The following is a 115,343-nucleotide window of genomic DNA, read 5'->3' as shown; positions in this document are numbered from 1 at the left end:
CTCCCCACATTTCTAGCGTGGCAAATTGTGAAGCACCAGCGAAGACCAGTGTGCTCATCAACATAGTGGGAAATACATCTAACCCTGTTTGTACGGCGGCAACACCGAATGCGAGGCCAAATATGACCACAAACATGGACAGAGGTAAAAGTTGGGTGAAACCGTTCCACACGTCGACCCGAGTAAATTCGTGCAACTCAGATGAGGAACGCTGAAGATGTTGAGTATTTTCTGTCATAGAGATACCTAGCCAGCAGGCAAAAAGGGCAGTGCCATATGAATGCGTTTGTTATTCTTTTGTAAACTTCATGTTTAACATCAATTGAAAGGGCTTTCAAACACTAAGTGCTATATAAAAAACAAGTATACCTGAACGATTTTAAGGTGAAGGGTTTAGAGGGTTTGTCACTTGCTAGGGCTCAAGGAAAGTAACGCAACGCAAATAGCAAGCTCTGTTCAATTGAGAAGAGCACGGATTGCTACAAGATTATAAGTATATGAGTAGGAAAGCGAGCACGAGGCTCGCTTTTTCGTTCTGTTACGAATAACTGAAAAGGGTTTATTTTACGTAGACACGAGGGTTCGCAGCACCCCAAACCGTGTATAGTTCTGGGAAGATGACCTCTGCATGTTTTTCCATTTCTGCTGCCGAAATCGTTTTGCCTTGCTGAGAGCCAAACAGTACAACTTCAGAACCAGGCTCAACATCTTTGATACCTGTAATATCAACCATGGTGGTGTTCATTGAAGCCACACCTGCCACTTTTGCTCGTTGGCCATTGATCAGTACTTCTGCCGTATTGCCCATTTTTCGTGGGTAGCCATCAGAGTAACCAACAGGAATGTTCGCCATTAGGCTTTCTTTGCTCGTTTTGTAGCTGCTGTCGTAACCGACAGTGCTATTTTTTGGCAGATGGTGAACGGATGCCACGCGTGTTTTGAAAGACACGATAGAAGGGTACTCAGGGTTGGTTGGCAGATCACCGTATAAAACGCCACCAGGACGAACCATATCAAGCTGTGCTTCAGGAACATTAAGTGCAGTGTAAGAGTTGGCCACGTGCAGCAAAATATCTTCGCGTTTTAGGCCCGCTTCTTTAATCAGCCATGCAGAGCTGTCTTTGAACGAAGATAACTTTTGACGAACTTCGTCTGCATTGTAGTTAGGGAAATGAGTCATGATGCCAACAATATTAACGCCAGCTTGTTGAGCGATTTCTAGCGCTTCTTGCTTGCCCGCTTTTGTCGTCATATCAACGCCATTACGTCCCATACCACCGTCGTTAAGAGCAAGGTGAACTTTGATTTCTTTACCCGCTTTCTCTGCTAGCTTAGACAGTACTTTGGCTTGCTCTGCAGTGCCAATCAGCTCTTCAATATTTAAGTCGATTGCAGCTTCGATCTCGCCAATATCCGCCGAACGTACACGCATAAGTTGACCTTTAAAGCCACTGTCACGAACGGTCTGTGCTTCAGCGTTACTTGCAACGGCAACGCAAGAAATTTGTTGTTCGATAATGGTTGGCATCAGGCCCGCGATGCCATTACCGTATGCGTCGGCTTTCATCACGGCGCAGATTTTCGTTTTGCCATCCATGTGCGATTTAAACTGCTCAATATTATCGCGGAATTGACCTAAGTTTATTTCCAGCCAAGCGTTAGCGCCTTGAACTTGTTCTGCTTTTACTACAGTGTTGCTAATTTGAAGAGGGGCAGCAGTAGCTTGCATCGCAGGAGCAACGGTTGCAGCAGCGATAGTCAGTGATAGTAAGGTTTTATTTAAGCGCATAAAGTCTCCGTACGCGTTTTTTGTATTGGTTATGTTATTGAGTACTTGGGGAAAGTACCTGACGAAGTAAAACGCTCCAAGTAGTGCTTTGGAGCGTTTTTGAAGATCATGATTCAATATACCTCAGTGATTGCACTCAATTTGTGCAAATCGAGGTTGATTCAATATCAACTAAGGTATCAACTGAGTTTAACTCAGTTTAAAGCGGCTCATTACATCTTTAAGAGAAATTGACAGCTGGCTTAGCTCACGACAAGCCTGTGCGGTTTGCTCTGAGCCCTGTGATACTTCTTGAGATGCCAAGTGTATGTTTTCAATGCTACGGTTAAGCTCTTCTGCAACAGAGTCTTGCTGGTTACAAGCCGTGGCAATTTGGGTGCCCATGTCTGAGATATCAGAAATCGAGTGTTCAATGTCGCTCATCAGCTGTTTTGATTGAATGCCTTGCTCTGCACATTCTGAGATACTGGTTCTAGAAAGTTCTGTCGCAGATTTCGCGTCTTTTGCAAGCGATTGTAGCTGTTCAATGATCGACGTAATTTCGCTGGTTGAATCTTGCGTACGGCCTGCAAGCGTTCGAACCTCGTCCGCAACCACGGCAAAACCGCGACCAGACTCACCAGCACGCGCAGCTTCAATGGCTGCATTAAGAGCAAGTAGGTTGGTTTGATCGGCAATGTCACGGATAACATCAACAATAACGTTAATTTTATTCGATTGCTGTTCAAGCTCTGCCACAGTATCGCCCGCAGCACCAATTACGTTTGAAACTTCATGAATCGCGTCAACCATGCCTTGCGTTTCACGAACACCGTGTTGTGTACGACGGTTTGCTTCGTTAGCTTGGTTCGCTGAATCTTCAGTATTACGTGCAACATCGGCTACTGCTGCTTTCATTTCTGTCATTGCCGTAGCAATGTGTGTAATTTGCAGTTGTTGATCCTTCATACCAGATGCAGAAATATCGGAGATTTGATTCATCTCTTCTACTGCACTGCTTAACTGTGTGACCGCAGCAATCACGTTGTCGATAACTTGGCGCAAGTCATCTTGCATCTTAGTGGTCGCATCTGCCAGCTCACCTAGCTCGTCATTGCCGATGGCTTTACGATCGATGTCGTTTGATAGGTCACCTGTTGCGATGGCATTTGCTTGCTCGACAACAAGTTTTAGTGGGCCACAGATAAGGCGTGTCAGCACGTACGTCATGCCTACCATGATAAGTAGAATAATCACGTTGCTCGCAATTGACGAGTTACTCAATCCATTTACAGAAGAAAGAATATGAGTTTTGTTACTGTCCATAGCATTTTTAAGTAGACGGATCAGTTCACCGAGCTCAGAGTCAACCGCTTCGAAAGCAGGTAAAGAGTTCGCCAAAATAGGGTGGGCCTTGCTTTTGTCGTTGGCTAGCATCGCTTCGTTGTACTGATCCATAGTAACCAAGTACTTTTTCCACTGACGCATAAGGCGCTGGTAAGTTTGTTGCTCTTCACCAGGCCAAATCGTTTCACCGTAAGAATCGAGCTCTTTGCTGATCTTTTCACGTTCGCGAATGTTGCTGGCAATTTTGTTTCTGATTTGGTCTGCGTCTTCATAAGTGTATGTCGCAAACTGAGCACGGCGCCAGCGAGACAAGTGATCTCGGATCGAATCTACTCTTTCCATAGCAGGAAGCGTATCATCGGTATAGTTTAAAAGCTCAGATTTAATGCTTTTGAGCTCTGTAGATAAAAACACGCCAAACGCAATGTTGACGATGGCAATGAGTAAAAACGATAGCGATATCTTTTTCGCTATAGAAAGATTCTTGATAGACATTAGTGATATACCTTGTTTTTCTTATGGTGTGTCGCCAAAGTAAACCACGTCCTTATATGTGATATATGTCCATTAAATTACTGCAACGAGTGTAAGCTATCATTATTTATTGATATTTTCGATAATGAATTGAGCTTTTTTTGAAAATAAAAAATGTCAATGATTTTATAAAGGTACGACCACATTCGATGCAAAGTTATCGGTAACAAAATATGATATTTCGTGTGAAATAGTGCCAAGAGTAGGGGCTCCAATTGTTACAGATGTTACAGAACTGAAGAGAGTGGTGACTACGATCCGCGTTAGTCAGGCGTTTACAAGCTAAGCCGTTACGGGCATCAACATGTGTGTGACTTAGAGTTGATGAAAGCTAACGAGTATTTCTTGGCCTAATTGAATGCCAATTGTACCGTCTGGATCGCTTTTTAAGCACTTAAATCAAAAAGATAAAATTTATTGTTGACCAGATAAATTAATCCGTTAAAGTACGCCTCGTTCTCACGGCAAAGGTCGCTGAGACAGATGGTGTCTAACCCATCGCATGATTGCGTTGCCCTGGTGGTGGAATTGGTAGACACAAGGGATTTAAAAGCCCTTCGAGTATACCCATAAGGGATTTACTCTCACATGTGACTTTGTAAAGGCTGACTTAGAAAACTCTAGGTCGGCCTTTTTTTCGTCCCTACAAAACCACATGTGATAACAATTTGCTTGTGGTTTTCGGATTTTAGTCACAGGTCTCTTTTTTGAATTACGACTGCCTATAAGCAGCGTGAATTACGACTGCCTATAAGGCGGCAGCCGCAAGAGACCAATGAGAGGAAATTCTGATGACCTACTACAAAGACACCTTCCAAGCAACTGCACACGAAATTCGTTATGAGCGTCCTGAACCAGAAGTCCTAGGCATTGAGTTTGCCGAAGGCTTTACTCGTGAAGACTACGTAGAGCAAATCGAGCGTGAATATGAGGCTCGTGAAAAGGCTTACGCTCGTGAGATGGCTAAGTTCCACAAAGCGATGAACGAGGGGACAGAGCACGAGACGACTCTAGGTAAAGGCTTAATCGGTAAGAACATCAACACACTAGCCGAAGCTATGCGCAAGATTGCCTCAGAATCGAGCCGTGGGCGTCCTACAGCGTTGAAACGATTCTTGACAGAGGTATATGGCAACTACGAGCAAATCGCCGTACACACGCTTGAGGGCTGCGTTAAAGGCATGACTGACGTGCGTCCTCTAACAGACGTAGCGATTGACATCATCATCGGTATTGAAGACGAAATGAACTTCGCAATCCTAGAGCGTCTACACGGAGGTATTGCCAAAGCAACTCAAGCTCGCATGTCTACTAAGCGAGACATCAAGCATCGCCGTGAATCCCTAAAGTGGGCGGTGAAATACCAAGCAGAGATGGACTGGGTACGTCTAAGCGTTGAGGAACGTGTCCACTATGGTCACGCTCTCATCGTGCTTGCTACGACTGAGCTAGGCTGGTTTAAGGCCGCTCGTCGTCGTGACCAATCAACAGGCCATAACCGTGATTACCTTATCGCTCAAGACAACTTTATGTGGCTACTTGAGGAAGCACAGCAAGAGCTTGCTCGTCTAGCTCGTCCATCATATGCACCTATGGTAGTACCACCTCGTAAGTGGTCGCCTGAGACTGTGCGTCGTGGTGCATATATCACGCCTGCGTCTAAGCCTCTATCCATGATTAAGACCCAAAACAAAGCTTACCTACGTGAGCTACAAACAGCAGGCATGGAGAAGGTATATGACGCACTAAACCGTATCCAAGAGACACCTGTACGCATCAACAAGACTATCCTTAACTGGCTAGAGACCTTCATTGAGCAACAACTACCATGGGCGATGGACATCGACCTACCTGCAATGCACAAGCTAGACATCAAGGACTACACACCTGTTAAGCCAGAAGGTTTGGCTGATGATGACTACCGCGTGAAAGAGTACCAAGCAGCTTGTCGTGAGTTCTATGTAATGGAAGCGACTGAGCGCGCTAAGTTCAGCGCTATGCTCAGCGTCCTAGAGATGGCTCGTGGCGTTGCACATAAAGACCGCTTCTTTGTGCCATGGCAAGGTGATACTCGTATGCGTGTTTACCCTGTGTCTAAGCTTAACTTCCAAGGTGCAGACTATGTGAAAGCACTGTGTCAGTTCGCTGACGGCGTAGCTCTAGGTAAGCACGGCATGAAGTGGCTAATGATTCACATGGCAAACCTAATGGGCGTCGACAAAGTAACCTTTGAGGAGCGCGTTAAGTGGGTTGAGGCTCACAAAGAGCAAATCATTGCGCTTGCTAAAGACCCTCGTGACTGCCGTGACTTCCTTATGTCTGCGGATAAGCCAATGCAAGCTATCGCGTGTGCGACGGAGTTAGCTGAGGCGTGGAGCATGAAGAACCCAGAGGAGTTTGTATCCTACATTCCAATTGCCCTAGACGGCTCTTGTTCTGGTCTACAGATACTAGGAGCTGCACTACGTTGCGAGAAGACTGGCGAACATGTGAACTTAATCCCTGCGGGGAGGGTTGCTGACATCTATCGTGTTGTATCCGATATAGTCACAAGTGAGTTTAAGTCAATGGTGGAAGGGTGTGAATCCAAGGAAGACGCAGAGGCTCTAGCGACTGAGAAGGCGCTTGAAGTCTACCTTGAAGCACACGACGGCGATGCGTCTAACTTCGAGAAAGCCCTAGAGCTGGCTAAGGCTCACGCTATCCGTGAAGACAAAGAGAAGGGCATTGAGAAGGAGGCAGGTTACATCACTGAGATGCGCAAGGTTTACCGTTCTTACACTGAGGCTTACGCATGGCTTCAATTCGGTATCGACCGTGGCACAGTGAAACGTAACGTAATGACTTACTGCTATGGCTCTGCGCAGTTTGGCTTCAAAGAGCAGTGCATGGAAGACATCATTCATCCTGCTTACATGGAGTACAAACAGAAGAAGAACCGTGGCGAGGACGCTGTGTGGCACTTCCATGGCAATGGCTCAGCAGCAGCCGCTCTCATGGCTAAACATGCTTATGCAGCCGTTAAACGTACTGTGCTACGTGCAGCTCAAGCAATGGACTGGATGCAAAAGGCAGCGTATCTAATCGCTCAAGACAATGCGCCTGTCCGTTGGACTACGCCTCTAGGCTTCCCTGTACTTCAAGAGTACCGTGTGACTAAAGAGCAAGTGGTGAACTGCATCACTCTAGGTCAGCGTCGTCAATTGCATGTTCGCATCGACACACTGGACTACGACAAGAACAAAGCGAAGAACTCAATCGCTCCTAACGTCGTACATAGCCTCGACTCTTGCCACTTGCAGTCACTTGTGAATATGGCTTATGAGAAGCATGGTATTAAACACTTCGCTCTCATCCATGACTCATTTGGTACTCATGCAGGTAACACAGAGGTCTTCTTTAAAGTGATTCGTGAAGCGATGGTAGAGATGTTTGAGAACACAGACGTCTTCGCTGAGCTTGAGCAAGAGTTCAAACTACAGTGCAACCCTGAGAAGCACGACAAGTTCTTGACTCTGCCTGAGTACGGCAACCTAGATCTACACGGTATCATTGAGTCCGACTTTGCGTTTGCGTAACCGATATACTCACATGTGACTTGAATGCTCTAGTGCCTTTATGGTGCTAGGGCTTTTTGTCGTGCCTGTTAATTACGACTGCCTATAAGAGACAAAGACTACTTTAAGTCCGGCTTTAAGCCTGCTCTCAGCTCAATTCTATTAATTACGACTGCCTATAAGAGAGGAAGCTTTAAGATAACTCTAAGACAAACTTAAAGACCTCTCTAAGTCAACTTAATACCAACTTAAAGAGGAAACCAAATCTATGGCAAAACAAGCTAACAAACGTCCCCTAGTAACTCTGCCTGTGGGTATTGCACAGTTCCCATGGCTAAACAAACCAGACACCCTATACGACAAGAACGGCGCTTACAAGACAGACCTAGTAGTTAACCCAGACGACAGCGATGTGAAAGAGGTTGTCGCTCAACTTGAAGACATCCTTCGTGACTACTGGCAAAACGAGAAGGGCGGTAAAGGTGAGATGGTCGACATCCTACTTGAGAAGGACGGTAAGTTCTTCTTCCGCGTTAAGCAATCGTCGTTCGAGTACCAAGGCGAAACAATCCTACCTAAGCCTATCTTCTACGATGCTCGTGGTCGTCGCATGGTGAAAGAGCCTCAAATCTATGGTGGCTCAGAGATTGCCCTAAGCGTCGAAGTGTGGCCTTACAGCCGCACAGAGACTGTCCGTGAGAATGGCAAGCGCGTCACCATCGAGACTCATGGCCTGACCCTTAAACCTAAAGCTGTCCAAGTGATTAGCTTAGCGGCTAAAGGTGAAGCAGGCGCACCATCGGCTGACCACTTCGGCTTTGCGTCGCATGAAGGAGGCTATGAGTACGACGAAGACGACGTTCGTCACTTTGAAGAACCTGACGATGCAGACGAGCAGCACGGCGCATCTGACGACGACGCAGGTAACTTCTAATAGTCCAGCACGACATCAACATTGACGTCAAACCTATGTCCACGAACGACATGTACCAAGGCGTAAAGGTCAAATCTGCGGCCTATCGTCGTTGGGAAATGCAGGTCGCTCGTGGCCTTCCTGATTTAGAACTGCCTAAAGATAAGCGCTTAGCGGTGCATGCAATCGTCCGTTACAGCAACAAAGCCTCAGACCTAGACAATTGCTGCAAGTCCATGCTTGACGTGCTCCAGAAGCGCTACAAGTTCGACGATAAAAACGTCTACGTCTTGAAGCTATACAAGGTCATCGTTCCGAAAGGACAGGAAGGACTGACGCTCAAGATAACTGAATTAGAGGAAACCAAATGGCAAAAGTTCGTAAACGAGAAACTACTGCCCATATTGCAGTCGTTTTTACCAAAACTGGCAGTCAAGTTCTAAGCGACTGGGATGTGGTCTTAGCTGACCGCAAGCGCGGCGTTCTAGGACACGGCGCTCACCACTTAATCCTACGCGATGGGGACAACTACCCAACTCGTGACTATGAGGTCTACGGCAACGTGGAGCTTGAGCACGATGGTTACAACGACGACTCAGTGTTCATTCGCATTGTAGGCGATGAGAACAACATGACGACCGCACAGTGTGATGCGTTGGAGGAAGTCATTACTGAGCTTCAAGAGAAGTACCCAGACGCAGAAGTGGTGTACCTGAATTAAAACTGCCTATTAGTAATAACACTCGAAGGAGTCACAAGTGAGTAAAGTTACACAAGCGAAACAAGTTATCGAGCATGTAGCAAAGTACGGCTCTATCAACTCCATCGAGGCGATTCGTCACTACGGCATTACACGTTTGAGTGCCGTGGTGTACAGCCTCAAGAACACTCAACACGCCCTTAAAGAGGGTACACGCGACGGCAAGTTTACCGTCTATGTGCCTGACTTCGACGCCCGTCTAGGTGCGCTTAAAGCCGCTCAAGAAGTGGAACTACGCGATGCCAAGACTGGCGCAGACGCAGCACGTATCTCAGCGCATTACACGGCGCTATTCATGAAAGTCCATCAACAAATGAAGTAGGAGGTCGGCAGGTATGCACGACGAAGAAAGCGTATTACTAGCGCGAGGTTTGCCTTGCGATGACTGTGGGTCTTCGGACGCACGAGCCGAGTATTCAGACGGTCATTCCTACTGCTACGCATGTCCACCTGAGACAGCCTACAAACGAGGTAATGGTAAACCTATGTCTTCTAGTGCATCCAATGTAGTCACAAGTGACTTTAAACCACTACACGGTGAATACCGCGCCTTACCTAAACGAGCCATCTCTGAGGAGACAGCTAAGCGTTTCGGCTATCGGGTAGGCGAGGCGTGGCATCCCGAACACAAGCGCGTGGAGATTGCGCATATCTGTGACGTTAAGACTGAGGACGGCAAGTACATCGCTCAGAAGTGCCGCTTCGCAGACAAGGCGTTCAGTGTCAACGGCAAGATCTCCAAGGGCACACTCATCGGTATGCACCTGTTTAGCGGTGGGCGTCGTCTAGTCATCTCCGAAGGTGAGATTGACATGATGTCCATCTCTCAAATGCAGGGCAATAAGTATCCCGTCGTCTCTCTACCTAATGGCGTTCAGTCAGCTAAGACACATCTCCTTGCTTGCATCGACTACTTGAAGAAGTTCGAGGAGGTAGTCCTTGCGTTTGACATGGACGACGTAGGCCAAGACTCCGCTCAAAAGGCGGCTGAGGCATTGGCTGGCGTTGTCAACATCAAGATAGCCAAGTACGAGCTTAAAGACGCTAACGAGATGCTTCTAGCAGGCAAGACGTCTGAGATGGTGCAGGCACTGTGGAACGCAGAGGTCTACACACCGGACGGCCTACTGGACGTTGACGACATCCTTGAAACCCTCTTTGAGGATGACAACGAGCAAGGCTTACCGTGGAAACACAAAGGCATGAACCGCACGTCGAACGGTCGCTTCTATGGCGAGGTTCACACACTAGGTGCAGGTACAGGTCTAGGTAAGACCACGCTTCTCTTAGAGCAGGCTGACTACGACGTCACTGTGCTCAAGCAGAAGGTCGGCTTGTTCATGGTTGAGAACGACCCTAAAGAGGTTCTTCGTTCTATCTGTGGCAAGCATGACGGCAGGCTCTACCACGTTCGCAATACCGAAGACTACACGATGCACGAGGCTATTCGTCAAACCGCGCAGCTCTACCGTGGAGACCTTTATATCTACGACAACTGGGGCTTGTGTGAGTGGGACGCAATCAAGGCGAAGATAGTCTACCTAGTCTCGCTTGGCTTCCGTGTCTTCTACGTCGACCACTTGACCGCATTGGCAACTGGCGCAGAGAAGGACGAGAAGGCTGAGATTGAGCGCATCATGGCTGACATCGCGTCTCTAGCTCAACGTCATCAAATCCTCATCCACCTTGTGTCGCACCTATCGACTCCTGAGAAAGGCAGTCATGAGGAGGGCGCACGAGTAGCAATCAAGCACTTCAAAGGCTCTCGTTCTATCGGCTTCTGGTCACACGCAATGTACGGCCTTGAGCGTAACCAACAAGCGGAGTCCTTAGAAGAACGTCTCATCACCACTGTACGACAACTCAAACGGCGCGGCTTCGGCTCTGGCGTCGGTGGCGTCACACGCCTTCGTTACGTGGCTGAACAAGACAAGTCCTACGAAATGCACGGCGACGAGCCGAGCTTCAAAGACCACGAGAAGGAACAATTCTAATGGCATTCAAACTACGCGAGTATCAAGCTCTAAAGATACTATGGGACTACGTTAAGTACGGTAAAACCAAAGCGCGTATCTTAGCGTTCGACATCGAGACCAACGGCTTGCTTTCAACAGTGAGCCGTTTTCATACTGCGGTCTGCGAAGACCTAGTCACTGGTGAAGTCCGTGAGTACCGTCCTCATCAATACCATGAGCTTCTGAAAGACCTCGTAGAGGCAGACGTCCTAGTCGCACATAACGGCATCAACTACGACGTCCCTGCATTGAAGAAACTGTTTCCGTTCTGGGACATTCCACCAACCAAAGTCATCGACACGTTGGTTCTATCTCGCCTCCTATTCGCAGACATCAAAGACCGCGATATGGCAGGTATCCGTCGCTGGCGTCTACGCGAGCAAGGGCATGAAGTCACTGGTTGGGTTCTACCTCCTAAGCTACTTGGCTCTCATAGCTTGAAGGCTTGGGGTTATCGCTTGCAAGAGTACAAAGGCGACTACGGTGAGCAGGAAGACGCATGGGCTGAGTTCTCAGAAGACATGCTTATCTACTGCCGCCAAGACGTTACCGTCACCATCAAGCTTATCCGTCGTCTGATGCAAGAGTTCCCAGAAGCAAGCTTTAAGGCAATGCAACTGGAACATGAGATTCAGTGGCTGATGTCTCAGCAAGAACGTAATGGCTTCAAGTTCAACGTTGCGAAGGCTGAGCAGCTTTACTTCAAGCTACTAGGCGACCGCGAGACGATTCGCCAGAAGCTAGTCGACAAGTTTGGCACTTGGTACGCATCGAATGGCGTTACGACTCCTAAGCGTTCTATGAACCGCATGGGTATGTCTTACACGGCAGGTGCGCCTTACACCAAGTTGAAGGAAGTGACCTTTAACCCTGCATCGCGTGACCACTGTGCGAAGGTTCTGGCTGAGGCCGGAGTTATCTTCACTGAGTTCACCGACGGCGGTACTAAGCCGAAGATTGACGAAGACGTATTGAAGCACATCGACTTACCAGAAGCACAGATGCTTAACGAGTTCTTCATGCTCAATAAGCGCATCGGTCAGATTGCAGAAGGTAAGCAAGCGTGGTTACGCCTAGTTACACCGGAAGGTTTTATCCATGGTTCTATTAACCCTAATGGCGCTGTTACTGGTCGCGCAACCCATTCTTTTCCTAACATCGCTCAAGTCCCAGCAGGACGAGCACCATACGGACAAGAGTGTCGTGAGTGCTTTACTGTACCGGACGGTTGGGTACTGCTTGGTAGTGACGCTTCTGGTTTGGAGCTGCGCTGCTTAGGCAACCGCATGTTCCCATGGGACAAGGGCGCTTACAACAAAGTCATCCTTGAGGGCGACATCCACTGGGAGAATGCTCAATCAGCAGGCTTTGTGGAGCGTGGCGTCCTACGTGACAAACACAATCCAGACCATGAGCTGCGTCGTGGTAAGGCGAAGACATTTATCTATGCCTTCCTTTACGGCGGCGGTGATGAGCTTATCGGTATGCAAGTCGGCTATACCCACGAGGAATACCTAGCGTGGAAGGAAGCTGGCGCACATATCCCAATCATCAAGCAGCTTGAGCGTCGTGGTGAGCGTTGGACTCGTGAACGTGTCTGCTACATCTTGAAAGGCAAAGAGGTTAAGAAGAAGTTCCTAGAGGGGCTTCCTGCTCTCGATAAGCTAATCAAGAAGTGCAAGAAGGCAGCTAAGGACGACGGTTATGTCGTTGGCTTAGATGGACGCAAAGTCTTCTGCCGCTCTCAACACTCAGCTCTAAACACTCAACTCCAATCAGACGGCGCTCTCATCTGCAAAATGTGGTGCGTCGTAGTCGACCAAATGATGCAAGAACGTGGCTACAAGCATGGCTTCGATGGTGACTATGCGTTCTGCGCATGGGTACACGATGAGGTGCAAGTAGCTTGTCGCTCAGAAGACATTGCGAAAGAGCTAGGCCAAATCTGCAAAGACGCAATGCACTTCGTTGAGAACTACTACTCAGTTGACTGTCCTCTCGACGCTGAGTTCGACATCGGCTCATCTTGGTTCGAAACACACTAATCCTCTCTGGCGGTATTTACGACTGCCTATAAGACAGACCAAACGAGGCTCTATGTCTCTCTTACCAACTTTTCTAACGTTCGGCGTGGGGCTTGTCCTCTGGCATCTCTGCGCCTCGTGGAATCAACCACGTCCAAAGCTATGAGGTAAACATGAAAGTTATCTACAAGAAACTTATCTCTGAACTTATTCGTGAAGAAGCTTACAAGGCTAAGTCCCTTAACCGTGTGATTGACCGCATTGAGTTAACTCATGACGAGTTTGACGACTTAGTCAACGAGCTAACACCTGGTCACTTCGTAGCAGTACCGCTTCGTCGTAAGCCTCTGGATGTTCGCAAGATGCGCTACCTAGACATTGACATTGTGGCAGTGGAGGGTGGCGACGATGAGTTTTAAACCTAAGAAGGCTCACAACTGGAACGGTAAGTCTCTGAAAGGGGACTACCGTGTGACCGTGAAGATTGACGGTGTACGTCTAACGCGCAACGAACAGGGCGAGATTGTGTCTCGCTCTAACAAGCCTTTGTACAACCTACCGCCAATCCCTGAGCACATCCAAGACGCTGAGGTCTTCCTAGGTGACTGGGACTCAACGATTAGCGCTGTGCGTACACACGAAGGCGACACAGTACCTTATAGCGCTATCTATGAGCTTCGCCCAAACCTAGACCCTCGTCTTGACCTAGGCATTGTCTCAGACCCTAGCGCTGCGTACATCCAAGAGCAGCTTGAGGCATCACTAGGTTGTGGCTATGAGGGCTTGGTCTTGGAGCGCTTGAAAGATGGTCGCTGGATTAAGGTCAAGAACAAAGAGACCTACGACGTCCTAGTGACTGGCTTCCAAGCTGGCACTGGTAAACACGAGGGACGCATGGGCGCTCTCATCACGGCTTACGGCAAGGTAGGCACTGGGTTTACCGATGCTCAACGCCAAGAGTGGCAAGATCTGCACGACCAAGGACTAGCGATAGGAATGCTTATCGAAGTCGAGTGCATGGAAGTCACTAAGGACGGCAAGTTCCGTCACCCTCGCTTTGTCCGTCCTCGTGTGGACAAGCTCGAAGAAACACCACCACGCAAACCTGAATAAACCAATGAAACCAATCCATTACCTAGCGCTAGTAGCTCTGGGCTATCTCGTCGTGGGCGCTATTTACGACTGCCTATAAGACAACAATACAAGGAAACCAAATGAAAACTATCGGACTATTCGACGCTGATTGGATTGCATTCCAAATGGCGGCGGCGTGTCAAAAGCGCCATCGCTGGCCTGACGGTATCTGGACTCTTGAAGTAGACGAGAACGAAGTCGCTAAGGCGATTGATGACCGCATTGAGTATCTACGCAAAGAGATTAGTTGCCGTAAAGAGAACGTCTACATGTTCCTCTCTGGGACAGACAACTGGCGCAAACACATCATGCCTAGCTACAAGTCCAACCGTGACTCAATCAACAACTGGATTAGTCGTCCGATGATTCTCGATTACGCCTTGCAGTACATCCGTGACAACTATCAGTTCTTTCAACACGACATGCTTGAGGCTGATGACCTGATGGGTATCTATGCGACCAACCCTGAGTGGCATGGAGACGACAAGAAGGTCATCGTCGCTATCGACAAGGACATGAAGTCTATCCCTGCGTGGCACTACACGCCTGACAAAGACTTTGCTCCTTGGCTTCAAAGCGAGGCAGAGGCTGACGTCCTTTACTACAAGCAATGGCTCATGGGCGACCGCACAGACGGTTATGAAGGCTGTCAAGGCATTGGCGAAAAGACCGCACTAGATCTCGCAGTTAGCCCAGTGCTGCTCGTTCCGACTAACCATGAGTTCAAATCAGGCGCTCGCAAAGGGCAGGTTGAAGTCCGTTGGAAGAAGACACCTACAGGCGACCGTGGCGCTTGCGTTGCGTCTCACTATGCGAAAGCAGGGCATACCTCAGAGGAGTGCTATCAGAATGGCATGGTGGCTCGCATCCTGCGTCACGGCGAGTTCTGCTTCAAGACCAACACAGTCCTATTCACACCTCACTAAGGAGAAACCAATGATTAAGTTCATTACCAAACTACTAAACATCGCAGGCTTCTTAGCCGCTCGTGAAGCTGCTACGCAGTTGAAGAAAGCGCAAGCGACTGAGAAGAAGCGTGACAAGGTGATAGACAAGTTAGACAAGGCGATTGCCGAGCGCACGAACAAGTCAGTCGCTGCGTCTGTCATTTTAACCAAACTCAATCAACTTGGCGACTAAGTAGTCACAAGTGACTTGGAGTCATTTCTGTAGGTCGTTCGTATGAGCGGCCTATTGTACTGACTTTATCCATACACAACTCAAACATAAGGAAACCACTATGGCATCTCTACTAAGTAAGCGCATCGAAGCTTGCGAGAACACACTACGTCAACATGAACGTCGCATCGAAGACGCTATGCACATCAAAGAGATGGTGAAAGACATCGACCAAATCGAGCTTCGTTTAACTCATAAGCGTGGCATGGACATCGCTCGTCTATCCATCTCTCGCACGTTCCTTAACGACATCCTAAGTCTTGTAGACAAGCAGGCAGAGTACAGCGAGACACGCAAAGACAAGATTAAACGTGACCTAAAGAACATCGCTGATTTGTTTGCCATCATGTAGTCATATGTGAGGATAGCTTGTGTGTTACCACTACCCATTACCGCTAAGCCTCAATGACTACCAAGAGAAGGCTCGCCGCTTTGCTGTTTACCCACACCCTAGCTACGCAGTGTTGGCTCTAGGGGAGGAGGCTGGCGAGCTTCAAGGCAAGTTCGCAAAGGCTATTCGTAAGGGCGTTGAGCCAAACCTTGAAGACATCAAGGCAGAGCTTGGTGACGTCCTATGGAACATCGCAAACATCGCCGCAGACAACAACCTCACGCTTGTCGAGATTGCGGAATACAACCTTAACAAACTTGAAGGGCGCTTAGAGCGCGGAACTATCGTGGGCGAAGGAGACCACCGCTAATGATTTACACAGCAAAAGAACTCGCACATCAAAAGCTTGTACGTGTTGGCACTGTCCTAGTGTGCCGCTCTGAGGACGCCTTGATTGCCGCTCCTAACGAGGAAGTGGTGGTCTTAGAGGTTAAGCCTCATGGCCTAATCATCTTGTCTTCCAAAGGCTCTCATTTCGCAGGTGCGACTAAGTTCAGCATCTCACATGCTCCTGCGTCTGACGGCTCAGCTCCAACTGAATCCGACCCAGTGCATTCACCCTCGCACTACCAAGTGATTCAAGGCGTGGAAGCGAAAGACATCATTCAGCCTGCGCTCGACTCATTAGCAGGCAAGTTAACTCCATGGCAAGCCTACTGCCTAGGCAACGTCCTCAAGTACCGCCTTCGTGCAGGTGACAAAGACGACCTACAGCAGGACATCAATAAAGCTCGCAAATACAAAGAGATGGCTACTCGTGTAGCTCAATAAACATTCAATACAACGAGGAAAGAAACATGAGCATCAAACACCGCATTGCAGCCCTAGAGAAACGTAAAGCAGCACTTGAGCTGATGCTATCAGACGGTGAGGACTTCCATATCCGCGCTTACGGCTCAGACGGTGAAGTCTACGAGGCTGACTTAGACCACGGCTACATCGCAGTTATGCACGGCATCATCATCGGCCAAATCGACGCCCTTGAAGCTCAAATCGAAAACCTAGAACAACTAAAAGGATAACCAAATGAACCAAATCAAAGTAGAACTAATCGACTACATGGGGGACGACCTACGCATCGCTAACGTGGCTCGTGTTTCTTTCGCTAAGTGGAAGGATGAGATGGACGCACAGGACGTCCGTCTAATCGACTTCCTAGCTCGCCATGAGCACACCTCTCCGTTCCGTCACACAGCCGTGACTTTACGCTGCTCAGCGCCTATCTGGTTGGCTCGTCAACTAGGTAAGCATCAAGTCGGTATGTCGTGGAACGAAGTGTCTCGTCGTTACGTGGACACTGGCGTCGAACTGTACGTACCGAACAACTACCGCGCTCGCCCACAAGGCGGCATCAAGCAAGGCTCAGCAGGCATTCACCCAGAATCTCAAGAACTTGTCGCTCTCACTAAGGACATTCAAGACGCAATGCTTGAAGCCTATGAGCGCATGATTGAGATAGGCGTAGCGCCTGAGCAAGCTCGTGGCATCCTTCCGCAAAACATGATGACTACATGGATTTGGACAGGCTCTCTAACAGCCTTCTTCCATCTGTACCGTCTTCGCGCTGATGGTCATGCACAGCTTGAAGCTCAGCACTTCGCCAACCTTGTGAGTGATGTCATTGAGCCAATCTTCCCGCATAGCTGGAAGGCTCTTAAAGACAACTAACCAACAACTCAAAAGGAACGAAATGCAACAACTAGAACTACAAAAGGAGACTTACGATTACGAAGGACTCTTTGAAACTATGGCAGGCATTGTGGGTGGCACAGCGTCTGCCGAACTGATGCACAACAACGCTAACAAAGCGTCTGAACGTATCCCAACTCAGCGTGACATGGTGGCAGGCGAGGTGGCTAAGTTTGTCGCTTTGAACCGCATCCTACCTAAGCACATCGCTGAGGCTCACACCAAAGGTGAGATTCATTACCATGACCTAGACTATGCGCCAATGTTCGGCATGTTCAACTGTATGTTAATCGACATCAAGGGCATGTTAGAGAACGGCTTCAACATGGGTAACGCTGAGATTGAGACACCTAAGTCAATCAGCACAGCGACTGCCTTGGTAGCTCAAATCATTGCGCAGGTCGCATCGCATATCTACGGCGGTAACACAGTGAACCGTATCGACGAACATCTAGCACCTTACGTCCGTGCGTCTTATGACAAATGGCTGGCTCTAGGTCTTCGTTGGTTTAAGGGCGACAAGTTCACCGCTCAGTCATTCGCTCAAGAACGCACAGAGAAAGAGACTTATGACGCATTCCAAGCTCTTGAATATGAAATCAATACCCTTCACACAGCGAATGGTCAGACGCCATTCTGTACTTTGGGCTTTGGCTTGGGTACATCGTGGGAAGCTCGTCTCATTCAGAAGTCAATCCTTCAAGTACGACTTGCAGGTCTTGGCAAATCGAAACGAACTGCGGTGTTCCCTAAGCTCGTCTTCACTGTCAAGCATGGAGTTAATGCAGTTAGCACAGACCCTAACTACGACATTAAGCAACTGGCTCTTGAGTGTAGCTCCAAGCGCATGTATCCAGACTTCTTGTCCTACGAGAACAACGTCGACATCACAGGTGACTTTAAAGCTCCAATGGGCTGTCGCTCGTTCCTAAGCAAATGTTCTACAGGTGAGACGGACGGTCGTAACAATATGGGCGTTGTGTCTCTGAACCTTCCACGCATCGCTATCGAAGCGAAGGGCGATATGGAACGCTTCTGGGCTATCCTAGAGCAACGCGCAGACCTAGCCATTGAGGCGCTTCATACACGCATTGAGCGCTTACGTCATGTCAAAGCTAAGGTTGCTCCAATTCTATACGTAGAGGGCGCTTGCGGTATGTGCATCGACCCAGAAGATAGCGTATTGAAAGTCATGGAGAATGGTCGTGCAACTATCTCTCTTGGTTACATCGGTATCGAGGAGATGGTCAAGGCGATGTTCCCTGAGTCTGACATCAAGAGCGATGTGTCTAAGCAAGAGTTCGCCAAGTCTGTCGTGCGTTACCTACGTAAACGTACAGACGAGGAGAAGCAGCTTACAGGGTGGGGCTTTGGTCTTTACTCAACTCCTTCTGAGTCTTTATGTGACCGCTTTGCGCGTCTCGACAAGGAAGCGTTTGGTGAGATTAAAGGCGTGACAGACCACGGCTACTACACCAATTCATTCCACCTAGACGTTCGTGAGAAGGTTACTCCGACTCAGAAGATTGACTTCGAGAAGGAATACCACTGGATTGCTTCTGGCGGTCATATCAGCTACGTCGAGTTCCCGAACATGAAGCACAACCTTAAAGGCTTAGAGCGTGTGGTTGACTATGCGCTCTCATCGCTAGGCTACTTCGGTGTGAACACGCCAGTGGACTACTGCGGTGAATGTGACTACGCAGGTGAGGCCAAAGCAACCTCTAAAGGCTTTGAGTGTCCATCATGCGGCAACCACAACCAGAAGACACTAAGCGTGACTCGTCGCGTTTGTGGCTATCTAGGCTCTCCAAACTCACGACCTTATATCGCTGGCAAGCAAACTGAGGTTATCAACCGTGTCAAACACACTGACTAACTTAGAGCCTCATATCTACGCACTACGTCGCGCCATCATTGGGGACGACTTCGACACCTACATGAAGTTGTTCAAGATATGGAAGCTCAAACTTGCAGGCCGCAGTGTGGCTGAGCGCGAGTTCATCGCCAAGTCATACGAATACAAAGTCGACCAATCTAACGACGATTGCGAAGGCTGCAAGATTTAACCATTCATCTAACGACGGGACAGCCTCTCAACGATGCACAACTGCCCGTCCTTTCTTTTATGGAGATACGCAATGAACTACTCAGCGTTACGCAAAGAAGACTATGCCAATGGTGAGGGACGTCGCGTCTCTCTTTTTGTATCTGGCTGTGAGCACGCCTGCGAGGGCTGTTTTAACCAGAAAGCCATGAGCTTCGACGCAGGTCATCCATTCACTATGGGGACTATGAGCGAGATTGTAGAAGCTCTACACGACGCAGACGGCTTCTCGCTATTAGGCGGTGAGCCAATGCACCCTCGTCACCAAGACGTCATTACGTTCATTCTGCGCTTCATTAAGACGCACCTTGGCAAGAACGTATGGGTCTGGACAGGGTACACCCATGAACAGCTCCTAGAGATGGAGCATCCGGCTCTCAAGTACGTAGACGTCTTGATTGACGGTAAGTACGAGAAGTCACAACGCACAGTTAAGCCGTGGCGTGGCTCTGACAATCAACGTCTATTACATCTAATCGACTGTAAGGTAATCAAAGAATGCTAATCACCCTTGAAGGTAACATCGGGGCAGGCAAATCGACCCTGCTTCCAGAACTGGCTCAGGAGCTTGACTTCCAGTACGCAGATGAGAACGTCGATAACGACTCTATGTTTGCGTCAATCATGGCAGCAGGTACTTCCGAGCAAATCAATATGTACATGTCTCGCAAGTTAGCTGAGCGCAACCTTGAGTGTGTACGCAAAGGTGGCGACTGGTTAGTCGAGCGTTGTCCATCGTCATCTCTATTGTTCGGCATGGCGGCAGGTAACTCAGACGAAGCTCTGAACACTATCTTCCGAGACGTCGTTCATACGCCAGAACCAGACCTTCACGTCTACATTCGCACACCTCTTAACGTCTGCTTAAAACGTATGCGCAAGCGTGGCCGTCCGTCTGAACTTGAGTTCTACGACAAGAAGTTCCTACGCAAGCTTGAAGACGTACATAACGACTGGGCGAAAGTTGGCGAAGATCTGCACAAAGTCTTGACCGTGGACTACGACGAAATGTCCATTCAAGACCTCGCAACTGTTATCAAAATGTATCTCGAAATGAAACGAGTTCTTGGTAACAAATACGATAAAGAACAAGCACTTAAATCAAACGCTTAAAGACCATGTTAAAAGTCTGTAATTACGACTGCCTATAAGACAAAGGTCAATACTTTAAGACTACTTAAAGCCTACTTAAAGGGATAACTATTTATGAACATTAATACATTAAGTCAACTTATAGAGAACTTAGAGTCAAACAACAAGTTAGACATTGAGCTACATGATAGTGAACGCATGGTGGGCTTTAAGCTTGGTCAAAAGAACATTCTCATCCAGATTCAAAACATCATCAAACAAATCGAAGAAGGAGACTAACTATGTGCGGCGGTAGTACACCCGAAGTCCAAGCCCCACCACCTCCAGCTCCACCTCCAGTACCAACTCAAGACATCGACACTCAAGGCATCCAGAAGAAGAACAAGGCGCAGCAAAAGCAAGCTCAGCGTCGTGGCTCAACGTCTTCTCGACGCGACCTCAAGATTAACACTTCGGCGTCTGGCAGTGGTCTTAACGCAGGAGGTTAGTATTGGAACAAAAGCACACGGCAGCTCAAGTCTACAACTCATTGAAGGCTGAGCGAGACCCATACCTCTACCGTGGTCGCTTGTGCTCTAGTCTGACAATCCCCTCCATCCTCCCAGAAGAAGGCGACGATGAACACACCCAATACCGTGTCCCTTACAGTGGATTCGGTGCGCGTGGCATCAAGCAGCTCGCCTCAAAGATTGTCATGGCGTTATTCCCTCCGTCTCATCCCTTTGTCCGTCTAGGGGTCTCAACTGAGCTAATCACACGGCTCGACCTAACGGATGCCAAGAAGGGCGACCTTGAGACAGCGCTAAGTCAGACTGAGCAACTGATTGTGACCGAGCTTGAACGACGCGCTCTGCGTTCGCTTCTCTACGAAGACATCAAGCACCTCCTCGTGACTGGTAATGGGCTGCTATACATCGGCTCAAAAGAGTCACGATTCTACCGTCTGGATAAGTACGTCGTTGAGCGCGATGACCAAGGCACTGTGACCCGCATTGTGGTCTGCGAGAAGATTAGCTTCCGCAAGCTTCCATCGGGTATGCAAAACGCCATTCGTGAGCAGCGTCGTTTGAAAGGCGACCCTCGTAAAGACCTGAACCTGTACACAATGATTGAGCTTAAAGGCGAACATTGGCACAGCTATCAAGAGGTCGAAGGTATGCGCGTATCTGGCTCTGAAAGCAGCTACCGCAAAGACCGCTCTCCATGGATTGTCTGCACCATGAACCGTTTAGACGGTGAAGACTATGGACGTTCGTTTGCCGAAGAACACATCGGCGACTTGAACACACACGAAGCTCTCGTGAAGGCAATCACTCAAGCATCCATCGCAGCCTCAAAGGTTATCTTCATGGTTAAGCCTAACGCTTCGACCCGTGCGTCGACGTTGAGCAAGGCCAAGAACGGTGACTATGTCCAAGGTGACAAAGAGGACGTGAGTTGCTTACAGCTCGACAAAGCGCATGACCTAGCGATTGCGCAGAACCTAAAGGCTGAGATTCAAGCTGGCTTATCTGAGGCTTTCCTTATGTCTAGCGCTGTGCGTCGTGACGCTGAGCGTGTGACAGCAGAGGAGATTCGCATGATGACTCAAATGCTTGAGGAGTCTCTAGGTGGTCTATACAGCCAACTTGCACAAAGCCTACAGCTTCCATTGGTTAACGTCCTACTAGGGCACATGGAACGCGACGGCATCCTACCGCACTTCCCAGAAGGCACGTTTGAGCCAATCGTCATTACTGGCGTTGAGGGCTTAGGACGTGAAGCAGAACTATCCCGTCTCAATACCTTCGTCAACCTAGTGCAACAAGTCGGCGCAGAGCAAGCAGCTAAGGAGATGCACCTAGGCGAGCTATTCAAGCGCTACGCAGCGAACCTTCAAATCGAGACTAAGGGTCTCATGAAGACGGCAGAGGAGAAGCAACAGGAGCTTCAAGCAGAACAAATGAACCAACTTATGCAGACCGCTACGCCTCAAGTAGTGCAGGGCGCGATGCAGCAACAACAATAAGGTAAACCATGAACGTAAACCAACCAGAACAACCTCAACTAAACGAGTCTGAACTAGCCGCACTAGAAGCTGCGAAAGGTGCAGACATCGAACTGGCAGACGGCACAAAGCTAGACACTGGTGCTGAGCAAGAAGCTGAGCTAGACGGTCAAGCGCTAGACGCTGAGCATGACAAACAGGTCGAAGCAGAAGCTGAGCAAGAAGAACAGCAACCAGAACAGCCAGAAGCTGAGCAGCCAGAAGCTACAGACAACGAAGATGAAGACGATGAGAAAGCAGCGCTTAAAGCTCGTATTGCTGAGCTTGAGTATGCGCAGACTGAGGCGACTATCTTCGGCATGGTCGGTGGCAAAGAGCAGTACATGGCGATGACTAAATGGGCTGAGACAGGTCTTCCTCAAGCTGAGGTCGACATGTTCAACGCTGTGATGGACTCAGGCAATGTCGCACAAATGCAGTTCGCTGTGCGTGCGCTTGAAGCTATCTATAAGTCACAGGTAGGTCATGAAGGCGTTCGTCTTGGTGGCAAAGCTTCCGACAGCGAAGCGTACAGCTATGAGTCAGACGAAGACTTCTACGCAGATCTCCAAAACCCATTGTACAAAGAGGACTCTCCGGCAGGCGAGGCGTTCCGTCAAAAGGTCATGTTAAAGATGACTCGCATGACAACGCAAAGCACTTCTGATGGCTGGGTTCACGCCTAATCCCTAACTCCACTTAACGACGCACTGCGACAGACACATAGCCCGTAGTGCGTCCAAATACTCTCACATACGAATTAATCTCACTTATATAAGGAACTAATACTTTATGTCATTCCCACTACAAACAACTGTATCTCGCACTGGTCAAGTTAACGCAGCAGGTAACTCTCGTGAGTTGTTCCTAAAGCTATTCGCAGGCGAGGTTCTAACAACTTTCAAAGCAGACAACATCGCTCTAGGTCTAACTCGCGTTCGCACAATCCGCAACGGTAAGTCAGCAGAGTTCCCGATGATTGGTAAGAACACTGCGCAATACCACACACCTGGTCAATTGATTAACGGCAACAAGATTAAACATGCAGCTCGCATCGTGACAATCGACGACGTTGCTGTGTCTCCTGTGTTTATCGCAGACATTGACGAAGCGATGACTCACTACGAGTTCCGCTCTCAATACTCTCAAGAAGGTGGCTCAGCGCTGGCTGAACTGGTAGACCGCAACATCTTCCGCATGGTTACTAAAGCGGCTTACATCACGAGCAAGTCAGAAGCGACGACAGCTATCTCTGACGGCTCTCTACTAGGCTCAGTGCTAGACGACGAAGACTTCACAGCTAACGTTGTTGTTCCGTCTGCTTACACTGGTGAGCACATCGTGTCTGCAATCTTCAAAGCTCGCACAATCTTGAAGAAAGCAAACATCAAGCAAGTGCCTGTGTGTGTCCTACCGCCAGAAGTGTACGAGCTACTTGTGAACATCCAAGACACCAACAAAGTGACATGGATGAACAAAGACGTAGGTGGCACTGGCTCAATGGCAGAAGGCTCAATCGCTCGCGTGGCTGGTATCTCAATCCTTGAGTCTAACCACCTACCACAAGAGGAGAAAGGCCAACAAACTGACCCTAAACCAATCGCTGATGTGGCTGTAGGTTCAGGCCATGAGACTAAGTACGACGTTGAAGCGCGTGGTCTTGTGGGTCTAATCTTCACGCCTGACTGTGTGGCGACCGTTAAGCTAATGGACGTTCAAACTAAGGACGTACCAGAACCTCTACGTCTAGGTACAACAATCCTGTCTAAGCTATGCGTGGGTCACAACATCCTACGTCCTGCTTGCGCTATCGCTATCCTCAAGAAAGGTTCAGAAGCTGAACTAGCGGCAGGTACTAACAAGGTTGAAGTAGTCGACCTAGGTGCAGCAGCACTAGCCGCATCGGCTCGTAAAACTAAGTAATCAACATCAAGGGAAGGTCTTCGGGCTTTCCCTTTTTTTTCAGGAGTTGTTCAAAATGAGCGCAAATAACCTTACAGCTCTTTACCCAACGAGTTACTTAGAGGCCGTCAACGAGCTACTTGCAGCTATCGGTGAGGCTCCCGTTAACTCAATCGGTACGGGTCTCTCTGAGTCACGTTTGGCTCAGCTCACGCTAGACCGTGTGTCCCGTCGTGTTCAAAAGCGTGGTTGGTGGTTCAACACTGAGACGATGCAGTTCGTCCCAAACGCTCAAGGCGAGATTGTCCTACCGCGCAATACCTTGTCTATCCAGACGCAATCTGGACGTTACACATACCGTAACTACAAGCTCTACGACAAGTTAAACAATACGTTCTACTTCCACACTCCAATCTACATCACGCTCATCCTAGCGCTTGACTGGGACTCACTCCCTGAGACAGCTCGTAACTTCATCGTCTTAAAGGCGTCTCAACGCTTCCAAACAGAGACGGTAGGTAGTGCTCAAGCTAACGCTGAGTTACGTGAAGAAGTACATCAAGCTTACATCGAGCTGAACGAGGAGGAGATGGAAGCAGGTAACTACAACCATTTCGAGAACGCTGAGCTAATGCAAGATGCGTATCTATACCGGAGGCAATAAAGTAAATGCTAGTCTCTCAGCCCATTCCTGACATGATTGGCGGCGTATCTCAGCAAGCTCCACTGATGCGCTTCCCTAACCAAGCTGAGGAGCAAATCAACTGCAAGAACAGTCCTGTCACAGGCGTCTCAAAGCGTCCTAATACCAAGCATGTCGCTGACATCGTAGGCTCGTTCCTAGACTACGCTCGAATGAAGACTCACATCATTGACCGTGACGAAACTGAGCGTTATCTCATCGGCATCCTTGATGGTGAGATTCGCGCATGGGACTTAATGACAGGCGTTCAGTATGACGTCGAGGGTGGTCAGAACGTCAACTACCTACGCGCAGGCTCTGTGCCAGCTCGTCAAGCATACAAGGCGATGACGCTGGGAGACGACACGTTCATCCTCAATACGACCATGCCTGTCACCATGGATTACACCAAGCGTGAAGGTGTACCTGAGACAGAGGCTCAAACTAAGCATATGCGCATTGCCTTTAGTGGCATCGACTTGAACAAGCCTGTAGCTGAGAACCCATACAACCAAGGGACTAATACCTACAGCTCGTTCACGGTGCTTAGCGCCACGTACTCAGGTGTTATCTATATCGGTGCTAAGACGCTTCCTTACAACATGCCTGTTAATGACAACTCTCCACGCATCATCTTAGAGATGCTTAAAAAGAACGGCATTAACGCATGGTTGAATGGGACTAGCGTCTACTTTGAAGTTGATGTCCATGATGACGTAAGTCTGACTGACAACTCTCAAGCGACCGTTGAGTACACGTACTACCGCAGTCACTGGGATTCTGGCGACCGCAAGTGGGTTCAGCATAAGTACACTTGGACAGAGATTGAGACTCTAACAGGTCTTACTCAAATGATGGCGAGCATTCAAACAGCGCCGTTAACGCCTGCATCTCCGCAAGGCTTTGTGTGGATTCGTCAAGCCGACTACTCGGTCAACTACGACATCACAGTGAACGGCACGAAGTGTAGCATTACGACGCCAGAAGCAACCTCTGACCAAGCTCGTGCAGGTCTTAACTCAAGCAAGATGACGGATGACCTCATCGCGCAAATCAACGAGTCAACCAGTACGCATGGCTGCGTCGCTACTCGTATTGGTAGCACTATCCATATCCGTGCTGCCGATAACCAAGAGTTTGACTTAGAGGTCTCTGACGGCCTTTACGGCGAGGCTCTTAAAATGGCGAAAGGTACAGTAGAAGACCAAACCGACTTACCGCCTGACGGCGTAGAAGGTCATGTGATTCATGTGGCAGGCAAGGCCGATTCTGAGAACGATGGTTACTACGTTAAGTGGGTCGATGAGACATCCATGTGGACTGAAAGCACAGCCTATGGCCTAGCCAATGAGTTTAACCATGCGTCTATGCCTCACATGCTTCGTCGTTACCAAGACTCAAGCAAGGTGAGCACTGAGAACCCTTACGGTATCTACTTCAAGCTAGAGCAGGGCGTGTGGTCTAAACGTACTGTAGGTGATGAGCTCTCTGCGCCTATCCCTTCGTTTGTCTCAACGCAGGACGAAAATGGAGCAATGACGCAGGAGCGCTATATCTCCGCTATGGCCTTCTTCCGTGGTCGCCTGTGGTTCTTAGGCGGTGACTATGCGTGTGGCTCTGTGGTGGGCGATAAGTTCAACTTCTTCCGCTCAACCGCTCTCACGGTCTTGGATGATGACCCGATTGATGGTTATACCGACCTAACAGGCCAAGCCGAGACGATTCACGCTGCGATTCCTTCAAGCGATGGTCTTGTGGTCTTCACTGAGCGTGGTCAGTACCTCATCTCCTCTCAAGGCATGATGTCACCGACTACCTTTGAGTTCACTCGCATCGCAAGCTACGCGACGGACAATCGCTGCGACCCTGTGTTGATTGGCGACCGTATCTCCTTCGCAACCAAGACGTCTGAGTACACGTCTGTCTCTGAGATGTACGTGGCAGATACAACAGGTGTGCGTAAAGCAAACGAAGTGACTTCTCACTGTCCGACCTACATTGAAGGCTCTGTGCATCGTCTACTGGCTAACGCTACGTCGAACACTGAGTTCCTTATCATGCGCGGTCAAGGTGAGACATTAACAGGCCGTATGTTCATCTATGACTTCCTTATGAATGGCAATGAGCGTGTGCAATCTGCATGGTCTCAATGGACATTCAATGGTGCAGTCGTGGTGGACGGTGTGCTTACTTCGAGTGAGCTTTACCTTGTAATGGTACGTGCTACCAGTGACAAAGATAAGCGCATGACCGTTGAGCGTATCGACTTAGTGCAAGACCCTGTGAAAGTGAAGCATGGACACCCTGTGTTCCTCGACAGCTTGCAGGAGTGTGAGGAAGAACCTCAAGACCTACGTGAAGGTGAAGTCGCTAAGCGCGTTAAGTTCTCCGGTGGTCACGTTTGGTATCGTGGTTATCCATACGTAATGCGCCACACCTTTAGTCAGTTCTTCCTACGTCGTGATGAGCGCTCAGCAGGTGATACAGGTGGACGTCTTCAACTACGTCGTCTGCATCTGAACTTCCATGAGACCACATCGTTCTACGTCGAGGTTGAGACTGAGGGTCGTGAGCTTCGTGTGGTTCACTTCCAAGGCCGTGTACTAGGTCACTTAACTAACATCATCGGTCAAGTACCTATCACATCCGGTGAACGTAGCTTCCCACTGCTAGGTGAGTCAAAGTCAATCGCTGTCTCTATCTTTAACGACAGTATCTATGACGCTTGCTTCCAGTCTGCATTCTGGGAAGGCTTCTACCACAACCGTGCGCGGAGGTTCTAATGGGACTACGCCATATCACTGAGTCTGACGTGGCGTATCTCTCCAAGCACATGAAACCTCAAGACGTCCTAGAGCTTAAAGCTGCTCTAGGCGTCTCTCCTTTAGTTGGGCTTGAGCGTTCTATCGCTAGTTCGTCTGAGGCTCATACCCTTGAGGTTGACGGTCGGCCTGTGGCTATCGGTGGCGTCACTCAGACTCAATACGGTGGCTTGGCGTGGGTGCTTACTGTGGACAATGTGAAGTCGTTCGGTCGTGAGCTTACCGCCTACGCAAAGCAGCTCTCTAACCAATACCTAGACCAATACGGTCAACTCTATAACTACGTCGCGCTATCGAACGTTATCTCTCTGCGTTGGCTTGAACGCCTTGGCTTTAAGCGAGGCGATGAGTGCTCGTTCAATGGCGTGCCGTTCGTCCTAATGTATAAACGGAGAAACTGAATGGCAGTATTAATCGCCGCAGGTCTCACGTTCGCATCTGGCGTTATCTCGAACATCATGGCGTCAAAGGACGCTGAGGAGTACAACGAGGCAATGCGTGACGCTAACGTCGTGAACCTTATGTACAAGAACCGTGGGATGAACCAACAGCTTGCCGCTATGGAAGACTCCTACGCAGTCAAAAAGACCACCACTAAGATTCAAATGGCTCAGCAACAGAGTGCCGCTAAGACAGCAGGTGCAGACTCTGGCGGTGGTGGTAACTCTCTTAACTCAATCGTTGGTAGCTTTGAGACAGCTCTAGGACAGCAGCTCGCCACACTAGAGGACAACCTAGCGAAGACTCGTGCTCAAACTCAGAGTTCGAAGGACGGCGCTCAGTGGTCAACTCAAAGTGCAATCCAACAGCAAGCACATGACACATCCGTCGACATCCTAACGCCAGCTCTTAACGCAGCGAACACCTATTTCATGGGCGCAGCAGCAGAGAAGGAAGCTGACAAGGCGGTCAACGCAATGAACAACGCTTTACGTATCGGAGGTAACTAAGCGTGCGTGAACGTATTCAACTCAATCCTAACTTCGGTGACGTACTTATCCCGTCTGTCCCTGTTAACCAATACCAATCGACAGCTCGTGGTAATACCGCAACGCTTCAACAAATGCGTCGCCGCAACAAGCAATTCGAAGCGTTTGATAACTTAAACCAAAGCTTAATGATGGAAGGTCAACGTCAACGCAAAGCAGACGCTGAGGAAGTGACTGAACAGGCCATTGCTCAAGAGAAGCAGTACCAAGCTCAACGCAAGCTTCACGACAAGCAGCTTGAGACTCGTCTTGATGGCGTGGTCGGGAAGTACGCTTTAGAGATGGCAAGCATGAAACCTCAAGAGCGCCTATCGTTCCTGCGTCAACAAGAAGACTACCAAGACATCATCAACTCATCTTCGCAACGTCCTAATGAACGCGCTGAGTTCGAGTACAACGTCCTCAACAAGTACGGCTCTAAGTGGGAAGCTGAGCACGGTGAGCAGGTCTTAAAGACACGTCAATCTGAATACAACAATCAAGGTATTCCTGCCGTTGAGTCTGCATTCCAAATGGGTGGCCTAGAGGAAGGCGTAACGACTATCAACGAGTTCTTATCCGGTGCGTCTGACTTCGGAATGAACCGTGGAGACAGCGCTAAGGTTCTCATGGAAAACCTCAAAGCTCTGAATCAATCGGCAGACACTCAGACTTACCCTGAGCTACTTATGTGGTTCAATGCGATGGACAAGGCTGACTTAGGCGAGGCTCGTGCAGAGTTCGATGCGTACAAGCCTAAGATTGAAGCGACACTTCGCAAGAACATGCAAGAGGAGCAAGTACGCAATGCTCGCATGTACGTCCTAGACGGTGAGGCAGCCGTTGAGTCTGGTGACGTGACTCGTGTTGAGATGCACATTAAGAATGCACCTAAAGGCTTCTACTCAATTGAGCAAGAACGCTCACTACTTAAACGAGTCGGTGAGCAGGGCGATAAGTTAGCTCGCCAGTCCAACCTAACGCAAAGCTACCTGTACGGCAAAGTGTCTCAAGACGTCCCAGACTTCAAGGCTGAGGATGTAAAGGCATTGGATGAAGACTTAGCAACTAAGCAGTTCGTTCAGCAGCCTGACGGTACGTTTGCGGTAGACCCTAAGTTCAAGACGCAATACTTCATGCAAGGCGTAGGCGTTAACCGTGACGTCAAGACACCTCGTACAGACGCTATGTTCTTCGGTGGGCTGGACTTTGAGCCTCTTGATTCAAATGGACAACCTAACCCTCGTTACATCCAAGGCGCTCAACACGTCGCTGAGCTTGCAGCCTCGGTAGGTGAGACCACGGCGAAAGACCGCATGGATACTCATCGTTACAACGAGTACCGCCTTTACCGCACCTTTACGAATGACCGCATTGGCGACCCTAATCTGACCAAGGAGTACGCCTTATTCAAGCAGCGTTTAGATGCACGTAAAGCGGCAGGCATTTCGACTCCCTCTAAGAAGGAGATGGACGAAGTGTTCAAAGCCTTTAAAGACAACACAGACCTAAGCAAGAGCGAGGTTCAAGCGTTCTTTGATGGTAATCCTCAATTGGTGAAAGACATCATGATGGGGTCAACCTCAGCAGACCAAGCAGCTCGTCTCTTAGCTCAGACGAGTGGACAGGACTTCCTAGAACTGGATGACCATAACGTCTTTAACGGTGGCTATGTCGCTGAGTACGCTCAGAAGCACTATAGCGCTGACCCTGCGGTGGCTATTGACGATGTCCTAGAGAAGTACGCTGAGAGTCTAGGCGTCGACTCAGAAGATCTCGACATCGAGGTTCACCCTCATGACAAAGGCATCTGGCTCATCTCTACGCCTGACTCAATCGCTCCTCGTGAAGTCGACATGATTAAGTACCTAGATGAACACAAGAGCAGTGAATGGCAAACGGAACAGCAGCAAATCGACGCAGAGTTAGCTAAGGCACAAGCCAAGAAAGCAGCCGAGCGTGAACGCTTTGAAGCTAACCCGTGGGTCAAACTCGCTCGTACACAAATGGAGAACTAATGGCACGTTACACAGGTAACACAGCCGCACCTATCGTTGAACCTAAAGAGGCTGTGGAAGACCGCAGCTTCTTAGCTCAGCTTAAAGATGGTATGCAGGCTGAGTCGTGGGTTAAACCTTTCGACATTCAAAACGCACAACCTCGTGCGACTATCTATGACCCTAACTATGACGTCACTAAGAACCCTCGCTATAACGAGTTACGGGACATCGACAAGGACGCAATCGTCAAGGTTGCAACAGCTTACTCAGACGAAGACTTTGAGTACAAGCTAGACCGTCAAAAGGCAACGCAGGAGGCTCGTGAACGCCTGTCTCGTGAAGGTCTCTCAGGTGGCGCTGCGTCTGTACTAGGCGCAATCTTATCGCCAGAAACGTTTGTTCCTGTAGCTGGCACGGTAGGTAAGATGCGAAGTGCAGCCGAGATGGTGAAGTTCGCTAAGCAGGCCAACCGCATGAAAGCTGCAATGGTGGCTAAGGACGTCGCTGCAAACATGGCTCTGGCAGGTTCAATCGCAGCTATGCGTGAATCCGTCGATTCGTCTTACTCAGTGTCCGACGCTGCGTTCGACACATTGGCAGCAGGCGCGTTCGCTACGCTAGGTGAGGGCTTTACGGCCTATAAAGCTTCTAAGCGTGGCAAAGCGCTAGACGCTCAGCACAAGCGTGTAGCAGGCATTGAGGCCAAACTAGCGATTAACGCAAAGGCGTCTGAGGCAGCTAAGGTTGCTCAAGACGTCGCAGGGATGGACATCGTGCAACGCTCATTGGATGTAGACGCTGCGCCTAAGTATGTACCAGTCCCTGAGCGTAACCTTTCGATGAAGGAGTTACGTCAACTACGTGATAACCGTCTGTCTCGCTCTGAGTTGCGTCAATTGGAACGTGATGTCGCTCGTATGTCTCGTCAAGGTGATGAGGCGGGGATGGATGTATTGATTGAAGGTAAACGACAACCAATCGCCCTAGACGTCTTGAAGGAGAAGCTAACGAAGCATAAGGAAGCGCTTGAAGCTGAGCAGGTAATGGAAATGCGCTCCATGGGTATGCCTGACAACACGTCCTTCAAAGCGCTAGACGCTGAACGTCGCAACCTTATCTCTAAGAGCATGGATGAGACCTTTGAGCTTCTATCTAAGCGCTCCGCATTGGAACGTTTAGAAGGCGAGGGGGCTTGCAAAGCTCTCTATGACGACTACCAAGCCAAGCTTCAAGCCAAAGTCTCTCAAGCTCAAGCAATGTGGCAACGTGCAGAACGTTCTCGCAGTACCTTAGCGAAGGAGCGCTCAGCTATCTTGAAGCAGGTCAATGAGGGAGTCGCAGACGCACGCAAGCGTCGTTTCCGTAAGCCTAGCAAGTTAGCAAGCTCAACGTTGAACCTAGCGTCTGACTACGGTCGTGCGATGCGTTCAGACAATGAAGCTTACCGCAGTCTCATGAGTCGTCTACTTCAAGACAGCTCAAATGGTGGACGCTCTGCCGCCTCTGTGGCTGAGTTCAACGCAGAAGACATGGTGAAACTGCTAGACCGCAGCATCTCTCCTAAAGACCTCTCTGAGTTGAAGATGGATTTGAGGAAGAAAGACCCGTCTGTCAAAGAGGCTGATGTCTTGAAGCATATCTCTGACCTTGTCGAAGGTTACGAGATGCCAAGCTCTGAGGCAGCGACTCGTGTACGTGATGCGTTCCGTAAGTTCTACGCTGATGCGGCTGAACGTCTTCGTGCTTATAACCCTAACATTGAGCTTGCCTCAAATGACGGCTACATGCGTCGCATGGTTGACTTTGATGCGGTACACAAGGCAGCTCATGAAGGCCAAGACGAAGTCATTATGAAGGCTTTGTACAAGGGCATGAAGAAGGCTCAGTGGAACGACCTAGTGAAAGCTCACGGTGAGGAAGGCGCTGAGACTCTGCTTAATGCGGCTGCTCGTGGCTACTGGAAGAAGCTTAAACGTGTGGCAGGCTTTGATGCAGACGAGGACGCAGCTCTTGATGCTCTGGTTAAGGATGGACATTTCTTGAATGACCTATCCCCAGAAGAACTAAGCGCTGAATTAGACCAGGATGCAATTGGCCGTCTTGCAGGTGATAAGGCTGCGAAGAACAACAAGCCGGACTTCTTGAAGACTCGTATGAAGCTACGCCTTGACGTACAGGAAGGTGACTTTGACCTACGCTCATTGTTTGAACGTGATGCAGCTCGTGTAGCAACCAAGTATGCACGAGACACATCCTCATGGATGGGCTTAGCGTCTCAAGGCATCTACACACCGAAAGACTTAGCGGAAATGCTTCAATCTATCCGTCGTGGCTCAGGCTCACGGTCTGGCGCTACGGATGACTACGAGCGAGCAATGAAGTACGTAGCGTTGCTCAAAGGTGTACCAATCCATAAAGACACAGTCTGGACGAATACACTACGTGGTCTTATGTCCTATCAGTTCATCACCAAGATGGGCGCTGCGCCAATCATGGCTCTCTTTGAGCAAGGACGTGTCGCTTCCATGATGGGCGTGGACACAGTGCGCAACTTGCCGTTCGTGCGTAATGCTATCAGTGGCCTCCATAAGCTGACTAAGAGTGAGCTTGTTCAAATGGGGGACGATCTCCAAGCCATTATGCCTCATCACTACCAACCATCACGTTACTTTAGCCGTCACATGGATATGGCTGAGGAGCAATGGGCTGGTGCGTTCTCTGCGAAGATGCGTGACTACGCTGACTTGTGGGGACGCTTGAACGGTATGGAGCAGATTGACCGTAACTTACGAGCAAGCGCTATCGACGTCTTCCATAACCGCCTTGTAGGCCATGTCCTTGAAGGCAAGAAGCTAGGCAACCTGATTGACCTTGAGTATCTAGGGATTGACGACAAGACACTCCTTGAACTCAAGAAGGCTATGCGTTCATCCACAGAGGTGAAGCATGACCTATTTGGTGAGGTCTACTCTGTCAACTTCGACAAATGGCCTAGCGCTCTACGTCTTCGTTACAAGGAAGCTCTACAGACAGCAGGCAACCGTATGATTCAGAAAGCCTACCTAGGCGAGGGCTTCTTCGCTACAGGACATCCACTGGCTCAAGTGTTCATGCAGTTCCGTAACTTCGGCTTGACGTCCATCGGTAAGCAGTTCGGTGCTGACCTAATGCAGGCTCAAAAGCAAGGCTTAGGCGGCTACGCAACGATGGGCGGCGCATGGTTGACGATGGGTGTGTTCACAGTGCTAGGCATTGAGACTCGTAAAGAGTTGCTATCCGTCGGTACTGATGAAGACCCTGAGTTCAATCCAGAAGAAGACTGGGCGACATGGTGGCGTTATCACCCTGCACTAGGTTGGACTCGTGATGTGGTTGACGTGGTAGGCGGTACGGCTGACTACTTTGGCCTCATCGAGAAAAGCGAAATGGATGAAGCGCTAGGCGTCGTTCAGCGTTCGTCTGGTCTAACTAACCGAGGTCTCTTTGAGTCTACGCCAGTAGGTTCGATGCTGACTAAGGACATTCCTGCGGCCTTCGATGAGCCAAGCGTCGAGACCATCTCTAAGTTCGCACCTGATGCCGTTTACACGCGGTGGGTGAAGAACCTAATCCAAGACTAACTCTACAACTTAAACCAAACACAAAGGCGACCTTCGGGTCGTCTTTTTCGTATCTGGAGAACAAACTTGACTATCAATAACAAACCAACACCAAACGTTGCTGAGAAGACTCAGTATCTGTCTCGTGTTCACTATGACGCGAAAGTAGGCGAACACCAATTCGCTGTGACCTTCCAGTACAACGACCTTGAAACTGTCCGTGTGTTACGTGATGCAGTAGAACTAGAGTACCTAACTGACTACTTCTATCCGTCTACACACGTAGTTCAGCTCAACGAGCCGCTTAAAGCAGATGCTCGTATCACCATCCGTCGTGAGACTCCACTAGAGGAACGCGCAGTTGACTTTGTGAACGCAGCAGAGCTAACCGAGGCTGACCTTGATGCTTCGGCTAACCAAGTGTTCTTTGCGATGCAGGAAGCATACGACAACTCGCTTGACTCTTTGAAGCCAGAAGACGACGGCTCTATGTCCCTATCCGGCAAGCGTCTAACCAACGTAGGCGACCCTTACTATGAGAAGGACGCTGCGAACAAACGCTACGTCGATAAGTGGTTCAACGAGGCCATTAAAGACAACGCTGCGGTAAAGGCTCACGCAACGCAAGAAGCTAACCGCTCAGCTCGCTCAGCAGCCGAGGCGGCTTCATCTGCGGCTAACTCTCACTCATATGCAGGTGCATCGAAGACTTACTCTGAGACGTCTAAGAACTACTCAGAGCTATGCCGTGACATCCACGCTGAGGTAGAGGCTGAGGGTCAGCAACAGCTAGGTATGATTCAAAGCCTAAGTGATGAGCAGAAGGCGCTAATCCTCAAGGAAGGCAGTACGCAGACAAGTCGCGTCTCCACTGAGGGTAACGCTCAGTTCAACCGTGTAAACCAAGAGGGTGGCCGTCAACACACCATCATCTCAAGTGAAGGTACTAAGCAGTTCAACCGTGTGAAGACAGAAGGTGACAAGCAAGTTCAATTAGCAACTGAGCAAGCAAACCTAGCGCTGTCTCACAAGGAAGGCGCTGCGTCTGAGCACCAAGGCGCAACTCAACAAGCTGCTAATGCGGCTGCAAGTGCTCAAGAGGCGTCTACTTACTTAGATACTGTCCAATCCAATACGGATAAGACTGAGGAGTTAGCGACCTCTGCGGCAGGCTATCGTGACCGTTGTGTCCTCGCTGAGACAAACGCTAAGGCGTCTGAGGTTAAGGCAGCAGAACACGCAGGGACAGCTCAAGACAACGCTCAAGCATCTGATGCAGCTATCGCACAGACTCAAGCTAACGCTGAGGCTGCTCGTGAGGCGGCTGACCGTGCTGAGATTGCGGCTGCGACACTAACAGGTGCTCTAGTTGAGCTAGGTAACGCTGACCTATCAACAGGCGTCTACCCTGAGCCTTACACAGACTTGAACGGTCAAGTGCGTTCGTGCTTCTGGAAGGTCATCAAGGGCGGCACTGTGAGCGGCATTGAGTACGGCGTAGGTGACACGTTGGTGTACTCAGAGACACTTGAGGACTACTACAAGATTGATAACACCGAGAGTGTTACGTCTGTAAATGGTCACAAAGGTGCTGTGACACTGACCAAGAGTGACGTGGGGCTATCGAACGTTCCTAACTATGCGTTTACTGCGGAGGTGAACGATGCGAGTACCGTTAAGTTCGCTGCGGCAGGTGCTGTGAAGCAAGCTTACGACCTAGCAGCAAGCAAGATTACCAAGGCACAGGGCGACAGCTACTACTTAGGTAAGACGGCTAACGCTGTGAGTGCAAGTAAGTGGGCGACAGCTCGTACCTTGACGCTAACAGGTGATGCAGCAGGTTCAGTGAGTATGGACGGCTCAGCGAACGTCTCTCTAGCTGTCACAGTGAACAACGCTGCTACTGGCGATAAATGGACAACTGCTCGTACCTTGACATTGACAGGTGACGTGACTGGCTCTGTATCTATGGATGGCTCAAAGAATGTATCTATGACAGCTACCGTTGCTAATGATAGTCATACACATGTCTTAGATAACATCTCCGACATTCTCAAGCATGTGCCAGCAAAGGTTAAAGACTTGAACGCGACGGACTTGAACACGCTGAACTCTACAGTTCATGCAGGCTTCTACCGTCAAACAGCTAACGCCTCAGCAAGTCTTGCGCGTAACTACCCTGTAGCATCGGCAGGCTCTCTATTGGTCATGTCATCGGCAGGTGGCGTAGTGCAGATGTACATCATCTACAACTCAGGAGCTGTGTACACACGCGCTCTATACAGCAACGCATGGTCGTCATGGCGTTACAGCTACGACTCAGGCAACAAGCCTACCAAGGCTGATGTAGGGTTAAGCGCTGTAAACAACTGGGGTGCGACTTCATCTGTAAGTGATAGCTCAACGTCTAAGTACGCCACTGCGGCAGGCGTTAAGACTGCTTACGATAAGGCTGTGGCTGCGCTAAACGCTGCGAACAACGCTGCTTCTGTGGCAGGTCACGCAGGTGAGACAGCTATGTCCTCGGACGGCTCTGACGTTGCAGCAGGTAGCATTAACGTTGGCTATGTGTCGTGGCGTGTTCGTAAATGGAACGCAGCGATGTTTGACCCATTCGGCCTATTAACATACGAGAGTATGTCAGCAGGTTACGTGGTCAATCGCACAGGTTATTACGCTATCGAGGTCTTTGAGGCTGTGCTTGGAACGTCTGTATATGTGCGCTTTACAGTTAACGGTACAGAAGTGCTAAAGCGCGGCTCTAAAGCTCAGGGCAGTAATAACACTACCTTGCATCCACGTCTAGCGTGGGTCGGTAAGCTAAACCAAGGCGACAAGATTAACTTCATGTCACAGTCCAATGGTTTGGTTGAAGGTGCGACGCTAAGCGTTCGTTACATCAAGCCGTAAGGAGGTCACTGTGTCTATTGAGGAGCAAACCTTAGAGCTTGTCAAACATGCCACACCGCCAGTCGCCGTGACTGGTCTAACCGTGTTCGGGTATCCACTGCCTGACATCGTATCCGTCCTAACCATCATCTATCTGCTAGTCCATATCAGCTACATCATTAGCAAATGGCTACGCGGTAAGTAACTCAACCAATACAACACAACATAAGGAGTAACACTGTGCCTATTGAAGGTAAATACTTCAAGGCGCATGAGCTTGCGTGTAAGTGTTGCGGTAAACACGGGGTCACTCAAGACCTCGTGAACCGTCTTGACTTACTACGGGAACTATGGGGCAAACCTATCGTTCTTAGCTCTGCGTATCGTTGCCGTAACCATCCAGAAGAACGCCACAAAGACACTGTAGGTCGCCATGTGCAAGGCATTGCGGTCGACATCAAGTACACAGGTGGTGAGCTTATCGAACTCATCGCTCTGGCTAAGAGTCTTGGCTTCAAAGGATTCGGTATCGCCAAAACATTCCTACACATCGACCTACGTAAACAAGACCGCTACAGCGTCTGGTTCTACAACTAGGACATCCCTCATGAACATCAAACTCACAGCAATCATCCTGTCAGCTTTAGCACTGGCAGGGTGCGAGTCCTTAGAGGCTCAAATCAACGCGCACCTAGCTCTCAACGAAGTACACAAAGCCGAGGCAAAGATGGCAGAAGGCTACATCGCTATTACAGCAGGCCAAGCTCTGCTTGAAGCTGGCGAGGCTAAGTATGCAGAAGGTGAAGCTGAGCGCGTCCAAGCAACCAACAACCTGTTTCTACTACTAGAGGAGAACCCATATGAAAAAGACTCTAATTAGTGCCGTCGTGGCAGGTGCAATCGCTCTTATTGCTCTGCTTACAGACACACCACTTCCAGTAGACAACCTGTCTGACGCATTGACCAACGTCGTGTGTCAAGTCTTCGTGGAGTGTACGCAGTAATGGCAGAAGACAAAGCTAAGCGTGCAGCCCGTCAAAAGGAATACAACGCCCGTCCTGAGAACAAGAAGAAGCGTGCGGCTAACAACCGTGCGCGTCGTCTGATGATTAAGAAGCATGGGAAAGCAGCTCTCAAGGGCAAGGACGTAGACCACAAAGACGGCAACCCTCGCAACAACGCTCCCTCCAACCTCCGCATCATGTCCCGCAAGAAGAACCGTGGGCGTAATAACAACAAAGGTAAGTAAATGGCAAAAGTAACACGCGAAAAGAAAGACATCGTAGCTGAACTCGACGTCATGCTTGCGAATGAACTCTTTGAACGCATCAAGTCTGGCGTCGCATCTCCGGCTGAGCTACGTGAAGCACGGGCTTATCTGAACGACAACAAGCATCTACTCTCGTTCGCCCCTGAACACCCTGCTCAAGTGCTCGCAGACACGCTACCAGATCTCTCAACACTACCAGAAGTAGTAACGCACTAATCCCTTCTAAAAGCTCTCAGAAACGCTCTGAGGGCTTTCTTTCAGCCATATCCAAGCTCTTTCACTAGAGAGGGCTTCGCTATGTCTAACAACCAAGAAGGAGACCTATGTCCATAAACGTAATGAGCACTGACTATGTGCAACAACTCAAAGAAGACTTTCGTCTATTCCTATTCGCCGTCTGGCAGTTCCTAAACCTTCCACCTCCAACCGACATCCAGTACGACATTGCGTACCACCTACAGCACGGCGGTAAGCGTATCATCATCGAAGCTTATCGTGGTGGTGGTAAGTCGTGGATTACCTCTGCGTTTGTTTGTTGGCTACTCTTACGTAACCCTCAGCTCCGCATCATGGTGGTCTCTGCGTCCAAGGAACGCGCAGACTCATTCTCTCAGTTCACCAAGCGTCTACTTGGCGATATGCCTATCCTACAACACTTGAAGCCTACAGGGCTTGCTCGTGACCGTATGGACGTGTTTGACGTTGCACCTGCTAAGAACGACCACTCACCATCTGTTAAGTCAGTAGGTATCACAGGTCAGCTAACAGGTTCTCGCGCAGACATCATCATCGCTGACGACATCGAGGTACTGAACAACTCTGCGACTCAAGACGCTCGTGACAAGCTGTCTGAGCTAGTTAAAGAGTTCGACGCAATCATCAAACCATTAGACACATCACGTATCATCTACCTAGGCACACCTCAAACAGAGATGTCTATCTACAACACACTAGCTGAGCGTGGCTACGAGGTTCGTATTTGGCCTGCGTTGTATCCTAATGCAGAGCAGGAAGCAGCCTATGTGTTTAACGGTCGGTCTCGCTTAGCGCCTCTCATTACGAAGCGCGTACAGGAGAACCCTGAGCTAGTCGGTCATACGACTGACCCTAAGCGTTTCTCTGATGCAGACTTGATGGAACGTCGTGTCTCTTACGGCAAGGCAGGCTTCTCGCTACAGTTCATGCTCGACACTGCGTTGAGTGACGCTGAGAAGTACCCATTGAAGCTCCACGACCTCATCGTAACCAACGTAGGTAGGGAGAAAGCACCTAGCTCATTCGAGTGGTGTAACGACCCTGATAAGCGTTGCAAGGAGCTTGAGGCTCTAGGTCTAGCAGGTGACTATTACTACCGTCCTCTATGGACTTCTGAGAACTTCATGCCTTTCACAGGGCGTCTCTTAACGATTGACCCGTCTGGTCGTGGTAAGGACGAACTGGCGTACAACGTGACGTACTTCTTGAACGGCTATGTGTTCCTAACAGAGTCTGAGGGCTTGCTTGAAGGTTACTCTGAGAAGAACCTCAAGACGCTTGCAGAGACTGCTAAGAAGCACCAAGTTCACAAGGTTCTCGTTGAGAGTAACTTCGGTGACGGTATGTTCACTCAGCTCTTGAAGCCTTGGCTCAATCGCATCTATCCGGTAAGCATTGAGGAGGTACGTCAAACAGCTCAGAAGGAGCAGCGTATCATCGACACACTTGAGCCTGTCCTAATGCAACATCGCCTAGTGGTAGACGCTAAGGTGATTGAGCGCGACTTAGAGGCAACTCAAGGTCGTGTGTTCTATTCGTTGTTCTATCAAATGGGACGTATCACCGCAGAGCGTGGCGCATTGAAGCACGATGACCGTCTTGATGCTCTGGCTATGGCAGTAGCTTACTGGGCTTCTGTGATGGACGCAGACGCTAAGCGCATCGAGCAAGAGGTGAGGGCAGAGGCTCTTGAGAAGGAGCTTGCTGACTTCATTGCGTGGGCTTCTGGTGAACGTGATGAGCCTGAATGGGGCGTCTCTGGGCTGGCTTTCGGTGAGACTGGAAGCTGGTTTAACTAGGGAATGTCACAACCAAAAGGGACGTAAGTGTTACTTAGATGTAAATGCCCTAAGTTACTGAAATCCCTTTCTTTTCTCTTTTTTATGTTAAAAGTCTGTAATTACGACTGCCTATAAGAACATAAGGGGGAAACTTAAAGATAACTATAAGACACTCTGTGACATCCTTGTGCTGTGACATTGTGTCCATCTCTAGGACTACCCTGAGTTCTACTCATGGTTTCCTTGTTAGCTGACTCTAGGGAGACTCTGCGTATATCGTAGGGTCTCCCTTTTTTTGCTTAAAGACAGCTCTTTGTACTTGGAGCAATCTAAAGACTTAGACTCTAGGTTCGACTGAGCGATATGCGTTCGGTTGATTGTTATTATTGTCAATCACTTACAAAGATGAGACTCTAAGGCCATTACTATAAGGAGACGATGGATGGATGGCTTGTTAGAGATTGTTGCTACAAGTAGTTTTGTAGGAATGCTAGTAGGTGGCGTGATAACGCACCGCCTTACTTTGGGACGAGATAAGCGCAAAGAATACAATGATGCTATACGTCCCCTTAAAAGCCTTGTGTCCCAAGCCTCACGCTCACCTCTCAGGGGGTCTCTAACTAGGGAGTCTATTGATGCTGTGGAACATTATGTCAGCCCACGAGTTTACGTGAAGTTAGTTGAATTACTAAACGAATACAGAGAAAAGATGGCTGAAACCACACAGACGGATGGGTGGGGAGTGCCTTATATGGATGAGCAAGATAAAGTCGAAGTGCGTGCCATTTTGACAAAGATGGACAAACTCTTAAAGGTTAAATAGGCATGGAAACTAGCAGCGTCGTAGGGCTTGTCACTACAAGCAGCTTTGTAGGTATGCTCGTTGGTGGTCTAATAGGGCATCGTCTCACTCTGTGGCGCGACAAGCGTAAAGAATACAACGAGGTAGTGATTATTCTCAAAGACAAAATAGACACTGCTAAAGGCTACAGTAATTCGCCGGTATCACTAGATAGCGAGATTAAGACAGCAAGACATTACATAAAAAGTCGCACCTTACGTTCGCTCAAGGAGAAATACGCAGAGTACAACCGCCTGTTTGCTGAGGCACCCAAGCGCAGCACTTGGTATGGTGATATTGAGATAGACGATACTCGAAAGGCGGACATAGAGAGGGTGCTTGAAGATATGGACAAGTTGCTAAAGGTGAAGTGATAGATGGAAATGAGCAGCGTTTGGAGTCTCGTGGCTACCAGTAGCTTCTTTAGTATGTGCGTTGGTGGCATCCTTGGTCATCGCTTCTCTTTGTGGAGAGATAGACGCAAAGAACATAATGAAGCGGTCATACCATTTAAAGACGCTCTATATGACGCAGGGAAGGAGTGTAGGATTCAGCAGTCCTTCGAGGAGGAGATTAAAGAGGTGCGTCATCACATCCCTAAGAGAACGCTTCGTGAGCTAGAGAAATGCTACGCGACCTACAGGCGTCTCTATGCGGAAGCTCGTCGAACTGACTTTTGGGATACCGTGATAGAGCTTGAGGCTGAGCGCGCAGACGCAATCAAAAAGACGCTTCAAGACATGGACAAGTTATTGAAATTGAAGTAGACACAAACTCTAGGTTCAACCTAAAGACCTACGCTAAGCCTCTCTCTGAGCCGTCATGGTGTATATCCACACAATGCCCTAGCACAATGCCTTCTATGCGCTCTACGCTGTACTGAGGCGCTAGGAGAGGGCAGAGAAAAACACTGCGAAAATCTGAGAGGGCATATATAAAGATTAAGCTCTGAGATTTCCCCCATAGGGGTACGCAAAGTCCTCATTTCGTGTCACACAACGGGGATTCCATATCCCTTTATGTCACAGTGTACACCTTTTGCCCTGATTTTTTAAAGAAAGCTGTACAAATGGCTTTAAGTTGAACATTCAGCCTTTACATGTATGATACCCTGCCTCTTTAAGTTTCACCTTTAAGCTGCACACAATGCCTCTCTCAATGCCTTCTCTCTACGCCTCACACACTCAGCGCTAGACACAATGACAGACACAATGACAGACACAACGCTCAGCTCTACGCCCCACACAATGACAGACACAATGCTCTGCTATAAGACGCAATACAATGCTAGACGATGTGATGTGCTCTGCGTTCTCTTATAGCTGCCTTTAAGCGTTGACTATCTATTAATAACAATCACCACTATAGACACTAAAGACGGGCTTAGAGTGACGCTCTCATCGTCTCAGACTCTCAGCCCTGCCGCTTTTTTTGTGCATAAATTGAGCGAAATAGGGCTTTTGTGTGAACTAAATCACAAAAATATATAGTCACATGCGAATTATAGTTGCAACCGAATCCCTTTTGGGTGACACTTCATCCCGTCGAGAGAGACACGACCAATGAAACAAAGTCTCACCGCTCTTTAACAATGTGGTACGCAAGCGAAGGACGACACGTCGTGAGACAGATAGTCCGACTGATAGTCTTTAACATTGGGCTGGTCACAGTGCCAGCTCAAGATTAAACATTATCAACTTACTTTAAGGAGAACATCATGGTTTACAACGAAGAACTAAGAACCGCTAATGAAGCACTTAAAGCCGAGCTTGTAGAGTACATGGTACAGCAAAACGCAGAGCTAGGCGAAGGCTATGAACTGACAGCAGCAAGCGATGGTCTTTACGTCACACTGAGAGGTATGCGCGTAATGCCAGTAACAGGCGGTAGTAACGAGGTACGCCTAGCTCGTCTTATCCATTCATCCTATGTAGTCACATGTGAGAAGGAAACAGTAATGACTTACTCTGAGGTATGCGAAGCGCTCAACAAACTAGCTCCATCTGAGGGAGTGGAGCAAGTGTGTATCACGTTCTACGGACTAGACGGCGCTTGGTTCTGGCTAGATGCGGAGGAAGTAGCGCGTGAAGGTCTTAAAGACTTCCTAGAGCTACACCTAAACGAAGCAACAGCAGAGCGCATCCTAGAGCGTGACTGGTTGTACTCAGATTGGGAAGGCGACCTAGTGAGCCACTTCGTAAACACTTACGGCTTTGACATGGAGGACTACGTCAAGGCGCTGGACTCAGGGCTAGACGCAGAGGTCATCGCAGCAGGTCTTGATTGTGACATCGAGCTAGAGAACATCGAGGACGCATACTGTGGTCAGTGGGAGTCTGACGAGGACTACGCGCAAAGCTTAGCTGAGGATTGCGGAGACATCCCAGAGCATCTATGGAACTACATCGACTGGGAGCGCTACGCCCGTGACATCTGCATGGATATGACAAGCTCAAACGGCCATTACTTTCGCAACTTCTAGTCACTTGTGAGGTGTAATCGTGAGCGTCTTTGTGTGGACGCTCTCATCAATCGGGAGGTTAAAGAACATGATTCTAAACATCATCAAGGCTACTGCGCTCATCGCGTTCCTAGCGCTCTCATGGGATGCAGCAGCCAACACAAGGACGTTCGAAACGACACACGAGAAGCTGTGCCGCGAGAACAAGTATTACCGCGCCAAGCAAGGCGACCTATGCAACATCAAGATAACCAAAGACAACATCGAGACCCTAATACGGTTGCAACCTTACAAAGGATAAGAGCCATGAAACAACGTCTAGCAGCTAATCACGCAGATACAAAGATAGTACGTGCCGCCGTTCGCGTGGCTCTACTTGCAGCCGAGCGAGGCAACCGCAAAGCAGCACAGAACCTATGGGACTTTGCATACACAACAGCACGCAACGCATATCAACAAGCTAACTAAGAGAGAGACACCATGAAACTACAGTTCCCTGCGTCTAAAGGCGTACAAGCAGGCCGTGACTACTTCATCACAAGCATTCCTATGACTTACCTAAAGCGCATGATGGCCTTTGATACTGGTAACGTCCTAGACCGCTCACAACGTGAGGTAGAAGTACCAAGAGCCAAGAAGATAGCGACTTACATCGAGAGTGCAGTGCGTGGCGAGGAGTTCTACGTACTGCCAACGCTAACAGGTACAGTCGACAAGGTAAGCTTTAACGAGCTACAGAATGGAATCGGTATCCTAGAGATTGACATGGATGCAGTCATTCACCTATTCGACGGACAACACCGCGCAACAGGCATCATCGAAGCAGCAAGCAACCTAGAGGAGCTAGGAGATACAATCAGCGTCTTACTCTACCCGAACCTAACACTCAAGGAGCGTCAACAGGCATTCGCAGACATCAACGACAACGTCAAGAAGCCTAACAAAGCTATTGCGACTGTATATAACCATCGAGACCCATTGTCTCAACTGGCTGTTAAGCTGGCGACTACTTGCGATGTGTTTGTTGACCGTGTGGACTTTGAGAAGAACCTAATCACAGGCGCGTCAACCTACTCATTCAGCATCAAGGCAATCAAGGATGCGACTCGTGAGATGCTTGGTCTTAAAGCTAATCAAGCGCCTCTCTCGGAGCAGGAGCAGGACGCTCTCATCATGTGGGACGCATGGAGTGACGCGCTAGGGTGGGGCATGATTGACGACCTAGGCGCAGAGCAGCACCGCGAGAAGTATGTGACAACTCAAGGCGTCATGCTAAACGTGGTCGGCATCGTGAGCCGCATTGCGCTAGAGCACTTTGACAGCGCAGAGGAGGCCGCAGAGGCAATCAAAGCGCTAGACGAAGTGGAGGAGCGTCTAGTTCGTGAGTTCTGGGTCAATCGCCTAGTCTCATCCGAAGGTAAGACACTAGCAGCTAAGCGTAACAAGTACCTAGCGGCTAACAAGTGGCTTAACCTACTGAACATCCCATTACCAGAGTACAACGCAGAGCTAGAGGGTGAGTTAACTAACTGTCTAATGCCTGTCTCAGTGATTGACTATGAGCCGGATGCTTTACCAATCCTTGAGCTTGTCCAAGATGAAGAACCAGAGGCAGAGCCAGAGGTCGATACTGAGGAGTATCCTTGGGATATGACACAAGATGCTTACCTAAAGTATGAGGCCAAAGTGGCTGAGCTGATGGTCGAGCTAAAAGTCGAGCCGCACAAGTTAGACGCAGTGGCTGACTATTTAGAGAACAATCTGGATGAAAAACAAGCGCTTAATAAGGCATCCATCCGTAAGGCAATCACAGAATACTTAACGGTATAACGTATTGATATTTATAAAGTAAACCCTGATTTACGTAAGTAGCACAGGCAAAACACAAAAAAAAGTGGTGCAATCGTTCTCGCGCAGGTAGTAATATCGACCGTCCCGATAGACGAGGTGATTGCACCTATAGTTATAGGACAATTGATTAGATGTTAACTTTAGAACAAGCAGAAGCTATTAATTTACTCGTTAGTGACTTTGTGCTACCTTGCGCATCTGACTCAGAAGTGTTCATGAGTCACTTGATTGACCCTAATAAAACCCTATGGCGATTAGCAACCGAGGCGGAAGCCTTGGAAGTCCTTAACCAAAAGCCCGTCATATGGAATGACTACGGCATATACATCGGAGAAAATGAATATGAATCATTCACCGCTACCTACAGGCGCGAGTAAGACTTTCAAACGACAAGTAGAAGCTTTCCGTGAGTTGGTACACCAAGAGGTTCACCCAGTACAAATGATGGTCTTCCTTGAGGTGTGTAACACGCCACCGTTAAGCGTCTCAGTGACGTATATCAAAGATGAACTGCATATCTCACAAGCAGCCGCATCCCGTCACTGCCGTATGATGGTCGATAAGTATTCACCTAGTAAAGAGGGTCACGGCCTATGTCGTTGGGTTCAAGACCCGAAGGACTTCCGCTCCAAGTACCTCGAACTAACAGAGAAAGGAGAAGCAGTACGCGAGGAGCTACGCAAGGTCTTCACTAAGTAAGTAAGGGCGGCTAAAGGGTCGCCTTTATTAGGGTTAATGGAGTCACATATGAGTATAAAACACAAGGGTAAGGTAAGCGCATCTGTATACAATAAAGCACTAAAAGCACTTCAAACAGTCCGACCTCGACGCATGAAAGAGTCGGGCTTCCTATCTATCAAAGTCAACTACCAGTACCGCCTACTCAACCGAGGCAAAGGGTGGGAGTTGATGACTCACGAGAGGTACAATCGTTATGTATAGACACATTCAAGAGCATTACGGTGTAACGTTTCGTCAGCGTGGTACATCGTGGCAAGTTAACTTCTACAAAGACGGTAAGCGCGTTCAACGACAACGTAAGACACGACAAGAGGCCGTTGACTGCGTCCTAGAGGAGCTAGGGATAAACGTTGCGCAGCTCAAGAAGGACAAAGAGCAACGCCCAATGCTTGTACTAGGTAGTCTCTACGTTGGCTACCAGACCGCATGTCAGCACCAATGGAGTGAGACACGGCAAAAGGACTGGAAGAAGTCACGAGCTAACGGCATGGCTGCGCTTGACTACTTCGGACACGAAGCAGACGCAAGGGACATCGACAAGGTAGCCGTCCAGAACTGGATACAGCACTTGGAAGAACGAGGCAACTGCGCATCAACGATAAACCGTAAGCTAACAGCCTTGAGGGTTATCTTGACGCACTGTGTAGAAGCTAACGTCATAACACATCTACCAAACATCCCGTTCTTCAAGGAGACGAACAGCAGGGAGTACGTCATATCGCCTAGCCTAGAGCAGCGTATGGTTGACTTCTTTGTTGAGAAGGGCGTCCCTGAGTATGGAGACTTTATCACTGTGGCAATCGCTACAGGTTGTCGCTGTGGTGAACTCTTAAAGATGCGCTGGGAGTGGGTAGACCTTACGGATAACGCTCTCATCGTCCACAAGTCAATCGCTAAGAACGGTAAGACTCGACGTGTCCCGTTGCTTCCACACGCAGCGACCATCATGGCAAGACGTAAACAGCAAGCTCTAGCTACTCCTTTCGAGGGCATGACGCAAGCTAAGTTGTCTTGGCAATGGAAGTGCATGAAGCAAGCCTTACACATGACTAATGAGGAAGACTTTGTGCCTCACATCATGCGTCACACATGTGCGAGTCGTCTAGCGTCACGAGGCGTAGACCCTCACTCAATGATGTTATGGCTAGGGCATGGCTCTTTGAAGATGGTCGAGCGTTATGCTCACTTAAACCCAAATCACCTACAGAACGTAGTTAAACTAATGGTAGCAAGCTAATGAAGATAGACTCATCCTGTGCAGGCGTGCATCAATACGCAGCCCTACTATGTGGCAAACAACGACGCTCAGTACGCATGGCGCTCCTATATGGAGCGTCTTTTCGTTTACTCGCTAAGAAGTATCCGCTACGTCTCATCAAAACGGAGTACAAGAGAGTGTGCAAAGGTTACACAACTCCTGATGAAACAATGCGCAACATATTGAGGTATGTACAGAAAAGCAGCAAACAAACGCCATGTCACAAGAAATCCCTTGTGGTGACTTATGGCTTAGCGTAAAGTGCGCGTCGTTGCCCCGATGGTGGAATCGGTAGACACAAGAGATTTAAAATCTCTCGCTTTAGGGCGTCCCAGTTCAAGTCTGGGTCGGGGCACCAACTTTTGATGATGTCACATGTGATGTCACAATGGTCGGAAGAATGTCACAGCAAAATGTCACAGCAAAATGTCACAGTTGATGTCACAGGGCATGAAAAAATGTCACAGAGGATGTCACAGGGCATGTCACAGAGGGCATGAAAATGTCACAGTTGATTACTTTGTGTACAGGTTTTGCAACGTAAGTTATTGATTTTCCGTAGCCGTGTGACAGAATAGGGATTTAAAATCCCTCGGCGTTCGCGCTGTGCCGGTTCAAGTCCGGCCCGGGGCACCATCAAAATCTTTGGTGACAGAGAGACAAAATCAGAAAGGCGCCTTGGCAGAGTGGCTATGCAGCGGATTGCAAATCCGTGGACCTCGGTTCGACTCCGGGAGGCGCCTCCACTATTTCGAAAGCCAGTCTTAAATGACTGGCTTTCTTCGTTTTAAATCCATCAATCTATACTCGTTCACGCTTCTCTAAATTCCTCCCATGTTTTGATCACCATTCAATATTTTCAATGCGCTAGTCATTGATTTTATAAATGTTAAATAACTCAATAATTGTATAGGGTGATTGGTGCTAATTTCTCTTCGATTGTAATCCGAACTTTTTGTATCACAGGCAGCAACTTGGCTAGCGTGACCGTTGGCAATGCTTGGTGTGTATGAGCAGAAAGGAGGATTTTAGTCCTTAACGTGAGAGAAAAATAATGAAAACATTTAAATTAAAACGCACTATTTTACCTTTAACCTTGCTGCTAAGTTCATCTGCATTGGCTGCTGAGAATGGCACAATGATGCAGTATTTCCATTGGTATGTGCCTAACGATGGCACACTGTGGACTCAAGTGGAAAATAACGCTCCAACGCTAGCAGAAAACGGATTCACAGCGCTCTGGCTACCACCTGCATACAAAGGAGCGGGTGGCAGTAATGATGTCGGCTACGGCGTTTATGATATGTACGACTTGGGGGAGTTTGATCAAAAAGGATCAGTGCGCACCAAATACGGCACGAAAGATCAGTACCTTAGTGCTATCAATGCCGCTCACAATAACAATATCCAGGTTTATGGTGACGTGGTGTTTAACCACCGTGGTGGTGCAGATGGGAAATCTTGGGTTGATACTAAGCGGGTAGATTGGAACAACCGCAACATTGAACTTGGTGATAAATGGATTGAAGCGTGGGTGGAGTTTGATTTCCCTGGACGCAACGACAAGTACTCTAACTTCCATTGGACTTGGTACCATTTTGATGGCGTGGACTGGGACGATGCAGGTAAAGAAAAAGCCATTTTTAAATTCAAAGGTGAAGGTAAGGCATGGGATTGGGAAGTCAGTTCTGAAAAGGGGAATTACGACTACCTTATGTATGCTGACTTAGACATGGATCATCCTGAAGTTAAACAAGAACTGAAAGATTGGGGTGAGTGGTACATCAACATGACTGGTGTTGATGGCTTTAGAATGGATGCGGTGAAGCACATCAAATACCAATATCTTCAAGAATGGATTGATCACCTACGTTGGAAAACAGGGAAAGAACTCTTCACGGTCGGAGAGTACTGGAACTACGATGTGAATCAGCTGCATAACTTTATCACCAAAACTTCTGGCAGCATGTCTCTGTTCGACGCACCGCTACATATGAACTTCTACAATGCGTCTAAATCGGGTGGTAGTTACGATATGCGTAAAATCATGGATGGTACGCTGATGAAGGACAATCCAGTCAAAGCGGTAACCTTAGTAGAAAATCATGATACTCAACCTTTGCAGGCGTTGGAGTCGACGGTTGATTGGTGGTTTAAGCCGCTCGCTTACGCGTTTATCTTATTGCGTGAAGAAGGTTATCCATCCGTGTTTTATGCAGATTACTACGGTGCGCAGTACAGTGATAAAGGGCATGACATCAATATGGTCAAAGTGCCTTACATCGAAGAGCTCGTAACACTGCGTAAAGACTATGCGTATGGCAAACAACATTCTTATCTCGACCATTGGGATGTAATTGGCTGGACTAGAGAGGGCGATGCAGAACATCCACATTCAATGGCAGTGATCATGAGCGATGGACCAGGTGGCTCTAAGTGGATGTATACGGGTAAGCCAAGTACACGCTATGTCGACAAGTTGGGCATCCGAACTGAAGACATTTGGACAGATGCGAACGGGTGGGCTGAGTTCCCTGTAAATGGTGGATCTGTCTCGGTTTGGGTTAGCGTTGAGTAATCCATTCTTGTGATTTTGATACAGAACAGGCAAATTTTGATGAAACTTTGCAGTGAATCAATACGTTATTTGATATTCATATAACAAATGAGTAACTTATATTTGAGCATTATCTAGAGGAAGATGAAGAATGGAATCTATTGCTGATGTATTGGTTGTGGCTATTGTGTTCGGTGCCATATTTGGGGGCGGGATAATTAAGTTAATCTTGAATCATCGTAAAGAAGTAAGAGCTTTGGAGATATCTGAACGTAATACGATGAGCCAAGAAGAACAAGATAACCTTAACAAGCAAATTGGTGATTTGAAGCGACGCGTTGAAGTGTTAGAGCGCATAGTCACAGATAGCAAATATCAACTTGAAAAAGAAATTGCCTCTCTGTAATTCACCACAAAAACGTAAAGCCGGCTGAGTCCGGCTTTTTAGTGCCTGTACATCATAGTTTTAGGGTACTTAGCTCAGCGTTCGTCAAAGAAGTCTTTATCGCGGATGTATTTACTCATAAAGTGATAAGAGAATGGTCGCATCAACCAACTAAATAGAGAACGTCCAAGTCGAATGAACGTTGGCGTATTCTCGTATATTCTCCCGTTATACAACCATAACATTTTGCCTACATGCCAATAGAGAAAAGGCACTGGCGGCATGAATGTCACGATGTCGATGTCGCAACAAATCCGGTAAGTTTTGTGCCCCAAACGGTAGCGTTTTTTAAAGGTCCAATCTCCAACTGCGGGCTGACCGAAAGTCACGACGCGTTTAATGCTCTTTGGGTATTTTTTCTCAATATAGTCGGCAAAAACACTGCCAATCGCGCCACCTGAAGAGTGACCAGTAATGGTGATTCTTTTTCCCCTAAGAATGAGCGGTACAACGATACCTTCGAGGCGTTCGATCACGGTCAACCCCAACCGATCTTCATTTCGGCTCGGTAAACTTTCTTGAAACAGAAGATGATAGAAACCCGCGTGAATGCGGTAATTCAGTCCCAACCTTCGACAGCTTCTCGTCCACATAGCGAAGTTTAACAACCAATCACTGATACTGTGTGAGCCTTTAATCACTACGACCACTTCACTCTGTTTTTTACTCCAGAGCACACGAATCATAATCTTACCGTGTTCATTTCTAATGACTCGTTGCCCATTAGGATCGAATCCGTATTGAGTTTGTCTGAAGACGCGAGGATAGGCGAGATTACAGAGTACGGCATAGCGCTCATATTGGTATCGTTTTAATGGTTTCACGTTATCTTTCTTTATGGAGCCTAACGACTGACTGTAATTAATGAATATTAAAAATACGTGAACCTAGGTTAGTGCTGGTAGAGGCATTGTGTGTTGGTATCGTGGATGAAAGCCTCAAATTGGTCTAAGTGCGTTAAGATGGTCTGGCGCGAAGTATCGTGATGTTCACTAAGCACGTTAAGCAGCTTTTTCAAAGCCTTACGATCTTGTTTATTGAGGTTTACTGCCTCTTTGAGCTGTGTGAAAAATTCAATTTGACTTGAAGTGTCGTTAAAATCACCGAGCTTGTCTTGCAATAGTTTTAATTGTTTCACGTTGTTTTTGTGCTGTGGGGAAGGGTAGAGTGCGGAAAACCCTTCTAGCAAATAACGCAGCGCTTTGCACTTTATCCTCATTGAGTGGATCACGCTGTCACGACTTTTGTCCGAGATCTTGCGCCGTGCTTTGTCGACCTTTTTAAATTGTTCGGAGACTTTTTGGTTTGCGAAGAGTAACGCAGGTACGTTGTTATCCACTCGTACGTGCTTTGTACTTCGCAGCAGACTATTCCTGACCAAAGTGCAGTGCGTTGTGTATTCTTTTGTCGCTAGCCAACGCGCAACTTTTGCCTGTTCGTAAGCACGTTCGGATTCTATAAAGCCCAAAAGCTGCTCAAGAGAGGATTTATGGCTTGGGAGCATTTCAATGTATTGGCTTTTGTCCAAGATAAATACGTCCAAATCACGCAGCCTATTTGTTTTCTTCATCATTATTTTTAAATGAGGTTTCAAAATACGCAGTTCAAAAGGAGGTATCAGTTCGCGAAGTAGTACGCATAGTGAGCGTATGCGCCTTAGTGTGACGCGATACTGGTGTGTATATTCAGGGTCCAAGTCATGGACGATCCCTTGTTCCAGAGAGCGTGCATAATCAAATTCAGTAAGTAAGAAGTGGGGCACTACGAAGTCGAGTTCGGAATCAGTGTGTAGCGGTAATTGAAATGATGACTTTCGAAACATGATGAGCGCTTATTTGTCCCCTGCAGTACGAGTTAAGTTTATACCCATATTGTCTATTTGTGCGACTTGTCGATTCCTCGTTGACATGAAGTGATGAAGCAAAGCAAACGAGAGCAAAGCATGCTGATGTTCTTGTGAGCAAAATGATCGCCCTTTGTTCGTTTGAGTTGGCTTTTTAACCATTTGAATAAAAAAGACTAATTTTTTGTTGACCAGATAAATTAATCCGTTAAAGTACGCCTCGTTCTCACGGCAAAGGCCGCTGAGACAGATGGTGTCTAACCCATCGCATGCTTGCGTTGCCCTGGTGGTGGAATTGGTAGACACAAGGGATTTAAAATCCCTCGGCGTTCGCGCTGTGCCGGTTCAAGTCCGGCCCGGGGCACCATCAAAATCTTTGGTATCAGAGATACAAAATCAGAAAGGCGCCTTGGCAGAGTGGCTATGCAGCGGATTGCAAATCCGTGGACCTCGGTTCGACTCCGGGAGGCGCCTCCACTATTTCTAAAAACCGGCCTAGTGCCGGTTTTTTAGTATCTGGTATTGTCAAACTATTCTAATACACACTTTTTAATTGAATAATTAATTTTTGTACAAATACCAACCTCAATTATCAGTTAATCATTCTTTAACTAGTTTTCCCGAATTGCTATCTATAGCGTCATATTGTCACGTGATTTTAGTTCAATACTGAAAATAAAGTTGCACATATATCCTGCTTGTTTCTCTATATGTCTCTAGTTGATATTGCACTGTATCGCTCAGTCTGTCTTTTAATCGAGTATAAAACTAGGTGAGCAAAAAACTTTTCACCACTTTAATTTAACGTAAATTTAACAATTAAAGATGGATAATATTACTCAAGAGTTGTTGAGGTATATTATTCGAATGACTCGTTATTAAGTTAATGAATTTAAAGGTTATAATTTCATGCGATGAAATTGAGGTTGTTTTAGTTCAATTTCTACTTGTTTGATTTTTAATGATTTAAATTGGCTGTAGTGCAAGTGATTTATTAAAGTCATTGTTGAATACAAAGTTTGTTCATATAAAACAATCATAAGGTTATTTTAAGTAACTGACAAAAATGGACAAATTTATTATTACACAAACTTAACCTAAATTACTTATCGCTCTGGTTGAATTTTGACCGGTTGCTTTGCTATGATTCCGGCTCTTATATTTTTGGTGGTTATCCTTTTATAACCATGTTGATGTATATAGGAACATATTTGGCTTTATAGGCTAGGGCATTTTATTGCCTAAAATTTATATTATTTTACCCTACCATTTCTGCTTATATTGGCGGGAAGGTGAACTAGTTATTAATTTAAAATTAGGTGAAGCAGTGATAAAAAATATTAAAATAAATAGAACAATCCTAAATAAAGGGTTGTCATTTTTATTAGTAATATTCGCTTGTTTACAGAGCATCCATTACGCCAGTGCAGCAGGAAGTACGACGGGACAGCAAAATACATTGGTTATCCTGCTGAACTTCAAAGAAAACCCAAATGAGCAGCCATTAACTTTGTCAGAGGCAAATAATCTAATCTTTGGCACAGTGAATGACTTCTACCGTGAAAGCTCTTTTGAGCAAATGTGGCTGTCTGGGAAAGTCGTGGGTTGGTTTAATTTACCATTGTCTAATCAGGTTTGTGATTTTACCGCTGTTCAAGATGCAGCGGATCAAGAAGCCATCGCTGCGGGAGTGAAGCTTGAAGAGTACGATCGTATTGTCTACTTGATGACAAAAACGGCATGTGGTGTCGCTGGATCGGCAACTATTGATGGCATGCCTTCACGCGCGCACATCAATGGTGATTTTTCTCCGATGAATATCGCTCATGAGCTTGGACATAACTTTGGTTTGCATCACTCTCGTGCTCTTGATTGTGGCGAACATACGCTTTCAGACAACTGTACGTTGCGTGAATACGGTGATACCTATGATGTAATGGGTGGTCCAGACATCGGCTATTTGAATACTTTCCAGCGCGAGCGACTAGGATGGCTAGAGGGAGAGCACGCCTCAAAGACACTGGAAGTTACTCAAAATGGTACTTACTCCATCGCGAATTACGAGACGACTAGTGAGCAGCCAGTTACGATAAAAGTACCTCGTGGTACTGATCCTTCTACAGGTGCAAAAAAATGGTTTTACATTGAATACCGCCAGTCTATTGGGTTTGACGACTTTTTAGATGCTCGTTCTTACTCGTTCTATCGTGGGGACGTTACGGATGGCATCATCATTCGAAGCGCTGTAGAAGGCGATGGGCGCAGCAGTAATCTGCTTCACTTTAAAACTGATTCTGAATATCGTGCGGTTTTTGGCCGAAATGACTGGTTTGACCCATCTATGCCGGTCGGTGGTAGCTATACTGACCCAGACTCAGGTGTAACATTGAGTTTGGTGAGTGCAGCGAACGGCATCGCCGAAGTAAGCGTTGTCTTTGACGGCTCTGACAACGGTAATATCGGGACTTGTACTGTTAATGCTCCATCAGTGACTGCGAAAGCTGCAACAAACAACTCGGTTGCAGCCGGCGATGAGGTTCAATATCAGGTCACTATTACTAACAAAGATAGTGCAGATTGTTCAGCGAGCAGTTTTTCTGTGAACGCGTCAGTGCCAATTGGTTGGAAAGCAAGCAGCAATGCAATCACGCTAGCAGCAGGTGAAACCGGACAAGTAATGATATCAGTCGTATCTTCGGTTGACGCTAGTGATAAAGACTATGCTTTGAAGATGATCGTGACGCACGGAGAGGACTCAAGTCTGCAAACCGCAGCATCCGTGAATTACTCTGTAACCACTGAAATCTCACCATCACCAGAGCTCGTTGCTGTTGATGATCAGGTGACTATGTCTTCGAAACAGTCGGTGACTATCGATGTGATGGCAAACGATATTGTTGGAGAGCAAAACTCTGCAAGCGTGGTTTCTTTTACTAGACCAAGCAAGGGGCGACTAGAGCTGTTATCGGATGGCACCCTACGTTACACACCTGAAAAGAAATTCAAAAATAACGACAGCTTTACCTATACCATAGGTGATGGTCAAAGCAGCTCGACCGCTCAGGTCTCAGTGAAGTTAGAGTCCTCATCTGGTGGCGATTCTGGCAACTCTGGTAACAATGGAAAAGGTAAGAATAAATAGAACGATATAGTTCGAAAGAAAACGCCTGACGAGTTAACGTCAGGCGTTGTTTTATTAAGTTGTAAGTAGACCTTATTCAGGGCAGTTAACAGGCTCTGGACAAGTTGGACATAGCGTACATTCTGCAGACGCTGTTATCGCTTCTACGACAACATTACCGAAGATAGTTTCACCACTCGCATCCACAGTATCTGTAAACGCTCTGACTTCTTCACCCGGTAATGGAAGGCCTTCACCATCTCCTGGGATTGGCTCGTAGTTACCAGTAAAGTCGTAACACTCAGCAGGCGCAAGCATACCAACCTGGATTGGATTCGAGTCTTTGTTGTCGATTACGACAATGCCGTCAATGGTGACATTGGAGGTATTACATACACTACCACTGTAATTGACTTGAAGACCGTATTCATTAATACCAGTATCTTCAAATCGATTCACGACGACGACACTACAGTCTTTCTCTAGAGACAATGAACCAGGGATGTTTTGGCTTGGGCATTCCCAATCTGCGTTGTCAGAAACCGCAACACCACCACCAGTTTCAAGTGCTGCGCTTACTTCTGCGTAGTTAGTGATACCGTTTTGGTCAATAATAAACGAACCATTAAACTCTTGCGTTTGTCCAACGGCGAGCATCGCTAAATTGAACACATGGTCACCAGCAGCCATATCGTTGTCAACGGCTGTAGTGTCTGTTGCCACAACATCATACAATGCAAAGTCACCGGTGTTTTCTACAGTGAGTTTATAGTTGTATTTCAAAGTGTTACCATTGACAACATCACCAAATGTACAAGTTTTAGTGATTTTGATGTCTGGTACGCCTGGTGTGTAACAGAATGAAATATGACTTAATCCATAGTATCTACCGTTTTTACCCACAGGTGCATGTAGTAAGGCATCATCTTGATACAATAATCCATCTGTAAAGTAGTTATATAGGTTTCCGTCAGGACCACCTTTTACGAAGATAGCTTGCATAATCACAGGGCTATCACCTTGATCCCAACTGAAGGTTTTTGCCCCAGGTTGTTGATCAATAACCACTTCAAGCATGCCATCACCGAAAGTGCCGTCTGTAACTGGCTCAAGCTTGTATTCTATCAAACCATCGATCCCTGGAAGTAATTGTTGACAGGTGTTATTCCCTTCAACAAATATTGGTTGCACGCCTCGGCTTGAAGGGTCGCCAGCGGATGCGTAAACAATTTGAGAGCTCAGCACTAAGCTAACCGCTATGACCCAAGTAAACAGCTTAAACATGCTGCTGATATTGATCGCTGTAAGTATATTCTGGCTACATAAAGTGGAACAACGGCAACTCTTATTGCCCCACCAAGAGTTAAATATGGTTTTCATAAAACCTCCTTGTGTAAGTGGGCTCGCTACGTCCTTGAGCCCACATACGTGATAGTTTTCTCACAGAGTTAGACTGCGCCAGTTGACTAGCATAGAGTGTTCCATATTTAACCTTTTGTATTTGTTGATTATTTTTTATTTTTGTACAGAGGGGTGAACAGTTTGTTTATATTTTCATAAATGGTTGAGCTAAAACTTATTCGCTAAACGACTGAATATGTTTTAGTTAAATGAGTATTCAATTAGATGTGTAAAGGATGTAACACTATGCAAACAGGTGTTACACATCACCTTCACATTAGTGGGAGCAGATGAGTAAGCGTCTGTTTCATATTCATAGTGGACAGTTTCAATACCGTCGCTTTTGCGTATCTGCCACAGGTGTAAACAATAAAGTGTCAATCTGTAACATTATCCTAGAACACGTATATATCTTTGTTATCGTAGGTTTTTTGTCTCTTTTGTTTTCTTTCTCTTTCTTTAAAATTGAACACTCTGTTCATTCTCTTCGCTGTTGAAAATATTTAGTTTAATAAAATCATAACCTTAAGTAGTGGCATGCTCTATGCGTTATACGAGCTCGAAACGAAAGTTGTATCTCGCTTTCACTCTTTCTTAAAAGGCAATTAATGACATAGGGACCTTCGTCTAGCTTTAGAAGCGTTCTAAGGAGTAGGTTATGAATTCTTGTAAGTCAGGTATCTGGCATACGATGAAGAGCTTTCTTTATGCAATATTTACAAGCTTGCTAATAGGTAGCTCTGCATTTGCAACACCAACAGATGGCGTATTTGAGTTAGAAGCAAATGCTAATGCGATAGATGACTCTGGAGTAGGTGCTCCAGATGACTGGTCAACGCCGCCAAACAGTGGTGGAGCATTAGTATTTAGCTTTGAGAATGACACGGCAACACCGGATACAATCTTTACTGGTGGTAATAAAGACATCAAAGACATACCAGAACTCGGTTGGAAGACTGGTACGGTACTTGATAAAGGGGACATTCTTCATGCGTATGCAGCGGCATACAACATTAATAATGACCTTGTACTCACCTTTGGTGCAGACCGTTTTGGTAACAGCGGTGATGCCTTCTTAGGTTTTTGGTTTTATCAAGACTCAGTCAGTACAAACCCAGACGGTACATTCACTGGTCAACATATTGCTGGCGACCTTTTGATTCAGGTGAATTATTTGCAAGGGGCAAATGAGGGGCCAGAAATTTTGGTTCTTGAATGGGACACAACTTGTGCGAAAGCTGATAACAATAATCCACAAGATGGTCAGTGTGCTGCGACAAACTTACGTTTGAAAGTTAAGACAAATGCACTGTGTTCACCAGGCGCGCAAGATGTGTGTGCTTCAACCAATACAACTGACTCACCTGCACCATGGGCGTATACCCCAAAAAGTGGTGTCGAAAATGTCTTCCCTCCAGAAACCTTCTTTGAAGGTGGTGTAAACCTTACTGAACTTCTACAAACAGACACCTGTTTTAGCTCGTTTGCAGCCGAAACAAGAGCATCAAGCAGTATTACCGCTCAGTTGAAAGACTTTGTGGTTGGTGACTTTGAGTTGTGTAGTGTTGATATCACTAAAACATGTAATCAAGCGGTCGTGAATGAAACAGAAGATGGTTACGTTTACTCATACAGCGGCGACGTGATTAATGATGGTGTCGGTACGCTCTACGATGTTGTTGTAGAGGATTTAGAAGCAGGTACTACACATAGCTTAGGTGCCATTGCTTCAGGTGACAGTGCTTCATACAGCGGCAGTTTTGAAAGTACAAGCAATGGTCTAACTAATACGGTGAAAGTCACAGCAGCTGCGACTCCGGGTGGCCAAGCGACCATTACTGATACCGCAAGTGATCCATGTGAGTCATTGAGCTTGTCTCCAATGATTAGTGTAACGAAATCATGTGAAAGCGGCTTCAAACTTACTGAAAATGGTATCATTGCAGAAGTGAGCTTCTCGGGAATGGTATGTAACACAACGCCTGGACTTACTTTAGTGAATGTTTCTGTTGTGGATGACTCAGGTACGCCTGAGGATGCTTCTGATGACGTGACAGTAGTGGATAATATCGAACTCGCTTCGGATCAATGTCAGTCTTATACTGGTAGTTATATCCCAATGGCATTTAGCAATGCAGAAACGCAATCTTTCCGTGATACTGTTACAGCGGTTGGTTTCTTGAAAATCGATAATACTCAAGCGACGAATACAGCTTCTGCAGACTGTGACATTTGTCCTGCACCAAGCAACTAATTGACGTCTTGTGAATAAAAAGCCTGGAGTATTCTCCAGGCTTTTTCATATGAATTGTGTGACTTAGTTCGGTTTCCCTTTACCGTTTCCACCACCATTCCCACCAGAAGTCGATTGTAAGGTGATGCTAATCGTCGCGGTTGAAGAAGATTGACCGTCACTGATCGTATAAGTAAATGAATCATTATTCTTAAACTTCTTCGATGGTGTGTATTCAATGGAGCCATCGCTCAGTACACGGGCGCTGCCTTTGTTTGGCTTAGCGACCGTAATCGCAAGAGAGGTCGATTGTTCAAACGAGTCATTATTTAACTGCTGGATGCGAACGACGGATTTATCACTGATCGTTACGCTATCACTCACCGCCTCAAGTGGTGACGTCGACTCAGACAACACTGTGTAAGATAGCTCGGTTTTGGCTGATTGTTCATTTTCAGCATCTATAACGTCAACGGTTATGCGGTAAGAGTTCGGCTGAGCATCGCTGTTTGACGTAACCATGACCGTCGTTTCTGCACTCATGCCGGAAGGAACCGTCAAGGCGCTTGCGTCATAACTCCATCCGTCAGGAACGCTTAAAGCCGTTTTATAAGTCGCGTCTTCACATTCTGTATTGTTCTGGTTCGTCACTTTAAGATTATACGCTAACGTTTCTCCGGCATTAGCATCAGAACCTGATAGTGGGGTTAGAGAGAGTAGAGGCGATGTCGCAACACATTGCCCGGATTCACCACCAAATATGACACTTATCTGTGCGTTTTGACCATTAGCACTTTCCAAAGTAATCGACACGCCTGTTTTTGGATCGGTGAACGTTCCACCAATTGGAAGAGCAGGGTCTTCCCAGTCATTACTCCCAAATAATTGTTTGAAAGTGGAGTCAGGCTTCATGTGTAGCAAGCGGCTACTTTTAAGATCACCGTCTGTCGCTAGGCGCACAACCACACCTTCTGTCACATCTTGGCGGTATACGATGTACGAACGGTCACGTAAAAAGCTGTCGTAGCCAAGAGCTTGTCGATATTCAACGTAAAACCATTGGCGCTGACCTGTAATTGGATCGGTACCTCTTGGGATTTTTAAAACTTTTGATGAAGTACTTTCAAAGTCTTCATAGGCATCAATAGAGTAAACACCATCACTAGAAATGATTTGAGCAGGGGAGGTCTGCCACCCTAAGTTTTCCAATTGGAAGGCGCTAAAGTAACCCATATCGTAGTTACCCATTGTATCGTAGCTATCACCGTACTCTATGACACGGCAATCACCAGCTAACGTACCGTCTTTACAGTCGAGTGCGGAAGCGTGATGCAATCCAAAATTATGTCCTAATTCATGGGCGATAACTCGAGGCTCGAAAACCGCATTTATTGACGCTCTAGAGGGAGTTACTCCTTGACTACCAGAGCCTTCTGATGCACATCCAGTTTTGGTTGTTAAGTAGATAAAACGGTCATAGTTTGATAGTTGATATCCCGCAGTTTCAGCCATTTTGTTGGCTTCCGCTGCTACAGCATCATCATCGCAAATTTGGTTTGATATCGGTAAGGTGAATGTTCCAGCAACATCACCAGATAGCCAAAGTTGCCCCTGGGACATTTGCGAATAGAAGTCGCTAACGGTATTAAAAACAACATGATGGGCGTCTTCTTTAGAGATCGGGATCTCTTGAGGGTTTTCTTGGAAATTGACGAGTACAACTAATGTTTTTTGTTCACCACTAGCCACTTGCTCAGCATAAACCTCTGATGAAAAAGAATATGCTGACACGAGGGTTACAAAGCCAAGAGCTAGCAAGCGTAAATTTGACGCAACAAAGCCCAATTGAGGGAGGATGACCTTCTTCAATTTATATACCTACTTAATATTTTGATATTAAATGAAATTACAAATTCATAATGTTTTAAATAAAATAAATACCGAGCTCTACCCAAATAGAACCAGTAATTATCAAGTGTGCATTATGTTTTATAAAGTTTGTTTTATATTTGTGTGTGTTTATTACTTTTAAACACGAGGCGAGATATTAGCAGAAGGGGTGGTTAAAATTCAACCATGCATTTCTGTTTTTATAAGTTTATGAATTATAATGTTTAACTACTTTTTACTAGTGGTTTTTATAAAAATAATAAGAAATAATATTGTATGCAACAAAAGCAGTCACAAAGACAGTAATAATATTACACCGTGTAGTATGCAACACTCTTAATTGTTTGTTATTTCTTTTGTTTCCTATATAAATGACTTATTAAAAAATAAGACGCTATCAATTCCGTAGAGAAAATTGTCAAATTAAAGAAATATTAATTTCAAAAAAAACAAGAGAATTATTATATCTGGATATAGGCAACGCCATTTTTGCCATTTTTCTTTATCTCATACATTGCATGATCGGCTTTTTGATAAACTTCATTAAACTGTTGTTTTCCTTTATCAAATAGACAAACACCGATGCTCATTCCAATCGTTACTTTATTTAAGTCCTGATTTATCGCAGGAATGATGGAACTTAAGAGTCGATCACAAAGTTGAGATATTTCTTCTTGATTTGAATAAGAGCTTAAAACGACAAACTCATCTCCTCCTATGCGTCCGACTTGAGACTTGCTTGGCGCAAGCTCTGTTAAGCTATTGGCGATATTAATGAGGAGAGTATCACCAGTATGATGGCCTAGCTGGTCGTTAACTGCTTTAAAATTATCTATATCAACAAACACTAAGGCAGACTGCTGAGACGGCTTGGTTTGAGGTTGATGATTAAAGTTTTCCTCAATTGCTTTTCTATTTAACAGTCCGGTCAATGGATCACTCGAAGCTAACTTAGCCAGTTGCTGCTCATATCGCTTTTCTTTTGTAATATCGATATGAGTGCCCATCATGCGTAGTGGTTCGCCATCAGAACCATACTCGACGATGCGCCCTCGATCGTAGACCCAACTATCACTGCCGTCTTTATGAATCATGCGATGAACTACCTCATAAAGGTCGGTTTTGCCAGCTAGGTGATCTTCAAATGCACCCACCGCAAGATCATAATCTTCAGGGTGGAGATTGTTTTTCCACGTTTCAACCGTCGCGGTTAACTCATGGGGCTGATAACCTAGCATTTTGCCCCACTGCATATTGAATATCGTCAAAGTACCTGAAGGAATATGCTGCTCCCACAAACACAGTCCATTACTGTCGAGTGCAGCATTCAACTTTTCTTGTAGTCGCGCATTCTTCCGCTTCAGCTCTTCATTTTCTTTTTCTAAGCAGGCAATTCGAGTTAGATATTCTTCCATTTTGCGCATAATTTACGTCGTTTTCGGAGCGACAATATACGAAAAATACTTTGCAATTTCTATGATTGAGCTTGGAGATATAGGTATTGAATATGCGGTAAATAATAAAGAATCGGTGATGTTACTTAAGAGCAGCAAAGTAAATGCTTGGAAAAACAAAGAAGGAAATAGGGGATAAGCGAGGGGCTCTCCTGGTGCAAAGTCATAAATGAGGCCTTTGCACCGGGACTACTGAGGGTTAGCGGTTTAGTGCACCACAACGCTCAGGCTGGTAGGTGATATCGACAATTTCAATTGTCTTCACTTGATTATTTGGCATTGGCCATTCAAGTTTTTGACCAACAGACAAACCGATCAGTGCGCTGCCTACGGGCGCAAAAATGGAAATATCATCACTGCTTTTCAGCTCAGATGGGTAAACCAGTGTCTTTGTCATGGTTCTATCTTCACCTGCAAATTTAAACTCTACAGTTGAGTTCATCGTGACCACATTATCTGGCATTTGTTCTGGCTCAAGAACCGTCGCACGGTCTAGCTCTGCTTCTAGCTCAACAAGCTCCGCCGCGATGTTTGGCATTTTATCCAACAAAGCCGTGATTCGGTTCATATCTAAGCTTGAAATGTAGATAGAATTGTTTTCTGACATTTTATGACTCCCAAATAAAAGGCCGCCTCACAAACATGGGACGGCACTCTATATGTCAATTACGGTATCAATCATATGGATTTTATTCCATATGAACTAAATCAGATTCTAGTCTTTATAGTGCGACTTAGCTAGTAAAAGATTTTTGTTGTGAGACTTGATTTTTCTAAAACTTTCAGTCACTTCAGTTGTTCACCTTTAATAGCCTTGAAACGGCTAGGTTAAAACGAATGCTTTGTTTTTAAACAAAGCAGGGTTTATCGTTAGCGTGGTTTAACTCGACAATCATTGCCATTCTGTAAAAGCCAAAACTGTATAGCCCTTTGTGAGCATGACTGCGGTTATCTCATTTTGTAAAAACTACCAACATCCGTTAATAAATTACCTTTTATTCTTCAATATCAAGATAAAAACGTTCATCTACCCCTTTAGGGTAGTTTGAAATTGTAATTGATTTACATCATGTATTAATTTTCTTTCACAATTAACAATGAGCTCAGTGATAAGAACCTAACCCTTAGGAATTATAATGAGCAAGTTGAAGCTAGTAGTCATCGGTAACGGTATGGTAGGGCACCGTTATATTGAAGACTTAGTCGAGAAAGCTGATATCTCTAATATGGAGATTACCGTTTTCTGTGAAGAACCTCGTGTCGCATACGACCGTGTGCACCTTTCCTCTTACTTTTCTCACCATACTGCAGATGAACTTTCTTTAGTGAAAGAAGGCTTCTACAAGAAACACGGTATTAACATGCTGATCGGTGAACGTGCGATTAACATCAACCGTGAAAACCGCATTGTTTACTCAAGCACTGGCCGTGAAGTTCAATACGACAAGCTGATTCTTGCTACAGGCTCATTCCCATTTGTCCCGCCTATCAAAGGTCATGAAAGCAAAGACTGTTTTGTTTACCGTACTATCGAAGATCTTAAAGCGATCGAAGCGTGTGCGAAGAACAGTAAATCCGGCGTGGTTATCGGTGGTGGTCTACTCGGTCTTGAAGCAGCAGGCGCACTAAAAGCATTGGGTGTAGAAACACACGTTGTTGAGTTCGCACCAAAGCTGATGGCTGAGCAACTTGACCTTGCTGGTGGTAACCAACTTCGTCAAAAGATCGAGCGTATGGGCGTGAACGTTCACACCAGCAAAAACACGCTTGAGATTGCGGCAGAAGGCACAAACGCACGCAATGTTATGCGTTTTGCTGACGGCTCAGAGCTAGAAACAGACTTCATCGTATTCTCTGCAGGTATTCGTCCACAAGACAAACTAGCTCGTCAAATGGAGCTAGAAGTTGGCCCTCGTGGTGGTGTTGCCATCAACGACCACTGCCAGACTTCTGATGAGAACATCTACGCTATTGGTGAGTGTGCGTCTTGGAACGACATGTTCTACGGTCTTGTTGCTCCGGGTTACAAGATGGCGACGGTTGCCGTTGATCACCTACTAGGTAACACAGAAAGCAAATTCGAAGGCGCTGATATGTCTGCGAAGCTAAAACTGCTTGGTGTGAAAGTGGGCTCTATCGGTGATGCGAATGGTCGCACTGAAGGTTGTAAGAGTTACGTTTACCAAAACGAAGAACAAGAAGTTTACAAACGTCTTATCGTTTCTGAAGACAACAAGAAACTGCTTGGTGCGGTATTAGTGGGTGATACGTCTGACTACGGCGATTTGCTTCAATTGATGTTGAACGAAATCGACCTACCAGAACACCCAGATGCCTTGATCCTTCCTGCACACGCAGGCGCTGAGAAACCAGCACTAGGTGCCGACGCTCTACCAGAAAGCGCAGTGATCTGTTCATGTTTCGATGTAACCAAAGGCAAGATCGCACAAGCGGTTGCTGATGGCCACCATACATTGGGCGACATCAAAGCAGTGACTGGCGCTGGCACAGGCTGTGGTGGTTGTATTCCTCTAGTCACTTCTGTTCTAAACGCAGAGCTTGCTAAATCTGGTATTGAAGTGAAGAACGACGTTTGTGAGCACTTTGCTTACTCACGCCAAGAGTTGTTCCACCTAATCCGTATCGAAGAGATCAAAACGTTTGATGAGCTTTTAGAGAAATACGGTAAAGGTTACGGCTGTGAAGTTTGTAAACCACTGGCTGGTTCTATCTTGGCTTCTTGCTGGGGTGAGCACATTCTTAAGCCACAACTGGTTAAGCTGCACGACACCAACGATAACTTCCTAGGTAACATTCAAAAAGATGGTACTTACTCCGTAATCCCACGTATGGCGGGTGGTGAAGTTACACCTCAAGCACTGGGTGCACTAGCGAACGTTGCTGCAGAATACAACCTATACACCAAAGTAACCGGTGCTCAACGTATTGGTCTGTTCGGTGCTCAAAAAGACGATCTTCCAGAGATCTGGCGCAAGCTTATCGACGTTGGCTTCGAAACAGGTCAAGCGTACGCAAAAGCACTTCGTATGGCGAAGACATGTGTTGGCTCAACGTGGTGTCGTTACGGCGTTCAAGATTCTGTTGGTTTAGGCTCTTATATTGAGAACCGTTACAAAGGCATTCGTACACCTCATAAGATGAAGTTCGGTGTTTCTGGCTGTACTCGTGAGTGTGCGGAAGCACAAGGTAAAGACCTTGGTATCATCGCGACTGACGCAGGTTGGAACATGTACGTATGTGGTAACGGCGGTATGAAACCTCGTCACGCAGACCTACTTGCAAGTGACCTAGATAAAGAAACGCTAATCAAGTACATCGACCGCTTCATGATGTTCTACATCCGTACTGCTGCGCCACTACAACGCACATCCGTTTGGATGGAAAACATGGAAGGTGGCGTTGACTACCTACGCGAAGTGATTGTTGAAGACAAACTTGGCATTAACGCTCAACTAGAAGCAGACGTAGCGAAGCTTGTAGATGAGTACGAATGTGAGTGGACTGCAACCATCAATGACGAATCACAACTGACTCGTTTCGCACACTTCATCAACTCTGACAAGCGCGATGACAATGTTGTGTTTGTTCAAGAGCGCGAACAGCACCGTCCAGCGACCTTCACGGAGAAACATCCTGAAGCGAAAGGCGACATCCTACACGTAGCGATCACTGAAGCATAAGGGAAGGTTGAACATGTCATTTGAAAAGATTTGCCAAATCAACGACATCGTACCGGGCACTGGCGTTTGTGCACTGGTTGATGGTCAGCAAGTTGCGGTATTCCGCCCAACACAAGCAGAAGAAGTGCTGGCGATCAGCAACACAGACCCGTTCTTCCAATCAAACGTGCTTTCTCGCGGTTTGATTTGTGAGCACCAAGGCGAACTTTGGGTAGCAAGCCCACTTAAGAAGCAACGCTTTAACCTGACAACAGGTGCTTGTATGGAAGACGAGCGTTTTAACGTGAAAGCGTACAAAACGCGTGTAACCAACGGTGAAGTAGAAATTTCTGCATAAGCTTGGTTCGCATTCCCTCCTCCTTAAGGGGAGGGAATGCACTGAGTACTTAGATTCAATAGACAAAGGCTTTCCAAGCGTCATCTTGGGGGAACAGGGAAGCGAGATGATGTCGACAGCAGTGGGTGTCAACGGGAAGCCTTTCTCTATTCAATCTTTAACTTTTTAACTTTCAATTTTGAATAAGGACACATTCATGTCTACAGACTTTAAACCTGCTGAATTCGTGCAAACCATGATCAACGTGGGTGAAGCGAAAATTAATACCAGCACACGAGATCTTCTACTTCGTGGCACGATGGCAGGCGTTATTCTGTCTCTTGCAGTGGTGGTTGCTATTACCGCGATTGTACAAACGGGCATTGGCCTTGTGGGGGCGCTTGTTTTCCCTGTGGGCTTTGTGATTCTCAGTGTGATGGGTTACGACCTTGTCACAGGTGTTTTTGGTCTTGCTCCTTTGGCTAAGTTTGCTAACCGTCCGGGTATCACTTGGGGTCGTATTTTCCGTTGCTGGGGATTGGTAGGTTTGGGTAACCTGATTGGTTCTCTAATTGTGGCTTACCTAGTGGCAATCTCTCTAACCGGTAACTTCTCTCTAGAGCTCAACGCGGTAGCGAAGAAGTTTGTCGCTGTATCGACTGCCCGTAGCCTTGGTTTCGAAAACATGGGTATGGACGGATGGATCACGTGTTTTGTACGCGCTATCTTCTGTAACCTAATGGTGTGCCTAGGCGTGATCGGCAACATGACGGCACGTTCAGTATCTGGTCGTGTAGCGATGATGTGGTTCCCAATCTTCATCTTCTTCGCGCTCGTATTTGAGCACACCGTGGTAAACATGTTCCTATTCCCACTGGGTATGATCTTAGGTGCGGATTTTGGTATCGCGACTTGGTTGAACTTCAATCTTATCCCAACCATCTTAGGTAACATCGTTGGTGGTCTAGTAATGACTTGTCTGCCACTGTACCTAACTCATGCGAAAACAGCGCCTTCTATTAATGCTGAAGAAGAAGTAAATGCAGAGCCTGCAATCGCAAAATAAACCGCTTTATATGGCCCTACCTATGGAAGGTAGGGCTACTCAACTCATTTAACTTTCAATAGATATTGTATTGATTTAGCTATAAAAAGTAATAACTCCTTGGGGTAGTTTAAACCTTAAGTTAATAACGTGAGTGTTACTCTTTATATCCAAATTTCCGATAGGCGTTGATATGACTACTGCGAACTCATCTTTAAACAGCGGCTTTGTTTCTTTAGTTGGTGCAGGTCCGGGCGATCCAGACTTGCTGACGGTCAAAGGTTTGAAAGCCATTCAAGCGGCTGAAGTTGTGGTGTATGACCGATTGGTGTCGAAAGACATTCTTGAACTGGCTCACGCATCTGCTGAGATGATTTATGTCGGGAAAAAGCTCGATTTTCACTGCGTACCACAAGACCAGATCAATCAAATCTTGGTACAAAAAGCGCAAGAAGGTAAACGCGTTGTGCGCCTAAAAGGTGGTGATTCTTTCATCTTTGGACGCGGCGGTGAAGAGTTAGAAGAGCTTGCAGAATATGGCATCAAATACGAAGTGGTGCCGGGGATCACCGCTGCAGCGGGTGCAACAGCTTATGCTGGTATACCATTAACGCACCGTGACCACGCGCAAAGCGTTCAATTTATTACAGGTCACGTGCAAAAAGACGGTCGCGAAATTGAGTGGCATTCGTTAGCGCAATCTAACAACACACTTGTGTTCTACATGGGTTTGAAGCAAAGCGGTCACATCATGGATAACCTGATCACTCACGGATTAGATCCAGAGATGTCATGCGCCATTATTGAAAATGGTACGCGTCCAGAGCAGCGCGTGTTCCAAGGAAAACTGAACGAACTTTCTGAAATGGCTGAGAAGGCGATCAGTCCAGCATTGATCGTCGTTGGCAGCGTGACTCAGTTGCACAACAAACTAGACTGGTTTAGAAAATAAGTTCATCTAATGGTTAGATTTTGCAGGGGCTATGACGTCTCTGCATTTCTTGCTTACGCATTGGCATTTGATCAATCAAGCTGTTGATAAATGGCCAATCCGTTTCTGCGCCCCATCGGTATTTCTCTTGGCCATCTTTACCCAGTAAAATTGCGGTATGTGAGCCTTTTTCAATTTCATACAGCTTGGCAAGCATTTTCAAATCAAACTCTTCTTTGAGCCAAGCTGGAGACGTGTAACCTTGTTCTGTAATGACTAATGTGACCACGTCTCTGTCTTCCAACTCGCACTCATTCATGAGTGTTTCTAGTAAGAATTGTTTAACGTATTCATCGTTTTCTGGAGCGAAGTAAAGCACACTCCGATGCGGCCAGTACTTTGAATGTGCTGGATAACCGAATGCTGTCGATGACAAGATACAAGAAAGTAGTATCACTAGTAACTTTCCGCCCATGACAGTTCCCCTAGAAACCCAAATACCGTTTATACGTTAAGTTTAGTGGAATTGGCTCATTGTGCTTTTACCAAAACTGACTTAGGGTAGGCAGCAAATAAATCAAGCGTAGAAAAGATGAATTCAGAAAGAAAACAAAAGATCGCCATTTTGGTTGATGTACAGAATGTGTATTACACCTGTCGCGAAGCGTATCGCAGTAATTTTGATTACAACCAGTTTTGGTATGTTGCGACGCAAGGGAAAGAGGTGGTGAGTGCTCGTGCTTATGCCATCGCGAGTAACGATCCAAAACAGCGTCAGTTTCATCACATTTTACGCGGTGTTGGGTTCGAGGTAATGCTTAAACCCTATATTCAGCGTCGTGACGGCAGCTCGAAAGGCGACTGGGATGTCGGTATTACTCTTGATGCGATTGAAATTGCCCCTGAAGTTGAGGAAGTGATTCTCGTTTCTGGAGATGGGGACTTTAGTCTTCTGGTGGAACGAATTCAGCAGCGCTTCAATAAAACGGTGACTGTTTATGGTGTGCCTAAGCTAACATCCCAAACTCTGATTGATTGTGCCGATAACTTTGTCGCGATTGATGATGACTTCTTACTGTAATCACTAGCGTGACAAAGAAAAGGCGAGTCATTCAGGCTGTACGCTAACGTACAATGACTCGCCTCTAATTTATTGTTGATTTGGCTAATTATGAAGGAATGATCATTTGTCCTAACAAGTAGCCCAGACAGCAGGCACCAATCACACCAATCAAACCTACCGACATAAATGAATGGTTGAAGTACCACTTACCAATCTTAGTGGTACCTGACGTATCGAAGTTCACTGTCGCGATGTCTGAAGGGTAGTTCGGAATAAAGAAGTAACCGTATACCGCAGGCATTAGGCCGATAAGCAGTGCAGGATCTAGACCCAAGCCAAGACCGACAGGCAACATCATACGTGCAGTCGCTGCTTGAGAATTCACTACAACCGACACAATGAACAACGCAAGCGCGAACGTCCAAGGGTAGTTGGTTACCATCTCAACGATGCCAGATTTGAACTGAGGCATTGCGTATTGGAAGTAAGTATCTGACATCCAGGCGATACCGAAGATCGCAATGGCAGCCACCATACCTGATTTGAATACTACGCCGTTTGGTACGTCACGTGGGTCAGTTTTGGTTGCAAGCAAAATGATACCGCCGAAGCAGAGCATCATCATTTGAATCACAACGGCCATGCTGATTGGTTTCGCGCCATCCACTATGGTACGAATGTCCGGCCACATCGCGATAACGACGATAACCAAGATAGAAGCGATGAACAGCAACACAGAGTTACGAGCACTTGTTGGTAGCACTTCATCAAGAGACGTTGCAGTGGTGTTGAGGATCTTTTCACGCCACACCGGATCTTTTAAACGCTCTTGGTATTCTTCATCGTCTTCCAGTTCTTTACCGCGTTTTAGGCTGTAAAGTGACATCAGCAACGTACCGAATAGCGTTGCAGGTACAGTAACGAGCAGAATAGAAAGCAGAGTGATCTCGTGTTGAATATCGGACAGCTGTGCCAAGTAGTAAACCACTGCCGCTGAAATTGGAGAGGCCGTAATCGCGATTTGTGAAGCGACGGAAGCGGCTGCCATTGGACGTTCTGGACGAATGCCGTTTTTCAGTGCAACGTCGCCAATGATTGGCATGATGGAGTAAACCGCGTGACCTGTACCGAGCAAGAAGGTCATAAAGTAAGTAACAAAAGGAGCGATCAGGGTGACGCGTTTTGGGTTTTTACGAAGCACACGTTCGGCAACTTGCAGCATGTATTTCAAACCACCAGCCGCTTCAAGAATGGATGCACATGTTACCACCGCTAAGATTATCAACATAACGGTGACAGGAGGGGAGGTTGGCGGCATCTTAAAGATGAAGACTTCAATCACCAAACCAATACCAGATACGACCCCAAGGCCTATACCACCATAACGTGAGCCGATATACAGCATCACGAGCAAAAATAGAAACTCAAGATACAACATGTGGATTTCCTTATTCAAAACAGGGGGCTATATAGCCAAATTACTTAATTACATTGTCCCGATATTCAGAAAGAAAATACTTCATGTTGTTCACACTCCTTTGGATAAGAAACAGCAATATTCAATTATTGGCAATAACTCACGCTACACAGGGAAACTGTTAACACAGTTTTATCAGGGTGTTTTTATGCTGTGTATTTTTGCGATCATGTCAGCGCTAAATGCGAAGATGTTTAAGAGTTTGTTGCTATTCATCGCATACGTAACCAGACCTTACAGGCGCAAAGAGCTTGAAAATAGAGACATAAACCACACATGAGAATAGGCTCTTGCCATGCGAACACAAAAGATAATAGTTTGCATTGCGATTGGTGCTTGGGTATAAAGGTGTCAGAATGACTACACCAACAATAAAACATCATGTCTGAGCAATTTTTCCCGCAACTATTTCAAACTTCGAGTGAGATTACGCCTTACCTTCACGGTGATATTGGCGAAATAGGGCAAGAAGTTATTCATATCGAAAATGATATCAATCCGATCATTCAAGGCCTTTACCAACAGTTGTCTGAGGCTCATCCGGAAGCGGGAAAAGCGTATTGGTTGACGAGAACGTGGGATTTGTTGTGTTGGCAGCCTGTTTATGTTGCGTTCATTTCTATTTACGGTTTCCACACGTTGCCAAACATTCGTGAGATGGCGCAGCACCTCAAGCCTTGTTTTGTGTCTGGATATCGATTCGCTGACGAAACACATATACATGGTAAGCCAGAAGAATTAATAAAAGAGGCCGGACGTCAAATTCGAGAGTTGTTCGATTTCTACCAACAAGAAATGAGTCAATGGACGCGCATTCGCCCAGGCTTCACTCATCAATTGATGTCGGATGGGATCATGGCTTGTTTGATTCGTCTTCAACAGCGTTTTCCGCAAATGACCAACACAACATTACGTGAGCATGCCATCTTGTGCTTACAGGCATTGGGTTTAGATGTCAACAATAGTCATTCACTTTATGAGACGTCACTGGATCAGCCGCTAAAATTGGTCAGAAAAAGCTGTTGTTTAGTCTATAAGTGTGAAGGCAGAAAGCTTTGTGAAGATTGTCCTCGTTTAGAAAAAAATCGACAGCTTATGAGCAAGCATAATTCTAATTAACATTTGGTTAACTTATGTAACAGTGCTCGATTTGAGAGTGAGAATAAGTATCATTGCATGCTCTTGTTGACAACAAAAAGATAAATACAATGATAAAAAGGACGTTTTCTCTTAATCTCATCGTACTTGCGATGAGCAGTGGATACGCAGTTAGCTCAATAGCTGCGGAAGAACTTCAACAAACATCAACACCAAGTGATGAACAAATGGTGGTCGTGGGCAGTGTGATGCCGAAATCGATCTCTGATATTCCAGGAACGGTTTGGTTTGTAGGGCAAGAGGAAATTGCTCAGCAATATCGCGCGGGCAAGACACTTGGTGACATTCTTTCTGCAACCATTCCTTCGTTAGACGTTGGTACCGGTGGTCGAACTAACTACGGCCAGAACCTGCGTGGCAGAGCGATGTTGGTGATGATTGATGGTGTCTCACTGCAGTCTTCTCGCCCAATTAGTCGTCAGCTTGATGCGATTGACCCATTCAACATCGAGCGAATTGAAGTACTATCTGGTGCGACCTCCATTTATGGGGCAGGCGCTACAGGTGGTGTTATCAACATTATCACCAAGAAAGCTTACTCCGATGACTTGTCATTTGAATCGTATGTCAGTGGGACTTCAGGCTTTAACAGCAGCGATGACTTTGATTACAAACTAGCTCAGTCTATCTCAGGTGGTAATGAGCGAATTGCCGCTAGGGGTTCGGTTGTGTACACCGAGACACAAGGTGCATTTGACGCAAATGGCGACATTGTCACCCCAGATATCTCCCAAGGCTCTCTGCAATACAACTCGACGCTTGATGTAATGGGATCGACAGAGATTCAAATCTCCGATGCCAGCAAGTTAAACCTTGTCGCACAATACTATGACAGCCAGCAAGATTCGCCATACGGCTTGTACATTGTTAACAATAAATTTGTTGATGTACGAGAGGGATTCGATTCCGATCGTGAACACGGTACAGAGCGAGTTCTCTTAAGTGCGAACTACGCTCACGACAGCGTATTCGACCATCAACTGATTGGCGAGTTGTCTTACCGAAGTGAAGACCAAACGTTTACTCCTTATTACCAAGGTGCTTCTCAGCAAAAGACAGAGGTTTTTGCTGGACGTTTGGCACTGGCAAAAAACTGGGAATCATTCAACCTTGTTTATGGTGTTGATGCGTATTTAGACCGTTTTGAGAGCAATCAAGCTCTATTCGATCCAAGCATTGCAAACAACTCTGGAAACTTGATTAATAAAACGTACGCCGAAGTTGGTCGTTACCCAGGTGTAGATGTAACGTCTTACGCAATGTTTGTTCAAGGTGACTATCAAATTAATCAAGATTGGTCTGTTCAAGCAGGCTACCGCTATCAATACATGGACAATAAGATTGATGACTTTGTTGCCTATAGCGTACAAAAGAAGATTGCCTCGGGTAAGGGGGTGTCAGCGGATGCGGTACCAGGTGGCAGCACCGACTACTCTGTAAGTCTGTTTAATTTGGGCACCATTTATCAGCTTAATGATGAATCTCAACTTTGGGCAAACTTCTCCCAAGGTTTCGAACTTGCTGACCCTGCGAAGTACTATGGTCAAGGCAGCTATGATGCTGTGGATGCAAACGGTCATTATGCGTTGAACAACAGCATTAATGTGTCTGACTCAAAAATGTCAGGTATTAAAACGGACAGCTATGAGATCGGTTACCGTCTTGATACCAACTCTCTTGCGCTTCAGGCGGCAGGCTATTACTCGCTTTCAGACAACTCCATCAAGTATGATAGAAAAACGTTGTTGATTACGAATGTTGACGACGAGCAGCGTGTTTACGGTGCAGAAGCAAACATCAATTACTGGGTGACCCGCGATATCCTGTTAGGGGCATCAGGACACTACGTAGTTTCTGAGCTGAAAACCGATGGTAAATGGGAAGATTTGAGCGCAGGTAAGGCCAGTACGTCTAAGGCTAATGCATGGGCTACATACTACCAAGATTCGTACTCGATTCGTCTACAAAGTCAGACGATGTTTGATTACGAAGATGACGCCAACAATAAGTTGGAGGGCTACACCACGTTTGATCTTCTGGGTAATGTAACACTACCTGTTGGGCAGTTAGGCTTTGGTATTCAAAACCTATTTGACGAAGACTACACAACCGCTTGGGGTCAACGTGCGCAGATTCTTTACGCGGCACACTACGATGCAGCAGCTTACGACTACAAAGGAAGAGGTCGCACATTCACACTGAACTACAGTGTTGAATATTAGAGTCAATTCTTCTCGTACAACAAACAAAAAAGCCGCATAAAGCGGCTTTTCTTTTAGGCTTGATCTGTCGGCACTGTGTCTACAACATTTTCCGTGCTTTCCGAAGCTTGGTTTTGCTCTTCAGCTTCCATTTTTGCACGTTCAGCTTTGGAGATATAACGCGGCTTATTGCTCTTATGTAGCTTAGCGTTATGCTTCTTCTGCTTCGCTTTTAAGATCTGATTGATTTTCTTCTTGCGGTTCATGGTGGTGGTCCTTTAATTTAGCGGGGCAGGATAGTTATTTTTTTATCAAGTTACAACTAAATAAGCCCTTACGTCGGTCGCAAGATTCAAGTACGTTTCTATGTCCAATCATCTCTCGCGTTTTAATGGAGTCCAAATGAAAACACTGATCACTGAACGTTTGATACTACGTCTTGTGAGTGTAGATGATGCACCATTCATATTAGAACTTTATAACCAACCAGACTTTTACCGTTTTGTCGGAGATAAACAAATTCGTACTGAATATGAAGCGGCGCGTTATATAAAAGAAAACATGCTACGCATGCAAAAAGTTAAAGGCGTGAGTTTACTCTTAGTAGAGAAAAAGGACGATGGACGGCCGATCGGTATTTGTGGGCTAGTTAAGCGTGACACATTGCAACACTACGATCTCGGGTATGGTTTTTTACCTTCTGCTTATGGTTGCGGCTACGGAGTCGAGTCGGCAACCGCGGTGCTGGAATATGCTCGAGGGGAAATGAAACTCGATAAGTTGGCTGCCATCACCAACAATGACAATATTCGTAGTATAAGTTTGCTCAAAAAACTGGGCTTTGAGTTTGAACGAGTTGAGCAGCAATACGATAATGGTCGAACGTTAGAACTTTACACAATGACGTTGTGATTTTTGGAAGCTCATGAGCGATATTTTACTTGGCAAGCTCGCCACTGAATTTAAGACGGTAAAAGCCATGGTAGAGGTTTACTGTCACGATCACCATGGAACAAAAAGTGACTTGTGCTCAGAATGTCGTGAGCTGCTTGAATACGCAGAAGTTCGTCTTGACCGTTGTCCTTACGGAGAGAATAAACCTACGTGTAACAAGTGTCCGATTCACTGTTATAAACCGGACCCGAAAGAGCAAATGCGTTTGGTCATGCGTTACTCTGGCCCCAGAATGCTACTGAAACATCCCATCTTGGCGGTTCGTCATTTACTTCATGAAAAGCGCGCGGTACCGGAAAAACCTGCAGCGAACGCGTCAAACCGTCACAAACGTTTATCTAAACAAAAAAGCGAAGAATAAAAAACGAGGGCGACATGCCCTCGTTTTCGTTGAGTAGAAGTTGCTTGGTTAGAGGCCAGCGGCCATACGCTGCTTAGTTTTGCTCGCTGCAAGTAGCATGTATACGCCAGTCGCAACCAAAGCGGCAAACAAGTAGCCTAGTAAGCCATGTTCTTGGCCCATAAATTTATCAGCCACAACCGGGCCAGCAACAGAGCCAATGCTGTAGCTGAACAGCATGACTTGTGTGGCAGAGACAATAAAGCGCTCATCAAGTCCTTCACAACCTAAGTTGATCGCAATTGGGTACAAGGCAAAAGTAGCTGCACCTAAAAAGAATAAAGCAGCAGCTAATACCACGGCTGACGATGAAATAAAGGTCAAACCGATCGAAAAAATACCCAAAATACAGAAGAACGCCATTAGCACTGTGCGGCTCATGTATTTGTTCAATGTGGTCACCATTGGTTGAACCAACATGCCACCTAGGATCACTAATGCCATCAATGTACCAATGTCTTGATGGTTGATTTTACGGTTAGTGAGCTCAACAGGCATTAATCCGTAGATCGCGCCTAAAGTCAAACCTGATACAACACAACCAATAATTGCAGCATGGTTTAGCTTGGCAATTTGCTTAAATGACAAAGCGGTTGATTCATGGCTGTTTGGTTGTTCACACTCAATAAACATCAGCACCAACATCGCCATTAGGATCAGCGTTGTAATTGCAATGAACGGAACACCGCCACTTACGCCAAGTACACCAATGCCAAATTGGCCTAATGCAGAACCGCCATAAAGCGATAGCATGTACAAGCTCAAACGTTTTGCACGTGATGCTTCGTCGCCAGACATTAGCCAAGATTCAACAATGACAAAAACGCCCGCAACGGCAATACCTGCGATGAAACGAGCAGCAAGCCACACTAACCCATTAGCAAAAACGGGTAGCGTGACAATCGTTAGCGAGAATGCCGCTAAGCAGCCAATAAACGCTTTACGGTGACCCACTTGACGCACGACACGTTCAATAAACATCGCGCCGACCAATAAGCCGCCATAAAAAACACTCGCCAACCAACTCGCATAATCTGCTGAGATGTTGTATTCACCGAGCATGAGAGGGATCAAGCTCATTAAATAGCCCGAAGCCACCGCATAAAGAGACAGTGCGACGACTGGAACTGTAACTCGTGGTGATGCTGCAGGAACGACTGTGTTTTCCACTGTTTTGCGCCTATAAGTTAAATGAAATCTATGGGTTATTCGGCGCGAATATGAGGCTAATAGTTAGGCAAGTAAAATGATTAATTTAAGTCGTTTCGACAAATAATATTTGTTAACTAGATAGGTCGATAAGTTGCATAAAAACGCCAACCTACCAGTGAGGTTGGCGTGGAGAATTACTTATTAAGTGCTTGATTTAACCATTGATCAAACTGACTTTTCGGTAGCGCACCATTGATCATATCAACGCGTTGACCGTTCTTGAAAACCATGATGGTAGGAATGCTTCGAATGCCAAATTGTGCAGCGAGCGCTTGCTGTGCTTCTGTATCAACCTTTACAAAACGAGCCGTTCCTGCTTGTTCATGAGCGACATCCGAGAAAACAGGGGCAAAACCGACGCACGGATTACACCAAGGGGCCCAAAAGTCGACGACAACAGGCGTATCACTTTGTAATAGAGCTGAAAAGTTATCTTGCGTTCCTTCGATAGGCGCGCCATCAAAAAGTGCACTTTTACATTTACCGCAAGTTGCAGACTCTGCAACACGCTCATTAGGGACACGATTCAGACCGCCGCATGAAGGGCAGCGAGTTTTAAACGATGACATGACTTCTTCCTTTATTACGTATTGATGAAAACAGACTTACCAGTCAGCCTCATTATTTGTATACTTATTTTTTAACCTGCCGAGATAACGCAGAGCAGGTTTGTATTTGAGCCTAAGGTTCTAAGAAATTTTATTAAAATACAACAATAAATAGGTCTGCGATGACAAATTACTACGCTGAAATTACAGGTTGGGGGAAATGTGTTCCTCCTGCCGTGCTCTCTAACGATGATCTTAGCACTTTCCTTGATACTTCAGATGAGTGGATTCGTACCCGTACCGGTATCGAAAACCGCCGTATTAGCCATGTAAATACTTCAGACATGGCAACCGTTGCTGCCAAACACGCATTGGCGCGCGCGGGCGTTGACGCCAGCGACGTTGATTTAATCATTGTGGCGACTTGTTCTCCGGATTCACTTATTCCAAACATCGCATCTAAAATACAGCAGAACTTGGGCATTCGCTCTGCGGCGGCCTTTGATTTAAATGCCGCATGTACGGGATTTGTCTACGGCCTTGAAACGGGCACACGTTTGATTCAATCAGGTAACTATCGCAACGCGATCATTATTGGCGCGGAAAGATTGTCTTTCTACATCGATTGGGCCATGCGAGATACCGCTGTTCTATTTGGTGATGGCGCGGGCGCCGTTGTGTTATCAAGAACAGAAAAAGAAACGGGTCTACTGCAATCTCAAATCGGTTGTGACGCTAAAGGTCGCGATATTCTTTCCGTGCCAAAGTTTGGTACTTGTATGGATCGCTTTGCGGAAGACAACGGTTACTGGGATTTCAACTTTGTAGGACAAGAAATTTTCAAACGTGCGGTAAAAGGCATGGGGCTAGCTGCGAAAACCGTGCTTAAAGCGTCACAGTTAACTACCGACCAAATCGACGTTGTTATTCCTCATCAAGCGAATATTCGTATTATTCAAACCCTATGTGACCTATCTGGGATCCCACACGACAAAGCGTTTGTGAACATCCAAAACTACGGCAATACTTCTGCAGCGACGGTGCCAATTGCATTGTGTGAAGCGGTAGAGCAAGGCCGAGTTAACCCAGGTGATAACATGCTTCTTGCTGCATTTGGTGCAGGTTTGACATGGGGGGCGGCAGTATTGAAATGGGGTGACCGCGTAACGCCAATTGGTGAAAGTGATGCGGCTCTGCCTGAATGTGAGCAATCCGCGCTAGAATTACTTGAGCGTGCCATTAAGCTGTGTAACGAGCGCCGTCGCGACGAAGCATAACGGACATTCAGCGGGAATGATATTGAGAAGGGAGCGTAAATGCTCCCTTTTTCATGACATGTTAAATAAGAGCTCATTAAAGCAGCTTAAGCCATAAAACCAAGGTTTGAATTAGCGAAGTTGCGGATATTCGGGAACACGTATTCCAGTGCCGCGTTATCACTCACACCCATCCACTGCGCGAGGGTTGAGCCCACTTGATCAGCTGCAATTTGGGGTATGAGTCGACCTTGAGAATAGTCATCGTTTCCACCCAATATTAGTTCAGGCCATGTGCCGATAGGTCGCTGACCATTCACCGCGCCCCCAATCAATAGTTGATGACCACCCCAACCGTGATCGGTGCCGTTACCGTTGCTTGTCATCCGTCGACCAAAGTCAGACATTGTAAAAGAGGTGACTTGCTTGTTTAGCCCCAACCGTTCAATCGCACGATACATTGCTAAGAGGTTAGTCGCTAGATCTTCGAGTAGTACGGGGTGTCGAACTAATTGAGAATCGTGTAGGTCGTAGCCAGAGTGTTTAACGAAGAAGACTTGTCGTTGTTGCTTTAACACATCTTGGCTTGCGACCAATTTGTAGACGGTTTGCATCTGCTTGCCGAGTGTTGATGAGGTGAACAGCGGCGCGTCATCAATATGATTGAGTTGCTCGCTTAGCACGCGGCTCATCATCATCGACTCATCAACCATCAAATTAAAGTGACCACTAAACGGATTCTCTGTTTGATGAGAAAGCAGTTGGTCATAGATCCCCTTGTATAGCGGGTTATCAATCGCGGTAAGCTGAACCGCACGGTCTTTTTTCAGGACGGTTTGGCGGTGTTCCATCGCGCGTAACCAAAGCGAGTTCCCGTGCACACTGTATAGTGGGGTTATTTCTGATTCAGAAGTTAATACGTCCAACATTCTTCCTGCCCAACCCAAGTTGCTAGATTCTTGCATACCACCAAGTAACCAAGCGTCAGTTTGTGAATTGTGGGAAAACAGTTGCTCGGGAAGTGACGCTTCACCTAGCTCAATCGCTTGTTTTGTAACGGGATGGCTGAGAATGCCGCTATTGAGCACGATATTGGCATCGCCTTGTTCGAAAATTGAAGACAGCGCCTTTAGTTTGGGGTGTAAGCCAAGTTCTACCAGATTATCCGAGCTATCGGCGGTACGCAAATTGATAGGGAGTATGTCGTCTTTGGCTACAGAAAGAGCCCCTCTGACTTTGGCATATTGGTTATAGTGCGCGTCGGACAACGGCAGTACCGTGTTGAACGCATCGTTTCCACCTGCTAAATAGACACATATTAATGCTCGAAAGTCATTAGATGGCGCCGCGAGAGAATAACCCGGTAGACCAAGCGAAGCTAAAGCGCCCATCGATGCAGTGCTTTTTATAAAATGTCGTCGTGAAATATCCATAATCCACTCCTAATCCTGAATATAGAATTCATCGCCGGAAATGGCGGTAAAAATCACCAAGGCGAGCTTTGTTGTTGGCACATAGTCCTCACGATATTCATCTAACACGGTGAGCATGAGTTTTTTTAGTTCCGCCGAGGCCGTTCCAGCAAAGAAGCGTGCGTTAACCAGCTCGACTAAGGCATCGTGATCATCCAAAAGAAGATAAAACTCGCCGAGATCGAGAGTGTAGGAATCACCGCCGCCTCTGCGAGTGCTGGTCAACATATAGTTGACCAAATCGGTATAAACGGACCAGTTCAGTAGCTCATACTCAGGAGAGCTAATACCAGACTCCGTAAACTCGTTAGATGGTTGGTACTCAGGAGAGTAAAAATTAAATACGGAAGGAGAACGAAGAGGTCCTTGATTGGCGATATTCATCATCGTAGTAGCGTCTTCGTAACGTGTAGATTTGATTGTAAAACCCGCTGCTCGATGAAAATTAGTTAGGACCAGTATTGGCTCTTTCACTTTTATTGGCGGGGTATCTGTCATGCCTAGAGCCTCAGAATCGAGCAAGATGGCATGAATGACCGCGTTTAAATCTCCTTTTTCTCCTTTGCCATTGTTATTGAATACCGAAGCAACACGTGCGATGTACTCCGGACTTGGATTCGAAGTTACAAAACGTTGGATAAGTAGCTTAGAAACAAACGGCGCCATGTTTGGATGAGACATCAAAATATCGATCACTTTTGAAAGCTCTTCTTGCGCAGTTAAACCAGCAGGAATTGTGCTACCAAGCAATCGTTTCTCGCCATCATCGTGTCGGTGGCTGATGACTCGCATCGGTTCGACAAACGCTAAATCGGCATTTTTCCACCCAGTTAATGCTCGAGCGAGCTCTTGAATATCCGTTTGGGTATATGTGGGGATAGGCTTACCCGTTGTACGATCAAGCTTTTTACTACCATCGATATTCAGTTCATACAAGCCTAGGGTGAACAACTGCATCAACTCTCGAGCGAAGTTCTCATCAGGTAATGCCCCCGTCGTGTTGTTCTCTTTTGCGCTACCGAGCATGGACAAATAGCTGCCCATAACAGGATGAATGGAAACGTCATATAATAAATCTCGGTAGTTGCCAAAAGCGTTAGCAATCAATACATCATAGTAGTCGACTAGACCAGTGGGCTTACTGGAAAGAACACCGCCATAGCGAGATACCACTAAGATCTGGCTTAATGCATACGCCATGCGTTGTCTGAGTTGATCATCAGCAGTAATAACAATTTGATACCAAGCGTTTTCGCGATTGGATTGTGCGCCTTTGGAAAAAGGTGTCCGATAGAGCGGTTGATGATAGGTGGCAGGAAGGTAGATTTGTTGAGATATCCAACTTTCCATCCCGACTTCTTCTACCTCATCAATTAATGTTGGTGTTGGCCCAAAAGTGCTCTGATAGAGGAAACGCGCAACGGTTTGATTGGAGGGCGTTAGTTCCATTTCTGCTGGTACTGAAGGGACGTAACTTAGTAATAAGATAATCAACCCTAGTACCCAACAAGAGATTTCATTCTGTTTCTGACGTCTCATAGTTAACTCGCTTACCCGAGGGAACGACTTAAATCCATTTAACGGGAGTGATTAAGCTCATTTGAGCTAAATAATAAATTTAGAAAAATCAAGCAGCTGCAGGAAAGAGTATAGTATCTATAAGTGACTAACAAAAAACTCAATCTATGAATTTGGTACTTTAGTGCTAGATGTTTTTGATATTTATTTAGGTAACGTACTGATATTTAATATCGCGTGAGAATAGGGTCAAACAGTGATATAGCGAGGAATGTGTGGTGATACTGCGATAATGCGGTCAACGTGAGAGTGGTGTAATCATTAAGTCTACAATACAACTTAAACTAATTTATGAGCTAATAAATAAAGTTTCTTTATTGTCACAAGAGAAAACCGCATGGGTGTTCTCTTGTACAAAGTAAAAGGATTATTTTCTAGCAAGTTTATGGTGAGCTCGGGAGAAGTGATCGGCACAAAATGCGCCGACAATTGAGAGTTCACCGGCCAGACAAAGCGCAGCTGCGACTTCGGCTAAGGCTTTCGCATTGCCGTTGCCGTGCAAACCCAAAATATCCAAACATGCTTTTTGCGTTGGAAGGCCTGTGCCCCCGCCAACCGTTCCCACCATGATGTTTGGCAAGGTCACGCACGCGTACAAGCTGCCTTGAGCGTCCACATCCATACGAGTGATACCAATAGCAGACTCTGCAACGCAAGCGGCATCTTGACCACAAGCAATGTACAGCGCGGCAAGAGCATTCGCGTAATGCGCGTTGACGCCAATCGTCCCACTGAGTAAACCACCCACCGTGGTCATTTTGCCAAATTGAACCATAGACTCTGGCGTGGTATGCAGATATTTCTCCACCAACTCAGCAGGAATGGTCACTTCGGCGGATACTTTCTTACCGCGTACCGAGCGCAGCGTGTGCGCGTTTGGTTTTTTATCGCCTGATAAGTTGCCATCCAAGAAGGCTTGCGTTGGTTTGATTGGGCTGGTCGCCAAAATATGATGGAACACTTCGTTTGTTGCGATGGTCACCATGTTTTGTCCGGAAGCGTCACCAGTCACGTATTCAAAGACCAAATAAACATGGTTTCCTTCGATATTTACATTGATGTCTTTGAGTTTGCCATGTGAGGTGGTGGATTCCGCAATTTGACGAAATACGTCAAACTGGGTCACAACCCAACTGACGAACTGGCCGGCGTCAGCAAGGTGATTAAAGGCGAATACTGGTGTTCGGCTCACCCCTTCACTTAGTAACAATGCGCTCGCGCCACCAGCGGCGGTGATAAGATTTGCGCCACGGTTGTAGGAAGCGACTAACGCGGCTTCTGTCGTTGCAAGCGGAACCAAAAAGTCATCGTTCGCATACAAGCCGTTGACGCGCAAGGGGCCTGCAATGCCGACCGGCACATTAATAGTACCAATGAAGTGCTCGATGTTGTTGGAGTAAGCATCGCAATGTGACTGCGTGAAAGGATCAAGGATATGATCTTTATTGGTCACGTGTTCTAATACTTGCCAACGGCGCGCCAAATGCTTATCCGACAGGCCAGGGCTTAAGCAGAAACGTTTCTCTGGCTTGTGAAACTTCGGTTCTAATGCCGATTGAATCTTACTGCTGGTTTCGATATCGGAAAGGGCGGAGCTTTGAACTGGGTTATCTTGGTTTAACTTCGGCATACAAACGTTAACTGAAAAATCGAACCAGAGATTGTAGTGATTGAGGCTTTGATTACAACGTTGATTATACGTTTTGCAACAAATACCACTGTGCAAGCGCCTTTATTATCCAAGTGATTTGATATTGGAGCGGCGAATTTACCGGAAATAAATGGGTTTTGACAATGGATGTGCAGTGAATAGAGGAATCTATGGTTCTCAGAGAACTTAGATGGTTTAGACCGCAGCGGCTTTGAGTCGATAAGGTGTAAGAATGAGTGTCTTAAAACCGGACAGGCTCAATCTATGAGAGGAATAAATTGTCTAACCCAGTCCCTTGGGTCAGACGCTAGCTTGAATCCGTTATTCAGAAGTTAGTTAAAGGCGCGAGCCACACGTCCCGCACTTTGAATACGGTAATGGCCAACGTAAGCAGGAACAAATACCGATTGTCCTTTCGCGGCGGTTAACGTCTCACCGTTATCACTGATGAGTGTCAGGTCGGCATCAATCGCCATCAAAATTTCTGCGCTGTTTGCCTCAACCACTTCATTGTTCGGTTGGTTAAGAATGCTGAAACTAAAGTCTGCCACTGGAACGGGATAAAGGCTCTGGCAACCATTGGCATTGGGTTCTAGAACAAGGCTGTTAAACGGCTTAGGCACAAAGTCTGTGCATTTAACCAGTTCTTCAACATCCATATGTTTCGGCGTGAGTCCTGCACGCAAAACGTTATCTGAGTTCGCCATGATCTCTAATCCCGTTCCTTTAATGTAAGCGTGTGGCGTTCTTGCGCTCAGGAACATCGCTTCGCCAGGTTGCAGCGTGATGACATTCAACAGTAATGGCGCAAACAAGCCGACATCGCCGGGGTATTGAGTGGATAGATCTAAGATGAGCTTGAAAACGTCGCTGTCAGTGCCTTGCTCCGAGTCAGTGCTTTGTTCCGATTGACGTGAAGCGTGGGCAAGAAGCTGTTTCAGTGCTCTTTCTTTTGTTTCGCCTTCCATGGTCAGAATGTGCACAAAGAAATCGCGTAAACCTTGTGAGTTGATTTCGCGTTTGAATGCATCTAGCGGTGCGCGTAGCTCATCGATATCGCAAAGGCCAAATGCATCAATAATCTCGTCATACGAACGAAAACCGTTCATGGCTTGGTAACTTGTCAGCGCGTACACCAACTCAGGTTTATGGTTTGGATCTTTGTAGTTACGATGGCTCGCGTTTAGTGGGATGCCAGCACTTTGCTCTTTTTCGAAACCTATTTCAGCATCTTGTTTACTTGGGTGAACTTGAATCGACAGTGCGTGTTCGGCCGCTAAGATCTTAAACAGAAAGGGCAGGTCGCCAAATTTCGCTGCGGTTTCTGCTGATAAGTAAGCGGGTTGGTTTTGTTTGATCAGTTCAGACAAAGGCAGCGTGTTTTGCTCAATCTGAACTTCAGAGCAGCCGTTTGGGTGAGTCCCCATCCATACTTCTGCTTGAGGCTCATTCGTTTCGTTAGAAAAGCCAAACAAATCGTGAATAGAAGAGGTGCTTCCCCAAGCGTAGTTTTGGATTTTGTTGTTCATTTGAAAGAAGCTATGCGATGAAATAGTGTTCAAATTCATGAATTTTTCCCATAGTTAACCCTCCGAACTGAATCGGAAGAAAAATTGAGCAGAGATACGTTAAATAAGGAGGGCGAGCGCGGTTAGGTCACTCGCCAACTTGCCCGAAGGGCGATAAGTCGATTTACAACCGAGGTTTTGGTTCGAGTGGTTTTCGTGATGGTTGCGCTTGCAAAAATGGCAGCAACAAAAGGCCAATGACGGCTGCACAAACTGAAATGGTGATGAAGAAACCCGTCCAATGATATTCTTCAAGAATTAACGCCAGTGGATAACCAGACAATGCTGCGCCCATGTAGGCGAACAAGCCCACGAATCCTGTTGCCGCGCCGGCAGAATCTTTGTGAGAGCACTCCGCCGCCGCCATACCGATCAGCATTTGTGGCCCAAAGACAAAGAAGCCGATGGAGAACAATCCCGCCGCTTGGAATGCAAAGTTGGTCAGAGGCATCAGCCAAAGCGCGGAGACAGATAAGAAAATCCCAATCGCGAACAGCAAGTTCATTGGCCCACGGTTACCGCCAAAGAGTTTGTCTGAGCCCCAACCCGCAACCAATGAACCAACAAAACCGCCGATTTCAAACATCGACAGAGCAGCGTTGGCGTTAATCAGGCTATAGTGATGCTGCTCGGTCAAGTACAGGTTTCCCCAGTCATTGATTGCGGTTCGGACGATGTAAACCAACACATAACTGAACGCGAGTAGCCAGATATATTTGTTGTTAAATACGTACGATTTCAGAATTTCGCGGTAGGTGAGGCCACGTCCGTAATTTTCTTGCGCAAGTTCTAGCGCGTCGTTGCGCCATTGTCCGACACTTGGTAAACCCATTGTTGTGGGTTTATCGCGCAATCGCCAACAAACGAATAGACCGAGTAATACCCCGATGATGCCGGGTAGAATAAAGCCTTCACGCCAGCTGTAGTGCAACGTTAAATAGCCCACTAAAATAGGGATCAGCGCGCCACCAACGTTGTGTGCGGTGTTCCAAATCGCCCATAAGAAGCCACGCTCGGAGCGTGAATACCAAGTGGTTAGCAGCTTGGAGCATGAAGGCCAGCCCCAGCCTTGGAACCACGCGTTTAAGATCCACAGAGTAATGAAAGCCGCGAGTGAGCTAGAAAAGCCGAACGCGATATTGACCAGACCTGTCGCAATCAAGCCTAGCCCCATGAAATAACGAGGGTTAGAGCGATCCGAAATCGTGCCAGAAATAAACTTCGAGCAGCCGTAGGTAATGTAGAAAAGCGTGCCTATAAGACCCAAATCGCCTTTATCTAAGCCAAGATCGGTAATCATCGCTGGTGCGGCGTAGTTAAAGGTCTTACGGGTAAAGTAAAAACCTGCGTAGCCGATGTACATCCCCAACATAATGTGCAAACGCCAATGGTGGTAACGCTGGTCGATTTGCTCGTTGCTCAGACTCGGTTGAGTAAATTTAGGTGAACGTAAAAATCCAAACATCTTGAGTTACACCTTAGGTAAAGTAATGCTGATTTGTGTGCCGATCACTTGATCGCTGGTGGAGTAGATAACCATTTTTCCACCTAACGCGTGCACACGCTCTTGCATGCCGCGAACGCCCATGCCTTTCATGCTGTCCTGAACTTTGAAGCCGACACCATCATCGTGAATCATCAGTGACACCGCAGCTTCTCCAATTGTCAGTTCAATATTGATCAACTGCGCTTCTGCGTACTTGGCTGCGTTATTCAATGACTCTTGGCATAAACGGAATAGGGTGACTTTGAGTGTGTCACTCAGGCTGGTGTAATCGCCCTGCCAGTTCAGTTGAACGTTGGTTCCGTGATTGGCGAACTCCATCTCTCGCGTTAGTTGCTCGACGGATTCTTTTAAGTCCAAATCATCCAGCATTTTTGGTCTTAGCTTGCTTAACAGTCGCTTAGTGGTGTCGTACACGTTGAGGGAAAGCCCTTCGATCATGTCGGCGCAACCCACGCTTGTTTCTGCGTTATTTACCCGCTTAATGATGTTGGCTTGTGTGCGGATTGCCGTGATGTTCTGTCCAATTTCGTCATGTAGCTCGCGCGCAATATCGCGTCTTACAGACTCTTCAGCTTTGATAAGCTGGCGAGACAAATTCTGATTGCGTGCAAGCTCGCCGCGCAGTTTTTGATTGAGGTCTTTTTGTTTCTGAACCCCTAAACCGAGCATAATGCCAGTAACGGTTTGCGCTGAGAGAGATAACAACAAATCGGTGATTTCTAGATTCGACACGCCGCTGCGAGCCGCAATCAGCGCAATGCTGTTGAGCATGGTGGCGAGTAGGGCACCTTGCCAGCCGTAACGCAGAGCAAGCACGATGATTGGAATCGCCATACAAAATGGCGCAAATCGTTTTAGCTCTTCAGGCAAACTGGTTTGCACCAAAATACTGCCGATCAAAAGCAGCGCATAAAGCACGATATGACGCACCTGAAATACAACGGCATTACTAAGTAGGAGAGAGCTAAGCGGAGACCAACGACTTTGGAACAAATAACTCCATAACAAGTAGCACATAGGCACCACGAGCAAGCCTCCAGAAATGCTAGCCAGCCACACCATGTAAATCGAAGGAACGTGAAAACCAACAGCCATCACATTAATAAACGCGCTAATGATAATGACAACGCTCATCACGGCTAAATGGCGGTTTTGGTCTCCGTAGTAGTATTTTTTCGCAATCAGAGTGACCGGGATACTGGCAATGCTCGCAATCAGCACGGTAAGCCACTGCGGTTGACCCAGTAACATCGCAAGTGCGATGGAAAGCCCCCACTCTGAAAGATAAATCGTTGGCCAATAAGCGGTGCGAGTGTGTAGGGCGACACCTAATCGTAAAGCGAAAGGAAACAATAAGATCGCCAGCTCTGGATCGTTGACAAAGTAGTAGGCGATCACCCACAAACAGAACCAAGCACAGGCCATAACGAAAAGTCCGCAAATGGTGGTAACAGCATAAGCTCGCATTAAAAGGACTCTTGAGAAAATAGTTTGGCGAGCTCAACGTTGTTTTTCACGCCGAGTTTGTCGATGGCATTTGCACGATGAACATGCACGGTCTTGTGGCTCAAGCCAAGCTCTGCCGCGACAGACTTTACATCCAACCCGGTCGCAAGTAGCTGACAGACCTCGTTTTCACGTTTTGTCAGTTGGCATAGAGAGGTGGTGTTGTCGCTAGGCGTTGCAAGTTTAAGTGCAATATCTGATGTGAGGTAACAGCCACCAGAAGCACTGGTTCTCACGGCTTGAATAAGTTCGTCTGGGCTACAGCGTTTACTAAGATAGCCTTTTGCACCTAGCTTTAGTGATTTTTCCACCATCGCAGGGGAGTCATGCACGCTAAGCATCACGCAGGCAATGCCAGTTGGTATTTCGCTAAGAAAGTTTAAGCCGCTTTCATCTGGCATGGAAATATCTAGGATGACGACGTGTGGGTGTACCGCAGGCAACCCTGTGCGTGCTTCTGCGACAGAGCCGAATTCACCAACAACGGTAATATCACTTTCTAAATTTAATAATTGTGCGAAACCCGAACGCACGATGACGTGATCATCAACTAGAGCAACATGAATCATTATTACAACCAAATAGAGCAGACGACTAACAACAATAAGCTCCAACAGGAGCCAATAGAAAAATCTTTAATGATACTGAATTGAACCATGCTTTTTAATGATCTTGCGCGCTTTACCGAAGTAAAGCGCGCAGAGAAGTTAGGCTTGGTCTTGTGCAAGTTGAAGCTTCTTCGCGTGTCGAATCTTCTTCTCTTCCGCAATAGCTACGAAAGCAAGCAAAACAATACAAATCATGGCGGAGGTATCTAGGGCTGCGAAGGTACCTTTCCAACCTGTTAAGCCGAAGATAGGTGTACCGTCTGCAATCATACCCAAGCCTAGTTTTGCAAAGCTATCGCCGATTAGGTAAGCGAAAGTACCTTTTACGCCGTCAGCCACACTGATTGCTTTTTTAGGGACAAAACCAACCGCGGCAACACCGATAAGAAGTTGCGGACCAAACACCAAGAAGCCCAATACAAATAGAGAGGCCAAGTACATGAACTCGCTAGTGGCGTGCTGGTAGAACTCAAGCGATACGATGATCAAGCCAAGAGATACACAAGCAACCAATGCGCGGCGACCGTTTGCTAGGTCAGAGAGGTAACCCCACATCAACGTACCCACAAGTGCACCGACTTCGAACAGAGTAAAGCCAGAGATTGCCGTTTCTTTTGACAGACCAAGCTCCTGGTACGCGTATACCGTTGACCATTGGTCGATACCGATACGAACGATGTAAAGGAAGATGTTTGCAAAGCAAAGTAGCCAGATAACTTTGTTTTTAAGAACGTATTCAACAAAGATTTCTTTCTTGGTCATCTGGTTTTCTTCAGCGGCGGTGTCTTCTTCACTCACTGCTTCATCGAAAAGTTCTTCTACTTTACCTAGACCATAAGCTTCTGGAGAGTCGCTACCAAAGCGCATACCGATAAAGCCAACGATGATCGCGATGATAGAAGGGAACACGAACATGCCGATTACGTGGCCGTCGAATAGGTAGTTAGCACCGAAAAGAGCAACACCCGCTGCGCCCGCACCACCAACGTTGTGTGACATGTTCCACAAGCCTAGGTAAGAGCCGCGCTTGTTACGAGGTGTCCATTTTGTAATGGTTGAATAACTAGAAGGGCCACCAGTACTTTGGAAGAAACCACTCAGGGCGTAGAAAGCCACCATCAAGAACAGGCTTGCACTACCGCCGCCCATGCTGAAGCTGAAACCAAGCATTGCAAGACCAGAAAGGATCAGCATAAAAGGTAGGAATTGCTTGGTGTTCTTACCGTCAGCGTAGTAAGACACTACGGTTTTACCGATACCGTATGTGATGGAGAAGCCAAGGCCAATAAGACCTAGGTCTGTCATGCTCAAACCGTAAGTTGAGATCATGTCGTTTTGCGCGACATTGAAGTTCTTACGAATCAAGTACATGGTTAGGTAGCCGATGAATACGACCAAGTAAGATTGGATGAACGGTTTAAACCACATCTTTCTTCTAACTTCGACAGGAAGATCGAGGGTCGGCTTCCGCACCTGTTCGAGGAATTTTAACATGATGAACTCTCTTGTAATTGTTTTAGAAACACAACGGAGACCGTTGTGCACTCTTGTTACCTTTGACTGAGCGGAATTCTAGAGAGTGGTTTTGTGAGGCACATGAGATGGTTGCCTAGATCGGCTAGGAAAAATTCCTAGAAATGCCTAGGAAGGCGGAAAAGCGTGAAAAGAGTCACACAAAATCCTTACTAATTTATGGGTTTTTGACAGGGTTCTTATCGGATTGGAAAGCGTTCAAATGCAAGCGGGTTAATATGCGTAAGCTTAGTGCAGACAAGGGGTGAGCACGTTTGGTTGGAGAGAATAGTGTCTTGTCGCTAAGTATCAATTGGGAGTGAGAAGCAAACAAAAAAGACCCAGAGGTCTCCGTTAGAAATATTAGGAATTCGGCTAGGTCGACGTGTTAAGGCGCAGGGCTGTATAGACGCGGCGAGCCGTGTTTTGGCAAGTGAATTAGGTTCAAATGGTTTCTTCTTGCCCATTCGACGGTTAACGCTGTAGGTGCAGATAAGCAAACCAGTGTGGGGATGCGCGCGCGAACGGCTTTGTGGATCAACTCTAAGCTGCAACGGCTTGTCATGATTGCGAAGCCACTTTGAGGTTCGATGTGATTGTTGGCCAATGCGCCAATCAACTTATCTAGCGCGTTGTGACGGCCGATGTCCTCTCGGCACAACTTGATGTTGCCTTGTAAATCTGCAAATAAAGCGGCGTGTAACGCGCCAGATTCACGTGCGGCTTCTTGATGCTGTGCGACTTTGTCTCGCAGCCCTTCGAATACATCGGAGCGCGGAGGAAGAGACGGTGTTAGCGGCGCCAAATCAGGCAAAGCTTGTTCAAGAGCCTCGACGCCACAAATGCCGCATCCGGTTGTGCCAGCAAGATTTCGGCGTTGTGTTTTTAACGCCCAGAAAGCGCGGTTGCTGATTTCCACTTCCGCATAGTGAGATTCGTGATCGCCACCAATTTCAATGTCTTTGATCTCTTTGAAGTCGTGGACGATGCCTGTGCTTAAGCTAAACCCTTTCACGAAGTCTTCCAGATGGCCTGGCGTCACCATCATGACCGCTTGGCTAATGCCGTTGTAGCTGATAGCTAAAGCGGACTCGCTCGCCAACGACATTTGTTGCACTGGGCGGCCATCAATCAATTCTCGGTAATTGAATGCACTTGGTTGAGGTGGTGCTTGATTGAAATCGGACAGTTCAAAATAAGATTGAGTAGTACATCTCATGAAATCACCTCATAAGCCGTTGTGTATGCCAAAAATTGACGTGTGGATTGTTGTTATCGATTGAATATGCTTTTTGCTTCTGCGAAACACTGATCGGTTAGCGCGGAGAAGGGTTCTTGTTTTCGCTTTAACAAACCTAGCGGGGCGTGAACGGCGGCTTCTTCGATAGGAATAATGCGAAGCGTATCGTTCAACTCTTCCAATCCACAATTCAGCGGCATAATGGCGCAACAAAGGCCACTGGTTACTGCTTGGATCAAGTGAAAGGTGGAGTTACTTTCAATGACGGTTTGTGGAACTAGCCCTTTACTCACAAAGCTAAGATCAATCGAGTGGCGATAGTGCATGCCCTTCGAAAGCAGCCCTAGCGGAATGTTATTGAGTGACTCCCACAACACTTCAGATTCGGCAAAATCAAAATGACGCTCATCGAATAAAACGCCAAGTTTGGTCGAATCTAGCTCGATAACATCGAAGTAAGCGGTGTTGACTTGATCGACATAACACATCCCCAAATCAAGCTGATTGCGATTGAGTTGGTCTATGATCTGCTCGGTCGTCATGGAGAGTATTTGAAAGCGTAACTCAGGGAACTGTTGAGCTAATGGTTTGAGCAATTGCATCGGGTTTTGGCTGGCGAGTGGCACCATTCCAAGCCGAAGTGAACCGACCAACTGACCACGGCAGTTAGCAGCCTCGGCTTGCAATCCATCATGAGCGGCTAAGACGGTTTTTGCCCAAGCTAAAATGCGCTCTCCGGCTTCAGTAAATCCTTCAAATCGTTGACTTCTCTGGATTAATTCGAGGTCGAGTTCTTCCTCTAAGCTTCGGATTCTCATGGACAAGGTAGGCTGCGTAATGTGGCACAATGCGGCGGCTTGACCAAAGTGTTTGGTCTGTTCAAGTGCGATGAGATATTTCAGTTGTTTGATATCCATAATGGCTTATTAACCTTGCGTTGTGAGTCACATGTACGGGGGAACTCCCTAAATAAGGGCACGGCACTACCGTACTTTTTAAGCGCTGGAGCGTTTTAACTGGGAAATGGAAAACCAAAACCAAGTCAAGAATAAAACCACACTCAAAATTGATCTGAATCAAGGCTATTCCTGATATTAATTAGGGTCAAATTTAAAGTATCTATAGTGTGATAGATATTATCTATTATCAAGAGTGCCGATTTTATTGAGTTCGTTAAGCGAACTAGGTGGAATCGAATGGGAAAATGATTAACCTCATAAATTGTATTGATTAAAAATGTGATGACCGTCAGTGGAAAAAATCATCATAGATTTTGTTTATCACTCGGTCAGGATTATCAATTGGACGCATATTGAATAACGACTTAATCTTTGATTTAGATCAAGGCGCAACAACGCAAATTGAATCTAACAGTCTTAGAAACAGTAGGCGGGTATCCGATATCAAGAATCTAGATAAGTAAACGCTCGGACAAGCGAGAGCATGTTGAGTGGTTACTTATTTGGATTAAAAAATACATGGATTAGAAACTAAGCCCTTCAATACTTCCGCATTATCTCAATAAATAACGCGCTTGTTTTCACGGGCACCCTGCTTGCTGGTATATCTGCGAGGAGTAAAGTCGTGAGCCAAAAAGAACAAATAAAAACATACAAAGGTCCAGCTGGTGGTTGGGGTGCACTGAAAGCCGTAACCAGAAGTTGGTGGGGCAGTGAAAATGCAGTTAAAAACATTCGCACCATGCTCAAAACCAACCAAAATGGCGGTTTCGACTGCCCGGGATGTGCATGGGGTGAGTCGCCAGATAGTGGTAAAGTCAATTTCTGTGAGAATGGCGCGAAAGCGGTAAACTGGGAGGCGACCAATCGTCTGGTTGATCCTGAGTTTTTTGCCAATCACAGCGTTTCTTCTCTCTCAACTCAAACCGATTACTGGTTGGAATACCAAGGCCGTATCACGCACCCAATGCGATACGATGTTGAATCCGATCACTATGTGTCAGTCTCTTGGGATGAGGCTTTTGCACTAGTCGCGAAACATCTCAATCAATTGGATTCACCGCACCAAGCGGAGTTTTATACCTCTGGTCGTGCAAGCAACGAAGCGGCGTTTTTGTATCAGCTATTTGTCCGCGCATTCGGTACCAACAACTTCCCAGATTGTTCCAACATGTGTCACGAAGCCAGTGCAATCGGGATGAAAGACACCATTGGCGTTGGTAAAGGCACAGTGATCTTTGATGATTTTGAAGAAGCTGATGCGATTTTCGTGATTGGTCAAAACCCGGGCACGAATCACCCACGAATGCTTGAACCTCTGCGCGAAGCGGTGAAACGTGGTGCACAGGTTATCTGTCTAAACCCGCTGAAAGAGCGCGGATTAGAGCGTTTCCAAAACCCACAAATGCCGATTGAGATGTTGAGTAACGGCTCAGAACCTACTAACACGGCGTACCTGCGTCCTGCTTTAGGTGGAGACATGGCAGTGTTTCGTGGTATCGCGAAATTCTTGTTGCAATGGGAACGCGAGGCATTGCAAAACGGTGGCAAAGCGGTATTTGACCGTGAGTTCATCAAGCAACACACGATAGGTATTGATGAGTATTTGGCTGAAGTGGACGCAACCTCTTGGGAACACATCGCGGAACAATCGGGTCTTGATTTAAGTGAAATCGAGATGGTGGCGAGCATGTATCGACGTGCAGAACGTGTGATCATGTGTTGGGCGATGGGGTTGACTCAGCATCGTCACTCTGTACCAACCATTAAAGAAGTCGCAAACGTGCAAATGTTACGAGGTAACGTTGGTAAGCCGGGCGCGGGTCTTTCACCAGTGCGTGGTCATAGTAACGTTCAGGGCGACCGTACGATGGGCATTGATGAAAAACCTTCAGATCTGTTGTTGGATCGCATTGAAAGTCGATTTAACTTTGACGTCCCGCGTGGTGAAGGCCACAACACTGTGAAAGCCATTAAAGCGATGGAAGAAGGGCAAGCGAAAGTATTTATCGGTTTGGGCGGTAACTTTGCACAAGCAACGCCAGACACAGAACGTACGCACAACGCGATGCGAAACTGTAATTTAACCGTACACATTTCGACGAAGTTAAATCGTTCTCACCTTGTCACAGGTAAAGATGCGCTTATTCTTCCGTGCTTAGGCCGTACCGAGATTGATCAGCAAGCGACTGGCCCACAAGGCGTGACGGTTGAAGATACTTTCAGCATGGTGCATATCTCATTTGGTCAGCTAAAACCGCGTTCGGAGCATTTGCGTTCAGAACCAGCGATTATTGCCGGTATTGCCAATGCTACACTTGGGGCAAAACCAATTGATTGGCTGTGGGCAATTGAAGATTACGACCGTATTCGCGATTTGATTGCCGATACCATTCCGGGCTTTACCGACTTTAACCATAAGCTTAAACACCCGGGTGGATTCCACTTGGTAAACCCAGCAGCCGAGCGTCGATGGAATACACCAAGCGGCAAAGCACAGTTCAGCTCTAGCGAGTTGCCGAAGCAGTTGATCAGCGAAGCGATACTCGAAAAAGGCCAAAAGCCAGATTTGATTTTGCAAACCATGCGCTCACACGACCAATACAATACGACACTTTACGGCTTGAATGACCGTTATCGTGGAGTATTTGGCATGCGCGAAGTGCTGTTCATCAATGACGCGGATATTCGTAAACTCGGATTTGAACCGGGCGATAAAGTAGACATGGTGTCATTGTGGGAAGATGGCGTTGAGCGGCGTGTGAGCGGATTTACGCTTGTTGCCTATGACGTACCAGCAGGTCAGGCGGCGGCTTACTATCCAGAAACGAACCCATTGGTTCCTTTAGATAGTTATGGGGATAGAACGTTTACGCCAACTTCCAAGTTTATTGCGATCAAATTGGAAAAATCGACATCCGATAAGATCGCTTTGGTGGAAGCAGAATAGTTCCCAAACCAGTACAACGACATTCCCGATAAGCAAACGGCTGATATTAATTATCAGCCGTTTTTAATTGCTCACTTTGCCTTTAGATCATTTCGTCGAAGGTGTGTAGGGGGCTGAATTAAAATAGTTATTTTCGTTAATAACGGGGTTATTGGATAGCACTCTAAAAGGCAGCAATTAAGGCGCATTGGTCCAGCTTGTGTATAATATTAATGAAATTAGGCTATTAGACGTATAACCTGACGGATGTCTGTATTTGAGCCTAAATCTAAGCTGATGAAACTAACAAGAAGATAGATGACCTTGAAAAATATAATTAAATTAACAATCAGTCACTTAGTGGCAGTTTCTATTGGCATTGCGATAGGTATCTATACTTTACCGATCCTTATTGCACCACCTGCGCCGACCGATGAGCAAGTTGCTAAGAGCAAGCAAGGCGCAGAATACAGCGCAGTGTTTAAGAGGGAACTCAAAGGTAGCGACGCTTTTCATTGGGGAGAGGGAGAAATTCATTTGAGTTCTGAAGTCATTACGTTGGTAGGAAAACTCGCTCCCGGGCCTGACTATAAACTCTATTTATCTCCTAAATTTGTCGAAACGGAACAAGCGTTTAATGACCTTAAATCTGAGATGAGCTTGGTTGGTGATGTCAAAACATTCAACAACTTCGTTGTTGAGGTTCCTCAAAGGATTTCCATTTCTGAATACAATACTGTTGTTGTTTGGTGTGAAACATTCGGTGAGTTCATTACTTCGGCAAAATACCAATAAATCCCATTAGGAGAAAAAGTGGTTTCTTCTTAGTTAATAAAGGTTTACTGCTCAAACAACAGGTGCAATACATTACGTGGTACAAATGCACTAAGTGCTGCTAATGGTTCTACAGTGGTTGATAGAACTTAAGGATATTTTGTGGAAGTTAAAATTTTTCAGGTCGACTCGTTTACATCAGATGTGTTCAAAGGCAATCCTGCAGGTGTGTGTATCACAGAATCAAGCCTTGATGAGGAAATGATGTTGGCCATAGCGGCAGAGATGTCACTATCTGAAACCGCGTTTCTGTCATTAAACACAATGCAACTTCGTTGGTTTACACCTGAAACGGAAGTCGCTTTGTGTGGACATGGCACATTGGCCACGGCGCACGTGCTGAGAGAGCAAGGGTTATATAGTACAGGTGATACCATTGAGTTTGCTACGCTATCCGGCGTTTTAACTGCACAACTTGATCATGATGACATTCATTTGGTGTTTCCAGCTCCTATTTTAGATATGCGAGCAAGTATTAACACAGACTTGCTTCACGGCTTAGGGCTCGATGTGGCTGATGTAATCGCTTATGGTCAGTTTGATAATAAGCAGTTGATCGTCATCAATGATGAGTCTTTGATAGAGCAACTCGAACCTGATTTTAGTGCGTTACTTAAACAAAAAGGTCGTGGAGTTGTTATCACTGCTCAATCAAGCACTGACGCTGATTTTGTCTCTCGCTATTTTGCCCCTTGGGTGGGTGTTGATGAGGACCCAGTAACAGGTTCTGCTCATTGCGCTTTATGTGTTTACTGGGCCAAAGAGTTCGGTAAAGCGCAATTAAAAGGCTTCCAAGCATCCAAGAGAAGTGGAGTTGTTTATACAGAACTATTGAGTCCGGAATACGTTAAGCTTTCTGGAAGTGCGGTAACAATGTTGCGAGGAGATATGAGAATCGAGTAGTCGTCCTTTTTGGTTCTCGTTTTTTCTGATTGCAGTTTTATCCAGTTTTCACTAGTGACAAAGCTAGAAGGCTGTCTATCCACGTGGTTGATTTTGTTTGTAAAAGCACCCCTCCCACGGTGGTGTATAACGATTGGAGAGTTATATGAAAACTATCGGTCTTCTAGGCGGCATGAGCTGGGAGTCGACGCTTAGTTATTACAAATTGATCAACGAAGGGGTCAAAGAGGCGTTAGGCGGCCTAAATTCCGCAAAAATTTGTATGTATAGCGTGAATTTTTCAGAGATAGAGAAACTTCAACACCAAGGTAAATGGGAAGAAACGTCAAGTATTCTATCTGATGCTGCATCTTCAATAGAAAAAGGGGGCGCTGATTTTATTCTTATTTGTACGAACACAATGCACAAAGTTGCTCCTCAAATTGAAGCCAGCATTAATATCCCCATACTACATATCGCAGACGCGACTGCTGAGTTACTTCGTGAGAAAGGGGTTCAAAAGGTCGGACTCCTTGGTACTCAATTCACAATGGAGCAAGACTTTTACAAAGGACGGCTTTCCGACCTCTATGGGCTGGATGTCATAATTCCCGCTCAAGATGATCGCTCTATAGTGCATAACATTATTTATAAAGAGTTATGCCAAGGTGAAATCAAAGAAGAATCGAGAACGATATACCTGCAAATTATTGAAAAACTAAAAGAGCAGGGAGCTGAAGCCGTGATTCTCGGGTGCACTGAAATTGCCTTACTTGTAAACCAAAGTCACACAGATGTTACGCTACTTGATACCACTTCTATCCATGCTCAAGCAGCAGTCCGTTTGGCGATAGAAGGTTAATGAGTTAGATTTGAGTCCATGTAAATAAACAAAAGAGAAAACCAATTCCTCGGTTTTCTCTGTTTTTATTATCCCGTTATAAGCGCGAGAATTTGAGTGTTCTGTATCCACCAATCAAGTTACGAGCTTTGTAACCATTGTTGACCAGTTGACGGTATGCCACGTTACCGCGCAAGCCTACTTGACAGTAAATCACAATCTCTTTGTCTTTTGGTAGTTCACCCATACGATGGCGTAACTGGTCAACCGGAATGTTTATTGCCCCTTCAAGATAACCAACAGACTCCAATTCACCAGGGTTACGGACGTCGAGGAGAATTTGATCTTCAGTCAGGTTGTCGATTTCATCGTAATGAATCGCCGCTGCGTCACCTTTGATGATGTTATTTGCCACAAACGCCGCTTGGTTGATCACATCTTTTGCACTGCCGTAAGGTGGCGCGTAAGTCAGTTCAAGATGCTGTAGTTGTTCAACCGTCATGCCAGCACGTTGTGCAACAGCCATAACGTCAATACGTTTGTCGATACCGTCTTTACCAACTGCTTGAGCACCTAAAATCTTGCCTGATTTTGGATCGAACAACATTTTGAACGACACCACTTCTGCACCAGGGTAGTAGCTCGCGTGGCTTGCGGTATGCACGTACACTTTGTCGTATTCAACGCCAGCGCGTTTCAATTGTTTCTCATTTTTACCTGTTGAAGCCACAGCAAGGTCGAAGATCTTACAAATCGCAGTACCTTGTGTGCCTTGGTAAGTTTCTTTGCGACCAAGCATATTGTCCGCTGCCATACGGCCTTGACGGTTTGCCGGGCCTGCAAGTGGCACTAGAGTTTGCTCGCCAGTCACGAAGTCTTTCTCTTCTATCGCGTCGCCGACAGCGTAGATCGAAGGATCGCTGGTTTGCATGTATTCGTTCGTGTAAATACCGCCTAGCGCACCAATTTGAAGGCCAGCTTCTTGCGCCAGTTTTGTCTCAGGACGTACACCGATTGCCATGATCAGAATATCGGTAGTGAGTTTTTCACCGTTGTTCAGTGTTAACTCCAATTCACCTTCTAGGTGTTGGTGTTTCTCACTCTCACCAGAGTCGAAACTTGCAACGTGCTCGTTAGGTACGAATTTCACAGATTCAAGCGCGACGCCAAGTTTGAGGTCGACACCTTTGTCACGAATTTCTGCATGAGCAAAACCTGCCATTTCACGGTCTACTGGCGTCATGACTTGGTCTGCCATTTCGATCAGAGAGGTTTTAATGCCAAGTTGGTGGAAGGCTTCCATCATTTCTAAACCGATGAAACCGCCGCCAACAACCGTCGCATGCTCTGGCTTGTTCATTTGGATCGTTTCGATGATGCGATCCATATCTGGAATGTTACGTAGCGAGTGGGTGAGCGGGTTATCGAGGCCTGGAATTGGCGGAACAATAGGGCCGGCACCTGGGCTAAGCAGTAGAAAATCGTACGATTCTACGTATTCAGACTCATCCAACAGGTTTTTGATCGTAACGGTCTTGTCCTGTCGGTTTATAGAAACCACTTCATTCATCACGCGAACATCAACGTTAAAGCGTGCTAAAAAGCTTTCTGGCGTTTGTAGTAGTAACTTACTGCGTTCTTGGATATCGCCGCCGATGTGATAAGGCAAGCCACAGTTGGCAAATGAAACGAATGGGCCACGTTCAAACATGATGATTTCGGCATCTTCGCTTAGACGACGAGCACGCGCCGCCGCAGATGCACCACCTGCAACACCACCGACGATTAAGATCTTAGTCATTTTTAACTCCAAGTTTTAGGGCGAACTGACCTTTCACGAATAGCCTGTGTGAAAGGTCACTACGCTCTAGATTATCTAAAACCAAATTTCTTTAAAAAATAAGCAGCAGGGCAGATTCCCGTGTAAGCACTTTGAATAAGATTAACGCCGATAAACACGGTGAACCAAATGAAGTTACTGTGAACGAACACGGTTAGTATGACCGAGATCAATACCATCGTGCCTGCAAAAATTCGTACTGCATTTTCTAACGTCATAACTCTTCTCCTTCGTACTCTCAAACTGAGAACGCCATCCTTTGATATTCATCACTATAATTATCTAAATTAGAAATGTCTAATGTTAATTTATCTAAATTCATCATTACTAATTTAGTGTTGACTAAATATATTGCTTTAGTAATATCTAATTTAGTTTTTAATATAGAGGTGAGTCATGAGCTATACAGATATGGATGTAGCAGCAATGAAAGGCAATGCCAATGAAGCTGCTGATCTCCTAAAAGTAATGGCACATCCGGAAAGGCTAATGGTGTTGTGCCAACTGACCCAAGGTGAGGTTGGTGTTGGGGAGCTACAAAAGAACTCGTTCCTTAGCCAATCCGCCTTTTCACAGCACTTGACGGTGCTTCGCAAACACAAATTGATCAAGGCTCGTAAGGCATCACAGCAAGTGTTTTATTCGTTGTCAGAACCGAGAGTTGAGTCATTAATAAAGGCGCTTCATAGCGTTTTCTGTAACTAATTCGTAGCTAAGATTTTAGAGGTAAATAATGTTAAACGTTATTCCATGGGAATCGTTGTTTGGTGGCCTTTTGTTAGGGATCTCCGCCACTATATTGTCGTTGGTTAACGGGAAAATTGCCGGAATCAGTGGAATTATGAATGGCATTATGTCACCAAAAAAAGGCGATTATTCGTGGCGATTGCTTTTTGCGGTTGGAATGATAGCTGGTGGCTTGATTAGCGTCCTAATGTTGGGCGTTGCGGTTCCTAGTACCGCGAACCTTTCTTTAGGGATGGTGATTGCCGCTGGTTTATTGGTAGGAATCGGAACCAGACTGGGTAACGGATGTACTAGCGGACACGGCATTTGTGGCATGGGCCGTTTGTCTAAACGCTCTGTTGTGGCGACCTGTGTATTTATGGTTGTCGCTGGCTTAACGGTATTCGTTCGACTTCACCTAGTTTAAGAGAGATTCCATGAACAAGACTATTTTTCGTTTTTCTGCTCTTTTGAGCGGTGTGTTATTCGGTATGGGCATGGCGGTGTCCGGCATGATCGACCCAGCTAAAGTCATTGGATTTTTAGATATTTCTGGCAGTTGGGACCCAAGTTTGGCTTTTGTGATGGGCGGCGCACTCGCGGTATTCATGCCAAGCTATTTTTTAATCATCAAGCCGAGAAAACAATCAGTTAGCGGTGAAGCGTTTTGCACACCAACCAATAAGAACATCGACGGACGTTTGTTATCTGGTGCGGCGATCTTTGGTTTAGGTTGGGGTTTGGCAGGTATTTGCCCTGGCCCTGCGGTTGCGAGTCTGGCATTAGGCAACGTGAGCATTGTAGTGTTCTTCCTTGCGATGTTAGTTGGATCTCTGTTCGCGAAAGCGATCATTACTAACCGTAACGCGAAGAAGATGAAAACCGCGAACGCGTAAACAATCAATCTGATATGGAGGGGAAAGGATGCCCGACAAACTAAAGCGAAGTTTTGTTCAGTCCGTGATGAACAGCTTTTTCCCTCCGATCATGATTTTACTCGCGCTTATGGTCGGTGCCGCGGCTTTGTGGTTGACCCCGAAAGAGGAAGACCCGCAAATCGTTGTGCCGATGGCAGATGTATTGGTTTCGGCTCCCGGACTCAGCGCTTCTCAAGTCGAAAATCAAATCACTGAACCATTAGAAAAGCTTGTTAGCCAAATTGACGGTGTGGAATACGTTTATTCTTCGTCAATGGAAGGTGCTGCGCAGGTAATCGTTCGTTTCTATGTCGGCGAAAACCGCGAAGATGCTCTGGTTAAGCTGTATAACAAACTCTATTCCAACCAAGACAAAGTTCCTCCTTCTGTCACTAACTGGCTTGTAAAGCCTGTTGAAATCGATGATGTACCCATTGTTGTTGCCGCAATTTATTCCACCGATCCAGACATTCTCGATCGCCATCAGTTGAGACGTATTGCAGACCAAGCCACGTTAGGCATTAAATCATTGGATGCCACCAACAAGGTGGAAGTGATTGGCGGTGAGCCGAGAAAAATCCAGATAGAGCTTGATTCCGTTGCGATGGCAAACTTCAAAGTAACCATCGATGACCTCGAACAGGCCATTCAGCTCAGTAATAGTAAAACCCAAGGCAAGAACGTTCGCGTAAACGGGCAAAATTTCACATTGGAGTCGGGACGGTTTCTGACTAACGCCGAAGAGGTTGGCGATCTTGTTATCGCAGTGCTCAATGGCAAACCCGTTTATTTGAAAGATGTCGCGCGTATTTACGACGGTGAAGGTGAGGCAACATCCGATACTTGGTATCGCGATAAAAACCACGATGAAGCATACCCAGCGGTGTTCATTTCTGTCGCTAAACAAAAAGGCTCGAACGCGGTTAACGTCGCTGAGTCTGTTCGGGATAAACTGGCGGCGCTTCAATCCGAGCAGTTTCCTCCACAAGTTCAAGTTGCAGTCATTCGTGACTATGGCGAAACGGCGAATGCGAAAGTAAACAACTTGGTATCAAGCCTTGGCATCTCTATTCTAACGGTCGTGGTGTTTGTCGGTTTGTTTTTGAACTGGCGAAGCGCATTGGTGGTTGGTATCGCGATTCCGATTAGCTATGGTGCCGCGCTCGGGATGGACTTGGCATTTGGCTATTCCATCAACCGAGTCACACTCTTTGCGTTGATTTTGGCGCTAGGTTTGATCGTGGACGATCCGATCGCCAGCATCGACAATATTGAACGCTACCTCAAACGCAAAAATCTAACACGAACCAATGCGATTGTTCTCGCCATGGCAGAAATTCGTAGCGCCTTGTTAATGTCGACGGTCGCGATTGTTATCGTGTTTACGCCGATGTTTTTTATCACTGGGATGATGGGGCCTTACATGGCGCCACTGGCGTTCAACGTTCCGATCAGCGTTATCTTTAGTACCGTTGTCGCGTTTATGATCACGCCTTGGCTTGCCAAGAAGCTACTCAAAGGTGCTGAGGAAAACGGCCACTATGACATCCAATCTTCGCCGATGTATCGTTTGTATCGTGGTGTGTTGATTCCGCTACTTGAAAGCCGCAAGAAAGCATGGCTTTTCCTTGGTTTGGTTGCCTTGTTGTTCGTCTTGGCAGCATTGTTGCCAGCACTTCGCTTAGTTCCACTCAAGTTGCTGCCTTATGACAATAAAAATGAGTTCCAATTGGTATTAAACATGCCAGAGTCTTCAAGCTTTGTGGATACCTCCAACGCGCTGTCGAGCTTTACGGACTATTTAATGACGGTGCCGGAAGTGACAAGTGTGTCGGGCTTTGCAGGCACCGCTTCCCCAATGGACTTCAACGGCATGGTGCGCCACTACTTTATGCGTAGCGAACCATACCATGGCGAGCTTCGAGTCGTTCTTGCAGAGAAGAATCGCCGCGCAATGCAATCACACGAACTGGTGACACGACTCAGGGCGGATTTAGAGCAGATTGCAAATAAGTTTGACGCTGACCTGCAGCTAGTCGAAGTGCCGCCAGGCCCGCCTGTTATCGCAACCATTACGGCAGAAGTTTACGGTGATGAAGCGACATCTTATGAAGATCTGATGATCCAAGCAGAGAAAGTCGCGGATAGGCTTCGCAAAGAACAGTTGGTTTCTGAGGTGGATACCAGCATCCAAGGTGATTTAGAAACGTGGCAATTCATCGTTGATCAAGAAAAAGCGGCGCTGTCTGGTGTTTCCGTTGCTGATATCAATAACACGCTTATTACCGCCGCGAACGCCAAAGTGCTCGGTTATATAGCCGATCCAAGAGAAGTGGATCCACTACCTATCGAAGTGCAGCTCCGACGCGAAGACAGAGATAACCTGAATCAACTAGAGCAGCTTTATGTGCGAGGCCGTCCGGGGATTGCAAAAGTAGAATCCAATGGGGCTGTTGTGGATGCTCCTCAGCCTATCGTGCAGTTGTCTGAAGTCGGTCATTTTGTGAAACGCGCAGCGGACAAACCGATTTTCCATAAAAACCTCAAGCCTGTTGTGTATGTCTACGCCGAGGTAGTTGGGCGTGTTCCGGGTGAAGTGATTGCCGATGTGATGGCTGACCAAGATACAACTCACGCGGAAGATGTGCATCGTCACTGGCAAGATCGCACGTACTTGAGCAATGGAGCTGGTGTCACTTGGAGCGTGCCAGACAACATCGAAGTAGTTTGGAGTGGTGAGGGGGAATGGAAAATCACAGTAGACGTATTCCGCGATTTAGGCATTGCTTATGGCGCTGCGCTGCTTGGCGTATTTGTGGTGATGTTGATTCAAACAGGTTTACCTGCGGTATCGGGCATCATCATGCTGGCGATACCACTGACCGTGATTGGGATTATGCCGGGGTTCTGGATTTTGAATGTGTTAAGCAGTGACATCGGTAATTACCCCAACCCAGCTCTGTTCACGGCGACCGCGATGATCGGCATGATTGCGCTAGCTGGGATTGTGGTGCGTAACTCACTCGTTTTGATTGAATTTGTTCAGCAATCGCTGGCTGAAGGTCGTAGCTTACATGATGCGTTGATTGAATCTGGCGTTGTTCGTATGCGGCCAATCTTGCTGACTGCGGGTACAACGTTACTGGGTAACGTCGTGATTACGTTAGACCCAATTTTTAACGGTTTGGCTTGGGCAATCATATTCGGTATTACCGCCTCGACCATCTTTACGCTGCTTGTGGTTCCGGTGGTTTACAACCTTGCATACCAAAACACCAAAGGACATGGATTACCTCAGATGGAGGAAGAGCAATGAAATTAGATACCAAATGGTTAGGCGTGATTCTGTTTGCCATACTCGCGCTTCTTTTTCTCTATATGGCTGGATTTTTTACAGAAAAGTTGCCGACAGAACATGACGCGAAAACCAACCAGATTGATGTAAATAACGCAGAGACACATCAACTGATGTTAACCAGCGAACCGGTTGTTCGAGAATTTCCGGGCGTCGTCGTTGCAGAGCAGCACGCCGATATCGCGGCACGGTTAACGGCATCGGTGATGGAGGTATTGGTGAAGGTTGGCGATAGAGTGAAGCAAGGAGACGTGTTGGCGCGGCTAGAAAGCGATGATCTCGACGCGCGAGTTCGTCAAAGTGAGCAGGCTTTATCCTCTGCACAAGCGCAGCTCAATGCGGCGAGAAAGGAGTTTTCTCGTGTCAGAGCGCTTTTAAACAAAAAACTGATCCCTCAATCGCAATTTGACCAAGCGGAAAGTGCGTTGCAAACCGCGCAAGCCAACTTCAATAAAGCGCAAGCGGCGGTCTCTGAGGCGGAAACGACCTTTGGCTACAGCATTATTACTGCGCCGTTTGATGGCTTGATCACGCAAAAGCCCATCAACAAAGGTGATACTGCGACGCCGGGGGCTTTGCTTTTATCAATGTACAATCCAAACTCGTTGGAAATAGAGGTGAGCTTTGCTGAGTCTGTCATGCCTTATGTGACTTACGATAAAGAAGTGGACGTTGTTTTTCCGTCTTACAACCTCAACGCGCAAGCGGCTGTAAAAGAAGTGACGCCGTCGGCAGATGCCAACTCGCGCAGTTATACCGTAAAGCTTCAATTTGAGCCGCTAACGGCTATCTATCCAGGTACATACGCCAAAGTCGCGTTGACCTTGACCGACGATGTTGTACTTCGCGTGCCAAAAGAGGCGGTTTACCAAGTTGGTCAATTGGACTACGTAAAAGTGGTGCAAGACAGCGGTAAGGTAGAAACTCGACTTATTCAGCTTGGAGAGTTGGGGAGAGTGCGAACGGGGTTGAAGCAGGGTGACATCGTACTGCTGAATCCAAGAGCGCTTTGATAGAACGGTTTCTTTTGTTAACTAGTTAAACGTCTATCTAACAAACAACATAAAACAGCCCAGCATGATGCTGGGCTATTTTGTTCGTTCAATTAAGCGTTACCGTTGCGTTTACAGGACAATGGTCACTCAGTTTGTAATCCAAAACATCTTGTGAGCTGAACAGCGTTTGATGTGCGTTTTTCGCTTTTATTTGCGGGCTAACAATAATGTGATCAATCAAAGAGCGGAATTGGTGTGTTTTGCTTGGGGTCTTATTTGAGCGAACCTTGCAATCGGCTTGGGTATCTCGCGTTACCAATTGTGCATCGTTACCAAGCGTCATGATCGCCCACAGCCAATCACGTTGATACGACAAGTTGTGATTGAAATCGCCCATTACGGCGTACTGCTGCTTTTTCTTTTCTCTCTCGCTCATCCATTTCGCAAGTGCTTCTCCTTGTTGGCTCAGTGTTTGGCAATTGCGGTTGTTTTTGTATGCTCCGCTGCATCCTGCTTTTAAATGCACAGAGAGCAGGTGAAGCTCGTCCTTTTGGTTTTGGTTAACGACGATGTAGCTGGCAAAGCGCAACTTGCTATTACCACGCGTGATTGAGAAGTCTGCTGGATCAGACACTTCAATGTGTTTGCGCACAGCAAAACCAGTGTACTGATTGGTATCAGAAAACTGAAGGTGCTTATTGTTTGATTGAGCTCGATCAGAGAGGTAAATCGCGTAGCCATCGCCTACGGCTTTTTGAACGGCGGCTTTGGAGTCGACCTCTTGAAAGGCGATGATGTCGGCTTGAGTTTTATCCACATATTGATTGAGTTTGACGAAATCGTCACTGGTTCTAGAAACCTTACCTCCATTTATAGACAGCCATTCTATATTCCAACTGGTTAAGTTGATGGAGTTTTGAGCAAGTGACGTTGAACTAAAAATTAATAAGGCAGTAACAAATAGTGATCGCATATTGGCTTGTTTCACTCCTGGATTTTAGCGTATTCCTTTCCAACCTTTATCCTATAAGCGCTCTAAAAAAAGCAAGTAGATTTCGTACCAATTTTGCAATTTTCATGGTTTTCTTCTCAACTGAGATCAGTACCAATAAGATCGATTTGTTCTTGTCCGCTAGCCGATCTTTATTGATCAAAATCAATGTTTTCAAGTGGTGCTTTTCGTTAAATACGCCACAATATATTGTGTTAGCAGAATAAAAAATAACCCCATATAGTGTATTTGTGGATAACTCTGTGAGTATGCTGGGGTAAGGAGAAGAAAGTGAAACCAATCGTAATCAAGCGTGACGGCTCAAGAGCTCCGTTCAACAGGGATCGTATCCAAGCAGCAGTTGAAGCGGCAGCGGAAAACAAGGATAAAGATGTCGCCATTTATGCTCTTAATGTCGCTCTTGCTGTCGAGTTACAGCTAAAAGATCACGATGAAGTTCACATCCATGAGATTCAAGACTTAGTCGAGAATGAGCTCATGCAAGGTCCTTACAAAGCCCTAGCACGTTCTTACATTGAATATCGCCATGACCGCGACATCGCGCGTGAAAAGCAAAGTGCACTAACTCGTGAAATCGAAGGCTTGATTGAAGAAAGTAACCTTGATTTGATCAACGAAAACGCGAACAAGGACGGCAAAGTTATCCCAACTCAGCGTGACCTTCTAGCGGGTATCGTGGCGAAGCACTACGCGAAAACGCACATCCTTCCTCGCGATGTGGTTCAAGCACACGAAGTGGGTGACATTCACTACCACGATCTGGATTACGCACCATTCTTCCCGATGTTTAACTGTATGCTTATCGATTTGAAAGGCATGCTAACGCACGGCTTCAAAATGGGTAATGCAGAAATCGATACGCCTAAATCGATTTCAACTGCGACCGCAGTAACAGCGCAAATTATTGCTCAAGTGGCTAGCCATATTTATGGCGGTACAACCATCAACCGTATCGACGAAGTGTTGGAACCTTACGTCATCACGAGCTATGAAAAGCATTTAGAAATCGCGAAAGAGTGGAACATTGCTGAGCCAGAAGAGTTCGCTAAAGCTCGCACTGAGAAAGAGTGTTACGACGCATTCCAATCGCTAGAGTACGAAGTAAACACACTACACACGGCAAATGGTCAAACGCCATTCGTTACGTTTGGTTTTGGTCTTGGTACAAGCTGGGCGTCTCGTCTTATTCAGCAATCGATTTTGAAAAACCGTATCGCTGGTCTTGGCAAAAACCGTAAAACCGCCGTATTCCCTAAATTAGTGTTCGGTATTAAAGACGGTCTAAACCACAAGGCAGAAGATCCAAACTACGACATTAAGAAGCTTGCACTTGAGTGTGCTTCAAAACGTATGTACCCAGACATTCTTAACTACGACAAAGTCGTGGAAGTAACGGGTTCATTCAAAACACCTATGGGTTGTCGTAGCTTCCTAGGCACCTACGAAGAGGATGGCGAACTTATCCATGAAGGTCGTAACAACCTTGGTGTAGTTAGCTTGAACTTGCCACGTATCGCGCTTCGCGCAAAAGGCAGCGAAGCGAAGTTCTATGAACTGCTTGATGATCGTCTACGTCTTGCTCGTAAAGCACTAGAAACGCGTATTTCTCGTCTAGAGAACGTAAAAGCGCGCGTTGCACCAATTCTATATATGGAAGGTGCATGTGGTGTGCGCTTGAAAGCGGACGATTCGATTGCAGAAATCTTCAAAAACGGCCGTGCATCAATTTCTCTAGGTTACATTGGCGTGCATGAAACTATCAACGCGTTGTTTGGTACTGAAGCGCACGTTTACGATGATGCCGTATTGCGTGAAAAAGCGGTCGCGATCATCAAACATCTAAAAGATGCGGTGAATCAATGGGCTGACGAAACTGGCTATGGCTTTAGCTTGTACGCAACACCAAGTGAAAACCTATGTAGTCGTTTCTGCCGCATCGACACCAAAGAGTTTGGTTTGATTGAAGGCGTAACAGACAAAGGTTACTACACCAACAGCTTCCACTTGGATGTTGAGAAGAAGGTTAACCCTTACGACAAGATCGACTTCGAGATGCCTTACCCAGAAATCTCAAGCGGTGGCTTCATCTGTTACGGTGAGTTCCCGAACATGCAACGTAACGTAGAAGCGCTAGAAAACGTGTGGGACTACAGTTACACCCGCGTTCCTTACTACGGAACTAACACTCCGATTGATGAGTGTTATGAATGTGGTTACACCGGCGAGTTTGAATGTACAAGCAAAGGCTTTACTTGCCCAAGTTGTGGCAACCACGATTCAACCAAAGTATCGGTGACACGTCGCGTATGTGGCTACTTGGGCAGCCCAGATGCACGTCCGTTTAACTTCGGCAAACAAGAAGAAGTTAAACGTCGAGTGAAACACCTATAAGGTTAATTACCACTCGATTCAACACTTTGAAAATCAACCTGCTTTAGGTTGATTTTCTTTTTCGCGATAACAAAGAGACACATTATGAACTACCACCAATATTATCCAATTGACGTTGTTAACGGACCGGGTACGCGCTGCACATTATTTGTGTCGGGCTGTGTACATCAGTGTCGTGGCTGTTATAACCAGTCGACGCAACGCTTGGATTCGGGTGTGTTGTTCACGCAAGAAGCGGAAGACAAGATCATCAATGATTTGAATGACACGCGCATTAAACGTCGCGGCTTGTCGTTGTCTGGCGGAGATCCGCTTCATCCTGCTAATGTGCCTCATATTTTAAAGATCGTGAAAAGGGTGAGAGAAGAGTGTCCCGGTAAAGACATCTGGGTTTGGACAGGCTACACGCTGGCTGAACTGGATGACGCGCAAAGAGAAGTGGTGCAATACATCGATGTTTTGATTGATGGTAAGTTTGAACAAGACAAGAAAGACCTCAATCTCGAATGGCGTGGTAGTTCAAACCAAATCATTCATCGCTTTACAGACATCTAACCAAGTATTCTCCAAACATAAAAAGGGCTCACGCGTGCATAACGGGTGAGCCCTTTTGGTGTGAGTTCGTCAGTGCATTTACAGTTACGCTGTCACCGTTTGGTCATCTTCGACCATATTGTTTATCCAACGTTTAGATTGGATACGATAAGTCGTCAGTACGCCTTTCACAAATTCTTCAGCTAGCAGAGACATCAAGACAAAATGCAAAGGCAACCCGAGTACCATACCAGTGTAATAGGTAAGGGGAATGCCAATAGCCCACTGACCGAACGTATCAATAAAAATGCTGTAGCGAATATCCGCACCACTCTTTAGTACGCCGCCAATCCCTACCATGTTAAACACTCTCAAAATCATACCCAGCGCCATGACTAAGCATACGTTGAGTGCCATTTCTGCATCGGTTAATGGGCTAAGTACCAATAGATGATGAATCAAAGGCGAGCTCAACCACACTAGGAAAAACAGTAAGGTGGCTAAGATTGCGCTGGTTAACACATACCACCACGCCGTTTTCTCGACCCGATCATAATGTTTTGCGCCAATATCATTCCCAAGAAGGACGGATGCAGCGACCGCAAATCCCATAAAGGTTGAAATCAGTACACCTTCAATTGGCGACAAGAATGAGATGATCGCAAGTTCTGAAACGCCCAATTGACCATAGATGATGCTGTAAACGATCAGTCCACCAGTCCAGAGCGCATCGTGGACCAACATGGGTAGAGAAACCTTAAAGTATTTTTGACGATACTGCTTTAAACGGCCTTGTGCCCAATCGAATTTGGTCGGAATCAGGTGCGCATAACGTTTGCAGAAAAAGTAAATCAATACCGCAGTTTGGAAAAATCGAGAAACAAAAGTACCGACTGCTGCACCAAATACGCCCCATTGAGGAAATCCAAATAAACCGAAAATCAAAACAGAGTTCAGCACGACATTCACAACAATCGCGGAGATACTAACGTTGGTTGCCAGTTTGGTTTGGCCTACGGAGCGCAATACCGCTTCAATCGGTACCACTATCGCCGTTGCAATGAGACTAAAGCCCGTAACCACAAGATAGTCACGTGCATAAGTGACGTATTCAGGATCGTCTGACATGAAAGAGACGATCTCTTCATCAAAAATCGCATAAAGAACAATAAATGGCAGTGTCACTAAAATGGAAATACACCAAGACTGCGCCAACGTTCTGCGAATTCCCGCCATATTCCCTGAGCCGTAATATTGAGAAGCCAGCACCGTTACCGCACCACACAGGCCAAAAACGACCGCAAGGTTAAAGAAAAAGATGCGGTTTCCGACACCGACTGCAGCTGTTGCGGATTCGCCGAGTAGACTCACCATGAAAATATCCACGACGCCGAGCAACGCAAAAAGCATGGATTGCAGTGAAACAGGGAGGCCAATCGCAATCAGCTTTTGCCAAAATGCTTTATCGATGTATTCGCGTGTTAAGAGCATCGCATTTCTCCTTAAAGATTAATGCGAGTAGTTTATCCCTATGATTTGGCGGTGTATTTTTCAAAGGCATCCAAAACCTTTGTAAAACTCTCCACTAGTGTATATGTGAGCCAATAAATCATGGAAGATAAACAAGAACGCTACGCGATTTCAGAAAAAACCTATCAAGAGTTTATTGATCACAGTCGAGTACTGGCATTGGAGGAGAGAGGCATTGTGCAGTGCGGAATTGCAACCTGTCGTGACTTCTTCTCTGTTTATTGTAAAAACCAAAAAAAACACATGCTGCTTTACACCGTGCGCGGTAAAGGTTGGTTAGAAAGTGGGGCGTGTCGATATGATTTGGAGCCTGGCTCGTTGATCACGGTGCCAGCAGGTGTTGAAAACGGTTTTGGTATGGAAGAGGAACTCTGGCAGATCGCATGGCTTTTTCTTGCTCCTGATAGAGCATGGCCAATGATAGAGAGTAATATTAGTTACCAGCTCACATCTGCACCTGAGGTGATGTATGCGTGTATCCAAACGTTGTTACGCAGCATTAATCTTCCTATTGATTATGGTGGTGCGGTTGGTGCACATAGCGTGGCTCAGTTAGAGCTGATGTTAAACATGCCGCCCTCAGAGTCGATATCACGCAGCCAATTGAGGCTTCGGCGCGTATTCGATCTTGTCCAGCGTCAGCTCCATAAGGATTGGAGTGTCGAGCAAGTGGCAGCTTTATATCCATGTTCGGAGCCACATTTGCACCGTCTGACTCAAAAGCAGTTTGGTCGAAGCCCGATGGCACATTTAACACGTATGCGCATGGAATATGCTGCTAGGCTACTTCGTTCAACAGAATGGCCGATTCAACATATTGGAGAGATAGTCGGATATCCAACTAGTGCCAACTTTAGTACACGTTTTAAAGCGTGGTCGAGCATGACGCCAAGAGAATTTAGGAAAAACGGAAGAGTGGATTGGTATATTGAGGAGTGAATCGTTCTTTTTATAACCGATAGAGCGCACAAAACTTATCGTAACCCAGAATTTTGTTCTCTAATTGATGAAATAAGTGAAAAATCATTTCGCCATTTTTTGCGATGGTGTTAACGTGAGGTTCGGTACTTGAATTTCAAAGGGTTATGACTTTCATGTTTTCTAATCTCCCAACTCCCGTATTAGATCCTATTTTATCTCTATCCGTTGCATACCGTAACGATGACCGTCCAAACAAGGTTGACCTTGGTATTGGCGTCTATAAGAACAGCGCAGGCGAAACGCCGATCATGAAAGCCATTCAAATGGCGCAGGATGTCGTTGTTGAAACTCAAAAAACCAAATCTTACGTTGGTCTTGCGGGTTGCGAAGAATTTAATAAAAGCATGATCGATTTGCTACTGACGGGAACGTCAGCAATGGATCGTGTTGCTGCCATTCAAACACCAGGTGCAAGTGGTGCGCTGCGTATGTTAGGTGACCTAATGAAGGTCGCACAGCCAGATACGACGGTTTGGATTTCAAACCCTAGCTACGTAAACCATAAACCAGTGATGGAAGCGGCAGGTCTTAAAGTTAAGTTCTACCATTACTTTTCTCCAGAAACGAAACAAGTAGACACAGCAAAAATGATGGATGATCTTGCGAAAGCAGGGCCTTCCGATGTTGTATTGCTGCATGGTTGTTGTCACAACCCAACAGGCGCAGATATCGATTTTTCTGCTTGGCAAGCCATTACGGAATTGTCACAGAAGAACGGTTTCACCCCATTTGTTGATATTGCCTACCAAGGCTTTGGTGATGGCCTAGAGGAAGACGCAAAAGGGCTTCGCTTTATGGCAGATAACGTTGAAGAGATGTTAATTACGACATCATGTTCGAAGAACTTTGGCCTATATCGCGAGCGCACAGGTGCGGCGATTATCGTTGGTAAGAACATGCAAGATGTGACAAATGCAAAAGGCAAGTTACTTACGTTAGCGCGTTCTACTTACACGATGCCACCCGATCATGGAGCGGCTTTGGTTAAGACGATTCTTCAAGATGACAACCTGACTTCCGTTTGGAAGCAAGAGTTGAGTGAAATGCAACATCGTTTGGTTAGTCTTCGTCAAAGTTTGTGTAACGAATTGAGAAACAACCATAATACCGATCAATTTGACTTCATTGAGGGTCACAAAGGCATGTTTACTGTGCTAGGCTTTAGTGAAAACCAAATGGCGCAACTGCGTGAAGATTATGGCATTTATGGTGTTGGCGATGGTCGAATTAACATCGCTGGACTTACCGAAACTCATATCCCATACGTAGCGGACGCAATTAAGAAAGTATCTCAAGCTTAATTGGAGTGTGGATGAAAAACTGGAAACTGATTCTGCCGCTTATGATGAGCGGCAGTTTAATTGCTTGTACGTCAACTCAAACGACGCCGGAACCTGCTGAGCCTGAGTCGCCGAAGGTCGAAGAACCTGTCAAAATAGAGCCAGAAGTGAAACCAGAGGTCGATCCAACGCCTGAGGTGGAGCCTAAGCCTGAAGTAAAACCTGAGAAAAAGCCCGAGCCAAAACCGACAAAACCAGCCAAAGTGACAAAAACACCAGACGGCATGTTGATTCTTGGTTCTGAAGAGTGGGTTTACGTTCCTGAAATTGATCAAACCTTCAAAGCTAGGATCGATACAGGGGCGACAACATCATCAATTAGCGCGACAGACATTGTTCCGTTTGAGCGTGATGGTAAAGATTGGGTTCAGTTTAAGATCGACTTGGGCGATAAAGAAACTAAAGAGTTTAAAGTACCTGTAGAGCGCTGGGCTAAAATCAAGCAGTCATCGTCAGAAGAGGTGGATAAACGAGCGGTAGTAAAAGCGTATATTACCGTCGGTGACCACAAAGAAAAGACAGAGTTTACGTTAGCCGAGCGTGGGCATATGAAGTTTCCAATTTTACTTGGTCGAAGCTTTTTTAGAGATATCGCCGTTGTGGATGTATCGAAAAAGTATGTCCAAGATAAACCTAAAAAATCCGGAAAAAATTAAAGCCTTGTTACTAGTTCCTGCTAACAATCGGTACTTAACAAAAATGGCCTCCGAAACCGGAGGCCATTTTTATTGAATCACACACTTATTAATGCAACTGCTTAGTTACTTAATTAAAATGCAAAACGAGCAGACATCACAATTTGTTGGCCATAGACACCATTATTTTTGAAATCCGCGCCAAGTGATAGTTGCTGAGTAGAGTGGAATCTTGCGCCAAAATTATAAACGGTATTGGAATCGTCGTTATCCATTATTTGACCGATACGGGCATGTAGCTCAACATTTTGCATGAACCAAATACGAGTACCAATATTCACCTCAGTGCGCCACTCGTCACCCACTTTATCACTGCCGTTTTCTTTAATGTTGTGTACCAACATTTGGCCATAAATATCTGCAAATTGGCCTGCTGGGCCGTTAAAGCCAATACCACCAGCAATGTCCCAGTCTCCGCTAAACTCACTGTCTGCGCGAGCAATGAAGTGGGTGTTTTCTGTAAAGTAGGTATTGAACTCGCCACCAAATGTACCAGGGCTAGTGCCCATGCGAAATTCCATCGTGTTGTAGTTGAAATTATTTGCATGTGCGGAAAGTGGCAAAACAGCGCACAAACCAAAGGCTGCAACCTTTAGAGCTTTACCTAGCATGGTGTCTCCGGGCAAGATGATTAAAATGAACAAAAAAATGGTCTGCAAAAAGCAGACCAAGATTGATAAAGCTATCATTTTAAGTGCTTGCCGTCACCATTTAGCTGTAGTGCTCACCACATCATGCTGATATCCAAAGCAATCGGGGTTGTTTTACATGATCACCAGTTGCTCGACTTCAATTTCTGGCTTATTTCCGCCTTCAAATTCACCAAACAGACGGACTTTAGTCGTGTGATCAATCGGAGTGTTTAGCTGAATATCGTC

107 protein-coding genes and 5 tRNA genes (2 of these 112 cut by a window edge) are annotated in these 115,343 nt (G+C 46.5%); 82 read left to right on the top strand and 30 right to left on the bottom strand.

Going from position 1 to position 115,343, the window contains the following annotated elements; genetic code table 11:
* The 3 genes from NDJ01_RS23650 to NDJ01_RS23640 all read right to left on the bottom strand — a co-directional run.
* On the bottom strand, positions 1 to 238 hold the 5' portion of the coding sequence (locus NDJ01_RS23650) for an AzlC family ABC transporter permease (RefSeq protein ID WP_031780544.1). 494 nt of this gene lie to the left of the window's left edge; 238 of the gene's 732 nt are visible here — the first part of the coding sequence; its start codon is at positions 236 to 238; the stop codon falls past the left edge of the window.
* 321 nt (positions 239 to 559) lie between these two features.
* Positions 560 to 1,789: an alanine racemase gene (gene alr / locus NDJ01_RS23645; RefSeq protein ID WP_258587468.1), complete on the bottom strand. Its 1,230-nt coding sequence runs from the start codon at positions 1,787 to 1,789 to the stop codon at positions 560 to 562.
* Positions 1,790 to 1,978: 189 nt separating this feature from the next.
* Positions 1,979 to 3,610, bottom strand: a complete 1,632-nt coding sequence (locus NDJ01_RS23640; protein WP_012842212.1) for a methyl-accepting chemotaxis protein — start codon at positions 3,608 to 3,610, stop codon at positions 1,979 to 1,981.
* 830 nt (positions 3,611 to 4,440) lie between these two features.
* Between NDJ01_RS23640 and NDJ01_RS23635 the strand changes: the two genes are divergently transcribed.
* The 54 genes from NDJ01_RS23635 to NDJ01_RS23370 all read left to right on the top strand — a co-directional run bounded on the left by NDJ01_RS23635 (position 4,441) and on the right by NDJ01_RS23370 (position 50,819).
* On the top strand, positions 4,441 to 7,227 hold the full coding sequence (locus NDJ01_RS23635) for a DNA-directed RNA polymerase (RefSeq protein WP_258587467.1): 2,787 nt from the start codon (positions 4,441 to 4,443) through the stop codon (positions 7,225 to 7,227).
* Positions 7,228 to 7,474: 247 nt separating this feature from the next.
* Positions 7,475 to 8,140, top strand: a complete 666-nt coding sequence (locus tag NDJ01_RS23630; protein ID WP_258587466.1) for a hypothetical protein — start codon at positions 7,475 to 7,477, stop codon at positions 8,138 to 8,140.
* A gap of 35 nt (positions 8,141 to 8,175) precedes the next feature.
* The gene (locus tag NDJ01_RS23625; protein ID WP_258587465.1) at positions 8,176 to 8,562 is read left to right on the top strand and encodes a RusA family crossover junction endodeoxyribonuclease; all 387 of its coding nucleotides are present in this window, start codon (positions 8,176 to 8,178) and stop codon (positions 8,560 to 8,562) included.
* On the top strand, positions 8,487 to 8,840 hold the full coding sequence (locus NDJ01_RS23620; protein WP_089194109.1) for an N-acetylmuramoyl-L-alanine amidase: 354 nt from the start codon (positions 8,487 to 8,489) through the stop codon (positions 8,838 to 8,840). The genes NDJ01_RS23625 and NDJ01_RS23620 overlap by 76 nt, the downstream gene beginning before the upstream one ends.
* Before the next feature lie 37 nt (positions 8,841 to 8,877).
* Positions 8,878 to 9,201, top strand: a complete 324-nt coding sequence (locus NDJ01_RS23615) for a helix-turn-helix domain-containing protein (RefSeq protein ID WP_042782765.1) — start codon at positions 8,878 to 8,880, stop codon at positions 9,199 to 9,201.
* A 13-nt stretch (positions 9,202 to 9,214) separates the two neighbouring features.
* Positions 9,215 to 10,873 carry a toprim domain-containing protein gene (locus NDJ01_RS23610; protein ID WP_029854552.1) on the top strand — a complete coding sequence of 553 codons (1,659 nt, stop codon included), beginning with the start codon at positions 9,215 to 9,217 and terminating at the stop codon, positions 10,871 to 10,873.
* Positions 10,873 to 12,939 (top strand): DNA polymerase, encoded by a 2,067-nt coding sequence (locus NDJ01_RS23605; RefSeq protein ID WP_054394789.1) that lies wholly within the window; start codon positions 10,873 to 10,875, stop codon positions 12,937 to 12,939. Before NDJ01_RS23610 ends, NDJ01_RS23605 begins: the two co-directional genes overlap by 1 nt.
* A gap of 152 nt (positions 12,940 to 13,091) precedes the next feature.
* Positions 13,092 to 13,337 carry a hypothetical protein gene (locus NDJ01_RS23600; RefSeq protein WP_031427788.1) on the top strand — a complete coding sequence of 82 codons (246 nt, stop codon included), beginning with the start codon at positions 13,092 to 13,094 and terminating at the stop codon, positions 13,335 to 13,337.
* Complete coding sequence (locus NDJ01_RS23595) at positions 13,327 to 14,031, top strand: hypothetical protein (RefSeq protein ID WP_031427785.1); 705 nt, start codon at positions 13,327 to 13,329, stop codon at positions 14,029 to 14,031. Before NDJ01_RS23600 ends, NDJ01_RS23595 begins: the two co-directional genes overlap by 11 nt.
* A gap of 101 nt (positions 14,032 to 14,132) precedes the next feature.
* The gene (locus tag NDJ01_RS23590) at positions 14,133 to 14,978 is read left to right on the top strand and encodes a hypothetical protein (RefSeq protein ID WP_062866724.1); all 846 of its coding nucleotides are present in this window, start codon (positions 14,133 to 14,135) and stop codon (positions 14,976 to 14,978) included.
* A 10-nt stretch (positions 14,979 to 14,988) separates the two neighbouring features.
* Entirely contained in the window at positions 14,989 to 15,192 is a 204-nt protein-coding gene (locus NDJ01_RS23585; RefSeq protein WP_031427781.1) for a hypothetical protein, read from the top strand.
* 100 nt (positions 15,193 to 15,292) lie between these two features.
* Positions 15,293 to 15,583: a hypothetical protein gene (locus tag NDJ01_RS23580; protein WP_029854316.1), complete on the top strand. Its 291-nt coding sequence runs from the start codon at positions 15,293 to 15,295 to the stop codon at positions 15,581 to 15,583.
* A gap of 19 nt (positions 15,584 to 15,602) precedes the next feature.
* Positions 15,603 to 15,932, top strand: a complete 330-nt coding sequence (locus NDJ01_RS23575; RefSeq protein ID WP_029854317.1) for a nucleoside triphosphate pyrophosphohydrolase family protein — start codon at positions 15,603 to 15,605, stop codon at positions 15,930 to 15,932.
* Positions 15,932 to 16,393 carry a DUF3310 domain-containing protein gene (locus tag NDJ01_RS23570; RefSeq protein ID WP_054394795.1) on the top strand — a complete coding sequence of 154 codons (462 nt, stop codon included), beginning with the start codon at positions 15,932 to 15,934 and terminating at the stop codon, positions 16,391 to 16,393. Before NDJ01_RS23575 ends, NDJ01_RS23570 begins: the two co-directional genes overlap by 1 nt.
* Before the next feature lie 26 nt (positions 16,394 to 16,419).
* On the top strand, positions 16,420 to 16,644 hold the full coding sequence (locus NDJ01_RS23565; protein ID WP_054394797.1) for a hypothetical protein: 225 nt from the start codon (positions 16,420 to 16,422) through the stop codon (positions 16,642 to 16,644).
* A gap of 4 nt (positions 16,645 to 16,648) precedes the next feature.
* On the top strand, positions 16,649 to 17,290 hold the full coding sequence (gene thyX, locus NDJ01_RS23560) for an FAD-dependent thymidylate synthase (RefSeq protein WP_258587464.1): 642 nt from the start codon (positions 16,649 to 16,651) through the stop codon (positions 17,288 to 17,290).
* A 79-nt stretch (positions 17,291 to 17,369) separates the two neighbouring features.
* Positions 17,370 to 19,190: an anaerobic ribonucleoside-triphosphate reductase gene (gene nrdD / locus NDJ01_RS23555; protein ID WP_258587574.1), complete on the top strand. Its 1,821-nt coding sequence runs from the start codon at positions 17,370 to 17,372 to the stop codon at positions 19,188 to 19,190.
* Positions 19,171 to 19,380 carry a hypothetical protein gene (locus tag NDJ01_RS23550; protein ID WP_029854327.1) on the top strand — a complete coding sequence of 70 codons (210 nt, stop codon included), beginning with the start codon at positions 19,171 to 19,173 and terminating at the stop codon, positions 19,378 to 19,380. Before nrdD (NDJ01_RS23555) ends, NDJ01_RS23550 begins: the two co-directional genes overlap by 20 nt.
* A 72-nt stretch (positions 19,381 to 19,452) precedes the next feature.
* Positions 19,453 to 19,923, top strand: a complete 471-nt coding sequence (gene nrdG / locus NDJ01_RS23545) for an anaerobic ribonucleoside-triphosphate reductase activating protein (RefSeq protein WP_029854329.1) — start codon at positions 19,453 to 19,455, stop codon at positions 19,921 to 19,923.
* Entirely contained in the window at positions 19,917 to 20,531 is a 615-nt protein-coding gene (locus NDJ01_RS23540; RefSeq protein WP_258587463.1) for a deoxynucleoside kinase, read from the top strand. Before nrdG (NDJ01_RS23545) ends, NDJ01_RS23540 begins: the two co-directional genes overlap by 7 nt.
* 93 nt (positions 20,532 to 20,624) lie before the next feature.
* Positions 20,625 to 20,789 (top strand): hypothetical protein, encoded by a 165-nt coding sequence (locus NDJ01_RS23535; RefSeq protein WP_154215838.1) that lies wholly within the window; start codon positions 20,625 to 20,627, stop codon positions 20,787 to 20,789.
* Positions 20,790 to 20,791: 2 nt separating this feature from the next.
* Positions 20,792 to 20,998, top strand: coding sequence for a hypothetical protein (locus NDJ01_RS23530; protein WP_029854333.1), 207 nt, complete (start codon positions 20,792 to 20,794; stop codon positions 20,996 to 20,998).
* A 2-nt stretch (positions 20,999 to 21,000) separates the two neighbouring features.
* A complete protein-coding gene (locus tag NDJ01_RS23525; protein ID WP_172563833.1) occupies positions 21,001 to 22,518 on the top strand; it encodes a portal protein in 1,518 nt (505 codons plus the stop codon).
* Positions 22,519 to 22,526: 8 nt separating this feature from the next.
* Entirely contained in the window at positions 22,527 to 23,222 is a 696-nt protein-coding gene (locus tag NDJ01_RS23520; protein WP_054394800.1) for a hypothetical protein, read from the top strand.
* A 106-nt stretch (positions 23,223 to 23,328) separates the two neighbouring features.
* On the top strand, positions 23,329 to 24,459 hold the full coding sequence (locus NDJ01_RS23515) for a phage capsid protein (protein WP_258587462.1): 1,131 nt from the start codon (positions 23,329 to 23,331) through the stop codon (positions 24,457 to 24,459).
* A gap of 55 nt (positions 24,460 to 24,514) precedes the next feature.
* The gene (locus tag NDJ01_RS23510) at positions 24,515 to 25,102 is read left to right on the top strand and encodes a tail tubular protein A (protein WP_015727771.1); all 588 of its coding nucleotides are present in this window, start codon (positions 24,515 to 24,517) and stop codon (positions 25,100 to 25,102) included.
* A 5-nt stretch (positions 25,103 to 25,107) separates the two neighbouring features.
* A complete protein-coding gene (locus NDJ01_RS23505; RefSeq protein ID WP_258587461.1) occupies positions 25,108 to 27,903 on the top strand; it encodes a hypothetical protein in 2,796 nt (931 codons plus the stop codon).
* A complete protein-coding gene (locus NDJ01_RS23500; protein ID WP_238790812.1) occupies positions 27,903 to 28,343 on the top strand; it encodes a phage protein Gp13 family protein in 441 nt (146 codons plus the stop codon). Before NDJ01_RS23505 ends, NDJ01_RS23500 begins: the two co-directional genes overlap by 1 nt.
* Positions 28,344 to 28,892, top strand: a complete 549-nt coding sequence (locus tag NDJ01_RS23495) for a hypothetical protein (protein ID WP_015727774.1) — start codon at positions 28,344 to 28,346, stop codon at positions 28,890 to 28,892. It begins immediately after the preceding gene.
* A 2-nt stretch (positions 28,893 to 28,894) separates the two neighbouring features.
* Positions 28,895 to 30,928 carry a hypothetical protein gene (locus tag NDJ01_RS23490; protein WP_258587460.1) on the top strand — a complete coding sequence of 678 codons (2,034 nt, stop codon included), beginning with the start codon at positions 28,895 to 28,897 and terminating at the stop codon, positions 30,926 to 30,928.
* Positions 30,928 to 34,530: a hypothetical protein gene (locus tag NDJ01_RS23485; RefSeq protein WP_258587459.1), complete on the top strand. Its 3,603-nt coding sequence runs from the start codon at positions 30,928 to 30,930 to the stop codon at positions 34,528 to 34,530. Before NDJ01_RS23490 ends, NDJ01_RS23485 begins: the two co-directional genes overlap by 1 nt.
* A gap of 66 nt (positions 34,531 to 34,596) precedes the next feature.
* On the top strand, positions 34,597 to 37,419 hold the full coding sequence (locus tag NDJ01_RS23480; protein ID WP_258587458.1) for a phage tail fiber protein: 2,823 nt from the start codon (positions 34,597 to 34,599) through the stop codon (positions 37,417 to 37,419).
* A gap of 10 nt (positions 37,420 to 37,429) precedes the next feature.
* Positions 37,430 to 37,603: a hypothetical protein gene (locus NDJ01_RS23475; RefSeq protein ID WP_158213561.1), complete on the top strand. Its 174-nt coding sequence runs from the start codon at positions 37,430 to 37,432 to the stop codon at positions 37,601 to 37,603.
* A 35-nt stretch (positions 37,604 to 37,638) separates the two neighbouring features.
* The gene (locus NDJ01_RS23470; protein WP_029854288.1) at positions 37,639 to 37,995 is read left to right on the top strand and encodes a D-Ala-D-Ala carboxypeptidase family metallohydrolase; all 357 of its coding nucleotides are present in this window, start codon (positions 37,639 to 37,641) and stop codon (positions 37,993 to 37,995) included.
* A gap of 10 nt (positions 37,996 to 38,005) precedes the next feature.
* Positions 38,006 to 38,278, top strand: coding sequence for a hypothetical protein (locus NDJ01_RS23465; RefSeq protein ID WP_015727779.1), 273 nt, complete (start codon positions 38,006 to 38,008; stop codon positions 38,276 to 38,278).
* Positions 38,259 to 38,402, top strand: coding sequence for a hypothetical protein (locus tag NDJ01_RS23460; RefSeq protein ID WP_015727780.1), 144 nt, complete (start codon positions 38,259 to 38,261; stop codon positions 38,400 to 38,402). The genes NDJ01_RS23465 and NDJ01_RS23460 overlap by 20 nt, the downstream gene beginning before the upstream one ends.
* The gene (locus tag NDJ01_RS23455; protein WP_015727781.1) at positions 38,402 to 38,647 is read left to right on the top strand and encodes an HNH endonuclease; all 246 of its coding nucleotides are present in this window, start codon (positions 38,402 to 38,404) and stop codon (positions 38,645 to 38,647) included. The genes NDJ01_RS23460 and NDJ01_RS23455 overlap by 1 nt, the downstream gene beginning before the upstream one ends.
* Positions 38,648 to 38,884 carry a hypothetical protein gene (locus tag NDJ01_RS23450; protein WP_258587457.1) on the top strand — a complete coding sequence of 79 codons (237 nt, stop codon included), beginning with the start codon at positions 38,648 to 38,650 and terminating at the stop codon, positions 38,882 to 38,884. It abuts the gene before it with no gap.
* Between the two features lie 107 nt (positions 38,885 to 38,991).
* The gene (terL, locus tag NDJ01_RS23445; RefSeq protein ID WP_049877469.1) at positions 38,992 to 40,722 is read left to right on the top strand and encodes a phage terminase large subunit; all 1,731 of its coding nucleotides are present in this window, start codon (positions 38,992 to 38,994) and stop codon (positions 40,720 to 40,722) included.
* A gap of 424 nt (positions 40,723 to 41,146) precedes the next feature.
* Positions 41,147 to 41,527 carry a hypothetical protein gene (locus tag NDJ01_RS23440; RefSeq protein ID WP_258587456.1) on the top strand — a complete coding sequence of 127 codons (381 nt, stop codon included), beginning with the start codon at positions 41,147 to 41,149 and terminating at the stop codon, positions 41,525 to 41,527.
* 2 nt (positions 41,528 to 41,529) lie between these two features.
* Positions 41,530 to 41,919, top strand: a complete 390-nt coding sequence (locus tag NDJ01_RS23435) for a hypothetical protein (RefSeq protein ID WP_128413990.1) — start codon at positions 41,530 to 41,532, stop codon at positions 41,917 to 41,919.
* 3 nt (positions 41,920 to 41,922) lie between these two features.
* Positions 41,923 to 42,312 carry a hypothetical protein gene (locus tag NDJ01_RS23430; protein ID WP_258587455.1) on the top strand — a complete coding sequence of 130 codons (390 nt, stop codon included), beginning with the start codon at positions 41,923 to 41,925 and terminating at the stop codon, positions 42,310 to 42,312.
* 950 nt (positions 42,313 to 43,262) lie between these two features.
* A complete protein-coding gene (locus tag NDJ01_RS23425; RefSeq protein ID WP_258587454.1) occupies positions 43,263 to 44,027 on the top strand; it encodes an antirestriction protein ArdA in 765 nt (254 codons plus the stop codon).
* Positions 44,028 to 44,094: 67 nt separating this feature from the next.
* Positions 44,095 to 44,307, top strand: coding sequence for a hypothetical protein (locus NDJ01_RS23420; RefSeq protein WP_086047375.1), 213 nt, complete (start codon positions 44,095 to 44,097; stop codon positions 44,305 to 44,307).
* A gap of 5 nt (positions 44,308 to 44,312) precedes the next feature.
* Positions 44,313 to 44,474: a hypothetical protein gene (locus NDJ01_RS23415; protein ID WP_154215839.1), complete on the top strand. Its 162-nt coding sequence runs from the start codon at positions 44,313 to 44,315 to the stop codon at positions 44,472 to 44,474.
* Between the two features lie 12 nt (positions 44,475 to 44,486).
* Entirely contained in the window at positions 44,487 to 45,836 is a 1,350-nt protein-coding gene (locus NDJ01_RS23410) for a DGQHR domain-containing protein (RefSeq protein ID WP_258587453.1), read from the top strand.
* 363 nt (positions 45,837 to 46,199) lie between these two features.
* Positions 46,200 to 46,556, top strand: a complete 357-nt coding sequence (locus tag NDJ01_RS23405) for a MarR family winged helix-turn-helix transcriptional regulator (RefSeq protein ID WP_029854437.1) — start codon at positions 46,200 to 46,202, stop codon at positions 46,554 to 46,556.
* A gap of 48 nt (positions 46,557 to 46,604) precedes the next feature.
* A complete protein-coding gene (locus tag NDJ01_RS23400; protein WP_258587452.1) occupies positions 46,605 to 46,799 on the top strand; it encodes a hypothetical protein in 195 nt (64 codons plus the stop codon).
* Positions 46,792 to 47,835, top strand: coding sequence for a site-specific integrase (locus NDJ01_RS23395; protein ID WP_054394813.1), 1,044 nt, complete (start codon positions 46,792 to 46,794; stop codon positions 47,833 to 47,835). Before NDJ01_RS23400 ends, NDJ01_RS23395 begins: the two co-directional genes overlap by 8 nt.
* Before the next feature lie 294 nt (positions 47,836 to 48,129).
* Positions 48,130 to 48,214: transfer RNA gene (locus tag NDJ01_RS23390), tRNA-Leu, on the top strand.
* A 203-nt stretch (positions 48,215 to 48,417) separates the two neighbouring features.
* Positions 48,418 to 48,492, top strand: a tRNA-OTHER gene (locus tag NDJ01_RS23385).
* Between the two features lie 36 nt (positions 48,493 to 48,528).
* A tRNA-Cys gene (locus NDJ01_RS23380) sits at positions 48,529 to 48,602 on the top strand.
* A 308-nt stretch (positions 48,603 to 48,910) separates the two neighbouring features.
* A complete protein-coding gene (gene amyS / locus NDJ01_RS23375) occupies positions 48,911 to 50,434 on the top strand; it encodes an alpha-amylase (protein WP_258587451.1) in 1,524 nt (507 codons plus the stop codon).
* A gap of 130 nt (positions 50,435 to 50,564) precedes the next feature.
* Positions 50,565 to 50,819, top strand: coding sequence for a hypothetical protein (locus NDJ01_RS23370; RefSeq protein WP_012842214.1), 255 nt, complete (start codon positions 50,565 to 50,567; stop codon positions 50,817 to 50,819).
* 74 nt (positions 50,820 to 50,893) lie between these two features.
* Here the strand turns inward: NDJ01_RS23370 and NDJ01_RS23365 are convergent, their stop codons facing one another.
* Positions 50,894 to 51,682, bottom strand: a complete 789-nt coding sequence (locus NDJ01_RS23365) for a lipase family protein (protein WP_005396419.1) — start codon at positions 51,680 to 51,682, stop codon at positions 50,894 to 50,896.
* A 68-nt stretch (positions 51,683 to 51,750) separates the two neighbouring features.
* Complete coding sequence (locus NDJ01_RS23360) at positions 51,751 to 52,680, bottom strand: CHAD domain-containing protein (protein WP_046875387.1); 930 nt, start codon at positions 52,678 to 52,680, stop codon at positions 51,751 to 51,753.
* 301 nt (positions 52,681 to 52,981) lie between these two features.
* Between NDJ01_RS23360 and NDJ01_RS23355 the strand changes: the two genes are divergently transcribed.
* The 3 genes from NDJ01_RS23355 to NDJ01_RS23345 all read left to right on the top strand — a co-directional run bounded on the left by NDJ01_RS23355 (position 52,982) and on the right by NDJ01_RS23345 (position 55,843).
* Positions 52,982 to 53,068, top strand: a tRNA-Leu gene (locus NDJ01_RS23355).
* A gap of 36 nt (positions 53,069 to 53,104) precedes the next feature.
* Positions 53,105 to 53,178, top strand: a tRNA-Cys gene (locus tag NDJ01_RS23350).
* A 982-nt stretch (positions 53,179 to 54,160) separates the two neighbouring features.
* Entirely contained in the window at positions 54,161 to 55,843 is a 1,683-nt protein-coding gene (locus NDJ01_RS23345; RefSeq protein ID WP_258587573.1) for an Ig-like domain-containing protein, read from the top strand.
* Between the two features lie 72 nt (positions 55,844 to 55,915).
* Here the strand turns inward: NDJ01_RS23345 and NDJ01_RS23340 are convergent, their stop codons facing one another.
* Positions 55,916 to 57,202 carry a DUF11 domain-containing protein gene (locus tag NDJ01_RS23340; RefSeq protein WP_258587450.1) on the bottom strand — a complete coding sequence of 429 codons (1,287 nt, stop codon included), beginning with the start codon at positions 57,200 to 57,202 and terminating at the stop codon, positions 55,916 to 55,918.
* 679 nt (positions 57,203 to 57,881) lie between these two features.
* Between NDJ01_RS23340 and NDJ01_RS23335 the strand changes: the two genes are divergently transcribed.
* Complete coding sequence (locus NDJ01_RS23335; RefSeq protein ID WP_258587449.1) at positions 57,882 to 59,477, top strand: DUF11 domain-containing protein; 1,596 nt, start codon at positions 57,882 to 57,884, stop codon at positions 59,475 to 59,477.
* 63 nt (positions 59,478 to 59,540) lie between these two features.
* Here the strand turns inward: NDJ01_RS23335 and NDJ01_RS23330 are convergent, their stop codons facing one another.
* The 3 genes from NDJ01_RS23330 to rnk form a co-directional block, all read right to left on the bottom strand.
* On the bottom strand, positions 59,541 to 61,325 hold the full coding sequence (locus NDJ01_RS23330) for an Ig-like domain-containing protein (protein WP_258587448.1): 1,785 nt from the start codon (positions 61,323 to 61,325) through the stop codon (positions 59,541 to 59,543).
* 482 nt (positions 61,326 to 61,807) lie between these two features.
* Entirely contained in the window at positions 61,808 to 62,761 is a 954-nt protein-coding gene (locus NDJ01_RS23325; RefSeq protein WP_046875474.1) for a sensor domain-containing diguanylate cyclase, read from the bottom strand.
* 238 nt (positions 62,762 to 62,999) lie between these two features.
* Positions 63,000 to 63,407 (bottom strand): nucleoside diphosphate kinase regulator, encoded by a 408-nt coding sequence (gene rnk / locus NDJ01_RS23320; protein ID WP_005394604.1) that lies wholly within the window; start codon positions 63,405 to 63,407, stop codon positions 63,000 to 63,002.
* A gap of 529 nt (positions 63,408 to 63,936) precedes the next feature.
* On the opposite strand from rnk, the gene nirB reads away from it, so the two are divergent.
* The 4 genes from nirB (at position 63,937) to cobA (ending at position 68,814) form a co-directional block, all read left to right on the top strand.
* Positions 63,937 to 66,501: a nitrite reductase large subunit NirB gene (gene nirB / locus NDJ01_RS23315; protein ID WP_258587447.1), complete on the top strand. Its 2,565-nt coding sequence runs from the start codon at positions 63,937 to 63,939 to the stop codon at positions 66,499 to 66,501.
* Between the two features lie 13 nt (positions 66,502 to 66,514).
* Positions 66,515 to 66,838, top strand: a complete 324-nt coding sequence (nirD, locus tag NDJ01_RS23310) for a nitrite reductase small subunit NirD (protein WP_046875391.1) — start codon at positions 66,515 to 66,517, stop codon at positions 66,836 to 66,838.
* Positions 66,839 to 67,034: 196 nt separating this feature from the next.
* Entirely contained in the window at positions 67,035 to 67,883 is an 849-nt protein-coding gene (locus tag NDJ01_RS23305) for a formate/nitrite transporter family protein (protein ID WP_046875392.1), read from the top strand.
* A gap of 172 nt (positions 67,884 to 68,055) precedes the next feature.
* A complete protein-coding gene (gene cobA / locus NDJ01_RS23300; protein ID WP_005394598.1) occupies positions 68,056 to 68,814 on the top strand; it encodes a uroporphyrinogen-III C-methyltransferase in 759 nt (252 codons plus the stop codon).
* Positions 68,815 to 68,827: 13 nt separating this feature from the next.
* Here cobA and NDJ01_RS23295 read toward each other — a convergent pair whose 3' ends face one another.
* Positions 68,828 to 69,268, bottom strand: a complete 441-nt coding sequence (locus tag NDJ01_RS23295) for a DUF4174 domain-containing protein (protein ID WP_243327819.1) — start codon at positions 69,266 to 69,268, stop codon at positions 68,828 to 68,830.
* 117 nt (positions 69,269 to 69,385) lie between these two features.
* Between NDJ01_RS23295 and NDJ01_RS23290 the strand changes: the two genes are divergently transcribed.
* Entirely contained in the window at positions 69,386 to 69,874 is a 489-nt protein-coding gene (locus NDJ01_RS23290; RefSeq protein ID WP_005394594.1) for an NYN domain-containing protein, read from the top strand.
* A gap of 88 nt (positions 69,875 to 69,962) precedes the next feature.
* On the opposite strand, the gene NDJ01_RS23285 is transcribed toward NDJ01_RS23290, so the two are convergent.
* The gene (locus NDJ01_RS23285; RefSeq protein ID WP_005394592.1) at positions 69,963 to 71,294 is read right to left on the bottom strand and encodes an anaerobic C4-dicarboxylate transporter; all 1,332 of its coding nucleotides are present in this window, start codon (positions 71,292 to 71,294) and stop codon (positions 69,963 to 69,965) included.
* A gap of 420 nt (positions 71,295 to 71,714) precedes the next feature.
* Here NDJ01_RS23285 and NDJ01_RS23280 point away from each other — a divergent pair, with 420 nt between their 5' ends.
* Both NDJ01_RS23280 and NDJ01_RS23275 read left to right on the top strand, forming a co-directional pair.
* Positions 71,715 to 72,452 (top strand): siderophore ferric iron reductase, encoded by a 738-nt coding sequence (locus tag NDJ01_RS23280; protein ID WP_258587446.1) that lies wholly within the window; start codon positions 71,715 to 71,717, stop codon positions 72,450 to 72,452.
* A gap of 89 nt (positions 72,453 to 72,541) precedes the next feature.
* A complete protein-coding gene (locus NDJ01_RS23275) occupies positions 72,542 to 74,713 on the top strand; it encodes a TonB-dependent receptor (protein WP_258587445.1) in 2,172 nt (723 codons plus the stop codon).
* A gap of 53 nt (positions 74,714 to 74,766) precedes the next feature.
* Here NDJ01_RS23275 and NDJ01_RS23270 read toward each other — a convergent pair whose 3' ends face one another.
* Positions 74,767 to 74,958, bottom strand: a complete 192-nt coding sequence (locus NDJ01_RS23270) for a DUF2986 domain-containing protein (RefSeq protein WP_012842232.1) — start codon at positions 74,956 to 74,958, stop codon at positions 74,767 to 74,769.
* A gap of 136 nt (positions 74,959 to 75,094) precedes the next feature.
* Between NDJ01_RS23270 and NDJ01_RS23265 the strand changes: the two genes are divergently transcribed.
* Entirely contained in the window at positions 75,095 to 75,604 is a 510-nt protein-coding gene (locus tag NDJ01_RS23265) for a GNAT family N-acetyltransferase (protein ID WP_104970738.1), read from the top strand.
* Between the two features lie 13 nt (positions 75,605 to 75,617).
* Positions 75,618 to 76,007, top strand: a complete 390-nt coding sequence (locus NDJ01_RS23260) for a nitrous oxide-stimulated promoter family protein (RefSeq protein WP_005394584.1) — start codon at positions 75,618 to 75,620, stop codon at positions 76,005 to 76,007.
* 48 nt (positions 76,008 to 76,055) lie between these two features.
* Here NDJ01_RS23260 and NDJ01_RS23255 read toward each other — a convergent pair whose 3' ends face one another.
* Positions 76,056 to 77,216: an MFS transporter gene (locus NDJ01_RS23255; RefSeq protein ID WP_012842235.1), complete on the bottom strand. Its 1,161-nt coding sequence runs from the start codon at positions 77,214 to 77,216 to the stop codon at positions 76,056 to 76,058.
* 176 nt (positions 77,217 to 77,392) lie between these two features.
* Complete coding sequence (gene trxC, locus NDJ01_RS23250; protein ID WP_114323767.1) at positions 77,393 to 77,827, bottom strand: thioredoxin TrxC; 435 nt, start codon at positions 77,825 to 77,827, stop codon at positions 77,393 to 77,395.
* A 161-nt stretch (positions 77,828 to 77,988) separates the two neighbouring features.
* On the opposite strand from trxC, the gene NDJ01_RS23245 reads away from it, so the two are divergent.
* Positions 77,989 to 79,083, top strand: a complete 1,095-nt coding sequence (locus tag NDJ01_RS23245; RefSeq protein ID WP_005394577.1) for a ketoacyl-ACP synthase III — start codon at positions 77,989 to 77,991, stop codon at positions 79,081 to 79,083.
* Positions 79,084 to 79,169: 86 nt separating this feature from the next.
* Here the strand turns inward: NDJ01_RS23245 and NDJ01_RS23240 are convergent, their stop codons facing one another.
* The 10 genes from NDJ01_RS23240 to NDJ01_RS23195 all read right to left on the bottom strand — a co-directional run bounded on the left by NDJ01_RS23240 (position 79,170) and on the right by NDJ01_RS23195 (position 92,621).
* On the bottom strand, positions 79,170 to 80,495 hold the full coding sequence (locus NDJ01_RS23240; RefSeq protein ID WP_258587444.1) for a DUF1501 domain-containing protein: 1,326 nt from the start codon (positions 80,493 to 80,495) through the stop codon (positions 79,170 to 79,172).
* Positions 80,496 to 80,504: 9 nt separating this feature from the next.
* Complete coding sequence (locus tag NDJ01_RS23235; RefSeq protein ID WP_258587443.1) at positions 80,505 to 82,073, bottom strand: DUF1800 family protein; 1,569 nt, start codon at positions 82,071 to 82,073, stop codon at positions 80,505 to 80,507.
* Between the two features lie 406 nt (positions 82,074 to 82,479).
* Positions 82,480 to 83,742: a hydroxymethylglutaryl-CoA reductase gene (locus NDJ01_RS23230; protein WP_258587442.1), complete on the bottom strand. Its 1,263-nt coding sequence runs from the start codon at positions 83,740 to 83,742 to the stop codon at positions 82,480 to 82,482.
* 353 nt (positions 83,743 to 84,095) lie between these two features.
* Positions 84,096 to 85,331 carry a mannose-6-phosphate isomerase, class I gene (manA, locus tag NDJ01_RS23225; protein WP_069496588.1) on the bottom strand — a complete coding sequence of 412 codons (1,236 nt, stop codon included), beginning with the start codon at positions 85,329 to 85,331 and terminating at the stop codon, positions 84,096 to 84,098.
* Positions 85,332 to 85,455: 124 nt separating this feature from the next.
* Positions 85,456 to 86,796 (bottom strand): MFS transporter, encoded by a 1,341-nt coding sequence (locus NDJ01_RS23220; protein WP_005376086.1) that lies wholly within the window; start codon positions 86,794 to 86,796, stop codon positions 85,456 to 85,458.
* A 6-nt stretch (positions 86,797 to 86,802) separates the two neighbouring features.
* Positions 86,803 to 88,305 (bottom strand): signal transduction histidine-protein kinase/phosphatase UhpB, encoded by a 1,503-nt coding sequence (gene uhpB, locus NDJ01_RS23215; protein WP_258587441.1) that lies wholly within the window; start codon positions 88,303 to 88,305, stop codon positions 86,803 to 86,805.
* Positions 88,305 to 88,913, bottom strand: a complete 609-nt coding sequence (gene uhpA / locus NDJ01_RS23210; RefSeq protein ID WP_046875403.1) for a transcriptional regulator UhpA — start codon at positions 88,911 to 88,913, stop codon at positions 88,305 to 88,307. Before uhpA ends, uhpB begins: the two co-directional genes overlap by 1 nt.
* Before the next feature lie 138 nt (positions 88,914 to 89,051).
* A complete protein-coding gene (gene uhpT / locus NDJ01_RS23205) occupies positions 89,052 to 90,446 on the bottom strand; it encodes a hexose-6-phosphate:phosphate antiporter (protein ID WP_104970731.1) in 1,395 nt (464 codons plus the stop codon).
* 406 nt (positions 90,447 to 90,852) lie between these two features.
* Entirely contained in the window at positions 90,853 to 91,683 is an 831-nt protein-coding gene (gene fdhD, locus NDJ01_RS23200; RefSeq protein ID WP_074545336.1) for a formate dehydrogenase accessory sulfurtransferase FdhD, read from the bottom strand.
* Between the two features lie 53 nt (positions 91,684 to 91,736).
* On the bottom strand, positions 91,737 to 92,621 hold the full coding sequence (locus NDJ01_RS23195) for a LysR family transcriptional regulator (protein WP_046875405.1): 885 nt from the start codon (positions 92,619 to 92,621) through the stop codon (positions 91,737 to 91,739).
* 667 nt (positions 92,622 to 93,288) lie between these two features.
* On the opposite strand from NDJ01_RS23195, the gene NDJ01_RS23190 reads away from it, so the two are divergent.
* The 4 genes from NDJ01_RS23190 to NDJ01_RS23175 all read left to right on the top strand — a co-directional run bounded on the left by NDJ01_RS23190 (position 93,289) and on the right by NDJ01_RS23175 (position 98,170).
* Positions 93,289 to 95,613 carry an FdhF/YdeP family oxidoreductase gene (locus NDJ01_RS23190; protein WP_258587440.1) on the top strand — a complete coding sequence of 775 codons (2,325 nt, stop codon included), beginning with the start codon at positions 93,289 to 93,291 and terminating at the stop codon, positions 95,611 to 95,613.
* 297 nt (positions 95,614 to 95,910) lie between these two features.
* Positions 95,911 to 96,387, top strand: coding sequence for a DM13 domain-containing protein (locus NDJ01_RS23185; protein ID WP_258587439.1), 477 nt, complete (start codon positions 95,911 to 95,913; stop codon positions 96,385 to 96,387).
* A 141-nt stretch (positions 96,388 to 96,528) separates the two neighbouring features.
* Positions 96,529 to 97,329 (top strand): PhzF family phenazine biosynthesis protein, encoded by an 801-nt coding sequence (locus NDJ01_RS23180; protein WP_258587438.1) that lies wholly within the window; start codon positions 96,529 to 96,531, stop codon positions 97,327 to 97,329.
* A gap of 145 nt (positions 97,330 to 97,474) precedes the next feature.
* Positions 97,475 to 98,170: an aspartate/glutamate racemase family protein gene (locus NDJ01_RS23175; RefSeq protein WP_258587437.1), complete on the top strand. Its 696-nt coding sequence runs from the start codon at positions 97,475 to 97,477 to the stop codon at positions 98,168 to 98,170.
* 76 nt (positions 98,171 to 98,246) lie between these two features.
* Here the strand turns inward: NDJ01_RS23175 and NDJ01_RS23170 are convergent, their stop codons facing one another.
* Entirely contained in the window at positions 98,247 to 99,950 is a 1,704-nt protein-coding gene (locus tag NDJ01_RS23170) for an FAD-dependent oxidoreductase (protein WP_256955897.1), read from the bottom strand.
* A gap of 71 nt (positions 99,951 to 100,021) precedes the next feature.
* On the bottom strand, positions 100,022 to 100,207 hold the full coding sequence (locus NDJ01_RS23165) for a DUF2892 domain-containing protein (protein ID WP_012842250.1): 186 nt from the start codon (positions 100,205 to 100,207) through the stop codon (positions 100,022 to 100,024).
* A 178-nt stretch (positions 100,208 to 100,385) separates the two neighbouring features.
* Here NDJ01_RS23165 and NDJ01_RS23160 point away from each other — a divergent pair, with 178 nt between their 5' ends.
* The 5 genes from NDJ01_RS23160 to NDJ01_RS23140 are packed head-to-tail and all read left to right on the top strand — an operon-like array spanning position 100,386 to position 106,000.
* Positions 100,386 to 100,694, top strand: coding sequence for a metalloregulator ArsR/SmtB family transcription factor (locus NDJ01_RS23160; protein ID WP_012842251.1), 309 nt, complete (start codon positions 100,386 to 100,388; stop codon positions 100,692 to 100,694).
* A gap of 28 nt (positions 100,695 to 100,722) precedes the next feature.
* On the top strand, positions 100,723 to 101,142 hold the full coding sequence (locus tag NDJ01_RS23155) for a YeeE/YedE family protein (RefSeq protein ID WP_258587436.1): 420 nt from the start codon (positions 100,723 to 100,725) through the stop codon (positions 101,140 to 101,142).
* 10 nt (positions 101,143 to 101,152) lie between these two features.
* A complete protein-coding gene (locus NDJ01_RS23150; RefSeq protein WP_005460965.1) occupies positions 101,153 to 101,611 on the top strand; it encodes a YeeE/YedE family protein in 459 nt (152 codons plus the stop codon).
* Positions 101,612 to 101,639: 28 nt separating this feature from the next.
* The gene (locus NDJ01_RS23145; protein WP_258587435.1) at positions 101,640 to 104,948 is read left to right on the top strand and encodes an efflux RND transporter permease subunit; all 3,309 of its coding nucleotides are present in this window, start codon (positions 101,640 to 101,642) and stop codon (positions 104,946 to 104,948) included.
* Entirely contained in the window at positions 104,945 to 106,000 is a 1,056-nt protein-coding gene (locus tag NDJ01_RS23140; RefSeq protein ID WP_258587434.1) for an efflux RND transporter periplasmic adaptor subunit, read from the top strand. The genes NDJ01_RS23145 and NDJ01_RS23140 overlap by 4 nt, the downstream gene beginning before the upstream one ends.
* Before the next feature lie 88 nt (positions 106,001 to 106,088).
* Here the strand turns inward: NDJ01_RS23140 and NDJ01_RS23135 are convergent, their stop codons facing one another.
* The gene (locus tag NDJ01_RS23135; protein ID WP_258587433.1) at positions 106,089 to 106,955 is read right to left on the bottom strand and encodes an endonuclease/exonuclease/phosphatase family protein; all 867 of its coding nucleotides are present in this window, start codon (positions 106,953 to 106,955) and stop codon (positions 106,089 to 106,091) included.
* A 309-nt stretch (positions 106,956 to 107,264) separates the two neighbouring features.
* Between NDJ01_RS23135 and nrdD (NDJ01_RS23130) the strand changes: the two genes are divergently transcribed.
* A complete protein-coding gene (gene nrdD, locus NDJ01_RS23130; protein ID WP_005394532.1) occupies positions 107,265 to 109,385 on the top strand; it encodes an anaerobic ribonucleoside-triphosphate reductase in 2,121 nt (706 codons plus the stop codon).
* Positions 109,386 to 109,469: 84 nt separating this feature from the next.
* Positions 109,470 to 109,940, top strand: coding sequence for an anaerobic ribonucleoside-triphosphate reductase-activating protein (gene nrdG, locus NDJ01_RS23125; protein WP_005394529.1), 471 nt, complete (start codon positions 109,470 to 109,472; stop codon positions 109,938 to 109,940).
* 84 nt (positions 109,941 to 110,024) lie between these two features.
* Here the strand turns inward: nrdG (NDJ01_RS23125) and NDJ01_RS23120 are convergent, their stop codons facing one another.
* On the bottom strand, positions 110,025 to 111,410 hold the full coding sequence (locus tag NDJ01_RS23120) for an MATE family efflux transporter (RefSeq protein ID WP_005460916.1): 1,386 nt from the start codon (positions 111,408 to 111,410) through the stop codon (positions 110,025 to 110,027).
* 120 nt (positions 111,411 to 111,530) lie between these two features.
* On the opposite strand from NDJ01_RS23120, the gene NDJ01_RS23115 reads away from it, so the two are divergent.
* The 3 genes from NDJ01_RS23115 to NDJ01_RS23105 all read left to right on the top strand — a co-directional run bounded on the left by NDJ01_RS23115 (position 111,531) and on the right by NDJ01_RS23105 (position 114,426).
* Complete coding sequence (locus tag NDJ01_RS23115; RefSeq protein ID WP_258587432.1) at positions 111,531 to 112,388, top strand: AraC family transcriptional regulator; 858 nt, start codon at positions 111,531 to 111,533, stop codon at positions 112,386 to 112,388.
* Between the two features lie 155 nt (positions 112,389 to 112,543).
* Positions 112,544 to 113,731 carry an amino acid aminotransferase gene (locus tag NDJ01_RS23110; protein ID WP_047009195.1) on the top strand — a complete coding sequence of 396 codons (1,188 nt, stop codon included), beginning with the start codon at positions 112,544 to 112,546 and terminating at the stop codon, positions 113,729 to 113,731.
* Positions 113,732 to 113,742: 11 nt separating this feature from the next.
* The gene (locus NDJ01_RS23105; protein ID WP_258488310.1) at positions 113,743 to 114,426 is read left to right on the top strand and encodes an ATP-dependent zinc protease; all 684 of its coding nucleotides are present in this window, start codon (positions 113,743 to 113,745) and stop codon (positions 114,424 to 114,426) included.
* A 113-nt stretch (positions 114,427 to 114,539) separates the two neighbouring features.
* Here NDJ01_RS23105 and NDJ01_RS23100 read toward each other — a convergent pair whose 3' ends face one another.
* Together NDJ01_RS23100 and NDJ01_RS23095 are read right to left on the bottom strand one after the other, a co-directional pair.
* Positions 114,540 to 115,076 (bottom strand): hypothetical protein, encoded by a 537-nt coding sequence (locus tag NDJ01_RS23100; protein WP_005394515.1) that lies wholly within the window; start codon positions 115,074 to 115,076, stop codon positions 114,540 to 114,542.
* 153 nt (positions 115,077 to 115,229) lie between these two features.
* Positions 115,230 to 115,343, bottom strand: partial view of a YgiW/YdeI family stress tolerance OB fold protein gene (locus NDJ01_RS23095; protein ID WP_005394506.1) — the 3' portion only. It continues 261 nt past the right edge of the window; 114 of the gene's 375 nt are visible here — the last part of the coding sequence; its start codon lies beyond the right edge, outside the window; it ends in the stop codon at positions 115,230 to 115,232.

This window comes from Vibrio sp. HS-50-1 (assembly GCF_024747315.1).
GTDB classification, from domain to species: Bacteria; Pseudomonadota; Gammaproteobacteria; order Enterobacterales; family Vibrionaceae; genus Vibrio; species Vibrio diabolicus.
The sequence above is the reverse complement of the archived record's forward strand: the minus strand, read 5'-3'. Positions and strand labels throughout refer to the sequence as shown.

Bases quoted from the DNA above. Each gene is read 5' to 3' on its own strand.
- NDJ01_RS23520 (WP_054394800.1), top strand. From the start codon at position 22,527: ATGAACGTAAACCAACCAGAACAACCTCAACTAAACGAGTCTGAACTA.
- NDJ01_RS23630 (WP_258587466.1), top strand. From the start codon at position 7,475: ATGGCAAAACAAGCTAACAAACGTCCCCTAGTAACTCTGCCTGTGGGT.
- NDJ01_RS23600 (WP_031427788.1), top strand. From the start codon at position 13,092: ATGAAAGTTATCTACAAGAAACTTATCTCTGAACTTATTCGTGAAGAA.
- nrdG (WP_029854329.1), top strand. From the start codon at position 19,453: ATGAACTACTCAGCGTTACGCAAAGAAGACTATGCCAATGGTGAGGGA.
- NDJ01_RS23510 (WP_015727771.1), top strand. From the start codon at position 24,515: ATGAGCGCAAATAACCTTACAGCTCTTTACCCAACGAGTTACTTAGAG.
- NDJ01_RS23360 (WP_046875387.1), bottom strand. From the start codon at position 52,680: ATGTTTCGAAAGTCATCATTTCAATTACCGCTACACACTGATTCCGAA.
- NDJ01_RS23230 (WP_258587442.1), bottom strand. From the start codon at position 83,742: ATGCCGAAGTTAAACCAAGATAACCCAGTTCAAAGCTCCGCCCTTTCC.
- NDJ01_RS23265 (WP_104970738.1), top strand. From the start codon at position 75,095: ATGAAAACACTGATCACTGAACGTTTGATACTACGTCTTGTGAGTGTA.
- NDJ01_RS23240 (WP_258587444.1), bottom strand. From the start codon at position 80,495: ATGGATATTTCACGACGACATTTTATAAAAAGCACTGCATCGATGGGC.
- NDJ01_RS23465 (WP_015727779.1), top strand. From the start codon at position 38,006: ATGAACATCAAACTCACAGCAATCATCCTGTCAGCTTTAGCACTGGCA.
- NDJ01_RS23105 (WP_258488310.1), top strand. From the start codon at position 113,743: ATGAAAAACTGGAAACTGATTCTGCCGCTTATGATGAGCGGCAGTTTA.
- cobA (WP_005394598.1), top strand. From the start codon at position 68,056: ATGACTACTGCGAACTCATCTTTAAACAGCGGCTTTGTTTCTTTAGTT.
- NDJ01_RS23100 (WP_005394515.1), bottom strand. From the start codon at position 115,076: ATGCTAGGTAAAGCTCTAAAGGTTGCAGCCTTTGGTTTGTGCGCTGTT.
- nrdG (WP_005394529.1), top strand. From the start codon at position 109,470: ATGAACTACCACCAATATTATCCAATTGACGTTGTTAACGGACCGGGT.
- NDJ01_RS23150 (WP_005460965.1), top strand. From the start codon at position 101,153: ATGAACAAGACTATTTTTCGTTTTTCTGCTCTTTTGAGCGGTGTGTTA.
- NDJ01_RS23245 (WP_005394577.1), top strand. From the start codon at position 77,989: ATGACAAATTACTACGCTGAAATTACAGGTTGGGGGAAATGTGTTCCT.
- NDJ01_RS23420 (WP_086047375.1), top strand. From the start codon at position 44,095: ATGATTCTAAACATCATCAAGGCTACTGCGCTCATCGCGTTCCTAGCG.
- NDJ01_RS23640 (WP_012842212.1), bottom strand. From the start codon at position 3,610: ATGTCTATCAAGAATCTTTCTATAGCGAAAAAGATATCGCTATCGTTT.
- NDJ01_RS23595 (WP_031427785.1), top strand. From the start codon at position 13,327: ATGAGTTTTAAACCTAAGAAGGCTCACAACTGGAACGGTAAGTCTCTG.
- nrdD (WP_258587574.1), top strand. From the start codon at position 17,370: ATGGCAGGCATTGTGGGTGGCACAGCGTCTGCCGAACTGATGCACAAC.
- NDJ01_RS23565 (WP_054394797.1), top strand. From the start codon at position 16,420: ATGAGCATCAAACACCGCATTGCAGCCCTAGAGAAACGTAAAGCAGCA.
- NDJ01_RS23570 (WP_054394795.1), top strand. From the start codon at position 15,932: ATGATTTACACAGCAAAAGAACTCGCACATCAAAAGCTTGTACGTGTT.
- NDJ01_RS23335 (WP_258587449.1), top strand. From the start codon at position 57,882: ATGAATTCTTGTAAGTCAGGTATCTGGCATACGATGAAGAGCTTTCTT.
- NDJ01_RS23285 (WP_005394592.1), bottom strand. From the start codon at position 71,294: ATGTTGTATCTTGAGTTTCTATTTTTGCTCGTGATGCTGTATATCGGC.
- NDJ01_RS23290 (WP_005394594.1), top strand. From the start codon at position 69,386: ATGAATTCAGAAAGAAAACAAAAGATCGCCATTTTGGTTGATGTACAG.
- NDJ01_RS23305 (WP_046875392.1), top strand. From the start codon at position 67,035: ATGTCTACAGACTTTAAACCTGCTGAATTCGTGCAAACCATGATCAAC.
- NDJ01_RS23155 (WP_258587436.1), top strand. From the start codon at position 100,723: ATGTTAAACGTTATTCCATGGGAATCGTTGTTTGGTGGCCTTTTGTTA.
- NDJ01_RS23620 (WP_089194109.1), top strand. From the start codon at position 8,487: ATGGCAAAAGTTCGTAAACGAGAAACTACTGCCCATATTGCAGTCGTT.
- NDJ01_RS23395 (WP_054394813.1), top strand. From the start codon at position 46,792: ATGTATAGACACATTCAAGAGCATTACGGTGTAACGTTTCGTCAGCGT.
- nirD (WP_046875391.1), top strand. From the start codon at position 66,515: ATGTCATTTGAAAAGATTTGCCAAATCAACGACATCGTACCGGGCACT.
- amyS (WP_258587451.1), top strand. From the start codon at position 48,911: ATGAAAACATTTAAATTAAAACGCACTATTTTACCTTTAACCTTGCTG.
- NDJ01_RS23450 (WP_258587457.1), top strand. From the start codon at position 38,648: ATGGCAAAAGTAACACGCGAAAAGAAAGACATCGTAGCTGAACTCGAC.
- NDJ01_RS23295 (WP_243327819.1), bottom strand. From the start codon at position 69,268: ATGGGCGGAAAGTTACTAGTGATACTACTTTCTTGTATCTTGTCATCG.
- NDJ01_RS23625 (WP_258587465.1), top strand. From the start codon at position 8,176: ATGTCCACGAACGACATGTACCAAGGCGTAAAGGTCAAATCTGCGGCC.
- NDJ01_RS23455 (WP_015727781.1), top strand. From the start codon at position 38,402: ATGGCAGAAGACAAAGCTAAGCGTGCAGCCCGTCAAAAGGAATACAAC.
- NDJ01_RS23580 (WP_029854316.1), top strand. From the start codon at position 15,293: ATGGCATCTCTACTAAGTAAGCGCATCGAAGCTTGCGAGAACACACTA.
- NDJ01_RS23280 (WP_258587446.1), top strand. From the start codon at position 71,715: ATGTCTGAGCAATTTTTCCCGCAACTATTTCAAACTTCGAGTGAGATT.
- NDJ01_RS23430 (WP_258587455.1), top strand. From the start codon at position 41,923: ATGGAAATGAGCAGCGTTTGGAGTCTCGTGGCTACCAGTAGCTTCTTT.
- NDJ01_RS23585 (WP_031427781.1), top strand. From the start codon at position 14,989: ATGATTAAGTTCATTACCAAACTACTAAACATCGCAGGCTTCTTAGCC.
- thyX (WP_258587464.1), top strand. From the start codon at position 16,649: ATGAACCAAATCAAAGTAGAACTAATCGACTACATGGGGGACGACCTA.
- NDJ01_RS23120 (WP_005460916.1), bottom strand. From the start codon at position 111,410: ATGCTCTTAACACGCGAATACATCGATAAAGCATTTTGGCAAAAGCTG.
- NDJ01_RS23460 (WP_015727780.1), top strand. From the start codon at position 38,259: ATGAAAAAGACTCTAATTAGTGCCGTCGTGGCAGGTGCAATCGCTCTT.
- rnk (WP_005394604.1), bottom strand. From the start codon at position 63,407: ATGTCAGAAAACAATTCTATCTACATTTCAAGCTTAGATATGAACCGA.
- NDJ01_RS23185 (WP_258587439.1), top strand. From the start codon at position 95,911: ATGACCTTGAAAAATATAATTAAATTAACAATCAGTCACTTAGTGGCA.
- NDJ01_RS23425 (WP_258587454.1), top strand. From the start codon at position 43,263: ATGGTTTACAACGAAGAACTAAGAACCGCTAATGAAGCACTTAAAGCC.
- NDJ01_RS23170 (WP_256955897.1), bottom strand. From the start codon at position 99,950: ATGACTAAGATCTTAATCGTCGGTGGTGTTGCAGGTGGTGCATCTGCG.
- NDJ01_RS23275 (WP_258587445.1), top strand. From the start codon at position 72,542: ATGATAAAAAGGACGTTTTCTCTTAATCTCATCGTACTTGCGATGAGC.
- NDJ01_RS23540 (WP_258587463.1), top strand. From the start codon at position 19,917: ATGCTAATCACCCTTGAAGGTAACATCGGGGCAGGCAAATCGACCCTG.
- NDJ01_RS23110 (WP_047009195.1), top strand. From the start codon at position 112,544: ATGTTTTCTAATCTCCCAACTCCCGTATTAGATCCTATTTTATCTCTA.
- NDJ01_RS23590 (WP_062866724.1), top strand. From the start codon at position 14,133: ATGAAAACTATCGGACTATTCGACGCTGATTGGATTGCATTCCAAATG.
- fdhD (WP_074545336.1), bottom strand. From the start codon at position 91,683: ATGAGATGTACTACTCAATCTTATTTTGAACTGTCCGATTTCAATCAA.
- uhpT (WP_104970731.1), bottom strand. From the start codon at position 90,446: ATGTTAAAATTCCTCGAACAGGTGCGGAAGCCGACCCTCGATCTTCCT.
- NDJ01_RS23440 (WP_258587456.1), top strand. From the start codon at position 41,147: ATGGATGGCTTGTTAGAGATTGTTGCTACAAGTAGTTTTGTAGGAATG.
- NDJ01_RS23340 (WP_258587450.1), bottom strand. From the start codon at position 57,202: ATGAAAACCATATTTAACTCTTGGTGGGGCAATAAGAGTTGCCGTTGT.
- uhpB (WP_258587441.1), bottom strand. From the start codon at position 88,305: ATGCGAGCTTATGCTGTTACCACCATTTGCGGACTTTTCGTTATGGCC.
- NDJ01_RS23485 (WP_258587459.1), top strand. From the start codon at position 30,928: ATGGCACGTTACACAGGTAACACAGCCGCACCTATCGTTGAACCTAAA.
- NDJ01_RS23270 (WP_012842232.1), bottom strand. From the start codon at position 74,958: ATGAACCGCAAGAAGAAAATCAATCAGATCTTAAAAGCGAAGCAGAAG.
- trxC (WP_114323767.1), bottom strand. From the start codon at position 77,827: ATGTCATCGTTTAAAACTCGCTGCCCTTCATGCGGCGGTCTGAATCGT.
- NDJ01_RS23505 (WP_258587461.1), top strand. From the start codon at position 25,108: ATGCTAGTCTCTCAGCCCATTCCTGACATGATTGGCGGCGTATCTCAG.
- NDJ01_RS23165 (WP_012842250.1), bottom strand. From the start codon at position 100,207: ATGACGTTAGAAAATGCAGTACGAATTTTTGCAGGCACGATGGTATTG.
- NDJ01_RS23515 (WP_258587462.1), top strand. From the start codon at position 23,329: ATGTCATTCCCACTACAAACAACTGTATCTCGCACTGGTCAAGTTAAC.
- NDJ01_RS23370 (WP_012842214.1), top strand. From the start codon at position 50,565: ATGGAATCTATTGCTGATGTATTGGTTGTGGCTATTGTGTTCGGTGCC.
- NDJ01_RS23405 (WP_029854437.1), top strand. From the start codon at position 46,200: ATGAATCATTCACCGCTACCTACAGGCGCGAGTAAGACTTTCAAACGA.
- NDJ01_RS23135 (WP_258587433.1), bottom strand. From the start codon at position 106,955: ATGCGATCACTATTTGTTACTGCCTTATTAATTTTTAGTTCAACGTCA.
- terL (WP_049877469.1), top strand. From the start codon at position 38,992: ATGTCCATAAACGTAATGAGCACTGACTATGTGCAACAACTCAAAGAA.
- NDJ01_RS23495 (WP_015727774.1), top strand. From the start codon at position 28,344: ATGGCAGTATTAATCGCCGCAGGTCTCACGTTCGCATCTGGCGTTATC.
- NDJ01_RS23175 (WP_258587437.1), top strand. From the start codon at position 97,475: ATGAAAACTATCGGTCTTCTAGGCGGCATGAGCTGGGAGTCGACGCTT.
- NDJ01_RS23325 (WP_046875474.1), bottom strand. From the start codon at position 62,761: ATGGAAGAATATCTAACTCGAATTGCCTGCTTAGAAAAAGAAAATGAA.
- NDJ01_RS23400 (WP_258587452.1), top strand. From the start codon at position 46,605: ATGAGTATAAAACACAAGGGTAAGGTAAGCGCATCTGTATACAATAAA.
- NDJ01_RS23140 (WP_258587434.1), top strand. From the start codon at position 104,945: ATGAAATTAGATACCAAATGGTTAGGCGTGATTCTGTTTGCCATACTC.
- alr (WP_258587468.1), bottom strand. From the start codon at position 1,789: ATGCGCTTAAATAAAACCTTACTATCACTGACTATCGCTGCTGCAACC.
- NDJ01_RS23195 (WP_046875405.1), bottom strand. From the start codon at position 92,621: ATGGATATCAAACAACTGAAATATCTCATCGCACTTGAACAGACCAAA.
- NDJ01_RS23235 (WP_258587443.1), bottom strand. From the start codon at position 82,073: ATGAGACGTCAGAAACAGAATGAAATCTCTTGTTGGGTACTAGGGTTG.
- NDJ01_RS23410 (WP_258587453.1), top strand. From the start codon at position 44,487: ATGAAACTACAGTTCCCTGCGTCTAAAGGCGTACAAGCAGGCCGTGAC.
- NDJ01_RS23415 (WP_154215839.1), top strand. From the start codon at position 44,313: ATGAAACAACGTCTAGCAGCTAATCACGCAGATACAAAGATAGTACGT.
- NDJ01_RS23220 (WP_005376086.1), bottom strand. From the start codon at position 86,796: ATGTTTGGATTTTTACGTTCACCTAAATTTACTCAACCGAGTCTGAGC.
- NDJ01_RS23610 (WP_029854552.1), top strand. From the start codon at position 9,215: ATGCACGACGAAGAAAGCGTATTACTAGCGCGAGGTTTGCCTTGCGAT.
- NDJ01_RS23605 (WP_054394789.1), top strand. From the start codon at position 10,873: ATGGCATTCAAACTACGCGAGTATCAAGCTCTAAAGATACTATGGGAC.
- NDJ01_RS23635 (WP_258587467.1), top strand. From the start codon at position 4,441: ATGACCTACTACAAAGACACCTTCCAAGCAACTGCACACGAAATTCGT.
- NDJ01_RS23260 (WP_005394584.1), top strand. From the start codon at position 75,618: ATGAGCGATATTTTACTTGGCAAGCTCGCCACTGAATTTAAGACGGTA.
- NDJ01_RS23530 (WP_029854333.1), top strand. From the start codon at position 20,792: ATGTGCGGCGGTAGTACACCCGAAGTCCAAGCCCCACCACCTCCAGCT.
- NDJ01_RS23160 (WP_012842251.1), top strand. From the start codon at position 100,386: ATGAGCTATACAGATATGGATGTAGCAGCAATGAAAGGCAATGCCAAT.
- nirB (WP_258587447.1), top strand. From the start codon at position 63,937: ATGAGCAAGTTGAAGCTAGTAGTCATCGGTAACGGTATGGTAGGGCAC.
- uhpA (WP_046875403.1), bottom strand. From the start codon at position 88,913: ATGATTCATGTTGCTCTAGTTGATGATCACGTCATCGTGCGTTCGGGT.
- manA (WP_069496588.1), bottom strand. From the start codon at position 85,331: ATGAATTTGAACACTATTTCATCGCATAGCTTCTTTCAAATGAACAAC.
- NDJ01_RS23115 (WP_258587432.1), top strand. From the start codon at position 111,531: ATGGAAGATAAACAAGAACGCTACGCGATTTCAGAAAAAACCTATCAA.
- NDJ01_RS23145 (WP_258587435.1), top strand. From the start codon at position 101,640: ATGCCCGACAAACTAAAGCGAAGTTTTGTTCAGTCCGTGATGAACAGC.
- NDJ01_RS23535 (WP_154215838.1), top strand. From the start codon at position 20,625: ATGAACATTAATACATTAAGTCAACTTATAGAGAACTTAGAGTCAAAC.
- NDJ01_RS23435 (WP_128413990.1), top strand. From the start codon at position 41,530: ATGGAAACTAGCAGCGTCGTAGGGCTTGTCACTACAAGCAGCTTTGTA.
- NDJ01_RS23500 (WP_238790812.1), top strand. From the start codon at position 27,903: ATGGGACTACGCCATATCACTGAGTCTGACGTGGCGTATCTCTCCAAG.